Genomic DNA, 112,900 nt, shown 5'->3' with positions numbered 1-112,900 from the left:
CCTGGTTGGCGAAAGCCGCGCGATACCAGTCGAGGCTGAAACCGGTCCACACCGTGGCCGACTGGTTGGCGTTGAACGAGAACACCACCAGCACCACGATTGGCGCGTAGAGGTACAGGTAGAACAGGAAACTGAAGCCGCCGAAGCCGGGGAAGTCCTGCACGCCCAGCGTATTGCGTTTGAACAGGCCGATCATCATGCACCTCCTTTGGCGATGCGCTGGCGCTCGGCACGCAAGGCATAAACCGTCAGTACCAACATCACCGCCGCCATCAACACCAGCGACAGGGCCGCGCCGAATGGCCAGTTACGTGCATCGCTGAACTGGCGGAAAATCAGGTTGCCGAGCATCATCCGAGTGCCGCCGCCGAGCAGTTCCGGGGCGATCATCGCGCCCAGGCAGGGCACGAAAGTGAGGATGGCGCCGGCGAGAATTCCCGGTTTGGCGATCGGCAACACCACCTTGCGCAGGGTTCGAACGCGTCCGGCGTAGAGGTCCTGAGCAGCTTCGAGCAGGCGGATGTCCATTTTTTCCAGGGTGGCGTAGATCGGCAGCACGACGAAGGGCGCGTAGGTATAAACCAGCCCCAGCAGTACCGCGCCGTCGGTGTAGAGCAGTTGCAACGGCTGGTCGATGACCCCGAGGCCCATCAGGCTGTTGTTGATCACCCCGGTGTTGCGCAGCAGCAGAATCCACGCATAGGTGCGGATCAGCAGGTTGGCCCAGAACGGCACGGTGATCAGGAAGATCAGCAAGCCACGACGATGGGCCGGTTGCATGGCCAGCCATACCGCCACCGGAAAACCGATCAGCAAAGTGATGAGGGTGGTCAGCCCGGCGATGCCGATGGAGCGCAGGGCGATGATCAGGTAGGAGTCGGCAAAGGCCAGGCTGTCGTCCAGTTGCCGCTCGAACAGCAGCGAGGTGTAGGCGTCGCTGCTGAAAACCTTGTTCACCCCGCCGTAGGGGTTGGCCTCCATCAGCGAGTAACCGATGACGATCAGGATCGGCACGATCAGAAACAGGCCGATGGCGATCAGCGCCGGGCTGACACCGAGAAAGCTCTGGAAGGCCCGCCGACGTTCCAGCGTGTTGGCAATCGGTAAAGCGTGCATGGCAATTCCTCGTGCTCAATCGTGCAGGACGCTGGCGCTACCCTGGTCGAACAACAGACCGGCCTGGCTGCCGACGGCGAAGCGTTTGCTCTGGTCGACGCAGTTGGGGGTGCGCACGGTGAGGCGCGAACCGTCGCTCAGGCTGACCTGGTATTGCAGGTCGGTGCCGAGGTAGATCTGCGCTTCGATCCGGCACGGCAGAGCGTTTTCAGTGGTGGCTGGCACCAGATGCAAACGCTCGGGGCGCACGGACAGTGCGACGTTGGCACCGACTCGCACATCGCTGCACGGCTGCGCAGGCAGCGGATGTCCGGCGGGGCCGGCGAACCAGGCCAGACCGTCTTCGACACGGGTGACCGTGCCTTCGATGAAGTTGGTTTCACCGATGAAGTCCGCGACAAAGCGATTGCGCGGGCGTTCGTAGATGTCTTCCGGACGACCGACCTGCTGCACTTCGCCTTCGGACAACACGGCGATGCGGTCGGACATGGTCAGGGCTTCTTCCTGGTCATGGGTGACGAAGATGAAGGTGATGCCGGTGCGGGCCTGAATGGTTTTCAGCTCTTCGCGCATGGCCTGGCGCAGTTTGAGGTCCAGCGCCGAGAGCGGTTCGTCGAGCAGCAAGACTTTGGGATGCGGCGCCAATGCACGAGCGAGGGCCACGCGCTGTTGCTGACCGCCGGACAGTTGCGCCGGCTTGCGGTTGGCAAAGCGCTCCATCTGCACCAGGGCGAGCATCTCGCGCACCCGTTCGGCCATTTGCGTTTTGTTCAGGACTTTGCCCATCGGGTGGGACTCAAGACCAAAGGCCAGGTTCTCGGCGATGGTCATGTGCGGGAACAACGCGTAATGCTGGAACACCGTGTTGACCGGGCGCTGGAACGGCGGGCGGTCGGCGATGTTTTCACCGTAGAGCAGAATCTCGCCTTCGGTAGGGAATTCGAACCCGGCGATCATCCGCAGGAGCGTGGTTTTGCCGCAGCCAGAAGGGCCAAGAAGAGTGAAGAATTCGTTGTCGCGAATGTCCAGGTCGATGCTTTTGAGCGCCACCGGGCCAGTCTTTGGATCACCGTAGACTTTGCGCACTGAGCGGATGGACACCGCCAGCGTTTGCAGCGAATGCAGGGCATTCATGCGTTACCTCCGATTCCCCCATCGCCTGCGCACCTGCTGAAAGCAGCTGTGCCGTCGGGCCATGGATATTATTTTTCTGGGCAGGATCGAGATTGCGTTCGGGTGTTGTAACCAGCTGTTTTTTTGTTCTGCTGTGGATCGATTATCAGCGAGGGGTTGCGGGGGCGAAACTTCAATTTTAACATAGTGGCTGTTAAAAAATTTAACAGCAAAAGGCGCCCGGAAACCATGCCTGACCACCGTTTGCCGCCGCTCAACGCGGTGCGTGCCTTTGATGCCGCGGCCCGGTTGGGCAGCTATGTCGAAGCCTCCAAGGCCCTGCACGTGACCCAGCCGGCCATCGGCCGTCACGTGAAGTTGCTGGAAGACTGGCTGGGCATCCAACTGTTCGAGCGCACCTCTCGCGGGGTCAACCTGACGACGGCGGGGGAGAAGTACCACCGCAAGATCACCGCCGCCTTACAGCTGATCATCGAGGCCGGAAAAGAGGCGCAGCCAAAACACGCCGAACGCTGGCTGCGCATCATGGTGGTGCCGGGGTTCGCCAAGCGCTGGCTGATGCCGCGCATCGAGGCCATGCGTCATCTGCGCCCTGGCTTGAAGTTCGCCATCGAACCCAATTCGACCTTCACCGAAGTGGATGGCAAAAGCGCTGACTTGGGTATCGTCTACGGGTTGGACGGCCAATATGCCCACTCCCGTACCAGCCTGATTTGTCCTCGGGTGTTTCCGATCTGTTCCCCCGATTATCTGGCCAGCGTCGAGTCCATCGACAGCCCCGCGGACCTGGTGAAACACAACCTGATCCACGTCGATGACGGCGAGTGGTGGAACCTGTGGTTCGCCGCCAACGACCTCGACATCCACCTCAATTCGGACATGCTCTATGTCAACAATGATCACGCATTGTCGGTGGCCGAGAGCGGGCAGGGCATCGCGCTGGCCAACGAAGTGTTGGTGCGCGAAGAACTCCATAGCGGCAAGCTGGTGCGGGTGGTGGACGCGCAAGTGAAGCTGGAAAGCTATCGGGTGCTGACGCCGTCCGCCGAGCTCTCGGCGGATGTGGCGTGGTTTATCGACTGGCTCAAGAGCGAACTGGAGCAGGACTTCCCGGAGGCGGTGATCCGCGCCTGAGAAGTCCTGGCGGACTCAACTCAAGCGGAAACGCCCGGTGTTGGCGCTGAGGGCCTTGCTGCCGTGGCTCAGGGTGTCCGCTGCCTGGTTCACCGCGCGGGCACCTTCAAGAAGGCGCACCGCCGCTTGATCGACCTGCTGGATGTTGCCGCTGACCTCGTCGGCGGTACTGGCCTGTTCCTCCACCGCCGTGGCGATTTGCGCCAGGGTATCGGTGACGCTCTGTACCGCGCTGGCGATTTCCCCGAGCCGTTCACCGAGGCCGGTGACCGCTTGCGCATCGGACTCTGCCTGACTGCACGCGGCTTGCATCAGGCTGACGGCCTCATTCACTGTGTTGCGCAGGCTGTCGACCGTGCCGGCAATCTGTGCGGTCGACGATTGCGTGCGTTGCGACAGGCTGCGCACTTCATCGGCCACCACCGCGAAGCCACGCCCTTGCTCACCCGCCCGAGCCGCCTCGATGGCGGCGTTGAGTGCCAACAGGTTGGTCTGCTCGGCGACGCCGCGAATGGTGTCGACCACCAGTTGAATCTGCTGTCCCTGCTCGCTGACCCGACCCAGCGCCGCAGCGGTCTCGTTCAGGCGTTGATTGAGTTGCTGGATGCTCGCGGTGGTGCGCTGGCTGTCACGGCTGCTGTCGGCGGCAATGCGCCGGGTGTGCTGGGCGCTGCCGGACGCCTGTTCGCAACTGTGGGCCACCCCTTGAGAGGTCGCGGCCAGTTGTGTCGCCGCAGCGGCAATCTGGCTGATCTGCAACTGCTGGGCTTCGACTTCGCCCAGGGCGTCGCTGGAGTGATGGTTGAGGGCTTGCACTGCGTTGCTCAGTTGCAGGGTCTCATGATCTACCCCTTGCAGGCTGGTGCGCAGTTGCACCACGGCGACGTTCAGCGCTGTGCTGATGACTGCCAGTTCGTCTCGACCCTGAACCGGCACTTGCAGGCTCAGATTGCCATCGCGCAAGGCCTCGGCCAGTACCGTGATGCCGCTGGCGCTGCGGCGGATCGAGGCCTGCAAACAGATGAACAGATACAGCGCGGCCAACAGCAGGCAGCCCAACACGGCGGCCACCACAATGAACTGGCGGATCGCCGAGTCGTGGTAGTAATCCAGGCGTTGATCCAGCGACACCAGCGACTGCTGGCGCAACGAGGCGAGGTCGGAGAGCAGGGCATCGAGACTGCGTTCGAAGTCCTCCGGCTTGAGGTTGATGCTGCCGCCGAACACGCCATCATCCAGCACCTTCAGGCCCGCATCGAGGCGCTTGAGGCTGTCATGGTATTGCCCGGCCCAGGTTTGCAGGGCGCCAGGCAAGCGCGCTTCGAGCAGGCCTGCGGTTTTCACCAGCTGCTCTCGCGCATCGCCGATGCGGCTGCGCAAGTCGCGCAGTTGCAGGCGGCTTTGCAGGGTGAACTGCCCGGACACCACCGACGCCTGGCCCACCGCCGCCAGACGACCGACCCGTTCGATCAGGTCTGGCGCATGCTGGGTGGAGATCTGCGTCAGCAAGTAGGTTTCCAGCCACGGTGCCAGCGTCAGGCGATTGTCCATGGCGATCTGCTCGCGCAAGGCTTGCAGGGCGCTCAAGGCGTTGGTGAAGCGATCGTAGCCATCGGGCCACCAGCCGACATTGCTCAGGCTTTTTGAGTCGAGGCCATCGAGGGCGGTTTGCAGGGCCTGATAACGCGACAGGGTTTCTCCCTCGGCGCTTTCTTTTTGCAGGGCCTGGCCCAGCTCGATAGTGGCCTGGCTGACGGCGGGCTGAACCGCATCGAAGGCGGCCATCGCGGCGAGGGTGGCCGGCGTTGGCTGGCGATTGGTTTCCGTGGCGCGCCAGCGGGCGGCGCGATCACGCTGGGCAGCGAGCAGGTCATCCAGCGCATCGAGCGCAAGCAGTTGCCGCACCCCGGCGCGTTCGCCGGAGATCAGGCTGAGTTTGTCGCGATAGTCCTGGCCGATCATCCACAGGCTGCCGGCCAGCGGCAGGATGAACAGCAGAAACAACAGCTGGAATTTGCGTGCGAAGCCAAAACGCCCCAGCAGCCCGATCCCCGGTGATAAAAAAGCCTGCATGCCCCATGACTCCTCTGGACACCACGCACTCTTGGCGTGCGTCGGAGGTTGTCGCACCCCCGACTCGTGCCCTCTAAAAAGGCCTCGAAAGTTCACCCTTGTCCGCTCTGTAGGCCGACTCTGTGGCGAAACTTCCCATTGTCGGTCTCCTTTGTAAGGAAGCCGCGTTCAAGCCGACAAGGAAGGCAAGATTCAGACCATGGCTTTGCGCCATCAACCTTGTGGCGATGAAAATCGAGGTCGTTAGCAGGCTAAGGGGATGGCGTTGCCGCACCGAAAAATGGCACATTGACGCACCTGCACGTTTGTACCTCCTGTTGTCTGGAAATTCCCATGGCTATCAGCAACGCCCAGTCCGGCTCAGTGCCGGCGTCCGCTACGCCCCAAAGCAGTCCCCTGGTGATGCGCATCATCGGCGCGGTAGCGCTGGCGCATTTGATCAACGACCTGATCCAGTCGGTGCTGCCGTCGATCTATCCGATGCTCAAGGCCAACTATGGCCTGACCTTCACCCAGGTCGGCCTGATCACCCTGACGTTCCAGTTGACGGCCTCGCTGCTGCAGCCGTGGGTCGGTTACTACACCGACCGCCATCCCAAACCGTGGTTGTTGCCGGCGGGTACGGTCTGCACCCTGGTCGGCATTTTGATGATGTCGGTGGTCGCCAGTTTCCCGCTAATTCTGTTGGCGGCGGGGCTGATCGGCATCGGCTCATCGACCTTCCACCCGGAAGCGTCCCGCGTGGCGCGCCTGGCTTCGGGCGGGCGCTTCGGGCTGGCGCAATCGACCTTCCAGGTCGGCGGTAACGCAGGCTCGGCGTTCGGCCCGTTGCTGGCGGCGGCGATCATCATTCCCTACGGTCAAAGGCACGTGGCCTGGTTCGGCCTGTTCGCGGTGTTTGCGCTGTTCGTGCTCTACCGGATCAGCCGCTGGTACGCCAACCACTTGAACCTGTTCAAGCTCAAGCAAGGTCAGGCGGCGACTCACGGCCTGTCCAAGGGCCGAGTGACCAATGCGCTAGTGGTACTCGGGTTGCTGGTGTTCTCCAAGTATTTCTACATGTCGAGCCTTACCAGCTACTTCACCTTCTACCTGATCGAGAAGTTCGACCTGTCGGTGGCCAGTTCGCAGTTGCACCTGTTCCTGTTTCTGGGCGCGGTTGCGGCGGGGACATTCTTCGGCGGGCCGATCGGCGACAAGATCGGGCGCAAGGCGGTGATCTGGTTCTCGATCCTCGGCGTTGCACCGTTCACATTGCTGCTGCCCCATGTCGACCTGTTCTGGACCAGCATCCTCAGCGTAGTCATCGGCTTCATCCTCGCCTCGGCGTTCTCGGCCATCGTGGTGTACGCCCAGGAGTTGGTGCCGGGCAATGTCGGGATGATCGCCGGGGTGTTCTTCGGCTTGATGTTCGGCTTCGGCGGGATTGGCGCGGCGTTGCTGGGCCATCTGGCGGACATTCACGGCATCGAGTACGTGTATTACCTGTGTTCCTTCCTGCCGTTGTTCGGGGTGTTGGCGATCTTCTTGCCGCGAACCAAAAAGGCCTGATCCAACACCAATCCCCCTGCGGGAGCGAGCCTGCTCGCGAAGAGGGAGTGTCAGTCGACATACATGTGGCTGATACACCGCCTTCGCGAGCAGGCTCGCTCCCACAGTGGTTCGGTGGTGTGGCGGATGAGTATTTCAGGCACAAAAAAGCCGCGTATCAAACGCGGCTTTTTCTTGGGCGGGTGCTTAGCTCTGTATAACGTTAGACGTTGAAGCGGAAGTGCATCACGTCGCCGTCTTTGACGATGTAATCCTTACCTTCCAGGCGCCATTTACCGGCTTCCTTGGTACCGGCTTCGCCCTTGTACTGGATGAAGTCGTTGTAGGCGATCACTTCGGCGCGGATGAAGCCTTTTTCGAAGTCGGTGTGGATCACGCCAGCGGCTTGTGGTGCGGTGGCGCCGACGCGGACGGTCCAGGCGCGGACTTCTTCGACACCGGCGGTGAAGTAGGTCTGCAGGTGCAGCATTTCGTAGCCAGCGCGGATCACGCGGTTCAGGCCAGGCTCTTCGAGGCCCAGGGCTTCGAGGAACATGTCTTTCTCTTCGCCGTCATCGAGCTCGGCGATTTCCGCTTCGATCTTGTTGCACACCGGTACAACCACGGCGCCTTCTTCTTCGGCGATGGCGCGTACAACGTCCAGGTGCGGGTTGTTCTCGAAACCGTCTTCAGCGACGTTGGCGATGTACATGACCGGTTTGGTGGTCAGCAGGTGGAAGCCCTTGATCACCGCTTTCTCGTCGGCACCCATGTTCTTCATCAGGCTGCGCGCTGGCTTGCCTTCGGTGAAGTGAGCGATCAGTTGCTCCAGCAGGCCTTTCTGGACCACTGCGTCCTTGTCACCGCCCTTGGCGTTGCGCGCGACTTTCTGCAGTTGCTTCTCGCAGCTGTCGAGGTCGGCGAAGATCAGTTCCAGTTCGATGATTTCGATGTCGCGTTTCGGGTCGACGCTGTTGGAGACGTGAATCACGTTCTCGTCTTCGAAGCAGCGGACCACGTGGGCGATGGCATCGGTTTCGCGGATGTTGGCCAAAAATTTGTTGCCCAAGCCTTCACCTTTCGACGCGCCAGCGACCAGGCCAGCGATGTCGACGAATTCCATGGTGGTCGGCAGGATGCGTTTTGGATTGACGATGGCCGCCAGGGCTTCCAGACGCGGATCCGGCATCGGCACGATACCGCTGTTCGGCTCGATGGTGCAGAAGGGGAAGTTCTCGGCCGCGATCCCGGATTTGGTCAGGGCGTTGAACAGGGTGGACTTGCCGACGTTAGGCAGGCCGACGATGCCGCAATTGAATCCCATGGTGTTTCCCCTCGGATAAGAGTCAGGCCTTCTGGCTGTGCAGGTTTTTCATCGCGCGGTTCCATTCCCCGGCGAGGATATCCGGCAGCACGCCGAGGGCAAAGTCGATGCTGGCATCGAGTTTTTCCTGTTCGGCGCGTGGCGCACGACCCAGGACGAAATTTGAAACCATACTGGCAACGCCCGGGTGGCCAATGCCTAGCCGCAAGCGATGAAAGGTATTCTGATTACCCAGTTGCGCAATGATGTCGCGCAACCCGTTGTGACCGCCATGGCCGCCGCCCTGCTTGAGTTTGGCAACGCCGGGTGGCAGGTCGAGTTCGTCGTGCGCCACGAGGATTTCTTCAGGCGTGATGCGGAAGAAACCGGCGAGTGCCGCCACGGCCTGGCCGCTACGGTTCATGTACGTGGTGGGAATCAGCAGACGAACATCCTGACCTTGGTGCGAATAGCGCCCGGTCAGGCCGAAATATTTGCGGTCCGCCACAAGGTTCACGCCTTGTGCGTTCGCGATGCGCTCAACAAAAAGGGCCCCTGCGTTATGCCGGGTCTGTTCGTATTCAGCGCCTGGATTACCCAGGCCAACGATCAGTTTGATGGCAGTCACGATAGGGGCCCTTCATTGGAGTGGTGGATAACATCGCCGCAATCAGGGAGAGCGGCGAAAGTGGACGAAAATTGCTCATTTACCATGATGTAAACTCCGCGTTCTCGCCCGCTTTCTCGCTATGCTCTAGTCCGCGATGTTTCCGGTCACTCCGGCGTACAGAGTAAAATTACTCTGCAGCGCCTTCTGCAGCTTCTGGAGCAACACGTGGAGCGTGGACGTTGGCAACAGCCTTGTCATCGCCGTGTGCCAGGGCCACGAACTCAACGCCTTTAGGAGCCTTGAGGTCCGACAGGTGAATGATCGAACCGATTTCAGCGTTAGCCAGGTCGACTTCGATGAACTCAGGCAGATCTTTCGGCAGGCAGGAAACTTCGATCTCGGCAACAACGTGCGAGATTTCGCCGCCTTTCTTGGTCGGTGCTTCTTCGTTGATGAAGTGCACTGGAACGATAGCGGTCAGTTTCTGGCCAGCTACTACGCGTACGAAGTCAGCGTGCATCACGTGGCCTTTGGCCGGGTGACGCTGCAGGGCTTTGATCACGACGTTCTGCTTGGTGCCACCAACGTTCAGCTCGATGATGTGGCTGTAAGCCGCTTCGTTTTCGAGCAGTTTGGCAACTTCTTTGGCCAGCATGCTGATGGATTCAGGGGCTTTTTCGCCACCGTAAACTACAGCTGGAACCAGGCTTGCGAGACGACGCAGGCGGCGGCTCGCACCTTTCCCCAGGTCGGAACGCACTTCAGCATTCAGGGTAAAATCGTTCATGTTGTATCTCCAAAATAACCACATTCGCCCCAGCGTTTGCGACCAGCGCTAAAGGCGATATGGGCAAAAAAGCCCCGCCCCGACAGGAATGCCGGGGCGGGGCGCTTTTCGTCAACGAGACATTTCGAGAAGGGCAGGGCCCTTAGCGGAACATCGCACTGATCGATTCTTCATTGCTGATGCGGCGAACCGCCTCGGCAACTACCGGCGCGATATCCAGTTGACGGATACGCGAGCAGGCTTGTGCAGCAGCGGACAACGGGATGGTGTTAGTCACCACCAGTTCGTCCAGCATGGAATTTTCGATGTTTTCGATCGCTCGACCCGACAGCACAGGGTGTGTGCAGTAGGCGAAAACCTTGGCAGCGCCATGCTCTTTCAGGGCCTTGGCCGCGTGGCACAGGGTGCCGGCGGTATCGACCATGTCATCGACCAGAATACAGGTACGCCCTTCGACATCACCGATGATATGCATCACTTCAGAGTGATTGGCTTTCTCACGGCGTTTGTCGATGATCCCGAGATCCACGCCCAGGGATTTGGCAACGGCACGTGCACGCACGACGCCGCCAATGTCCGGGGACACGATCATCAGGTTTTCGAAGCGCTGATCTTCGATGTCATCCACCAGAACCGGGGAGCCGTAGATGTTATCTACCGGAATATCGAAGAAACCCTGGATTTGGTCAGCATGCAGATCAACCGTGAGAACACGGTCGATGCCGACTACGGTAAGCATGTCAGCCACGACTTTCGCGCTGATAGCCACACGTGCGGAACGCGGACGGCGATCCTGACGGGCATAACCAAAGTAAGGAATAACAGCAGTGATACGAGTAGCCGAGGAGCGGCGGAAGGCATCAGCCATCACTACCAGTTCCATCAGGTTATCGTTGGTCGGAGCGCAAGTCGGCTGAATAATGAAGACGTCTTTACCGCGGACGTTTTCATTGATCTCGGCTGTAATTTCGCCGTCGGAGAATTTACCGACAGAGATGTCACCGAGAGGGATATGCAGCTGACGTACGACACGCCGAGCCAGATCGGGGTTAGCGTTCCCCGTAAAGACCATCATCTTGGACACGCGCAGTACCTGAAGGCTGAGGGTAACCTGGATGAGTATAGGAAAATGGCAGGGGCGGCTGGATTCGAACCAACGCATGGCAGGATCAAAACCTGCTGCCTTACCGCTTGGCGACGCCCCTGTATTTGTTGCAACGATTACCCGGTAATCGGTTCCTTTAGAGCAGACTTTGCAGCTTGCGATGCAACATCGAAACGTTGCTTCCTTTTGCTACAAACCCTGTAAGGGTCTCTGTAAGAAGGGCCGAGACTTTATCAGCTTCAGCTTTGCTTGGGAAGCCCCCAAACACACAACTTCCAGTTCCGGTGAGTTTTGCTTCGGTAAATTTACCTAACAAATTCAAAGCGTTACGTACCTCTGGATAACGCCTTGTTACCACCGGCAAGCAGTCATTACGACTGTTTCCCTTGGGAACGGGGCGCACTTTAATGGGAGGAGTGTTACGTGTCAACAACGGATCTGAAAAAATTTCTGCCGTACTTACAGAGACTTGCGGCACCAGCACGAGATACCACGGTTCTTCCGGGTCTACAGGGGTCAGTTTCTCCCCCACGCCCTCGGCAAAAGCCGCGTGGCCACGTACGAAAACCGGGACGTCGGCGCCCAGCGTCAACCCCAGGCCAGCCAGGCGATCTTCATCCCAACCCAGTTGCCACAGATGATTGAGACCGAGCAAAGTCGTTGCGGCATTCGAGCTGCCGCCGCCAATGCCGCCGCCCATGGGCAGGATTTTTTCGATCCAGATGTCGACGCCCAGCGAGCAAGCGGATTGCTCCTGAAGTTTTCTGGCGGCCTTGACGATCAGATTGCTGTCGTGGGGGACGCCCGGGAATTCGGTATGCAGCTGAATGACACCGTCATCGCGCAGGGCATAGGTGATTTCGTCGCCGTAATCGAGAAATTGAAACATCGTTTGCAGTTCGTGGTAGCCGTCTTCACGGCGACCCAGAATGTGCAGCATCAAATTGAGTTTGGCCGGCGAGGGTAAAGTCAGGCGATTGGCTGGCATTTCACTGCCCCAATTTGCGCGGTTGCCAAGCCTTGATCACCAGCGTGACATCCAGGTCAGTGCCATGCAGTTTGATCCGTTCGGGCAGCCAGTAACCGTTCAGTTGGGTGTATTCGGTGTATTCGACCTGCCAACCGTCCTGTTCGAGACTGGCCAAACGACTGTCGCCATCCAGCGTCAGACGGCTTTTGCTGTCCGGAGCCGGGAGCCCGCGCACCCACCAGGCCAGGTTGGACACCGGCAATTTCCAGCCCAACTGTTCTTCGAGCAGCACTTCCGGGTTCGGCGCGTCGTAGCGTCCCTGGTTGGCGACTTCCAGCGACACCTTGCCCGGACGTCCGGTCAGGCGAGCCGCGCCGCGGCCCAGTGGTCCGGACAGGCGAATGTCGTAGTAATCCTGGCGCTGCAACCAGAACAGCGTGCCGCTGCCCGAGTCTTTCGGGGCACGGATGCCGATCTTGCCGTCGATCTGCCAGCCATCGAGGCCGGTCAGTTGCTGTTTGTGCTCGCGCCATTGGGCTGCGTTGCCACGACCCTCGACCGATTCGCGGGGACCCAGGCCCGCGCAACCGGCGAGCAGGGCGATAAAACTGAAAACGATGAAATGGCGCAAAAACATAATCTTAAAGAGTCTCTGATCCGGTCAGGCGTTTGATGGTACCGCGCAGGGTCGGGCTGTCGGGTTGTTCCTTGAGGAACTTGCCCCAGACTTGTTTGGCTTCACGCTGCTTGCCATTGGCCCACAGGACTTCGCCCAGGTGAGCGGCGACTTCCTGATCGGGGAATCGATCCAGGGCCTGGCGCAGCAGGCGCTCGGCTTCGTCGAGATTGCCCATGCGGTAATTCACCCAGCCAAGGCTGTCGAGTACCGCCGGGTCTTCCGGACTGATCTGGTGCGCCTGTTCGATCAGGGCCTTGGCTTCGGCGTAGCGCGTGGTGCGGTCGGACAGGGTGTAGCCGAGGGCGTTCAACGCCATGGCATTGTCCGGGTCGCGCTTGATGATCGTGCGCAGGTCTTTTTCCATCTGCGCCAGGTCATTGCGTTTTTCCGCCTGCATGGCGCGGGTGTAGAGCAGGTTCAAATCGTCCGGATATTGCTGCAAGGCTTGTTGCAGAACGTTCCAGGCCTTGTCGCCCTGATTGTTGGCGGACAGGGTTTCGGCTTCGATGAGGTACAACTGGATCGCGTAATCCGGCTGCTCGTCGCGCTCTGCCGCCAGTTTTCTTTGCGCTTCGGCGGTCCTGCCGTTGTCTATCAGGATGTCGGCCTGACGCAATTGCGCCGGCAGGAAGTCGCTGCCCGGGCCAACCTTGGCGTATTCGATCAGCGCGCCTTGCGGGTCGTTTTGTTCTTCGGCGATGCGGCCGAGGTTCAGGTGTGCCGAGTCGACGTGGCTTTCCCGGGCGATCAGGTCTTCAAGATAACCCTTGGCCTCATTCCAGGCCTTGGCTTCCAGGCAGACCAGTGCCAGGGAGTAACGCAGTTCGTCGTCTTCCGGGTATTGCTGAACCAGGCTCGAGAACTCGGCCTTGGCGTCGTCCATGCGGTCCTGTTCAACCAGCATTCGCGCGTAAGTCAGGCGCAGGCGCTTGTCGTCCGGGTATTTCTTGATGCTTTTTTGCAGCAGCGGCAAGGCTTCGTCACCGCGATTCAGGGTTTGCAACAGCCGCGCGCGCAGCAGGATCGGCGCGATTTCGCCGTCTTCAGGCGGATTGTCTTCCAGCAGCTTCAATGCACCTTTGGGATCGCCATCCTGTTGCATCAGCAAGGCCTTGCCGAAAATCAGCTGGCCGTTGTCCGGATGGCGTTGCAGCAAACGGTCGAAGCTTTTCATCAAGCCGTTGCGGGTGTCCTGGTCGGTGTCGGCCGCGGACAGCGCAAGGAAATCGAAATGGGTGTCGCCCTTGCCTTGCAGGACTTTCTCCATATAGACCATGGAGTCGTCATAACGCCCGGCGCGTGCCAGTTGCACGGCGGCGGCGCGTTGCGCTTCGAGGTCGTTGGGGGCGTTTTTGGCCCAGATCAGCGCGGTATCCAGGGCTGCCTGATCGGCGCCCAGATATTCGGCGATACGAAATGCCCGCTCGGAGATGCCCGGATCCTGGGTGTTGATGGCCTGGGTCACATAGTTGTCCAAGGCAATGTCGAAACGATTGCGCTGGCCAGCCAGTTCGGCGCTCAACAGGCTGAAGATGGTTTCCTCGCTGAATGAGCTGTAGACCTTGGGCTTTTGAGGGGCCGGGGTGCTGTCTTCAACCGGCGACGTACCGTCCGGTGAAACGGGTGCCAAGGCCTGGCAGCCGCTGAGGAAGACAAAAGCGAGGAGCAACGCGGAAGATCTATTCATATAGGAAGAGGACGACTAACCTGCGGTCGGATCATCATGACACAAGCTTTCGGCCAAACATAACCGGCCCGGCATTTTCGCATGAACACAGTCCCTGTAGGCGCTGGCTTGCCTGCGATGGTCGCTAACGATGACGCGTTTTTACAGGAAAGACGCGGCGCCAGTCAGCTCATCGCTGGCAAGCCAGCTCCTACAGGGATTATGTGTAAACGAGAACTGCTCGCAACGTGGGCGTCGTCTACTGGCGCGATAGATATCGAGTAGTTGTTCTGATTCCGTCGAAGTAGGACAATTGTCGGCTTCACGTCACCATCAGCGACTTTGAATGGCCTTCCTTGCACTCGGTATTAACCACAAGACTGCTTCAGTAGACGTCCGCGAGCGCGTGGCTTTTACCCCTGAGCAGCTGGTTGAGGCCTTGCAGCAGCTCTGCCGACTCACCGACAGCCGCGAAGCTGCGATCCTCTCCACCTGCAATCGCAGTGAACTCTATATAGAACAGGATCACCTGTCGGCGGACATCGTGCTGCGCTGGCTGGCCGAATATCATCATTTGAGCTACGACGAGCTGCGTGAAAGCGCCTATGTGCATGAAGATGATGCGGCAGTTCGTCACATGATGCGGGTCGCTTCCGGGCTCGACTCGCTGGTGTTGGGCGAACCGCAGATTCTCGGCCAGATGAAATCGGCCTATGCCGTGGCTCGCGAGGCCGGCACCATTGGGCCATTGCTCGGGCGGCTGTTCCAGGCCACGTTCAACGCGGCCAAGCAGGTGCGCACCGACACGGCCATCGGTGAGAACCCGGTGTCGGTGGCGTTTGCCGCGGTGAGCCTGGCCAAGCAGATTTTCAGCGATCTGCAACGCAGCCAGGCCTTGTTAATCGGCGCCGGCGAGACCATCACCCTGGTCGCCCGCCATCTGCATGACCTGGGTGTAAAACGCATTGTGGTCGCCAACCGTACCCTGGAGCGCGCGAGCATCCTGGCCGAGCAGTTCGGCGCCCATGCGGTGTTGCTGTCGGATATTCCGGCAGAGCTGGTGCGCAGCGATATCGTCATCAGTTCCACTGCCAGTCAGTTGCCGATTCTGGGCAAGGGTGCCGTGGAAAGCGCCTTGAAACTGCGCAAGCACAAACCGATCTTCATGGTGGATATCGCCGTTCCGCGTGACATCGAGCCAGAAGTCGGCGAGTTGGACGACGTTTACCTCTATAGCGTCGACGATCTCCACGAAGTGGTCGCCGAGAACCTCAAGAGTCGTCAGGGCGCAGCCCAGGCCGCCGAAGAGATGGTTTCGATCGGTGCCGAAGATTTCATGGTCCGCCTGCGCGAGTTGGCGGCGGTGGACGTGCTCAAGGCCTATCGTCAACAGAGCGAACGCCTGCGCGACGAAGAATTGCAAAAGGCCCAGCGCATGCTGGCCAACGGCACCAGTGCCGAAGAGGTGCTGGTGCAACTGGCCCGCGGGCTGACCAACAAACTGTTGCACGCACCGAGCGTGCAGTTGAAAAAGCTCTCTGCCGAAGGTCGCCTGGATGCGTTGGCGATGGCCCAGGAACTCTTTGCCCTCGGTGAGGGCTCATCGGATAGCTTTTCGGATAAAAAACCGCAATGAAAGCGTCACTGCTCAATAAGCTGGATATCCTCCAGGACCGTTTCGAGGAATTGACCGCCCTGCTGGGCGACGGCGAGGTCATTTCCGATCAGAACAAGTTCCGCACCTATTCCAAGGAGTACGCGGAAGTCGAACCGATCGTGGGCGTCTATAAAGAACTGCTGAAAGTGCAGGACGACCTCGAAGGCGCCCAGGCACTGCTCAAGGACAGCGACCCGGACATGCGTGAAATGGCCGTGGAAGAAGTCCGCGAGGCCAAGGAACGCCTGGTCACGCTTGAAGCCGACCTGCAGCGCATGCTGCTGCCCAAGGACCCGAACGACGGGCGCAACGTGTTCCTGGAAATCCGTGCCGGTACCGGCGGCGACGAGGCGGCGATTTTCTCCGGCGACCTGTTCCGCATGTATTCGCGTTACGCCGAGCGTCGTGGCTGGCGGGTGGAGATCCTCTCGGAAAACGAGGGTGAACACGGCGGCTATAAAGAGGTGATTGCCCGGGTCGAGGGAGACAACGTCTACGGCAAGCTGAAATTCGAATCCGGTGCGCACCGCGTGCAGCGGGTGCCGGCGACCGAATCCCAGGGCCGCATCCACACGTCGGCCTGCACCGTGGCGGTATTGCCCGAGCCGGACGAACAGGAAGCCATCGAGATCAACCCGGCCGACCTGCGCGTCGATACCTATCGCTCCTCAGGCGCCGGTGGTCAGCACGTCAACAAGACCGACTCGGCGATCCGTATCACGCACTTGCCGTCCGGCATCGTGGTCGAGTGCCAGGAAGAACGTTCGCAGCACAAGAACCGCGCCCGGGCGATGTCCTGGTTGTCGGCCAAGTTGAACGATCAGCAGACCTCCGCTGCGGCCAATGCCATCGCCAGTGAACGCAAGTTGCTGGTCGGCTCCGGCGACCGTTCCGAGCGCATCCGCACCTATAATTTTGCCCAGGGCCGGGTCACTGATCATCGAGTCAACCTGACCTTGTATTCCCTCGACGAGATCCTCGCCGGCGGCGTCGAGGCGGTGATCGAGCCGTTGCTGGCCGAGTACCAGGCCGATCAACTGGCAGCGATAGGTGAGTAAATGACGATCATTGCCAGTTTGTTGCGCGCCGCCGATTTGCCCGACTCGCCGACGGCGCGTCTGGATGCCGAATTGCTGCTGGCTGCGGCCTTGGGCAAGTCCCGCAGTTTCCTGCACACCTGGCCGGAGCGCATCGTGTCGAGCGAAGCGGCGCTGACGTTCGCCGAATATTTGCAGCGCCGCCGCAGCGGTGAGCCGGTGGCCTATATCCTCGGCCAGCAGGGTTTCTGGAAGCTGGACCTGGAAGTGGCACCGCACACGTTGATCCCGCGCCCCGACACCGAGCTGCTGGTGGAAGCCGCGCTGGAACTGTTACCGGCTACACCGGCCAAGGTGCTCGACCTCGGCACCGGCAGCGGCGCGATTGCCCTGGCCCTGGCCAGCGAGCGTCCGGCGTGGAACGTCACTGCCGTGGATCGCGTGCTGGAAGCCGTGGCCCTGGCCGAGCGCAATCGCCAGCGCCTGCATCTGAACAACGCCAAGGTAATGAGCAGCCATTGGTTCAGCGCCCTGGAAGGTCAGCGTTTTCAACTGATCATCAGCAATCCGCCCTACATCGCAGCGACCGATCCGCATCTGGTCGAGGGCGATGTGCGCTTTGAGCCGGCCAGCGCTTTGGTGGCGGGTATCGACGGGCTCGACGATCTGCGTCTGATCGTCGCCCAGGCGCCGGATCACCTTGAAGCGGGTGGCTGGTTGATGCTCGAACACGGTTACGATCAGGCCGAGGCGGTTCGCGATTTGCTGCTGACCCGGGGTTTTGAAGAAGTCCACAGCCGCACTGATCTGGGCGGTCATCAACGCATCAGTCTGGGGCGCCTGCCGTGCTAAATGATCAGGAATTGCTGCGCTACAGTCGGCAGATTCTGCTGCAACACATCGATATCGACGGCCAGTTGAGGCTCAAGGAGAGCCGCGTATTGATCGTCGGTCTTGGCGGCCTTGGCGCGCCAGTGGCGCTGTATCTGGCGGCCGCCGGCGTTGGCGAGTTGCACCTGGCGGACTTCGACACGGTCGACCTGACCAACCTGCAACGCCAGATCATTCACGACACCGACAGCGTCGGCATGACCAAGGTCGATTCGGCAATCAAGCGCCTGACCGCAATCAATCCCGAGATCCAGTTGATCGCCCATCGTGCAGCGCTGGATGAGGATTCCCTGGCCGCCGTGGTGGCTGGGGTGGATCTGGTCCTCGATTGCTCTGACAATTTTTCCACCCGTGAAGCGGTCAATGCTGCTTGCGTGGCGGCCGGCAAACCGCTGGTCAGCGGCGCGGCGATTCGCCTCGAAGGGCAACTGTCGGTGTTCGATCCGCGTCGGCCGGAGAGTCCGTGCTACCACTGTTTATACGGGCACGGCAGCGAAGCCGAATTGACCTGTAGCGAGGCCGGTGTAGTCGGTCCGCTGGTGGGGCTGGTCGGCAGTCTGCAAGCCCTCGAAGCGCTGAAGTTGTTGGCCGGATTCGGTGAGCCGCTGGTGGGGCGCCTGCTGCTGATCGATGCCTTGGGCACACGCTTCCGTGAGTTGCGGGTCAAGCGCGATCCGGGTTGCAGTGTCTGTGGGTCGAAACATGCGTGAAGCGCCGATTGGCGTGTTCGACTCCGGTGTCGGCGGGCTCTCGGTACTGGCCGAGATCCAGCGTTTGCTGCCCAATGAGTCTCTGCTGTACGTCGCCGACTGCGGGAATGTTCCCTACGGTGAGAAAACCCCGCAGTTTATCCAACAGCGTTGCAGCGTGATGGCTGAATTCTTTCGGCAGCAGGGCGCCAAGGCCTTGGTGCTGGCGTGCAACACGGCGACGGTGGCCGGCGTCGCCGACTTGCGTCGCGACTATCCTGAATGGCCCATCGTCGGCATGGAGCCGGCGGTCAAACCGGCCGCCGCCGCAACCCGTTCCGGCGTGGTGGGGGTGCTGGCCACCACTGGTACCTTGCAGAGCGCCAAGTTCGCCGCATTGCTCGACCGCTTCGCCACGGACGTGAAAGTGATTACCCAGCCCTGTCCCGGGCTGGTGGAGCTGATTGAAAACGGCGACCTGCGCAGCCCCGAGCTGCGTCAGTTGTTGGCCAGGTATGTCGAGCCACTGCTGGCCGCCGGCGCCGACACCCTGATTCTCGGCTGCACCCATTACCCCTTTCTCAAGCCGATGCTGCGGCAGATGATCCCCGAGGACATCAGCCTGATCGACACCGGCGCCGCCGTCGCGCGCCAGCTTCAGCGGCTGCTGGCCGAAGGCGAGCTGCTCGCCGAAGGGCCTGCCCGCGAAGCGCAGTTCTGGACCAGCGCCGATCCGCTTCATTTCAGAAATATCTTGCCGATACTGTGGAATACCGCTGGCGTTGTGCGAAGCTTCAACAGGTAGAAGGCTGTCCGGGGGGAATACGAAGAGTCGGGGTGAACTTCTGATAAATCGCTGACTTCTATTTTTTTTCAGGGCTTGGCAACAAAAAAACCATACGAAATCGTTCGCAAAAGGATGTTTCTAGTGAAGCGACTATTCTGCTTGGCCGCGATTGCGGCCGCACTAATGGGGCACACTTTTACCGCGCAGGCGGCAGGTGTGGAGTTCGCGGTTGGTCAGACCAGCGATTCGACCATGACGTATCGACTGGGCATGCAATTCGATTGGGACCAGAGCTGGTGGCAGAGTGACGTCGGTCGCGTGACCGGTTATTGGAGCGGCGCCTACACCTACTGGGAAGGCGACAAGACTTCCAGCAATAACAGCCTGTCGTTCTCCCCGGTGTTCGTTTACGAATTTGCCGGTCAGAACGTCAAGCCGTACGTTGAAGCAGGCATTGGCGTGGCGGTGTTCTCCAATACCCGACTCGAAGACAACAACATCGGCAGTGCCTTCCAGTTTGAAGACCGGTTCGGTTTTGGCCTGCGCTTCAACGGCGGCCATGAAGTCGGGATCCGTGCGACGCATTATTCCAACGCCGGGCTCGCCAGTTCCAACGACGGTGTAGAGAGCTACTCGCTGCATTACACGTTGCCGTTGTAACTGCTTAATACACACCAATGTGGGAGCGGGCTTGCTCGCGAAAGCAGTGGATCAGTCGACACTGTAATCGACTGACCTGACGCTTTCGCGAGCAAGCCCGCTCCCACATTGGCATTCGGACAACTTCAAACTAGCGATACGCCGTCGAAATCCCCTGGCGTTCGTCGATGCACTCCGGTGCGCCCATCTCGAACTCCCGGCAGATCAGCGGGCGTTTTTCGTAGATGGTGCACATCATCGTGTTGCGATCCAGCGCGGCACACCAGCCGTCGTCCAGGCGCAGCATCACTTCCCCGCCCCAGTCATCGGTGTCGATGAACCGTTCAGGCACACCCGTATCGGTGATCAGCATGACTTCGAGCTGGCAGCAGCAGGCTGCGCAGGTCGAGCAGGTGACCGCGGGTTCCACGATTTGCGTATGGGGGATGGTTTTCATGGCGCGCAGTGTAAGTCAGTCACCGGGAGCTGTGTGAAAGGTCTGACGGACGCTCTAGTATCGAAACGTCCGGGATACCGCTGCCGATGATGACGCTTTTCACGATTAATCCTTTATCGGTGGCTGGCTGCGCACCATGCGTTTGCCGATCTCCAGTTTCACTCGGTCCGGCCGTTTGGAGAGCGGCCAGAGGGCGGCCATGAACGCTGCCGGGAAAGCGATTTCCAGCGGGCGCTCCTTGAGTTTTTCGAAGATGTGCCGCGCGGCTTTCTCCACCGGCCAGCTCAAGGGCATGGGAAATTCGTTTTTCGCCGTCAGCGCCGTTTCGACAAACCCGGGGCTGATCACCGTGAGTTCTATACCTTCCGGAGCCAGGTCGATGCGCAGGGATTCGAACAGGTAACGCAGCCCGGCCTTCGAGGCGCCGTAGGCTTCTGCCTTGGGCAGCGGCAGGTAAGTCACCGTGCTGGCCATGGCTACCATATGCGGTGCGATGCCGGCCCGCAGCAAAGGCAGGGCGGCATCGATGCAGTAGCTGCAGGCCAGCAGATTAGTGCGTATCACATGCTCGACAATCGACGCATCGAACTGCTTGGCATCCACGTACTCGCTGGTGCCTGCGTTGAGTATCACGGTGTCCAGCGAGCCCCAGTCCTCGGCAATCTGCTCGCCGATCTCGCGCACGGTCTGGCTGTTGGTCAGGTCCCCGGCGACCACCAGTACCTGTCCCGGATAACGTAGCGACAAGTCTTTCAGTGGTGCCACGGTGCGCGAACTGACGGCCAGGTGCGCACCGGTTTTCAGGATTTCTTCGGCCAGGGCGGCACCGATGCCGCTGCTGGCGCCTGTCAGCCAGTATCGTCGTGCGAGTGTATGACTCATCCCAATCTCCTTTTCAGCCAGGTAATTGCCCGGCCCAATACGGGTAAATGTTCATAATGCAAAGCCCCGGCATCGAAGTAATCCCGGTGGCGGTAATTCATGACCCAACGGCGGCGTATTGCCGCGAGGGCAGGTTTTTGAATGCCGTCAACGCACGCGTACGGGAAGCACTCAAGTCGACGATCGGTGAGGGGTAATCCACAACACCGAAAAGGCCGCCGAGATTGGCGGGGTTGTGCACGTCTTTTTTATTCAGCCTGGCCAGTTCCGGCAGCCATTGCTTGATGAACACGCCTTCGGGGTCGAATTTTTCCGACTGGCTCAGCGGGTTGAAAATCCGGAAGTAAGGCGCCGAGTCCGTGCCGGTGGAGGAGCTCCACTGCCAGCCACCATTGTTCGCCGCCAGGTCGCCATCGATCAGGTGACGCATGAAAAAGCGTTCGCCTTCGCGCCAGTCGATCAACAGGTTTTTGCTCAGGAACATCGCCACCACCATGCGCAGGCGGTTGTGCATCCAGCCGGTTGCCAGCAGTTGGCGCATGGCGGCGTCGATGATCGGCAAGCCGGTGCGCGCCTGTTGCCAGGCGGCCAGTTCTTCGGGGGCATCGCGCCAGGCCAGTGCTTCGGTTTCCGGACGAAACGCGCGGTGCCGGGAAACCCGTGGGTAGCCCACCAGAATGTGTTTGTAGAACTCGCGCCACAGCAGTTCGCTGATCCAGGTGACGGCGCCGGTCTTGCCGCTTTCGAACTCACCCTGATTGCTGTTCAAGGCGGCGTGCAGGCATTGGCGGGGAGAGATCACCCCGGCGGCTAGATAGGACGAGAGCTGACTGGTGCCGGGTTTTGCCGGGAAATCCCGTTCGCTTTGATAGTGATCGATCTGCGCATCGGCAAAACGGTCGAGGCGATGCCGGGCTTCGGATTCGCCAGCCGGCCACAGGCTGCGCAGGTTGTCATCGGGTGTTGCGAAACCCTCGATACTTGCGGGGATCGCATCGCTGGCAATGTTCAGCGGCGCTTGTTTGTGTAGTGCGCGGACCAGGCTGGGTAGCGAGTGGTGCAGTTGTTCGTAGCAGACTTTGCGGAACTGGCTGAAGACCTGAAAGTAAGTGCCGGTCCGGGTCAGTACGCTCCCGGGCTTGAACAGCAATTGATCGAGGTAGCAGTGAACTTCGATGCCTTCGGCCTGCAGTGTCCGGGCGACCGCTGCATCGCGACGAGACTCGTGGATGCCGTACTCTTCGTTGAGATACAGCGCGTCGACCTGCCACTCTCGGCACAGGTTCAGCAATACGCTTGGCGCGTCATCCCAGCGGGATGCCTGGCGGATCAGCAGGGGAATGTTCAGTTGACCCAGTTCACGGCTCAACTCGCGCAGGTTGCGCAGCCAGAAGTCTACTTTGCAGGGCGCATCGTCGTGTTCCAGCCATTGTTCCGGACTCAGCAGATACACCGCCACGCACGGGCCGCGAGCTGCGGCAGCCGATAGGGCGGTGTTGTCATGTAGGCGCAAGTCGCTGCGCAGCCAGATCAATTGCATTTTGGTATCCACGCTATTCATTTAAATCAGCCCGCGCTGAACGAGTGCCTGATGTGCCGACAACGGATCTTCGGCCAGGTACAAATCAGCGATCTCGGTAGTACTTTCGGACAACTCGGCGTGGTGGATGCATACCGTTGGTCCGGCAATCATTTTTGGGCAACTGACGCCTTTGAAAAGTTTCGGCAGCTGCGCCAGATTCAGGGCTTTGCTTGAGTACAGCAGAACCCCACGGGGTTGCAGTAGTTCGATCGCCAATGCCAGTTCCCCGACAGGCAGCGGCCAGTCGAAGACCTCCACCGGGCAGTCCGCGCTGCTGATCAGCCAGGCCGTTAGCCAAAGGTGCGGCTCCATGGGCAGGTCCGAGTGGTTGATCAGCAGCAGCGGCGCGGTGCGCAACTGACGATTGTTATGGTAGATGCGTGCGCCGAATTTGCTGCGTAGCCAGGCACAAAAAAAGCCCCGCTCCATCTGCGCCCCGAACTGGCCTTGCCAGCGTTGTTCCAGAGCGGCCAGCAAGGGCATCAGCAATTGCTCGCACAGGGTTTGCGGCGGATACAGCGCCATCGCCTGATTGACGCTGTCGTCCAGGGCGCGTTCCTGCAATCCGCTGACCGCCTGCAGCAACGTTTGCAGCAAGGCGTGCCAATCGTTGTCGACGGACTCGCTGAAGGCTTGTGGCGTGTCGAGCAATGGCTTGACCTGGCTGACGGCAACGCCACGGTTGAGCCAGGTGAGGATGGTCTGGATGCGTTGTACATGGTCGGCCGAGAACAACCGATGCCCCTTGGGTGTACGGAGCGGCACGATCAGACCGTAACGCCGCTCCCAGGCGCGCAAGGTCACGGCATTGACCCCGGTTTGCCGCGCCACCTCACGGATCGGCAACCAGCCTTCGTCCAACGCCTTTTTAAAGTCATCGCCGAGGTCTTCGCGGGCGCTGGTGTCGAGTGCTTTTTTCATCAGATGGCGTTTCGCAGGCTGAGGTTTTCCGGGTGCGGTTGCAGATAAACCTGCTGTGCGATGTACGGATCGGGGTGTTGGCGAAAGTGATGTTTGAGCAGCGTCAGCGGCACCACCAGCGGCACGATACCCAGGCGGTACTGGCTGATCACGTGCTGCACTTCCTGCCTGTCTTCGTGGCTGATGGCCTGTTTCAGGTAGCCACTGAGGTGTTGCAGGACGTTGGTGTGAGTCCGGCGGGTGGCGCATTTTTTCAGCGCCGACATCAATTCGCTGAAATAGCGGGGACCAAGTTCCTGCGGATCGGTCTGGCCCATGTTGCCCAGCAGGTGGCCCAGGGTTTTGTATTGCACCGGGTTGTGGGCCATCAGCAGGTATTTGTAGCGCGAGTGAAAATCCGTGAGACCGCGCCGGGTCAGGCCCTCCTGGCACAGCTGCTGCCAGGCGCTGTAGGCGAATACGCGGGTGAGGAAGTTTTCCCGCAGCACCGGATCGTTGAGCCGGCCGTCTTCCTCCACCGGCAAGTCCGGATGCAGCAGACAGGCGTTGATGGCGATTTTCTGTTTGGCGGGGGCATGGGACATCGGAGCACCTCGAATCTGAACCTGTGCAGACGGTCGAGTCTGTACAAGATAACTTCATCATAGATTCGAAGTTGTACAAGTCAAATGTTGTGTATAAGTTTTTGGCGGGCTGCTGTCCATGGCGACAGCAGCGATTTGCTCGGATTGATGCTCTTTACTGCAGGTGCTCATGCAAGCGGCGGGCGGCTTCCTGACCGCTGAGCCAGGCCCCTTCGACGCGTCCGGACAGGCACCAGTCGCCACAGGCGTACAGCCCCAGGTCGGCGTCGGCCAGGGTACCCCATTCGTGACTGCTGGCGGGGCGGGCGTAGAGCCAGCGGTGGGCGAGGCTGAAGCTCGGCGCGGGCATGGAATCGTGCAGCAGTTCGGCGAAGGCGCCATGCAGTTGTTCGATCACCGCTTCCTTGGACAGGTCAATGTGCTGGCGACTCCAGGCGCTGGTGGCGTGCAGCACCCAGGTGTCGAGGGTGTTATCGCGCCCGGGTTTGCTGCGGTTGCGGGCCAGCCAGTCGAGGGGGCTGTCCTGGACGAAGCAGCCTTCCATTGGCGTTTCCAGCGGCGTTTCGAAGGCCAGGGCGATGGCCCAGGTCGGGTCCATTTTCACCCCGGCGGCGGCCCCGGCGAGTTTCGGCGCTGATGCCAGCAGAGCCGTGGCCTGTGGGGCCGGCGTGGCGATGACCACATGGCTGAACGGTCCGTGGGTGAAGCCCTCGGCGTCCTGCAGGTGCCAGTGTTCTTCACCGCGATAGACCTCGGTGATCCGGCAGGCGAAATGCACTTCAAGGTCACCGAGCAGGGCGCGGGTGATGGCGCTCATGCGCGGCGTGCCGACCCAGCGGGTCTGCTCGTCCGGCGACAGGTTGAGCTGGCCGCCGTGGTAGGTGTACAGCTGCGGCGTCCACTCGGCGACCCAGCCCTTGGCTTGCCAGCGCTGGACTTCGTTGACAAAACGCCGGTCACGCGCGGTGAAATACTGCGCGCCCATGTCCAGAGCACCCGCATCGCTGCGCTTGCTCGACATGCGTCCGCCACTGCCGCGGCTTTTATCGAACAGTTGAACCACATGCCCGAGGTCAGTCAGGGCCTGGGCGGCGGAGAGTCCGGCAATGCCGGTGCCGATGATTGCGATAGGTACAGTCATAGGGGCCTCGTTTACCTTTCTGTACAGACTACGCCGGGGTTCAAACCTGTACAATGTTGTTTATTGGTATAACTTTTAGCGTTCTCGTTCTGACAGCTTGGCCTATTGTTAAACATAGAGCCTGCTCGATACCAAAGATCCCTGCTTATAAAAATAGACTAATGGACAAGGTAAAACGCCACGCGAGGAAGAAGTCATGCACATATTGCTGACCGGCGGTACTGGTTTGATAGGACGTCAGCTCTGCCGGCACTGGTTGGGCCAGGGACATCGCCTGACAGTCTGGAGTCGCAAGCCTGAAAAAGTCGCGAAAATATGTGGTGCCCAAGTGCGTGGAGTTGCCCGGCTGGAGGATCTGGGGCAGGAGCAGATCGATGCGATCGTCAATCTGGCCGGAGCGCCGATTGCCGAGCGGCCCTGGACGCACAAACGTAAAGCCTTGTTGTGGAGCAGCCGCATCACCCTCACCGAAACCTTGCTGGCGTGGCTCGAAAGTCGCGAGCAGAAACCACGGGCCTTGATTTCCGGTTCGGCTGTCGGCTGGTATGGCGACGGTGGCGAGCGCGAACTGACCGAGGACTCGGGGCCGGTCAGCGAAGATTTCGCCAGCCAGTTGTGCATTGCCTGGGAAGAGACTGCACTGCGGGCTGAAACGCTGGGCATTCGCGTCATCCTCATTCGCACCGGGTTGGTGCTGTCGGCGGAGGGCGGCTTTTTGTCGCGGCTGTTACTGCCGTTCAAACTGGGCTTGGGAGGGCCGATCGGCAACGGCCGGCAGTGGATGCCGTGGATTCATATCGACGATCAAATCGCCCTGATTGATTTTCTTCTGCATCGCAACGAGGCCCGCGGTCCCTATAATGCGTGCGCGCCCAAACCGGTGCGCAACCGCGAGTTTGCCACGGCGCTGGGTGGCGTACTGCATCGCCCGGCGTTCATGCCGATGCCGGCCTTTGCATTGAAGGTGGGGTTGGGCGAGTTGTCCTTACTGTTGCTAGGCGGCCAGCGCGCCACTCCGGTGCGTTTGTTACAGACGGGTTTCACTTTTAAGTTCACGGATTTGCGCGCGGCTCTGGACGATCTGTCCGGTCGCCTTTGAAATAGGACGTTGCATGACCGATCACGCGTTGCTTCTGGTCAACCTGGGTTCACCCGCCTCCACCTCGGTGGCGGATGTGCGCAGCTACCTCAATCAATTTCTGATGGACCCGTACGTGATCGACCTGCCATGGCCGGTTCGACGCCTGCTGGTGTCGCTGATCCTGATCAAGCGTCCCGAGCAGTCGGCCCATGCTTATGCCTCGATCTGGTGGGACGAGGGCTCGCCGCTGGTGGTGCTCAGCCGCCGCCTGCAACAAGCCATGACCCGTCAATGGCAGCACGGCCCGGTCGAACTGGCGATGCGCTACGGCGAGCCGTCGATTGAATCGACGCTGGTGCGCATGGCCGCCGCGGGGCACAAGCGAATCACGCTGGCACCGCTTTATCCACAGTTCGCCGACAGCACCACGACCACGGTCATCGCGCAAGCCAAACGTGTGGTGCGCGAGAAAAACCTCGACCTGCAGTTGTCGGTGCTGCAACCGTTCTACGATCAACCGGAATACCTCGATGCGCTGGTGGCCACGACCAGGCCCTATCTGGAGCAGGATTTCGATCACTTGTTGATGAGCTTTCACGGCTTGCCGGAACGGCATCTGAAGAAACTCAACCCCGGACACAGCTTTCAGGGTGGCGGTGATTGCTGCGCCGGGGCGCCGCCGGAGGTGGTCGCCACCTGTTATCGCGGCCAGTGCCTGCGTACGGCGGCAGAGTTTGCCAAGCGCATGGGGTTGCCGGAGGGCAAGTGGTCGGTGTCGTTCCAGTCGCGTCTGGGGCGCGCCAAATGGATCGAACCCTACACCGAAGCGCGCCTCGATGAATTGGCCAAAAGCGGGGTGAAAAAGATTCTGGTGATGTGCCCGGCGTTCGTTGCCGATTGCATCGAGACCCTGGAAGAGATCGGTGATCGCGGCAAGGAGCAATTCCGCGCAGCGGGGGGAGAGGATCTGGTGCTGGTGCCGTGCCTCAACGATGATCCGCATTGGGCGAGGGCGTTGAGTGTGTTGTGCGAGCGCGCGCCGTTGGCGCTTTAAAAGCTTCGCGAGCAAGTCCGCCCCCACAGGGAAATGCATTCCAAATTGTGGGAGCGAGCTTGCTCGCGATGGCTATCTGGCAGACTACAAGTATCTCAAGCCGTTAGATCAGCGGCTCATTCGCCTTCTTGTGCTTCCAGCTGTCATTGCCTGGCAGGATCAGGTTCAAGCCAATCGCCACCACCGCGCACAGCGCGATGCCCTTGAGGCCGAAATCGTCCGGCCCGGTGCCGGTGCCGATCAGCACGCCGCCGATCCCGAACACCAGGGTCACCGACACAATCACCAGATTGCGCGCCTCGGCCAGATCGATCTTGTGGCGGATCAGCGTGTTCATCCCCACCGCCGCAATCGAACCGAACAATAGGCACAGAATCCCACCCATCACCGGTACCGGAATGCTTTGCAGCAGTGCGCCGAACTTGCCGATGAACGCCAGGCTGATGGCGAAGATCGCCGCCCAGGTCATGATTTTCGGGTTGTAGTTCTTGGTCAGCATCACCGCGCCGGTCACTTCGGCGTAGGTGGTGTTGGGCGGGCCGCCGAACAGACCGGCCGCCGTGGTGGCAATGCCGTCGCCGAGCAGGGTGCGGTGCAGGCCGGGTTTCTTCAGGTAATCGCGACCGGTCACGCTACCCACGGCAATCACGCCGCCGATGTGTTCGATGGCCGGGGCCAGGGCCACCGGAACGATGAACAGAATCGCCTGCCAGTTGAATTCCGGCGCGGTGAAGTGCGGGATGGCGAACCAGGGTGCAGCGGCAATCTTCGCCGTGTCGACCACGCCGAAGTAAAACGCCATGCCGAAGCCGACCAACACGCCGGAGATGATCGGTACCAGGCGGAAGATGCCCTTGCCGAATACCGCGACGATCAGGGTGGTCAGCAACGCGGGCATCGAAATCAGCATCGCCGTCTGGTAATGGATCAATTCGCTGCCGTCGCCGGCCTTGCCCATGGCCATGTTGGCGGCAATCGGCGCCATGGCCAGGCCGATCGAAATGATCACCGGACCGATCACCACAGGCGGCAGCAGGCGGTCGATGAACCCGGTGCCTTTGATCTTCACCGCGAGGCCGAGGAAGGTGTAGACGAAACCTGCCGCCATCACGCCGCCCATGGTCGCGGCCAGGCCGAACTGGCCCTTGGCGAGAATGATCGGGGTGATAAAGGCAAAGCTCGATGCCAGGAACACCGGCACCTGACGCCCGGTGACGATCTGGAACAGGATCGTCCCCAGGCCGGCCGTGAACAGCGCCACGTTCGGGTCGAGACCGGTAATCAGCGGCATCAACACCAGGGCGCCGAAGGCCACGAACAGCATCTGTGCACCCGACAGCACCGTGCGCCAGAGCGGATCGTTGAACTCTTGCTGCATGGTCACGCGTCCTTCTGCTTGGTGCCGAAGATCTTGTCACCGGCATCGCCCAGCCCTGGGATGATGTAACCGTGCTCGTTCAGTTTTTGATCAATGGACGCGGTGTAGATGATCACGTCCGGGTGAGCTTTCTCTACCACAGCGATGCCTTCTGGCGCGGCAACCAGCACCATGGCGCGGATGTCGCGACAGCCGGCCTTTTTCAGCAGGTCGATGGTGGCAACCATCGAGCCGCCGGTGGCGAGCATCGGGTCGATGATCATGGCCAGGCGTTCGTCGATTTCCGGCACCAGCTTCTCGAGGTAGGTGTGGGCTTCGAGAGTTTCCTCGTTGCGGGCCACGCCGACGGCGCTGACTTTGGCGCCCGGGATCAGGCTCAGTACGCCTTCGAGCATGCCGATACCGGCACGCAGGATCGGCACTACGGTGATTTTCTTGCCGGCGATTTTCTCGACCGACACAGTGCCGCACCAGCCTTCGATATCGTAGGATTCCAGCGGCAGGTCTTTGGTGGCTTCATAGGTCAGCAAGGCGCCGACTTCCTGAGCGAGCTCACGGAAATTCTTCGTGCTGATGTCTGCGCGGCGCATAAGGCCAAGTTTATGACGGATCAGCGGGTGGCGGATCTCATGGATGGGCATGGGGAAAGGCTCCGGCGGCGGGCAAAAAAACCGGCCTAGATTAATCTATCCGAGGGTGTTGTCCTATAGACATACAGTACGTTAGTCCACAAACGCTTGATCTGGCCTCGCTTGATGCGTACCTTTGCCCGCTTTTCCGAATCCGTCCCTCCCCCTCAAACCCCCTGGAGAGCGCCATGTCCGCTGATCTCGAGCATATCCGTCAAATCATGCGAGAGGCTGACTGCCTGTACACCGAAGCTGAAGTCGAGGCGGCCATCGCCCGCGTCGGTGCACAAATCAACGAACAAATGGCCGACAGCAACCCGGTGGTGTTCTGCGTGATGAACGGCGGGCTGATTTTCTCCGGCAAGCTGCTGACCTACCTGGACTTCCCGCTGGAAGCGTCCTACCTGCACGCCACCCGCTATCGCAACGAAACCAGCGGTGGCGACCTGTTCTGGAAAGCCAAGCCGGAAGTTTCCTTCATCGACCGTGACGTGCTGATCATCGACGACATCCTCGATGAAGGCCACACCCTGGGCGCGATCATCGACTTCTGCAAACACGCTGGCGCACGTAAAGTGCACACCGCCGTGCTGATCGACAAAGATCACGACCGCAAGGCCCGTCCGGACCTCAAGGCCGATTTCGTTGGTCTGCCATGCATCGATCGCTACATCTTCGGTTACGGCATGGACTACAAAGGCTACTGGCGTAATGCCAACGGGATTTTCGCCGTTAAAGGAATGTAAGAAATGGATACGCCTCGCTTTCTGGATCAGACCTTGTTCGCCGAGCTGGCCGGGAAAGCCGCGGCCAATCCTCGTGGGCGCCAGCATCACAACTTCCATCAGATGGAAGACGCTTGCCATCGCATGGCGGTGGGGTTGCAGCCGTCCACGTACATCCCGCCTCACCGGCATTTGGGCGACAACAAGGCCGAAACCCTGTTGGTCCTCAAGGGCCGGCTGGGCGTGTTGATCTTTGATGAGACCGGTACGGTGCTGAGCAAGACCGTGCTGCAGGCCGGTGGCGACTGTGTTGGCGTGGACCTGCCAACCGGTGTGTTCCACGGTTTGGTGGTGCTGGAGGCCGACAGCCTGATGTTCGAATGCAAGGCTGGCCCTTACCGTCCGGTCGGTGAAGGTGAGCTGGCACATTGGGCGCCGCGCGAAGGCGAGCCCGGTGTTGCCGAGTATCAGGCGTGGATGCGCGCGCAGTTCGATTGATGCGCTTTTTGTAGGAGCGAGCTTGCTCGCGATGGTCTGTCAGGTACATTGGCGTCGTCTGACACACCATCGCGAGCAAGCTCGCTCCTACATCCGCCCACCGGAGCCTGTCATGAGCCGTTCGATCCGCAGCTGCGCCGCCCTGTTGCTGGCCCTCAGCCTGCCCCTGGCCGCCGCGCCGGCGCCCATGCATGCACAGTTCCTGCCGCCCGATGACCTGACCCTGCGTGACAGCGAACCCGAACAGCAACAGTTGCTGCAGGTTACCGAGTACTCGGTGGTGGTCGGCAGTCAGCGTCAGTCCAATCAACAGCCGATTCCGGTCACGTCACCGCTGATGATTCGGCTCAAGGGCAAATCCCTGAACAAGGGTGCCACCATCAGTCAGGTACTGGTCAACTTCGATGGTGAAAGCAAAAGCCTGAAAAAGCCGGTTTACGATGTGCCGAGCAAGACCCTGACCCTCTATTACCCGCTGGCGCAATACCGGGTGGTGATCGACTTGTTGCGCAATGACACGGTGTATTGCCAGTTTCTCAGCTACGCCAATGGCCATGTCTGGGCCGATCTGCACACTGGCAGCACTCGTCCGCGTTGAGCCCTGTGCCTGCGCGGGGGTAAACTGCCCGCCCCGTGAAATGTCTGCGAGCTGGAGTCGGCAATGCGTAAAGATAAAAAACAAGTGATTGGTGACGAGATCGGCGATGAGCAGATCAAGTTGTTCCTCGATTTCGAACCGGTCGACGCGACTTCTCCGTCCCTGCACAAACTGGTCAAGGCCTACCGTGGCCTGCGCATTGACGATTTCGCGCGCTTTCTGACGTTCTTCGTCGAAGCGGGTTACGACGTGAATGGCAAGGATGAGCACGGCAATAATTTCATTGCCCTGATCAAGGATCAGCGCAATGCGGCGGATTACATCGAGCTGATTGAAAAGGCTCGCGGCTGATCCCTCGCCACAAATATGGTTTCGCCGGCCATAAAAAAACGCCCCGCTCTCGATGAGAACGGGGCGTTTTTCATGGAGCCGAATCAAGCGTAGCTTTCGGTCTCGCTGCTGGCTTCAATCAGTTCCAGGGCAATGTTGTTCTGCGTGTTGATCTTGCGATACAGCGCAGCGTCGGTTTCCAGGACCTTTTCCCGGGCCGGGAAAATTTCGGCCAATTTGGTGGCCCATTCGCCCTTGGCTTTGCCCGGGAAGCATTTTTCGATCAGCTCAAGCATGATCGAAACGGTCACCGAGGCACCTGGCGAAGCGCCGAGTAGTGCCGCCAGGGAACCGTCCTTGGCCGCCACCAGTTCGGTACCGAATTGCAGGATGCCGCCTTTCTTCGGGTCTTTCTTGATGATCTGTACCCGTTGGCCGGCCACTTCCAGGCGCCAGTCTTCAGCTTTCGCCTCAGGGTAGAAGCGACGCAGGGACTCCAGGCGCTGCTCCATCGACTGCATCACTTCGCTGACCAGGTACTTGGTCAGGTCCATGTTGTTTTTTGCCACGGACAGCATCGGCCCGATGTTGCCGGCGCGAACCGACATCGGCAGGTCCATGAAGGAGCCATGCTTGAGGAACTTGGTGGTGAAGCCGGCGTATGGTCCGAACAGCAGGGACTTCTTGCCTTCCACCACGCGGGTGTCCAGGTGCGGCACGGACATTGGTGGCGAGCCGACGGCAGCCTGGCTGTAGACCTTGGCCTGGTGGTGCTTGACCACTTCCGGGTTGTCGCAACGCAGCCACTGGCCGCTGATCGGGAAGCCGCCAAAGCCTTTGCTTTCTTCGATGCCCGAAGCCTGCAGCAGCGGCAGTGCTGCACCGCCCGCGCCGAGGAAGACGAATTTGGCGTCGACTTCACGGGTGTTGCCGCTGTTGACGTCCTTGATGCTGACGGTCCAGCCGCCGTTGCTGCGCTTGAGGCCGGTCACGCGCTTGCAGTACTTGACCTGGGCATCGGGTGCGCTGGTCAGGTGCTTGAGCAACTGATTGGTCAGGGCGCCGAAGTTGACGTCGGTGCCATTGATCACGCGGGTCGCGGCGAGGTTTTCGCCAGGATCGCGGCCAGGCATCATCAGCGGCATCCACTCGGCCATTTTGGCCTTGTCTTCGGTGTATTCCATATCCGCGAAGGCGTGGTGCTTGCTCAGCACCTTGAAGCGTTCCTTGAGGAAGGACACGCCGTTGTCGCCCTGCACGAAGCTCAGGTGTGGCACCGGGCTGATAAACGATTTGCACGAGCCGAACGTGCCTTTTTTGGTCAGGTACGACCAGAACTGCTTCGACACCTCGAACTGGGTGTTGATGTGCACGGCTTTCTTGATGTCGACGGCGCCATTGGCGGCCTGCGGCGTGTAGTTGAGCTCACACAGCCCGGCGTGACCGGTACCGGCATTGTTCCACGGGTTGGAACTCTCCGCGGCACCGGAATCCATCAGCTCGACGACTTCCAGCTTGATCGCGGGGTCGAGCTCTTTGAGCAGTACTGCAAGGGTGGCACTCATGATGCCGGCCCCAACCAGTACTACGTCGACTGCTTCGTTATGCGCCATTTAACGCGTCTCCAAAATCTGCAGCACCAAATTGTCGGCATGGCTGCCAGGAGTGACGGGGCGTGTCAGTGTTGCCCCAGGTACCCATGGCAGGATCGCCATGTCCGAATCTTCGCAATTTATCGCAACTTCGACGGACGCTACCTGCCGGGCCTATGAGCCATATGAACTCATTTCAGCGCGCGGGAGGCAATTCGACTTATGGTCGATACATCCGTTTGTGCAACCAAATCCGTAGCGGACAGGCTTCAGGCTCCGGTGTTCGAGGAATACTCGGTCCTGTGTCGTTGGGCTGTTGTAGACGCTAATGGTGCATGTTCAGACGCAAAACTATTCATTTGCTCGCCACACTCTTGTGAAGTTGTGAAAACCCGTTTTTTTCACGCTCTTTTGAAGACGTGAACCTCAAAAAGGGCTGTCCCAGCCTGGCACCGTGCCCGGATGGATTGCCGCCATGGGATACAGGGCAGGCAAAACGGGCAAACAGCTCAGTGACCGAGCGTAATGACAGCTCTGCAGATTCGCGAAAAGTGGAGGTTTTGCTCAACAAAACAGCAAGCGCGCCAGCTTCACTCGATCTGTGTGGGCGGCTCTCTGTGGGCGGTGCGGGGTGTCAATACAAGCGCATTGACGATGCTGCGAGGCCCGATCAGGAGACGTCCTTATAATCGGGGGGAGATTGTATCTAAGAAACGCAGGGAAATGGTCGTGTTTAATGACTTTTATTAGGTGTTTGGTCAGGTCGTCATCAGTTGCTGTGCACGCGAGCGTGGCTGTAGCTGCTGCGAAACGACCCGGGCGCCGGCAGGCAGCGGTTGATTCAGCCAGTTCAGGCGGATCTCTTCGATTTCAACCCAGCCATCGCCCATGGGCTGGAGACTGCACTGCTTGAAGGCCTGGCAGTGGCCGTTGCGGTCGAGCAGGGCGAAGCAGCGATGCAGTGGGCGTGGCGCGAACAGAGAGATCAGATGGCGCATGGTGAAGTACCGTGTGAGTGACTACTGAGAAGATAGCCTGCAGGCCATTACGTGCAAGTGTATGAGTGGTGACAACTGTGTGACAGGAACCGCATTGCCTGGGGGGTGTCAGAGATTTCATCAAACACTGTGAGGTGCTGGTTACCCGCAGTGGCGCACCGCTATACTGCCGGCCTGTTTGTGCCTGATTCTGGAGAGAAGAGCATGTTGCAACGCCTGTTGTTCGGTTTGATCACTGTGACCAGTTTGACTCTGGTTGGCTGCGCCCACAGCCCGCAACAACTGAGCCCGGAACCCAAGCTGACCGCCCAGTTGGCCCCGGTCGGCCATGGCCAGCCCGTCGTGGTGCGTGTAGTGGACGGTCGCCCGTCGCCGACGCTGGGCACCCGTGGTGGTCTGTACCCGGAGACCAGCGCGATCACCGTGCAGGGCGCGCAGATCCTGCCGAAGCTGCAGGCCCAGGCTGAAGCCGCCGTGCGTCTGTTGGGCTTTACCCCGACGAACAATGCCATGAATGCACCGCAACTGACCGTGACCCTGGCAGAGTTGAAGTACCAGTCGCCCAAGGAAGGCATGTACGTGACCGAAGCCACCATCGGCGCGACGTTCCGCTCCGATGTACAGAATGCCAACCGTCGCTACAGCGGCCGTTATGGTTCGTCCCTGGACCAGCGCTTCGGTATGGCGCCGAACCAGGAAACCAACACCAAGCTGGTCAGCGATGTGCTGAGCGATGCGTTGACCCGCCTGTTCAAGGACCCGACCGTGGGTCAGATTCTCGGCGAGTAAGCTTAGCTGGATGCGAAAAAGCCCGGTGCCAGCGATGGTCCCGGGCTTTTTTATGACTGCACACCGATCAATTGTGGGAGCGAGCTTGCTCCCACAGGGGATCAGTGGTGTCAGGCGGCCTGTGAGTAAAAATCCAGCACGCTCACACCGGTCAGCAAATCTGTTTCCGGCAAATCCGCATGTTGATGCCCGCCCAAGGCGCAATACACCAACCAATGGCGGTCTTGAACGTTGAAGGCGAGGCTGCCGACGAGGGCTTGTTGTTCTTCGCTGGGGGTGATGAGGTAAAGACGATCCTGGTTTTCGGCGTGGAGCATGACGTGGTCCCTGTCGGTTTCGAGGCGCGTATGGTCGCCGATACAGATGACGAAGCCGTGACTCAGGACAGCCATTGATCAATTGCTTCGTTATTTGTCGGAAACAGAGGGCAGGCGCGCAGGCTTTCGGTAGAATCCGCGCCGCGGTCGCCGGTCCGGCACCTGCCACCTGATTTACCTGAGGTTTGTGATGTCGCTGCACTTGATGACGCTGTTTACCGCCCATCCCGCCAAATTGATCAATCTGCTGGCCTTGCTCTTTGCCTTCCCGGGCGGCTGGTTGCTGCACGCCACCCGTCGTCGCGAACTGCGCGCGATGGCCAGCTTGCAGGCGCAGCGCCAGAGCAGCCCCAACGTAGAGCCCACGCTGGACTGGGCGACCTTACGCATGAACCGGTTTTTCTACATCTTCGGTTTTGCCTGCATGGGGATGGCGCTGCTGGTGTCGTGGATCAGTACTCAGGTTTGAATAACCGCAAACCTGTGGTGAACAGATACAAAAGCGGCGCCTCAAGGGCGCCGTTTTCACATTTGGCCGAAACCGCTTACAGCGGCAACCCTGCCTTCACCCGGTACTGATTGCGTACCGGCGTCGCATATTGCAGCACCAGGAATGGACGATGCTCTTCAGGGCAGGCGTCCAGGCGGCGTTGCCATTCTTCCTGGGCTTTGACCAACTCCTCGGCCGGGAACACTTCGGCGGCTTTCGGCACCTGCAACTGCGGATCAGCAACTTTCCACTGTGCATAAGCCAGGTAGTGCACCGGGAACAAGCGGTATCCGCTGAGGATTTGCCTGTCCATCTCGACCGCCAATTGCTTGGTGTCTTCGAACTGCTCGGTGATCGGCGCGGCAAAGTTCACATGCACCCGGCCTTTGTAACCGGTGATGCCCTTGGCAATGCTCACGTCATCCTCGCCCGGTACCTTGGTGTAGCTGCCGGTGGTGGCACGGATGTAAAGCTCGCGGGCCTTGGCCTGATCGCACGGGTCGTACTCGTAGCTGATCGACACCGGGGTCAGGTTCAGCGACTGAATGACTTCGCCGAACGGCTCGTCCTTGCGGCTCATGTGGAACATCTTGAGGATCGCCGATTCGGTACGGTCGTCACCGTCCTTGGCGCGGCCTTCGGCCTGGGCGATCCAGATCGAGGCGCAATCGTTGCGGATCGAATGGTTGATGTACGCCGACAACAGTTGATAAGCCGCCATTTTCTCCCGGCGTCCGCTGATCGAGCGGTGCACGATGAAGCTCTTGTTCAGGCGCATCAGGTCGCTGACGAAAGGCTTTTGCAGCAGGTTGTCGCCAATGGCGATGCGCGGGGTCGGCAGGCCGGCGTGGTACACGGCATAGTTGACGAAGGCCGGGTCCATCACGATGTCGCGGTGGTTGGCGATGAACAGGTAGGCGCTGCCGGACTTGAATTGCTCCACCCCGGTATAGGTAACACCGTCGGTGGCGCGCTCGATGGTATGGTCGACGTAATGCTCGACTTTGTCCTGTAACGTGGCCACGGAGGTAATGCCGGCAAACTCACGGCGCAACCGATGGGCTATAAGAGGTTTGAGTGCCCAGCCTAAAGCGCCGGCGAAACGCGGGAAGCGAAAGTGGGTGAGGATATCTAGAAACGCCTTGTCTCCGAGCAGTCGTGCCAGCACTGCCGGGACTTCACTGTCGTCGTAAGGTCGGATGGCATCGAATTCGCCCATCATGCTCTCTTGTTAGAAACGGCTAGGGTAAGTAAAGGTTTTGATCGAAAACCGGCGGGGCACGGTCTGAAAAAGTAGCCAGACAAAAATAGCCCTGCAAATAGACCGGCGATTATACGCACAAGTCACCTGGGAGACCGCGATGCTGGAAACTGCGCAATATGAATGTCCGTATTGTGGTGAGGAAGTCGAGACGACGCTGGATTTGTCCGGTGGCGATCAGACCTATATTGAAGACTGTCAGGTGTGCTGCCGGCCGATAACCTTCGTGTTGCAGGTTCATGAAGAAGAATGGCATCTCGAAGTGTTCAGCGAAAACGAGTGAGGGGCGTGTATGCAGCGCATCTACGATCCGGAAAACCTGATGGAAGGCGAGTTGCTGCAAGGCATGCTCGCCAGCGAGGGTATCGAGGCGCATCTGGTGGGCCGTGATTTGCTCGGGGGCAGCGGCGAGTTGCCGATCTATGGCCTGCTCGGGCTGTCGGTCGAGAACGACCAGGCTGCATACGCCCGTGAGCTGATCACCGCGTACAATGCCGCGCTGCCGCTGTCCGGCGATGAACCGGACAGCTTTCCCGGCACGCTGGTCTGTTAGGCTGGCGTTCGTTTGATCAAGAGCCGTGTTGCCCCATGTGTGGACGTTATGCCCTGTTTCGCTGGAACCCCGCCTTCGCGGCGCTGCCCGGTTTTCCCGCCGACCAGCAGGCGCAGTGGAACATTTCCCCCAATGATTCGGTGTTGATGCTGCGGGCCGAGCCTGACGGTCAACGCACGCTGGCCCGCGCCCGCTGGGGTTTGACGCCACCCTGGCTGACCGATCTGTCCCGCACCCCGGCCCACGCCCGCGCCGAAACCGTTGCCGAACAGCCAATGTTTCGCCAGGCCTTGCGCGAGCGCCGCTGCCTGTTGCCGGCCAATGGTTTCTACGAATGGCGCGGCACGACGCGCAAGCGCCCGTACTGGCTGACACCGGGGGAGGGCTCGTCATTATTTTTTGCGGCGATCTGGGAAGCGTATCCGGTACAGGAACAGGTTTGGCTCAGTACCGCCGTGATTACCCAGCCGGCGGCGAGCCAGCGGCGGCCATTGATCCTTGACGAGGTGGGGCAGGCCGCGTGGCTGGATCCCGAGACGCCGTTGCATGCATTGCAAGCCTTGCTGGCCAGTGAGCCTGCCGCATTGCGCGAGCGGGTGCTGGCCAATATGGTGAATGATCCGAAGCTCAATGGGCCGGAGTGTTTGACGCCGGGTTGAGTTTTTTGGTGTCAGTGCTGGCCCCTTCGCGAGCAAGTCGGATCGCCGCACCGCCGCTCCCACACTGGAACTCTGTCGTACACATATTCTGTGTTCACTGAAGATCAAATATGGGAGCGGCGGTGCGGCGATCCGACTTGCTCGCGAAGAGGGCCTGAAGGTCAAACCCTGAACTGATTGATCAACCGCCGCTGCTGCTCAGCCAGCTTGGTCAGATCCGCACTGGCCGCACTCGACTCATCCGCACCACCGGCCACTTCATTGGCCACCTGCCCGATGTTGATCACATTGCGATTGATGTCGTCCGCTACCGCACTCTGCTCTTCGGCCGCGCTGGCAATCTGGGTGTTCATGTCGTTGATCACCGACACCGCCTGAGTAATGGTTTCCAGCGCTTCGGCTGCCTTGGCCGCGTGCTGCACGCTTTCGTCCGTGCGGTTCTGGCTGTCCTCCATGACCCGCACCACATCCCGCGTGCCTTGTTGCAGCTGCTGAATCATGGTCTGGATTTCTTCGGTGGCCTTTTGCGTCTTCTGCGCCAGGTTACGCACCTCGTCGGCCACCACGGCAAAACCTCGGCCCTGTTCTCCGGCACGGGCGGCTTCGATGGCTGCGTTCAGGGCCAGCAGGTTGGTCTGCTCGGCGATTCCGCGAATGGCGGTAAGGATGGCGTTGATGTTTTCGCTGTCCTTGGCCAGGGTTTGCACCACGCCGACGGCCCGGCCGATCTCAACGGCGAGGGCGCCAATCGAGTTCGAGGTGTCGCGTACAATCTGCATGCCCTGGCTGGCGGCCTGATCGGCATGGCTGGCGGCCTGTGCGGCCTGGGTCGCATTGCGCGCCACGTCCTGGGCGGTGGCGGTCATTTCCTGCACGGCGGTGGCCACCTGATCGATCTCGGCCATTTGTTTGTGTACACCGGTGTTGGTGCGGATGGCGATGTCGGCGGTGTGTTCCGACGAATCGCTGACGCTCTGCACCGACGTCACCACCTGGGTGATCATCGCCTGCAACTTGGCCAGGAAAGTATTGAAGCCCTTGGCGATCGAACCCAGCTCATCGGCACGGTCGCTGGTCAGGCGCCGGGTAAGGTCGCCTTCGCCCTGGGCGATATCGTCGAGCATGGCCACCATCTGTTTGAGCGGACGGGCGATGCCGTGACCCACCAGCCAGATCACCAGCAAACCGATACCGGCAATCACCAGGCCGACCATTGCCATGCCGAAGGTGTCGGATTTGCGCTGGGCGTCCAGGTCGGCCTGGAGTTTTTGCAGGTCGGCCATGACCGCATTCAGCGGCAACTGCAGCATAAGGGTCCAGCGGGCGTCGGTCTGGCCGATGCCGAACGGCAGGTACAGCTCGATCCGGCCCTGGGCCTTGTCGACGGTGTAGGTGACTTCGCCGCGCTTGAGATTGGCCATGTTGGCGATCTGTTTGCTGTCGAGGATGTCGCTGACCTTCTCGCCGAATTTGCTCGGATCCTTGGTGTAGGCAACGATCCGGCCATTGCCGCCGATCAGGGCCATTTCACCGGCACCGCTGTAGAGTTTCTGGTTGGCGCCCAGAAGCATTTCCTGGATGAAGTTCACCGACAGGTCAGCGCCGACGATGCCCTGGAAGGCACCGTTGAGCATGATCGGCTCAATGAAGGAGGCGAGCATGACGATTTTGTCGCCGACCTTATATGGCGCCGGATCGATCACGCAGGATTTCCTGGTTTCTTTCGAACACAGGTAGTACTCGCTGGCGCGTACGCCAGTGGACAGGGTTTTCTGGTCGTCGACGTCCACCAGCTTGTCCAGGCCCAGGGTGCCGTCGTCGTTGCGGAACCACCAGGGCAGGAAACGCCCGTTGGCGGCGTCGATGCCGACCACTTGGGTGCCGACGTAGGCCGCGTCGTTGTGATCCAGTGCGTCTTTTTCCCAACCGATGTAGGTGCCGAGGATTTTCGGGTTCTTGACCACGTTTTCCTTGATCAGGTCGATCAATTGCTCGCGGCTGAGGCTCAGCGCAGGCTGGCCATCGGCCCCCGGTGTGCCGATCAGGGCGTTGACCCGCACCAGCCCACCGGCAATCAGCAGCGGCGCTTCGAGCTCACGCTGGATCTGGCTGACCTGGGTTTGCGCCAGGGACGTCAGACGTTGTTCGATGACTTGCTCGAATTGCGCCTGGGTCCGCTCCTGGACCATATCTTGGGTCCGCGCGCCGGAGAACAGCGCGTACACCACCAGCGCTGCCACGACACTAAGGACAATGGAGCCGGCTAGGGCCGCCACGGAAAACTGGATCGACTTGAATTTCATGGGGGCTCCGCACGGGAAAAGACGTCTGCCCAGGTGTATCGGCAGGGTGGCGGGCGGGCATGAGCGCGGGCAGCTGAAATGACTGTTTTTGCGTGCCGGATGTCGTAATTGAATCAATGCGCACGTGATGGGCTGCGGGTTGTCGCTGTATGTGAATTTTTTTTACGGCGATGAGAGCTTTGTCCGAATTGTGCGTCTTACGTCCATTGTATCTGGCGTCGATATATTTCCACGCCTAGGATACGCGGCATGTTTTCTGGGAGTTTTTTGATGAACAAGATTTTGGTTGTCAGTGCGCTGGGCGCAGCGCTTTTGCTCAGCGGTTGCCAGTCGGTCAATACCACCAGTGGCGGCGCTGTAGGCGTTGAGCGCAAGCAGTACATGTTCAGCATGTTGTCCGCGCAAGAGGTCGACCAGATGTACGCCCAGTCCTATCAGAAGACGGTGGGCGAAGCTTCCAGCAAAGGTGTGCTGGACAAGACCAGCAATGAAGCCAGGCGGGTTCAGGTGATTGCCGACCGGCTGATTGCCCAGGCGCCGAACTTCCGTCCGGACGCGGCCCAGTGGAAGTGGGAAGTCAACCTGATCAAGAGCGATGAACTCAACGCCAACTGCGGCCCTGGCGGCAAGATCATCTTTTACACCGGGCTGATCGATACCCTGCAACTGACCGACGATGAAATCGCCGCGATCATGGGTCATGAAATCGCCCACGCCCTGCGCGAGCACGGTCGTGAAGCGATGTCCAAGGCTTACGGCATCGAAATGGCCAAGCAGGGCGCCGGTGCCTTGTTGGGATTGGGGCAGGACACCATGGCCCTGGCCGATACCGTGGCCAACTACGGCATGACCTTGCCCAACAGCCGCGCCAATGAAAACGAAGCGGACCTGATCGGCCTGGAGCTGGCGGCCCGCGCCGGTTACAACCCGAATGCCGCGATCACCCTGTGGAACAAGATGAGCAAGGTCTCGGAAGGTGCGCCACCGGAGTTCATGAGCACTCACCCGGCGTCGTCGAGCCGTATCGCTGCGTTGCAGGCGGCGATTCCGAGGGTCATGCCTTTGTATGAGCAGGCCAAGAAGTCTTGATCTGCATGCAATGACACTTGTGGCGATCCGACAAGCCCCCTCGCCACAGATTGATTTCAGTACCCTCGTCAAACCCACCCGCTGCTCTGCATCGCCTTGTACACAGCGACAATCGCCAGGATGAAGAACGCCGACGCCGCCAGTCGACGGATCAGGGTCAAGGGCAACTTGTCCGCGGCAAAGTTACCCGCCAGAACCACCGGTACGTTGGCAATCAGCATGCCGAGGGTGGTGCCGATGATCACCAGCCAAAGCTCTGGATACTGGGCCGCGAGCATTACGGTAGCGATCTGAGTTTTGTCGCCGATTTCCGCCAGGAAGAACGCGATCAGCGTGGTCAGGAACGGCCCGAACTTGCGGGCGGTGCTGGCTTCGTCGTCATCCATCTTGTCCGGGACCAGGGTCCACAGCGCCGTGGCGGCGAAGCTTGCGGCGAGGATCCAGTGCAGCATCGTATCCGAGAAGAAACTGCCAACCCAGGCACCGACTGCACCGGCGGCTGCGTGGTTGGCCAGGGTCGCGGCGATGATGCCGGCGATGATCGGCCAGGGTTTTCGGAAACGGGCAGCGAGAATGAGCGCGAGCAGTTGCGTCTTGTCGCCGATTTCGGCCAAGGCAACGATTGCGGTAGGTACGAGTAGTGAATCCAGCATCAGGGGTTTTCCTAAGGGGCGGGTCGACACGGCTATGACACGTACAGCCTTCCCGCCCCGGGTAAGGTGTTCGTGTCATAGGTCTTGTCAAACCCTGCGATCCATCTGATGTGGATGCTTGGGTCGCATGCGCCATGGTCTGAGGACCAAGTATGTTGACGCATGCCGGACGAGCGTGGCGCTCGTGGGAGACTACTCCCCTAGGACGGAGCGGATTCTGCCTAGGCAAAATCCATTCGGCAAGTAAAAATTTTTATCCGCGCTTGGCTCGGTAGATTCTGAAACCCTGTCCTTCGGCCTTGATCGCACACACGCCAAGATGCTCTTCGATCAACGGTTGATACTTCAGGAAACTGTTCGCTACCAAGCGCAGTTCGCCACCGTTTTTCAGATGTTTAGCCGCTTTTCGCAGCAAATTTTCCGTTGCGAAATAGTCGGTGTGCACGCCGACATGGAACGGCGGATTGCTCAGGATCGCACTCAAACCCATCGGCGCGGCATCGATTCCGTCACCGGTAATCACCTCGGCTTCCAGACCATTGGCAGCCAGGGTCAGACGACTGCTGGCAGCGGCAAAGGCATCCACATCCAGCAACGTGACCTGGTTGTGCGGGTAACGACGTTTCACCGCCGCGCCCAGAACCCCGGCGCCGCAACCGAAATCGAGCAAGTGACCGCTAGGCAGTTTGTCCAGATGCTCCAGCAGCAGGGCACTGCCGCGATCCAGGCGACCATGGCTGAACACCCCAGGCAGGCTGATGACCTTCAACGGGCCTTCGGCCAGCGGCAGTTCGTAAGTCTGCGCCAGGCTTTCCAGCGGTTTGGCTTCAGGTGCGTTGGCCACGGTGACCAGCCAGAGCTGGCAGTGGCGCGCGCTGTCGAGTTTGCGTGGCTTGCCGAACGGATTGAGTTGTTTGGCGGCACCTTCGATGCCGCTTTTTTTCTCGCCGACCAGGTACAGCTCGCGGCCGGCCAGCCGCGAGGCGAGGGCGTTGAGAATGTAATCGGTCAGGTCCTTGGCCTTGGGCAGAAAGACCACCGCTGTATCGAACTCGCGCTCGGGCGCATTCACGCCAAAATGGCTGCGCTCGGCGAAGCGGGCGTCCAGCGCGGCCTGATCGCCGGCGTGCCAGCACCAGCCATGAGCTTCGGGCAGGCGGCCCAGCAAGTCGTCGGCGGGCAAACCGGCCAACAACACCGAACCCTGGAATAACTCGGCCTGACGAAGCAGTACTTCACTGCGCGGATCCATAACTGCTCCCGTGGAAAAAAGTGCCGCAGTTTATCAACTGACGACTCGCAGCGCCTTACCGCTGAAGTATCCCAGTGCGTTTTCGCTCACTTGGCCAACGATTCGCTGGCGTGCCTCGCGGCTGCCCCAAGCGTTGTGCGGGGTGACGATCAGGCGCGGGATGTCGTGGGCCAGCAGCGGATTGCCGTTGACGGGAGGCTCGACGCTCAGCACGTCAGTGGCGGCGCCGCCCAGATGCCCGTTGCGCAAGGTGTCGGCCAGCGCCTGTTCGTCGATCAGGCCTCCGCGGGCGGTGTTGACCACGAACGCGCCGGGCTTCATTGAGGCCAGTTCGCGGGCACCAATGAAGTGGCGAGTGTGTTCGTTGAGCGGGCAGTGCAGGGTCAGGGCATCGACCTGTGGCAACAGTTCATCCAGTGGCAGGCGGTCCGGCCGGGCAGGGCGTCCGGGAATTTGCCCCAGCAGAACGCGCATGCCGAAGGCTTCAGCCAGCCGTGCGACCGCGCCGCCCAATTCGCCATGTCCCAGCAGACCAAGGGTTTTGCCTTCGAGTTCGACAATCGGGTAATCCAGCAAACAGAACTGTTTGGCCTGCTGCCAGCGGCCTTCGCCGACGGCTTTTTGATAATCGGCCAGGCGCGTGGCCAGGTTGAGCAGCAACATGATCGTGTGCTGCGCCACCGACGGCGTGCCGTAACCCTGACAGTTGCACACAGTAATCCCGTGGGCGCGGGCGGCGGCGAGATCGACGTTGTTGGTGCCGGTGGCGGTGATCAGGATCAGCTTGAGATCAGGGCTGGCGGCCATGGCGGCGGCATCGATCAGGATCTTGTTACTGATGGCGACGGTGGCACCTTTGAGGTGTTCGATGACTTGATCGGGCAAGGTCTGGGCGAACAGCTGCAAATCGCTGAAACAACTGCGCAGCGGGTCGAGGTCAAGGTCGCCGAGGTCCAGGGACGGGTGGTCGAGGAATACGGCGCGGCGAGTGTTCGTCATCAACTGTACCTTTTGTGCAATGAACTGAAGGCGTAATCTGCCGAGCCTACCAGATGAAATAAATAGTTACGCTTGGCCTGAAGGAGCCCCCATGTACTGGACAGAGTTCTTGACCGTTGCCCTGATTCACCTGCTGGCCGTGGCCAGCCCCGGCCCGGACTTTGCCGTGGTGGTGCGCGAGAGTGTCACCCACGGTCGCCGCGCGGGCACCTGGACCGCGCTGGGTGTGGGTACGGCGATTTTCCTGCACGTGGGTTACTCGCTGTTGGGTATCGGCCTGATCGTGTCCCAGTCGATCGTGCTGTTCAATGCCTTGAAATGGGCCGCCGCCGCTTACCTGCTGTACATCGGTTACAAGGCACTGCGCGCGCAACCGGCCAAGCCTGTGGCGGACGATCTGCACAAGGAAGCCGGCGAGCGCACCGCCCGTGGTGCCTTCACTTCAGGTTTCGTCACCAACGGTCTCAACCCGAAAGCCACGCTGTTCTTCCTCTCGCTGTTCACCGTGGTCATCAATCCGCAAACGCCACTAGCCGTGCAGGCCGGTTACGGGGTTTACCTGGCGGCGGCGACAGCGGTCTGGTTCTGCCTGGTGGCGATGCTGTTCAGCCAGCAGCGCGTGCGCGCCGGTTTCGCCCGCATGGGTCACTGGTTCGACCGGACCATGGGCGCGGTGCTGATTGCGATTGGCGTGAAGCTGGCTTTTACCGAGATGCATTGATTCCGTAGTCTCTACCGACAGAGAACCCCTGTGGGTGGTGGCGCAACGCTAGTATCTGCAGGGTTCTGCAAATCATTCCTTTGGCTGATTTGGCTGGCGCTCAAGGGCACTACAGTGCCTACTTTCAGTCACGACCGTGCAGTCAGATTAAAGGGATTATTATGTTGCAGACTCGCGTTATCCCCCCGGCCGAAGGCGCTTACCAGTACCCGCTGTTGATCAAACGGCTGCTGATGTCCGGTGCCCGTTATGAAAAAACCCGCGAGATCATCTACCGCGACAAGTTGCGCTACAGCTACCCGACCCTGATCGAACGGGTGGCCCGACTGGCCAATGTGCTGACAGCGGCCGGGGTCAAGCCCGGGGATGCCGTGGGTGTGATGGACTGGGACAGCCATCGATACCTGGAATGCATGTTCGCCATCCCGATGATCGGCGCGGTGATCCACACCATCAACGTACGCCTGTCGCCGGAACAGATCCTCTACACCATGAACCACGCCGAGGACCGCTTTGTGCTGGTCAACAGCGAGTTCCTCGGCCTCTACAAGGCCATCGAGGGACAACTGACCACGGTCGAGAAGACCCTGCTGCTGACTGACCTGCCGGAAAAAAACGCGGACCTGCCGAACCTCGTCGGCGAATACGAACAGCTGCTGGCCGCGGCGAGCCCGCAATACGACTTCGAGGACTTCGACGAAAACTCGGTCGCGACTACGTTCTATACCACTGGCACCACCGGCAACCCCAAGGGCGTGTATTTCACCCATCGGCAACTGGTGCTGCACACCATGGGCGTGTCGACCATCATGGGCGCGATCGATAGCGTGCGCCTGCTGGGCACCAACGACGTGTACATGCCGATCACCCCGATGTTCCACGTGCATGCCTGGGGCTTGCCGTACGTGGCGACCATGCTCGGGCTCAAGCAGGTGTACCCCGGTCGCTATGACCCGGAGTACCTGGTGGAATTGTGGCGCAAGGAGAAGGTCACGTTCTCCCATTGCGTACCGACCATTTTGCAGATGGTCCTCAATGCCAAGGCCGCGCAGAATGTCGACTTCGGCGGCTGGAAAATCGTCATCGGCGGCAGCGCCCTGAACCGCACGCTGTACGAGGCCGCCAAGGCCAAAGGCATTCAGTTGACTGCCGCCTACGGCATGTCGGAAACCGGGCCACTGGTGTCGTGCGCGCACTTGAACGATGAACTGATGGCCGGTACCGAAGACGAACGCACCACTTACCGGATCAAGGCCGGCGTGCCAGGGCCACTGGTGGAGGCGGCGATCGTCGACACCGAGGGCAACTTCCTGCCCGCCGACGGCGAGACCCAGGGCGAACTGGTGTTACGCGCACCGTGGCTGACCGAGGGGTACTTCAACGAGCCGCAGAAGGGCGCCGAACTCTGGGCCGGAGGCTGGCTGCACACCGGTGACGTGGCGACCCTGGACAGCATGGGCGTGATCGACATTCGTGACCGGATCAAGGACGTGATCAAGACCGGTGGCGAGTGGATCTCCTCCCTGGACCTGGAAGACCTGATCAGCCGTCATGCGGCGGTACGTGAAGTAGCAGTGGTGGGGATCCCCGACCCGCAGTGGGGCGAGCGGCCGTTTGCCCTGCTGGTGCTCCGTGAGGGTCATGCAATCGGGGCGCGGGAACTCAAGGAACACCTCAAGCCGTTTGTGGAGTTGGGGCACTTGAGCAAGTGGGCGATTCCGAGCCAGATCGCCCTTGTTACTGAAATTCCCAAGACCAGCGTCGGCAAACTCGACAAGAAGCGCATTCGTGTCGACATCACCGAATGGCAAGCCACCAACAGCACCTTCCTCTCGACGCTTTAAGCGCTTCTCGGCGTGCCCGAAAGGGCACGCCAGCCCCACCAAGCAAGCGCTTGGCTTGTCAAATCGAATTTTTCAGCCATTCTTGCCGTGCCGACGGGTGTCGGACTGGCGAAAGGACTGTTCCAGAGTGGCTGGCAACTGCAAATCACACTTTAGAGGGATCAAGCACTACTACCTGCTGGCTATAGTCCGTTCAAGGATTTTTAAGAACGGGGCAACCGCACGAACCGGGGCGATGCAACTTTGGAATGACTTTGGGATGCCATGGCTCCCGGTTATCCACAGCGTTTTTAGAAGTGCTCATTGCCATAAAAATAAAATGCACATGGAGTAGCGTCGATGACATCAGTAAACCAGTTCTGGCGCCGGGCGAAACTGCCCCTGGCTGTCAGTCTTGCCTCTACGCTCGCCGGGCCAGCATTCGGCGTCAGTTTCAACGTTGGTGAAATCGAAGGTCAGTTCGACTCATCCCTGTCGATTGGTGCCAGTTGGTCTACTCAGCAGCCGAACAAGAACCTCATCGGTGTCAACAACGGCGGCAAGGGTTTGTCCCAGACTTCTGATGACGGTCACCTGAACTTCAAGAGCGGGGAAACCTTCTCGAAGATCTTCAAGGGCATCCATGACCTTGAACTGAAATACGGCGATACCGGTGTTTTCGTCCGTGGCAAATACTGGTACGACTTTGAACTGAAGGACGAAAGCCGTCCGTTCAAGGACATCAGCGACGACGGCCGCAAGGAAGGCGCCAAGTCCGCTGGCTCTCAACTCCTCGACGCCTTCGTCTACCACAACTACTCCATTGCCGATCAGCCAGGCTCCGTGCGTCTGGGCAAGCAGGTCGTGAGCTGGGGTGAAAGTACCTTCATCGGTGGTGGCATCAACTCGATCAACCCGATCGACGTGTCCGCGTTCCGTCGTCCGGGTGCCGAGATCAAGGAAGGCCTGATCCCGGTCAACATGTTCTATGTGTCCCAGAGCCTGACCGAAAACCTCTCGGCCGAAGCGTTCTATCAAATTGAATGGGACCAGACCGTCGTCGACAACTGCGGCACGTTCTTCTCCCAGCCGGACATCGTTGCCGACGGCTGCGACAACAACCTGCGCGTGCTGAACAAGCGCTCGCAAATTCCGGCCATTGCCCTGGGGCCTTTGGCCGCCAACGGCGTCGACGTCAACGAAGAGGGTGTTCTGGTGCGTCGTGGCGCCGATCGTGATGCCCGCGACAGCGGTCAGTGGGGTGCGTCCTTCAAGTACATGTTCGATCCGCTGGACACCGAGTTCGGCGCCTACTTCATGAATTACCACAGCCGTGCGCCGATCTTCAGCGCCACCGGTGCGCCGCAGTCGGTCTACAACACGGCAAAAGCGCTGCCTGGCCCGTTCGCGGCACTCGGGCCACTGCTGGTGGCCGGTAATTCGCAATACTTCATCGAATACCCCGAGGACATTCGCCTGTATGGCTTGAGCTTCTCCACCACCCTGCCTACCGGTACGGCGTGGAGCGGTGAGATCAGCTACCGTCCGAACGCGCCAGTGCAACTCAACTCCACCGACATCCTGTTCTCCGGTATCCGTCCTTTGGGTAATAACAACCCGAACAATCCGTTGACCAATGCATCGCTGCTTACCGGCGTGCCGGGTCAGGACCTGCACGGGTATCGTCGCAAGGAAGTCACCCAATTCCAGACCACCCTGACGCACTTCTTCGACCAGGTCATGGGCGCCAGCCGTCTGACCCTGGTGGGTGAAGTGGGCGTGACCCACGTTGGCGGCCTGGAAAGCACTTCCGACGTTCGTTATGGCCGCGATCCGGTCTACGGCCCGGGTGAGTTGCCAGCCTCTGGCGCGCTCGATACCTGCGTGACGCTCAACACCAGCACCATCAACGGTGCCGGCCCGGGTACGCCGACCAACAACCGCAGCCGCAACTGCACCGAGGAAGGCTTCACCACCCCGACTTCTTGGGGCTACCGCGGTCGCGCCATCTGGGAATACAACGACGTGTTTGCCGGTGTGAACCTCAAGCCGAACGTTGCCTGGTCCCATGACGTGAGCGGTTACTCCCCTGGCCCTGGCGGCAACTTCGAGGAAGGCCGCAAGGCGGTGAGCCTGGGTGTAGACGCCGATTACCAGAACACCTACACCGCGAGCCTGGCTTACACCAACTTCTTCGACGGCAAGTACACCACCGTGGATGACCGCGACTTTGTTGCGCTCAGCGTCGGCGTGAACTTCTAAGCACTGTATTTTCTGGACGAGCGCATATATGAAAATAACAAAGAGTCTGTTCCACGCCGGTGTTCTGGGCCTTTCGCTGCTGGCGACCAGCGTCATCGCAGCGGTTCCCCAGGCTGAGGCCGACAAACTGGGCAAGAGCCTGACCCCGATGGGCGCCGAAATGGCAGGTAATGCCGACGGTTCGATCCCGGCCTGGAAGCCCATGGCGAAGAACGCCGGTACGGTCGACAGCAAAGGTTTCCTGTCCAATCCGTTCGCCAGCGAAAAACCGCTGTTCACCATCACGGCGCAGAACGTCGACCAGTACAAGGAAAAGCTCGCCCCGGGCCAGTACGCGATGTTCAAGCGCTACCCGGAAACCTTCAAGATGCCGGTCTATCCGTCTCATCGCGGTGCTACCGTGCCGGATGACGTGTTTGCCGCCATCAAGCGTAACGCCACCAACACCAACCTGGTGTCCGGCGGTAACGGTCTGGAGAACTTCGAAACGGCAGTGCCGTTCCCGATTCCCAAAAGCGGCGTGGAAGTTATCTGGAACCACATCACCCGCTATCGCGGGGGCAGCGTGACCCGTCTGGTGACCCAGGCCACACCACAGCCGAACGGTTCGTTCAGCCTGGTGTACTTCCAGGACCAGTTCGTGTTCCGCGACAAGATGAAGGATTACGACCCGAAAAACCCGGGCAACATCCTGTTCTACTTCAAGCAGAAAGTGACCGCGCCGGCTCGTCTGGCCGGTGGTGTGCTGCTGGTGCACGAGACCCTCGACCAGGTGAAGGAACCGCGTTCGGCGTGGGTCTACAACGCTGGCCAGCGTCGTGTGCGCCGTGCACCGCAAGTGTCCTATGACGGCCCGGGTACCGCGGCCGACGGCCTGCGTACCTCCGACAACCTGGACATGTTCAACGGTGCACCGGATCGTTACGACTGGAAGCTCGAAGGCAAGAAAGAGATGTACATCGGCTCCGATGCCTACAAGCTCGACGATCCGAAGCTCAAGTACGCGGACATCATCAAGGCCGGTCACATCAACCAGGACCTGGCTCGTTACGAGTTGCGTCGTGTGTGGCATGTGGTCGCAACCCTGAAGGAAGGTCAGCGTCACATTTACGCCAAGCGTGACTTCTACATTGACGAAGACACCTGGCAAGCAGCGGTCATCGACCATTACGACGGTCGTGGTCAACTGTGGCGCGTCGCCGAGGCCCATGCCGAGAACTACTACGACAAGCAAGTGCCGTGGTATGCCCTCGAAGCCCTGTATGACCTGCAATCGGGTCGTTACCTGGCGCTGGGCATGAAGAACGAAGAGAAGTCAGCCTATGACTTCGGCTTCACTGCCACCACCAGCGACTTCACCCCGGCGGCCTTGCGTCAGGATGGTGTTCGCTAAGGTGAACTGAGTAGAGGCCGCACCCTCTGAAAACGCCCCGACTGGTTCGGGGCGTTTTTTTGTTTGTAGACTTTTTGTAGCCATTTGTAGCAATTACCTTCATTCCCTATCCGTTTACGGCTAGTCTGCGGACATCTGCAACGCCGCCACCCGCAATTCAAACAAGAGCCGGCTATGACTGATTTGTCTACATCCCCAGGTTCTGCACACGTAGCTGTCGCGACACTCGACGGGCGCTTCTTCCGCCCGCCGTTGCCCGACGGCCATGTGCTGCGTCCACGTTTGTGTGAGCGCCTGAGTGCCGGGCTCGGTGGCAGGTTATTGCTGGTCAGCGCACCGGCAGGGTTCGGCAAGAGTTCGTTGGCGGTGGAGTTTTGTCAGGGATTACCGGCGCACTGGCAAAGTCTCTGGCTGGGGTTGAGCCCGCGCGACAGTGACCCGGGGCGTTTTCTCGAGCGCCTGCTGGAAGGCCTACAGGACTATTTTCCGCACCTGGGCAGGCAATCCCTCGGGCTGTTGAAAATGCGCCAGCGCCATCAGCCGTTCGCGTTCGAAGAGTGGCTGGACGGCCTGCTCGACGAATTGGCCGAGCACCTGTCCACGGCGACACCATTGCTGCTGGTGCTGGATGATTACCATCTGGCCCAGGGGCCGGTGCTGGACCGTTGCCTGCAATTTTTCCTCAATCATCTTCCCGATGGCTTGCTGGTAATGGTCACCAGTCGCCAGCGTCCCGACTGGCACCTGGCGCGGCTGCGGCTGTCGCGGCAATTGCTTGAGTTACATGAACAGGATTTACGCCTGACCCACGACGAGGCCTTGAGCCTGCTCGACCGGCACAGCAGTTCCTTGCGCGGTGAGGCACTGGAAAACCTGATCCAGCGCAGCGAAGGTTGGGTCGCTGGCTTACGTTTCTGGCTGCTGGCCGCCTCGGAGGCGGGCACCGATGGCGCACTGCCGCAATCGTTGCACGGCGGGGAAGGGCTGATCCGCGATTACCTGCTCGAAGAGGTCATCGATTGCCTGCCCGCCGAGGTTCAGTCGTTCCTCTATGACACGGCGCCCCAGGAGCGTTTTTGCAGCGAACTGTGCGATGCCGTTCGCGACGCCCATGACAGCGGGGAGATCCTGCGCTTCCTGCTTGCCCACCAAGTGTTCCTGGTGCCGCTGGACGAACATGGCCACTGGTATCGATACCACCACCTGTTTTCCGATTTGTTGCGCACGCGGCCGACTTCCCAGTCGATGGTGCCGGCCGCTAGCCTTCACCTGCGTGCCTGCCGCTGGTTCAATGCCCAGGGGCTGCTCGATGAGGCCGTGGAGCAGGCCTTGCGTGCCGGTCACCTGGATGTCGCGGCGAACCTGGTGCAAAACCTCTCCGAAGAGCAGCTGCTGGCCGAGCAGAACGTCGGCATGTTGCTGCGCTGGAAAATGGACTTGCCTGACAGCTTGCTGATCAGCACGCCGCGACTGATCGTGCTCTATAGCTGGGCGTTGGGGATGGCGTGCCAACTGGATGCCGCCGAAGAGCTGGCCAGCCATTTGAGCCGTTTCCTGCCTGCGCCGTCGGCCACCGCCCAGAAGTCGATGCTCGCTCAATGGCTGGCGTTGAGCGGCATCATTGCCCGTGGGCGCGGTAACCGCGAACTGACGTTGCGGTACTGCCGCGAAGCGTTGGAAAGTCTTCCGTCCAAGCGTTACGGCCAGCGCCTGATGTGTCTCTCGACCCTGTCCAACCTGGCCATTGCCGACGGTGATTTGTGGCGGGCACGGGGGCTGAACCGCGAATCGCTGGAGCTGGCGCAACGGGTCGGCAACCCCTTGTTCGAAGCACTGGCGCACTACGACCGGGCCCGGGTGCTGCAAGCACGCGGGGAAATCTGTCGGGCGCTGGAAGAGGTCCGCCAGGGAATGCAGCGCCTGCAGAGCTTGTCGGCGCAACGGCTGTATGCGGTTCGCGCCCGGCTGACCTTGTATGAAGGCTTTTTGCTGGCCCTGCGCATGCAGCCGCAGGCGGCGCGGGTGCGATTGCAGGCTGGTTTGAGCGAGGCGCGTGCCTGTCGTGACATCAGCGTGCTGATCGGCCACTGTGTGATTGCCAGGCTGGAAGGCAGCAGCGGCGAGTTCGCCAAGGCCTTTGCCGAACTGGCCGAAGCCGAACGGCTGATGCACATCTGGGATGTGCCGCCGATCTACTACCTGGCCATGATCACCCTGGTCAAATGCGAACTCTGGCTGGCCCAGGGGCGCACCGATCTGGCCGAAGCCTGGCTGGCGCGCCTGGGGCAGACCTATAACGGCGAAAACGGGGCAGCACCACCGGAATTCCACCCGCAATTGCCGCTGCATATCGAATTGCAACAAGCCTTGCTCGACGTCATCCAGGGCCAACCGATGCTGGCCGAAGGGCGTTTGAATGCGCTGCTCGAACATGGCCAGCAAAGCGGTCGGCAGATGCTCAGTGCCATGGCGTTGACCCAGAAAGTGGCGTTATTGCTTGGCAGCGGACGGGAACCGGAAGCACGCAAGGCACTGACCCAGGCATTGGACGCCGCGGGCGGAGGGGTGTTGCAACCCTTTGAGGGCTTGCTGGCCGAGCACCCGGACTGGCTGCGTGGGCAGCTTCAACAGTGTCCGCCAACCCCCGTTTCCCTGAGCCTCAGTGAAAAACTGCCAGCATTGGTTGCCCGCCCCGGACCGGAATCCTGCGCGGCTGCGGAGCAGCTCAGCACGCGGGAATTGGCGGTCCTGCGATTGATCGCCCAGGGCTGTTCGAACCAGGAAATCAGCGATCAGCTGTTTATTTCCCTGCACACGGTCAAGACCCACGCCAGCCACATCAACAGCAAGCTCGGGGTCGAGCGGCGTACACAAGCGGTGGCGCGAGCCAAGGAATTGGGGGTGCTGGGTTAAGGATTTTTCACGTTACACATCGCGGCCATTGGCTGGATACTCAATTGTGCGAAAATCGCTCGTCCCCGTTTATCGAGCAGGCCCCGATGTCCCAGCAACCCACCCTCATCCGCGAAACCTTCCCCGTCGGCCCGTTGCAGTGCAACTGCACGATCATCGGCGATCCGGTAACGAAAAAGGCCATCGTCGTCGATCCGGGTGGCAATCATGAACTGATCCTGGCGCGTCTCGATGCCTTGGGGCTGAAAGTGGTCAGCATCATTCACACCCATGCGCACCTCGATCATTTCCTGGCTTCCGGCCAACTCAAGGAGAAAACCGGCGCGACGCTGCATCTGCACAAGGAAGACCAGTTTCTGTGGGACAACCTGGAAATGCAGTGCCAGATGTTCGGCGTTCCTTATACCCCGGTGCCGTCCCCGGACCGCTGGCTGGCCGATGATGAAGAACTGGCCTGCGGCTGTGGCGTGGCGCTGCACACGCCGGGTCATACGCCGGGTTCCATGAGCTTCTGGTTTTCCGAGGCCAAGCTGCTGATTGCCGGTGATACGCTGTTTCGTCGCGGCGTCGGGCGCACGGATTTGTGGGGCGGCGACCAGGCGACCATCGTGCGTTCGATCAAGCAGCGGCTGTACACCCTCGACGAAGACGCGACCGTGGTGACCGGGCATGGACCGGATACCCGTCTGGGTGACGAAATGCGCGAGAACCCCTTTGTTCGGGGCTGATTTGTAACATTCGGAATTTTTACTCATTAACATGATCCAACGCCCGCAAAGGCTGATGCCTTGGTCCGTTGCACCACAGAATGCAAAAAAGTAGGAGCTTTACATGTTCACCACGCGTCGTTTGATTATTGTCGCTACGGCTGTGGCCGTTTTGTCCGGTTGTGCTTCGCCTAACCCTTACGGCGGTCAGGGCCAAGCTCAGGGCCAGGCGGATAGCGGCTCCGAAGGCATGAGCAAGACCGCGAAATACGGTGGCCTCGGCGCTCTGGCCGGTGCGCTGGCCGGTGCTGCGATCAACCACGATAACCGTGGCAAGGGCGCGCTGATCGGTGCGGCGGTGGTCGGTGCTTCCGCCGCCGGCTACGGCTACTACGCCGATCAGCAAGAGAAAAAGCTGCGCGCCAGCATGGCCAACACCGGTGTTGAAGTGCAGCGCCAGGGCGACCAGATCAAGCTGATCATGCCGGGCAACATCACGTTCGCTACCGATTCGGCGAACATTGCCCCAAGTTTCTATCAGCCGCTGAACAACCTGGCGGGCTCGCTGAAAGAGTTCAACCAGAACCAGATCGAGATCGTCGGCTATACCGACAGCACCGGCAGCCGCCAGCACAACATGGACCTGTCCCAGCGTCGTGCCCAGAGCGTGGCAACCTACCTGACCTCGCAAGGTGTCGGCGGTGCCAACCTGAGCGCTCGCGGTGCAGGTCCGGATAGCCCGGTTGCCAGCAACGGCGACGTCAATGGGCGGGCGCAGAACCGCCGTGTCGAGGTCAACCTCAAGGCGATTCCGGGTCAGCAGTATGGTGCCGAGCAGCAAGGTCAGGTTCAGCAGTACCCTTGATCGTCTGATTGAACCCCAGGCGTAAAAAGGCCCGCTCGATCCTCTACAGATCGGGCGGTTTTTTTTGTCGTCAGTTCCGGCCCCTTCGCGAGTAGGCCCGCGAAGGGGCCAGTGTGGGCACCGGAGATACAGGATCAGAAACAAAAAAGCCCCCGGACAATCACGTGTCCGGGGGCTTTTTGCCATGCGCGAAAGCTGATTACTTCTTCAGACCGTAATGCTCATCGAGCATGCCCGGCGCGTTCGGGGCTTTCGGTGCGTAGTCGCGAGGCGGTTCCTGATTGCGTGGCGGCGTCAGGCGTTCCCGTGGAGCCTGTGCTGCATCGGCATGCAGGGAAGCCAGCAGGCGTTGGCGAGTCTGTTCGTCCAGGGCCAGGCGATTGGCACCCTCGGCGAGATGGTCCTGCACTTCCTGATAGCTCTGAGTCAGTTTCTTGACCAGTGTCGCGGTGCTGTTGAAGTGGGTCACCACCTCGTTCTGATAACTGTCGAAACGTTCCTGAATATCGTCCAGCTGACGCTGCGTGCGGCTAGGCGCAGCGTTCGGTGCAACGCGAGCGATCAGGAACCCAATGGCGACACCCACAACCAGGGCAAGAGTCGGTAACAACCAAACTAAGAGCGAGTGTTCCACGAGTCCTTCCTCTATAAACGGCTTTGCTTTACGTTAACGGCTCGAACCTGCGCTGTATACCGCGATTCACTCGCAATAGACAGCCACAGACAATTTGCTAGACGAGTCGACCTGATCCGAGGTCACGGAGTTCCTTCCTTGCTTATGCGTGAAACCCCTGTAGTGATTGATGGCCCGGTGGGTCAACTGGAAGCACTGTACCTGGACAACGAGCAGCCGCGTGGCCTCGCGCTCATCTGCCATCCGAACCCGGTGCAGGGCGGCACCATGCTCAACAAAGTGGTCTCGACCCTGCAGCGCACCGCACGTGATGCCGGTTTGATCACCTTGCGCTTCAACTACCGTGGCGTCGGCGCCAGCGAAGGCTCCCACGACATGGGCACCGGTGAAGTCGATGATGCCCAGGCTGTGGCCGAATGGTTTCGCGCCAGACACCCGGAATTGCCGCTGACACTGTTCGGTTTCTCCTTCGGTGGATTTGTTGCAGCAAGTCTCGGCGGACGTCTGGAAGCGAAGGGCGAACAGCTCAAGCACCTGTTCATGGTCGCGCCGGCGGTCATGCGCCTGGGCGATCAGGATCAGTTGCCGCAGCACGGCGAACTGACCCTGATCCAGCCGGAAACCGACGAAGTGATCGATCCACAAGTCGTTTACGAGTGGTCCGACAAGCTCGAACGTCCCCATGAGCTGCTGAAAGTGGCAGAATGCGGACACTTTTTTCATGGCAAGCTGACCGATCTCAAGGATCTGATCCTGCCGCGTCTCTCGAATTGATTGCAGTCTGACAAGCGATTACCCATGACGACTCGTACCCGTATCCTCACCGGCATTACCACCACCGGCACGCCGCACCTGGGCAACTACGCTGGCGCCATCCGCCCGGCGATCGTCGCCAGCCGTGACAGCAATGCCGATTCGTTCTACTTCCTGGCCGACTACCACGCCCTGATCAAGTGCGATGACCCGCTGCGCATCCAACGCTCGCGTCTGGAAATCGCTGCGACTTGGCTGGCCGGTGGCCTGGATGTCGACCGCGTGACCTTCTACCGCCAGTCCGACATCCCGGAAATCCCCGAACTGACCTGGTTGTTGACCTGCGTTGCCGCCAAGGGCCTGCTCAATCGCGCCCACGCCTACAAGGCTTCGGTGGACAAGAACGTCGAGACCGGTGAAGACCCTGACGCCGGCATCACCATGGGCCTGTACAGCTACCCGGTGCTGATGGCCGCGGACATCCTGATGTTCAATGCGCACAAGGTGCCAGTCGGTCGTGACCAGATCCAGCACGTGGAAATGGCGCGGGACATCGGCCAGCGTTTCAACCACCTGTTTGGCCAGGGCAAAGAGTTCTTCACCATGCCCGAGGCGTTGATCGAAGAGAGCGTCGCCACGTTGCCGGGCCTGGATGGCCGTAAGATGTCGAAGAGCTACGACAACACCATTCCGCTGTTCAGCAGCGCCAAAGAGATGAAGGACGCGATTTCGCGGATCGTCACCGACTCCCGCGCGCCGGGCGAAGCGAAAGATCCAGACAACTCGCACCTGTTCACCCTGTTCCAGGCGTTCGCCACCCCGGCGCAAGCCGACGAGTTCCGCAGCGAACTGTTGCAGGGCCTGGGATGGGGCGAGGCGAAGAGTCGCCTGTTCCAGCTGCTGGACAGCGAGCTGGGCGAATCCCGCGAGCGTTATAACCAGCTGATCGAGCGCCCGGCAGATCTGGAAGACATCCTGCAACACGGCGCGAAAAAGGCCCGTTCGGTAGCGACGCCGTTCCTCAACGAACTGCGTGAAGCGGTGGGCCTGCGCTCCTTCGTTGCCCAGACTCAAGTAGCGGCGACCACCAAGAAGAAAGCTGCGAAGGCTGCACGTTTTGTCAGCTTCCGTGAAGACGACGGCAGTTTCCGCTTCCGTCTGCTGGCGGCCGATGGTGAACAACTGCTGCTGTCGCGCAACTTCGCCGACGGTAAAACCGCAGGGCAAGTGACCAAGCAGCTGCAAGCGGGCCAGGATCTGGACGTGCGCAGTGAAGGCCAGGGCTTCAGCGTCTGGCTGGAAGGCGAGTGCGTTGCCGACAGCCCGGCCTTCGCCGACAGCGCCGCGCGTGACGCGGCCATCGAAGCCTTGCGCATTGCCCTGACGCCGGTTCAGGAATAAACAACGGTTCGGCCCGACCAAGGGCCGATTGCCATTCCTCGGGGCCGTCGCTACAGTGTCGGCCCGTTTTTGTTGCCTTGCTAACGAATTATGACGCCCCTAGAACGATATCAAGCTGATCTGAAACGCCCGGAATTCTTCCATGACGCCGCACAGGAAACTGCCGTGCGTCATTTGCAGCGCCTGTACGACGACCTGGTCGCGGCCGAGCAAAACAAGCCGGGCCTGCTGGGCAAGTTGTTTGGCAAGAAGGATCAGACCCCGGTCAAGGGCCTGTATTTCTGGGGTGGCGTAGGTCGCGGCAAGACTTACCTGGTGGACACCTTCTTTGAAGCGCTGCCCTTCAAGGAAAAGTCCCGCACTCACTTCCACCGCTTCATGAAGCGCGTGCACGAAGAGATGAAGACCCTGGTCGGCGAGAAAAACCCGCTGACCATCATCGCCAAGCGCTTCGCCACCGAAGCCCGGGTCATCTGCTTCGATGAATTCTTCGTTTCCGACATCACCGACGCCATGATCCTTGGCACCCTGATGGAAGAACTGTTCAAGAACGGCGTGACCCTGGTCGCGACTTCGAACATCGTGCCGGACGGTCTGTACAAGGACGGCCTGCAACGCGCACGCTTCCTGCCGGCCATTGCGCTGATCAAGCAGAATACCGAGATCGTCAACGTCGACAGCGGCGTCGACTATCGTCTGCGTCACCTCGAACAAGCGGAGCTGTTCCACTATCCACTCGACGAAGCCGCCAACGAAAGCCTGCGCAAGAGCTTCCGTGCGCTGACGCCGGAATGCACGGCGGCGGTCGAAAATGACGTGCTGATGATCGAAAACCGTGAAATTCGTGCCCTGCGTACCTGCGATGACGTGGCCTGGTTCAACTTCCGTGAACTGTGCGACGGCCCGCGCAGCCAGAACGACTACATCGAGCTGGGCAAGATCTTCCACGCGGTGTTGCTCAGCGATGTCGAGCAGATGAGCGTCACCACCGACGACATCGCCCGACGCTTCATCAACATGGTCGACGAGTTCTACGACCGTAACGTGAAGCTGATCATTTCTGCCGAAGTCGAGCTTAAAGACCTGTACACAGGTGGCCGGCTGAACTTCGAGTTCCAGCGTACCTTGAGCCGTCTGCTGGAAATGCAATCCCACGAATTCCTGGCCCGGGCGCACAAGCCGTAGGACGATTCGGAAAGTAAAAAAAGGCCTGCGATTGCAGGCCTTTTTTGTGCGCTATAGGTTCACCGGGATCCCTGTGGGATTTGTTTGAGGCCTGAGGCCTACGCCGCCTGCTGAAACTGCTGCCGATACTGGTTCGGCGACAACTCCGTGTGCTGGCGGAACAACCGGGCGAAGAAGCTCGCATCGTCGTAACCGACTTCATAGCTGATCGTCTTGATGCTTTTGCGGCTGCCGGACAGCAAGCCCTTGGCGGTTTCGATGCGCAGGCGTTGCAGGTAATGCAGTGGTTTGTCGCCGGTGGCGGTCTGGAAGCGGCGCATGAAGTTGCGGATGCTCATGCCGTGTTCGCGGGCGACGTCTTCGAAACGGAACTTGTCGGCGAAGTGTTCTTCGAGCCAGTGCTGGATCTGCAGGATGATCACGTCCTGGTGCAGCTTCTGCCCGCCGAATCCAATCCGTCCTGGCGAGTAGCTGCGTTGCACCTCATACAGAATGTCCCGGGCTACGGCCTGGGACACATTGGCGCCGCAGAAGCGCTCGATCAGGTAAATGTACAGGTCGCACGCCGAGGTGGTGCCGCCGGCGCAGTACAGGTTATCGGCGTCGGTCAGGTGCTTGTCCTGATTGAGTTGGACCTGGGGGAAGCGTTCGGCGAAGGCATTGAAGAAGCGCCAGTAGGTGGTCGCTTCCTTGCCATTGAGCAACCCGGCTTCGGCCAGCCAGAAAACACCGGTGGCCTCGCCGCACAGTACGGCACCGCGCGCATGTTGCTGGCGCAACCAGGGCAGGACTTGTGGGTAACGTTTGCAGAGGCTGTCGAAATCGTCCCAGAACGCGGGAAGAACGATGATGTCGGCGTTTTCCAGCCCGCCATCCACCGGAATCAGCACATCGCTGAAGGTGTTGACCGGCTTGCCGTCGGGGCTGACCAGACGGGTTTCGAACGCCGGTGTCAGGCCCTGGCCCAGCTGTTTGCCGTAGCGCAGGCTGGCGAGGTGGAAGAAATCCTTGGCTTGCATGAGGGTAGAAGCGAAAACCCGGTCGATGGCCAGGATGCTGACGCGCCGCAGGGGCGTGGAGGCTTGGTTAGACATAATTCAACTTTATTTTTATAGGGGGAAGTGGTCACCAGACGGCTGGATCGTCTTATTTTTTGTCGGATGTGTCCAGTGTCCTGTATCGGAAGCGAGGCTTAGGCTCTGACGGTCAATTCCTTCTAATAACAAAGAAAAGGTGTCGCATGATCCCCAGAACCCTGTTCAGTTCCGAGCACGAGCTTTTCCGCGACAGCGTGCGAACGTTCCTCGAAAAAGAGGCGGTGCCGTTCCATGGGCAATGGGAAAAACAAGGTTATATCGACCGCAAGCTGTGGAACAAGGCGGGGGAGGCGGGGATGCTGTGCTCGCACCTGCCGGAAGAGTACGGCGGCCTGGGGGCGGACTTTCTCTACAGCGCGGTGGTGATCGAAGAAGTGGGGCGACTTGGCCTGACCGGCATCGGTTTTTCCCTGCACTCGGACATCGTGGCGCCCTACATCCTGCATTACGGCAGTGAAGCGCTGAAGCAGAAATACCTGCCGAAGCTGGTGTCCGGCGAGATGGTTACTGCGATCGCCATGACTGAACCGGGCGCCGGCTCCGATCTGCAGGGGGTGAAAACCACGGCCGTGCTCGATGGTGATGAGTATGTGATCAACGGCTCCAAGACCTTTATCACCAACGGCTACCTGGCCGATCTGGTGATCGTCGTCGCCAAGACCGATCCGAAGGCTGGCGCGAAGGGCACCAGTCTGTTTCTGGTGGAAGCCAATACGCCGGGCTTCGACAAGGGCAAGCGCCTGGAGAAGGTCGGGATGAAAGCCCAGGATACCTCGGAGCTGTTCTTCCAGGACGTGCGTGTGCCCAAGGAAAACCTGCTGGGTCAGGCCGGGATGGGCTTTGCCTACCTGATGCAGGAGTTGCCCCAGGAGCGCCTCACCGTAGCCGTTGGCGGGCTGGCTTCAGCCGAAGCGGCACTGCAGTGGACGCTGGACTACACCCGCGAGCGCAAGGCGTTCGGCAAGTCGATCGCGGATTTCCAGAATACCCGGTTCAAGCTGGCGGAGATGGCCACGGAAATCCAGATCGGCCGGGTCTTCGTCGACCGCTGCCTGGAACTGCACCTGCAAGGCAAGCTCGACGTGCCGACGGCGGCGATGGCCAAGTACTGGGGCACCGACCTGCAGTGCAAGGTTCTCGATGAGTGTGTGCAGTTGCACGGTGGTTACGGGTTCATGTGGGAGTACCCGATCGCGCGGGCATGGGCGGATGCGCGGGTCCAGCGGATCTATGCTGGCACCAATGAAATCATGAAGGAGATCATTGCCAGATCATTGTAGGAGCGAGCTCGCTCGCGATGGTCGTCAATAATAACGTTGAAAACCTGACACCCAACGGGGTGCTCAGGTTTTTCGCGAGCAAGCTCGCTCCTACAAGTGGGGGGTTACGGCGCCGGATTCGGATGATCCTTGTGAATCGCCTCGATCCCTTCCAGTACCTCCTCCGACAATTTCAGATCAAAACTGGCGATGTTGCTCTCCAGTTGCTCCATCGTCGTTGCGCCAATGATGTTGCTGGTCACGAATGGCTGCTGCGTCACGAACGCCAGGGCCATTTGCGCCGGGTCCAGGCCGTGTTCGCGAGCCAGAGCCACGTAACGGCTGCAGGCTGCTTCCGACTGTGGGTTGAAATAGCGGCTGAAGCGACTGTAGAGGCTCAGGCGACCTTTTGGCGGGCGGGCGCCACCTTCGTACTTGCCTGACAGGAAACCGAACGCTAGCGGCGAATAGGCGAGCAGGCCGCATTGCTCGCGGATGGCGATTTCCGCCAGGCCGACTTCGAAACTGCGGTTGAGCAGGTTGTACGGATTCTGGATCGACACCGCGCGTGGCCAGCCACGAGCTTCGGCCAGGGCCAGGAAGCGCATGGTGCCCCACGGCGTCTCGTTGGACAGGCCGATGTGGCGGATCTTGCCGGCGCGGACCTGCTCGTCCAGTGCTTCGAGGGTGTCTTCCAGCGGGGTCAGGTTGGCTTCGATCTTGTGCTTGTAGCCCAGCTGCCCGAAGAAGTTGGTGCTGCGCTCCGGCCAGTGCAATTGATACAGGTCGATGTAATCGGTCTGCAGGCGCTGGAGGCTGGCGTCCACCGCTTCGCTGATGTGCTGGCGGTTGTGGCGCAGGTTTTTATCGCGGATGTAGTCGATGGTGTTGCCGGGGCCGGCGATCTTGCTGGCCAGGATCCAGTCGGCGCGGTCACCGCGGCTTTTGAAGTAATTGCCGATGTAGCGTTCGGTGGTGGCGTAGGTTTCGGCCTTGGGTGGCACCGGGTACATCTCGGCGGTGTCGATGAAGTTGATCCCGGCACTCTTTGCCCGCTCAATCTGGGCGAAGGCGTCTGCCTCGCTGTTTTGCTCGCCCCAGGTCATGGTTCCGAGGCAGAGGGCACTCACGTTCAGATTGGTTCGGCCTAGCTGGCGATAGTCCATCGGGTGCTCCTTGGGCAAAACAATCATAAAAGCAGGTTGAATTATTTTTCGCAATCTGCATAATTGCGCACCTCTTTCTGCAGTGGAAGTGATGCGCCGCCGCCGAAGAATCTTGCCGTTGAACGGACGCGCCGACCCGAGCCCCCGAAAGCGTCTGTATCCGGCTGCCTTTGACTTGTCAAAGTACGCACTATTCAGTAAGATCCGCCGTCTAATTTACAGGGCGGCCCCTGAGGCTATAAAGAATGAAAACTTTTACTGCTAAACCGGAAACAGTAAAGCGCGACTGGTTTGTCGTCGACGCTGCTGGTCAGACCCTGGGTCGTCTGGCCACCGAAATCGCGAGCCGTCTGCGTGGCAAGCACAAGCCTGAGTACACTCCTCACGTTGACACCGGCGACTACATCGTCGTAATCAACGCTGAGCAGATTCGTGTTACCGGTGCTAAAACCACTGACAAAATGTACTACTCCCACTCCGGTTTCCCGGGCGGCATCAAGTCGATCAACTTTGAAAAGCTGATCGCCAAGGCCCCTGAGCGCGTGATCGAGACCGCGGTTAAAGGCATGCTGCCTAAAAACCCACTGGGTCGCGACATGTACCGTAAGCTGAAAGTCTATGCGGGCGCTGCACACCCACATACTGCTCAGCAGCCCCAAGAACTGAAGTTTTAACGGAATAGTACATTATGTCGGCGACTCAAAATTACGGCACTGGCCGTCGCAAGACCGCAACCGCACGCGTTTTCCTGCGTCCGGGTACTGGTAACATCTCCATCAACAACCGTTCGCTGGATAACTTCTTCGGTCGCGAAACTGCCCGCATGGTAGTTCGTCAGCCGCTGGAGCTGACTGAGACTGTCGAGAAATTCGACATCTACGTCACCGTGATCGGCGGTGGTGTGAGTGGTCAGGCTGGCGCAATCCGCCACGGCATCACTCGTGCTCTGATGGACTACGACGAGACTCTGCGCAGCGCCCTGCGTAAAGCCGGCTTCGTAACCCGCGATGCTCGTGAAGTTGAACGTAAGAAAGTCGGTCTGCGTAAAGCGCGTAAGCGTCCGCAGTACTCGAAGCGTTAATTCGCTTTCACGTTCAAAAAAAGAACGCCCAGTTTCCTCACGGAGCTGGGCGTTTTTTTATGTCTGCGATTTATCAAAGAATTGCGCTGTGACAACTTGCCACATCCGCAGACGCCCTATACTACAAGGCTTGGGGGTGATGGGCTCCGGTAATTACCTTGTCAGAATTGGGGCTTTTCATTACCATTCGGCAAAATTTTTATAAGTACATAGTTTTACTTAGTAGATGCCTGATTTAACAGGCCACAAAGCTGATGGGAGAGGACTGAATGAGCAATGACGGCGTGAATGCAGGCCGGCGTCGCTTCTTGGTAGCAGCCACATCCGTGGTGGGTGCTGCAGGAGCGGTGGGGGCTGCGGTCCCGTTCGTGGGGTCATGGTTTCCCAGTGCCAAGGCGAAAGCCGCAGGTGCACCGGTGAAAGTGAATGTCAGCAAAATCGAGCCAGGGCAGCAGATGATTGCTGAGTGGCGCGGCCAGCCGGTGTTCATCGTCCGCCGTACACAGGAAATCCTGGGGAATCTGAAGAAGATCGAGGGCCAGCTCGCTGACCCGACCTCCAAGAACTCGACACAACCGACTTACGTTGATCCGGAAACCCGTTCGATCAAACCTGAGGTCCTGCTGCTGATCGGTATCTGCACGCACTTGGGTTGCTCGCCGACCTTCCGTCCCGAAGTGGCACCTGCGGATCTGGGTAAGGACTGGGTAGGCGGCTATTTCTGCCCTTGCCACGGTTCCCACTACGATCTGGCTGGTCGCGTCTACAAGTCGCAGCCTGCGCCTTTGAACCTGCCAGTTCCCCCGCATTCCTATGAGACCGATGAAATTATTATCATTGGCGTCGATACGGAGAAGGCGTGATGAGCAAGTTCATGGATTGGGTTGATGCGCGCTTTCCCGCCACCAAGATGTGGGAAGACCATCTCAGCAAGTATTACGCTCCGAAGAACTTCAACTTCTTCTATTTCTTTGGCTCCCTGGCGCTGCTCGTTCTGGTCAACCAGATCGTCACCGGTGTCTGGCTGACCATGAGCTACAACCCGTCGGCGGAAGAGGCGTTCGCTTCCGTCGAATACATCATGCGTGACGTCGAGTACGGCTCGATCCTGCGTCTGCTGCACTCCACCGGCGCTTCGGCGTTCTTCATCGTGGTCTATCTGCACATGTTCCGTGGCCTGCTCTACGGTTCGTACCAGAAGCCGCGTGAGCTGGTGTGGGTCTTCGGCATGCTGATCTACCTGGCGCTGATGGCCGAAGCCTTCATGGGTTACCTGCTGCCGTGGGGCCAGATGTCTTACTGGGGTGCCCAGGTGATCATCTCGCTGTTCGGTGCGATCCCGGTCATCGGTAACGACCTGACTCAGTGGATTCGTGGTGACTACCTGATTTCCGGTATTACCCTGAACCGCTTCTTCGCCCTGCATGTGGTTGCCCTGCCGATCGTTATCCTGGGTCTGGTGGTGTTGCACATCCTGGCGTTGCACGAAGTCGGTTCGAACAACCCGGACGGCGTGGACATCAAGAAACACAAGGACGAAAACGGCATACCGCTGGATGGCATTGCCTTCCACCCGTACTACACCGTGAAAGATATCGTCGGCGTGGTGGTGTTCCTGTTCATCTTCTGCTCGATCGTGTTCTTCTTCCCGGAAATGGGCGGCTACTTCCTTGAAAAGCCGAACTTTGAAGTGGCGAACGCCTTCAAGACCCCAGAGCACATCGCTCCGGTCTGGTACTTCACCCCGTTCTACGCCATCTTGCGTGCAATTCCGGACAAGCTCCTTGGTGTGATCGCCATGGGCGCGGCTATTGCTGTGCTGTTCGTCCTGCCATGGCTGGACCGTAGCCCGGTCAAGTCGATGCGCTACAAGGGCTGGATGAGCAAAATCTGGCTCTGGGTGTTCTGCATCGCGTTCGTGATCCTGGGTGTGCTGGGCGTATTGGCCCCAACCCCTGAGCGTACGTTGTTGTCGCAGGTATGTACCTTCCTGTACTTCGCCTACTTCATTCTGATGCCGTTCTACACCAGGCTCGAGAAGACCAAACCGGTTCCGGAAAGGGTGACTGGCTGATGAAAAAACTATTTGCTGTATTGATGCTTGCAGCGCTGCCAGTGTTCGCTTTCGCAGCTGAGCACGGTGGCCCCGAGCTGGAAAAAGTCGACATCGACGTTTCCGATAAAGCAGCCATGCAGGACGGCGCACGTACGTTCGCCAACTACTGCATGGGTTGCCACAGTGCCAAGTTCCAACGCTATGAGCGTGTTGCCGACGACCTGGGCATTCCCCATGAGTTGATGCTGGAGAAGCTGATGTTCACGGGTGCCAAGATCGGCGACCACATGAGCATCGGCATGCAGCCAGCGGACGCCAAGGCCTGGTTTGGCGCAGCGCCGCCGGACCTGACCCTGGTTGCCCGTGTACGCGGCACCGACTGGCTCTACGGTTACCTGAAGTCGTTCTACGAAGATCCTGCGCGCCCATGGGGCGTGAACAACAAGGTTTTCCCGAACGTAGGCATGCCTAACGTCCTGGCCGGCCTGCAAGGTCGCCAGGTGGTTGGTTGCAAACAGGTTCAGATCGTCGAAGACGGCAAGAAGCAATTTGATCCGTTGACTGGCACGCCATTGACTCATGAAGCGTGCGATCAACTGACCATCGTGCCGAAAAGCGGTGCTCTGACTGAAGAGCAGTTCGATGAGAAGGTCAAGAATCTGGTAACCTTCCTGGCTTACTCGGCTAACCCGGTTAAGCTGCAACATCAGCGCATCGGTACGTATGTATTGTTGTACCTGGCGTTCTTCTTCGTCTTCGCTTACCTGCTCAAGCGCGAATACTGGAAAGACGTGCACTGATAAAGCTTCAAGCTATTGCTGTTAATCGCGCGCGCCCAAGGGCGCCTCTGAAGATGTAGCGAAACTGGTAATCCAGTCGTTACGGGAGGCGCCCTCTGGGCGCGCTCGTTTTTGAGCTTTCGATAATTTCTACAAGCGAGGAGGATCGCCATGGGCGTGACCAATCGGTTGGCCTGTTACTCCGACCCCGCCGACCACTATTCCCACCGAGTGCGCATCGTACTGGCAGAGAAGGGTGTCAGCGCCGAGATCATTTACGTGGAGGCTGGTCGCCAGCCACCTAAACTGATTGAGGTGAACCCTTACGGCAGCTTGCCCACCCTGGTCGATCGCGACCTGGCGTTGTGGGAGTCGACTGTGGTGATGGAATATCTGGATGAGCGTTACCCGCACCCGCCACTACTGCCGGTTTATCCCGTGGCGCGTGCCAACAGTCGTCTGCTGATTCATCGTATTCAGCGTGACTGGTGTGGCCTGGTGGATCTGATCCTGGATTCACGGACCAAGGAAGCAGCCCGCGTTGTCGCTCGTAAAGAGCTGCGCGAAAGCCTGACGGGTGTGTCGCCGTTGTTCGCCGACAAGCCATTTTTCCTCAGCGAGGAACAAAGTCTGGTGGATTGCTGCCTATTGCCAATACTCTGGCGATTGCCGATTTTGGGTATAGAACTGCCGCGGCCTGCCAAGCCGCTGCTTGATTACATGGAGCGCTCGTTTGCGCGTGAGGCTTTCCAGGCAAGTCTGTCTGGTGTCGAACGCGATATGCGCTAAGGCTTAAGGAGCCGCTATGAACTCCAGTCGACCTTATCTGGTCCGCGCGCTCTATGAGTGGATTGTGGACAACGATTGCACCCCGCACATGCTGGTTAATTCCGAGTACCCGTCGGTGCAGGTGCCTCAGGGGTTTGCCAGTGACGGACAGATCGTCCTGAATGTATCGCCACAAGCCGTGCGTCACTTGCACATGGATAACGAGGCGGTCAGTTTCGAGGGGCGCTTTGGTGGCGTGCCGCACACCTTGTACGTGCCAATTGCTTCGATCCTGGGTATCTACGCCCGGGAGAATGGCCAGGGCATGGTGTTCGATCTGGAATCGCCGATGGGCGAGGACGACGAGATCGAACCGGATGACGATCTTCCGCCGCCCGACAGTGAGCCGCCGCGTCCAAGCGGTCGCCCCAGTCTGAAAGTGGTGAAGTAATAAAAAAGGCGATCCAGATGGATCGCCTTTTTTATTACGCGTGATTGCAGGTCAGTCGATGTACTCGAACAACTTCACAATCTTCTGTACGCCGGAAACGCCTTGTACCAGGTTGGTCGCCTGTGCCGCTTCCTGTTTGGTCAGCAGGCCCAGCATGTAGACAATGCCGTTTTCAGTGACAACCTTGATGCGCGAACCAGGGATGTTTGCATCGGTGAGCATCTGGGCCTTGATCTTGGTGGTCAGCCAGGTGTCATTCTGGCGGGCCAGCAACGAGGAGGGCGGCAGGACTTGCAGTTCGTTGTGCACCTGTTTCACGCGCTGGACAGCGGCGGCGGCCTGTTCGGCCTTGGCCTTGAGGTCTGCGCGTGGCGTTTGCCCGGCGAGCAGCACGACACCGTTGAAGCTGGTGACGACGATATGCGAATCCTTATCCAGGGCCGGGTCGGCCTTGGCGACGTTCACGCCAACCTTGGTGTCGATCAGGGAATCGTCGATCTTGCTGCCCAGTGTGCGAGTACCGCGGTCATCTTCAATCGGTGCTTCACGGCTGGCGGTCACCACCGAGGTGCAGCCGCTGATGCCGAGGCACAGTGTCAAGGCCAGTAGGCCAAGGCGATTAGGGGTCATTCTTCACTCCCGAACAATTGGCTGTCGATCAAGTCGCAAAGGCAATGGATCGCCAGCAGGTGGACTTCTTGAATACGAGCGGTGACGTTGGCCGGTACGCGAATCTCGACGTCCTCGGGCAACAGTAGCGACGCCATGCCGCCGCCATCACGTCCCGTCAATGCTACGACAATCATTTCGCGATCATGTGCGGCCTGGATCGCTTGAATTATGTTGGCCGAGTTGCCGCTGGTGGATATGGCCAGCAACACATCGCCCGGTTGGCCGAGTGCACGGATCTGCTTGGAGAAGATTTCGTTGTAGCTGTAGTCGTTGGCGATCGAGGTGATCGTCGAGCTGTCGGTCGTCAGGGCGATGGCCGGCAGGCTCGGGCGCTCGCGCTCAAAGCGATTGAGCAGCTCGGACGAGAAGTGCTGGGCGTCACCGGCAGAGCCGCCGTTGCCACAGGAAAGCATTTTGCCTTCGTTGAGCAGGGCGTTGACCATGACCTGGCTGGCTTGCTCGATGTGCGGTGCAAGTACTTCCATCGCCTGTTGCTTGGTGTCGATACTGGCCTGAAAAAGCTGGCGAATTCGGGATTGCATGTCCATCTGTGTGACCTTAAGTAGCGCGGCTGTTCGGCACGTGAATGTGCAGCCCGCAAAGCAAAGAGCAAAAGTGTTGGGTGAGAGTGTCCGGTTTGCAATGCCGGCGATCAGCCGTCGAAGGCATTCTGTAGCCAGTTCAACTGATCGAGGTTGCTGTCGATGGCAATCACGTCGAAGCGGCAAGGGGAATTGGCCCAGCGCGGCTCGCGCTGAAGAAAATATTGCGCGGCGAAAATCAGTTTTTGCCGTTTGCGCTCATCGATGCTATCGAGCGCGCCACCCCATTGAGTGTTTTTTCTGTAGCGGACCTCAACGAATACTACTGTATCGCCATCTAGCATGACCAGATCAAGCTCGCCGCGTTTACACAACCAGTTCTGCGCCAGCAGGCGCAGACCCTGTTGTTGAAGATGCTCGAGCGCATGGCGCTCGGCATCCTTGCCGCTTTGCTGGCGTGACCTGTCAGGCATCAGCGAGCGGTGTCCGGCAGGCGTTGAACCTGGCCATTGGCGAACTCGGCCCATGGCAACTGGCGCACGACCCGCTGGCTCTGAGACATGCCAAGGCTGCCCGATTCACCGTCGATGCGACTGTCCGGCAGAGACTTTAGCTGGCCCAGGCGTGGCGCCAGTCGATAGGCGTCCACACCCATGGCATACAGGCGCCCCAGGCTGCCGGCGGCTTGTGGCCACTGGGCGGTGACCTGGCGGCGCAGTGGATCATTGGCGTCCAGCAACCATGGCGTCTCGCAGAAACGAATGCCATTCATGTCGTTGTACTGGTTGACGTCACCGCTGGCGCTGAACACGTGGGAGGTGGCGTAGACCGGAACATCGCCTGCGTACTGGAAGTTCAGGGTCGGTTTGATCTGCTGGGCCTGTTGCGGTGTTGCAGCGAGGAAAATGAACTCGATGTCTTGGCGGCGCGATGGCTGGGCAGCGACTTGCGAGCCAACCGTGCTTTGCAGGCTCTTGGCGCGACCTTCGCTCTGGCGCAGCTGGAACATGTCGGCAATCTGCTGGGCCAACTGGACCGGCTGATCGACGCGTTCGGTGGCGACGATGGTGCCGCCATTGGCTTGCCAATCCTGGCTGAATGCCTTGAGCACACGGTCGCCCCATTCACCTTTCGGCACCATGATGGCTGCGCGATGCAGACCGTCGGCGCGAGCGCGGCGCGACACTTCGCGGGCTTCATCTTCAGCGGCAAGGCCGAACTGGAACAATTGCGCCGGGCCTTGATCGCCCTCGCTGTAGTTCAGTGCCAGTGTGGTGATCGGCAATTGCGGGCGAGTGCTCAGCTGTTTGACCAGCGGCTTCTCCAGCGGGCCGACGACCAGTTGCACGCCATCGGCCTGGGCCTTGCGGTAGAACTCGTCCATGGAGGTCAGGCGCGAGCTGTCATAAAACTCGATGGCAGGTGGTTTCTGCCCGGCCTGTTGTGCTTGGTAGTGAGCGGCCATGAAGCCGTCGCGCAGTGCCTTGCCGACCGAGGCCAGTGGGCCGTCCTGAGGCAGCAGCAGGGCGATCTTGTTCAGGGGCTGGCTGGCCAGCTCCTTGAGTTGGGTCAGTGGCTGCGGCAATTGAATGGCTGCCGGGTGTTTTGGATTCCGCGCGCGCCAGTTTTCAATGGCGGCTTGTTGCTGCTCCAGGGTGCCGGCGGATTTCACGGCCAGCGCCAGGGCCATCCAGCCGCCGAGATCGTCGTTGGTGTTTGGCTGCAATTGATCGGTTGGCAGCGAAGCGATCAGGGTCCAGATGGCTTCGTGGTTTTTGCTTGCGGCTTCACCTTTGAGCATCGGGGCGATGAATATGCGCTCGCGAGCGGCGGCGAGGGTCTGGCCATCGGCTTCAAGTGCGCGGGCGTGCACGGTGCCGGTGCGGACCTGTTGTTCGACGGGCAGTTCGCTCAAGCGTTGCAGGCTCGGATGGCTCAAGGCGGCCAGCGCGGCCTTGGGCTGATTGCGGGTCATGGCCAGCTCCGCCGCCAGGGTGCTGGCGAAAACCTGTGGGCCCGGCTTGAGCTGTTCGATCGGAACCTGTTGCAGGATTTGCGCGGACTGGCCGGCATTGCCCTGGCGATAGGCCAGGTCGGCAGCGCTCAAGCGCAGCAGGGCGGCATCTTCCGGTGATTTGCTTTGGGCGGCCTTCTCAAGCAGTTGCTCGATACTGGCGTCCGGTGTCCGTGGAAGTTCGCCAAGGCTGGAGGAGGGCGAGCTGGCGCAAGCCGCCAGCAAGGCAGCGAGGCAGAGGGCAGATAACAGCCGCAGGCAAGCGATCATGTAAGCGTTCCTGATACTCGATCAAATTAGCGTGGAATTGTACCCAAGCACTGGCCGGGGCGCGATGTTACTGGCGTGAATCGATCAATTTAGCTGGTGAAAATGTTGTGCCAGTGCACAAACGGTCACCGATACCTCGTTTGCTTGCGGGTATCGTGAGTCTCGCTACGCGCTACAATGGCGACTTTTACCGATCATGAGGTGTGCGCTTTGACTGCTCCAGGTGCTTTGAATTCCGCTGCTGGCTCGCTTTATGTGGTGGCGACGCCCATCGGCAACCTGGATGACATCAGTGCGCGGGCGCTGAAGATTCTGCGTGAAGTGGCCTTGATCGCCGCGGAAGATACCCGCCATTCCCAGCGCTTGATGCAACACTTCGGCATCTCGACGCCATTGGCGGCCTGCCATGAGCACAACGAGCGGGATGAAGGTAGTCGCTTTATCACTCGTCTGCTTGCCGGTGACAACGTGGCGTTGATCTCCGACGCCGGGACGCCGCTGATTTCCGATCCGGGTTATCACCTGGTGCGGCAAGCCCGGGCGGCGGGCATCAATGTAGTGCCGGTTCCGGGCGCCTGCGCGTTGATTGCAGCGTTGTCGGCGGCAGGGCTGCCTTCCGACCGTTTCATTTTCGAAGGTTTTCTGCCGGCCAAGGCGGTGGGGCGGCGTGCGCGTCTCGAGCAGGTAAAGGAAGAACCTCGCACATTGATCTTCTATGAGGCCCCGCATCGGATCCTTGAATGCCTGCAGGACATGGAGCTGGTGTTCGGTCCCGAGCGCCCGGCGCTGCTTGCCCGTGAGTTGACCAAGACGTTTGAAACGCTCAAGGGGCTGCCGCTGGCTGAGCTGCGCGAGTTCGTCGAGTCGGACAGCAATCAGCAGCGCGGCGAGTGCGTGGTACTGGTGGCGGGCTGGTCCGCGCCCGAGGAGGAGGGTGCCGTCAGCAGCGAGGCGATGCGCATCCTCAACCTGTTGCTCGAAGAAATGCCGCTCAAGCGTGCGGCGGCTTTGGCGGCGCAAATCACCGGCGAGCGAAAGAATGTGCTGTACCAGATCGCGCTGGATCAGCAGAAGGGCGAGTAAAACCCGACACGCAGGCGTGCTCAATGGCGCTTGGCGCTTGTTCTTCGGGCGCTGTGCCGGTAACCTTCGCGGCGGAGAGTCGATCGGACAGTCGCTGCCCTCTATGAAAATTAGGGGGGGGAGGAAAGTCCGGGCTCCATAGGGCGAAGTGCCAGGTAATGCCTGGGAGGCGTGAGCCTACGGAAAGTGCCACAGAAAATAACCGCCTAAGCGCTTCGGCGCCGGTAAGGGTGAAAAGGTGCGGTAAGAGCGCACCGCACGTCTGGCAACAGTTCGTGGCTAGGTAAACCCCACTTGGAGCAAGACCAAATAGGGTCCCAAGGCGTGGCCCGCGCTGGGACCGGGTAGGTTGCTAAAGATGTCCAGTGATGGCCATCGTAGACGAATGACTGTTCAAGACAGAACCCGGCTTACAGATCGACTCTCCACCTTTTTCTCTCCTCTGCTTGAATCATTGGGCAGGGGGTTGGTGGTAGCAATCTCCCTCCGTGTACAAGCGTCGGGAGAAGCGGTTTGTGATATCGATTAACCCGCGCTTGTAGTGATCGCATAAACTCCACGCAGCACCGGTTTTCTTCGTTACACGGTCGTCAGCAGAAGCGGTTTTGTGATATCGATTAGCCCGCGCTTGTAGTGATCGCATAAACTCCACGCAGCACCGGTTTCCCTCCTTACACAATCGTCCGCAGAACCACTTTTGTAATACCAAAAAAATCTTACTCTTAATAAATTACTTTAACTTCCGAACGCAGCCCCCTGTGCTGATTCAAGTTATTGCGCAGTTTCATCTGCCGGTTCCTCGTTGCTCCTCCTTTAATGCTCCTAAATCTCAGTTCTGTAAGGGTTTTCCTTTAATCCGCGCCTTGACGGTGTGGTGGGCGCATTCCTATAGTGTGCGTAAGTGGCGGAAAGTGGCATGAAGTGGGTTTTTTGAACTCAAAACGCTAGAATTTGGAGAAGCGCTGACGTGTTTCGCGGAGCCAACGCTATCAGTCTCGATGCAAAGGGCCGTCTCGCAATGCCGAGCCGGTACCGTGACGAGCTCGATTCGCGCAGCTCCGGTCAATTGATCGTGACAATTGATGCCGTTGATCCTTGTTTGTGTGTTTACCCCCTCGATGAGTGGGAAATTATTGAAACCAAACTGCGCGCACTGCCTTCGCTTCGCGAAGAGAACCGCCGCCTGCAACGTTTACTGATTGGTAATGCCGTCGACCTCGAGCTCGATGGCAGTGGTCGTTTTCTGGTTCCGCCGCGTCTTCGTGAATATGCCAAGTTGGATAAGCGCGCGATGTTGGTAGGCCAACTGAACAAGTTCCAATTGTGGGACGAGGATGCCTGGAACGCGGTTTCTGCCGCTGACCTGGCTGCCATTCAACAACCGGGCGCGATGCCTGATGAACTGCGTGATTTGATCCTGTGACTATTGATAGCGGCTTTAACCACATCACCGTACTGCTTGACGAAGCCGTCGAGGCTCTCGCCGTACGTCCTGATGGCTGCTATCTGGACGGCACGTTCGGGCGCGGCGGACACAGCCGGTTGATCCTCAGCCAGCTCGGTCCCGATGGTCGGTTGCTCGGATTCGATAAAGATCCACAAGCGATTGCCACCGGGCAAACGCTAGCGGCCGAAGACGGCCGCTTTGTCGTTGTGCAGCGCAGCTTTGCCGAGCTCGGTTCGGAAGTCGCCGAACGCGGGATGAACGGCAAGGTCAGCGGCGTTCTGCTGGATCTGGGCGTATCTTCGCCGCAGCTCGACGATCCTGAGCGCGGCTTCAGCTTCCTCAACGACGGTCCGCTGGACATGCGCATGGATCCGTCCCGTGGCATCAGCGCCGCCGAATTCGTCAACGCCGCGCCTGTGGAAGAAATCGCCCGGGTGTTCAAGGAATACGGCGAAGAGCGTTTCTCCGGCCGCATGGCCCGTGCCGTGGCCGAGCGCCGCGACATCAAGCCATTCGAGCGCACCGGTGACCTGGCAGAAGTCCTGAAGGTCGCCAACCCTGCGTGGGAAAAGGGCAAAAACCCTGCAACCCGCGCGTTCCAGGGATTGCGTATTCACGTCAACAACGAACTGGGTGATCTGGAAACCGGCCTTGAAGCCGCGCTGGAATGCCTGGAAGTGGGCGGTCGCCTGGTGGTGATCAGCTTCCATTCGCTGGAAGACCGTATCGTCAAGCTGTTCATGCGCAAGCTGGTGAAAGGCGAAGCCGACAACCTGCCGCGCAACCTGCCGGTTCGGCATGTCGCCTTCGAACCGAAAATCAAAGTTCATGGCAAAGCGCAGACGGCCTCCGACGCCGAACTCAAAGCCAACCCACGTTCCCGTAGTGCTGTCATGCGTGTGGCGGAGAAGCTGCGGTGAGCAAGCTTTTCGCCAAGCCATTGCCCGGCGGAAGCTTCTTCATGCTGCTGTTGTTTGTCGGCGTGCTCGTGTCGGCCATCGGCGTGTCTTACAGCGCCCACTGGAATCGCCAGTTGCTGAACACGCTGTACAACGAATTGAGCGTGCGCGACAAGGCGCAAGCCGAGTGGGGCCGGTTGATTCTGGAGCAGAGCACCTGGACCGCTCACAGCCGTATCGAAGTGCTTGCCACTGAACAATTGAAAATGCACATCCCCGGTGCCGCTGACGTGAAGATGGTGGCGCCATGATGAAACTCGAAGGTGCACTCTTTCCTTGGCGGTTCCGCGTGGTGCTTGGTTTGCTTGGCGTCATGGTGGCCGCGATTGCCTGGCGCATCATTGACCTGCAAGTGGTCGATCGTGCCTTCCTTAAAGGTCAGGGCGATGCGCGCAGCGTTCGTCATATTCCGATTCCGGCTCACCGTGGTCTGATCACCGACCGTAACGGCGAGCCTTTGGCCGTCAGTACCCCGGTGACCACGCTGTGGGCCAACGCCAAGGAAATGCAGCTGGAAAAAGACAAGTGGCCAGCACTGGCCGCAGCGCTGGGACAAGATCCCAAAGCCCTGACCGAGCGTCTTGAAGCCCAGGCCAACAAAGAATTCATTTACCTGGTGCGCGGGCTGACGCCTGAGCAGGGTCAGGCCGTGCTCGACCTGAAGGTGCCGGGTGTCTATGGCATCGAAGAGTTTCGGCGGTTTTATCCTGCCGGCGAAGTCACTGCTCATATGGTTGGGTTTACCGACATCGACGATCACGGTCGTGAAGGCGTCGAACTGGCCTACGACGAATGGCTGGCCGGGGTCCCTGGCAAGCGTCAGGTGATCAAGGACCGGCGCGGCCGGCTGATCAAGGATGTCCAGGTCACCAAAAACGCCAAGGCCGGTAAGCCCTTGGCGTTGTCCATTGACCTGCGCCTGCAATACCTGGCCAACCGCGAATTGCGCAACGCGATCATCGAGAACGGCGCCAAGGCCGGCAGCCTGGTGATCATGGACGTGAAGACCGGCGAGATTCTCGCAATGGTCAACCAGCCGACCTATAACCCGAACAACCGTCGCAACCTGCAGCCGGCGATGATGCGTAACCGCGCGATGATCGACGTATTCGAGCCGGGTTCGACCATGAAGGCGATCTCGATGAGCGCCGCCATCGAAACCGGCCGCTGGAAACCGAGCGACACCGTCGAGGTGTATCCGGGCTCCTTGCAGATTGGCAAGTACACCATCAAGGACGTTTCCAAGACCGAAGGTCCGGTGCTCGACCTGACCGGCATCCTGATCAACTCCAGTAACGTCGGCATGAGCAAGGTCGCGTTCGATATCGGCGGCGAAACCATTTTCCGTCTGGCGCAGAAAGTCGGCCTCGGCCAGGACACCGGCCTGGGCTTCCCTGGCGAACGCGTCGGCAACCTGCCGAACTACCGTGAATGGCGCAAGGCAGAAACCGCCACGCTGTCCTACGGCTACGGCATCTCCGTGACCGCGATCCAGTTGGTCCACGCCTTCTCGGCCCTGGCCAACAACGGTCGCCTCGCACCGCTGACCCTGATCAAGACCGACAAGCCGCCGCAAACCACCCAGGTGCTGCCGGAGGCGGTCGCGAAAACCATGCAAGGCATGCTGCAACAAGTGATCGAAGCCCCGCGCGGTGTATTCCGTGCGCAGGTGCCGGCGTATCACGTGGGCGGCAAGTCGGGTACTGCGCGTAAAACCTCGGTCGGCACCAAGGGTTACGCGGAGAACTCCTACCGCTCGCTGTTCGCCGGCTTCGGCCCGATGAGCGATCCGCGTTACGCCATCGTGGTGGTAATCGACGAGCCGACCAAGGCCGGTTACTTCGGCGGCCTGGTTTCCGCGCCGGTGTTCAGCCGTGTGATGTCGGGCACCCTGCGCCTGATGAACATTACCCCGGACAACCTGCCACCTACTCAACAAGCGAACGCAACACCGGTCGTTCCGCTGAAAGCCAATGGAGGGCGCGGCTGATGTCTCTGAGCCTGAACAAGATTTTCCCTCACGCCGGCCACGATCTGCTGATTCGCGAACTCGCCCTGGACAGCCGCAATGTGCGCGCGGGTGATCTGTTCCTCGCCGTGCCGGGCGGGAAATTCGATGGGCGCGCGCATATTGCCGACGCCTTGCAGCGCGGTGCTGCTGCGGTGGCCTATGAAGTAGAAGGCGCCACGATCCTGCCGATCACTGAAGTGCCGCTGATTCCGGTCAAAGGCCTGGCGGCTCAACTGTCGGACATCGCCGGGCGTTTTTATGGCGAACCGAGCCATCACCTGAACCTGGTGGGCGTAACCGGCACCAACGGCAAGACCAGCGTGACGCAATTGGTCGCCCAGGCACTGGACCTGCTCGGCCAGCACTGCGGCCTGGTCGGCACGCTCGGTTCCGGTTTCTACGGTGCGCTGGAAAGCGGCCTGCACACCACGCCGAATCCGATTGCCGTGCAAGCGACCCTGGCGGACCTGAAGAAGGCCGGGGCCAAAGCCGTCGCCATGGAAGTTTCTTCCCATGGCCTGGACCAGGGCCGCGTGACCGCATTGGCCTTCGATGTGGCAGTGATGACCAACCTGTCCCGCGATCACCTGGATTACCACGGCACCATGCAGGCTTACGGCGAAGCCAAGTCCAGGCTGTTTGCCTGGAATGATTTGAAATGCCGAGTGGTCAACCTCGACGACGAGTTTGGTCGGCAACTGGCCGCCGACAAGTGCGAGTCGCGGTTGATCACCTACAGCCTGGAAGATTCCAGCGCCTACCTGTATTGCCGCCAGGCGCAATTCGACGACGAAGGCGTGCGCGCCACGCTGGTCACGCCACAGGGCGAGCACCTCTTGCGCAGCACCTTGCTCGGTCGCTTCAACTTGAGCAATGTCCTGGCGGCAGTCGGTGCGTTGCTCGGTCTGGATTACGCCCTGGATGAAATCCTCAAGGTGCTGCCGCAGCTCGAAGGCCCTGCTGGTCGCATGCAGCGCCTGGGCGGTGGCTCGCAGCCGCTGGTGGTGGTCGATTATGCCCACACCCCGGATGCCCTGGAAAAAGTACTGCTGGCCCTGCGTCCACACGCCAAGGGTCGGTTGCTGTGCCTGTTTGGCTGTGGTGGCGACCGCGATCGCGGCAAGCGTCCGTTGATGGCCGAAGTGGTCGAGCGCCTGGCCGATGGCGTACTGGTGACCGATGACAATCCGCGCACTGAAGATCCATCGGTGATTTTCGATGACATCCGCGCCGGTTTCACGGCTGCGGATAAAGTGGAGTTCGTTGCCGGTCGTGGTCAGGCGATTGCCCGGCTGATCGCCAGTGCCTCGGTGGATGACGTGATTGTCCTGGCCGGTAAAGGTCACGAGGACTATCAGGAAATCAACGGTGAGCGTCATGCCTTTTCCGATCTGGTCGAGGCCGATCATGCCTTGATCGCGTGGGAGGTGGCCCATGCTTAAGGCCTTGAAACTGAGTGAACTCACCGGCGCGCTGAATGCTCGCCTGGTGTCTGCCGATGCCAGTTTCGATGGTGTCAGCATCGACAGCCGCGCAATCAAGCCCGGTCAACTGTTTATCGCGTTGGCCGGTCCGCGCTTCGATGGTCATGATTATCTGAATGAAGTCGCCGCCAAGGGCGCCGTGGCTGCGCTGGTCGAGCGTGAAGTCGCCGACAGCACGCTGCCGCAGTTACTGGTCAGCGACACTCGGCAGGCCCTGGGCCAGTTGGGCGCGCTGAATCGCGCCGCCTACACCCATCCGGTCGCAGCCGTCACCGGTTCCAGCGGCAAGACCACGGTCAAGGAGATGCTTGCGAGCATCCTGCGTACGCGCGGTGCAGTGCTGGCGACCCGTGGCAACCTGAACAACGACCTCGGCGTGCCGCTGACCTTGCTCGAACTGGCGCTGGAACACACTGCTGCCGTGATCGAACTGGGCGCTTCACGCCTGGGTGAAATTGCCTACACCGTCGGCCTGACCAAGCCACACGTGGCCATTCTCAATAACGCCGGGACCGCCCACGTCGGTGAGTTCGGCGGTCCGGACAAAATCGTCGAAGCCAAGGGCGAGATCATTGAAGGGCTGGATGCCGATGGCGTCGCCGTTCTCAATCTCGACGACAAGGCATTCGGTATCTGGAAGGCGCGCGCCGGTGACCGCAAAGTGCTGACGTTTGCGTTGAGCAACTCCAGCGCCAATTTCTACGCCAGTGACCTGGCCACCGATGCTCGCGGCTGCCCGGCGTTCAACCTGCACAGCCCTGAAGGCTCGGAGCGCGTTCAACTGAACCTGCTCGGCACCCATAACGTCGCCAATGCCATGGCCGCCGCCGCTGCCGCCCATGCCCTGGGTGTGTCGCTGTTCGGTATCGCCGCCGGCCTTGGCGCGGTGCAACCGGTCAAGGGTCGCACCGTTGCGCAATTGGCCAGCAATGGCATGCGCGTGATCGATGACACTTACAACGCCAATCCCACCTCAATGTGCGCTGCCGTTGATATACTGGCCGGCTTTTCCGGCCGCACCGTCCTGGTGCTCGGGGATATCGGCGAGTTGGGCGAATGGGCGGAGCAAGGGCACCGCGACGTGGGCGAGTACGCCCGTGGCAAGGTTTCTGCGCTGTACGCCGTCGGGCCAATGATGGCTCACGCCGTGAAAGCATTCGGTCCACAGGCTTTTCACTTCAGCACGCAGGCTGAGCTGATCAAGGCCCTGGGCGCCGAGCAAGACACAAACACCACCATTTTGATCAAGGGGTCGCGCAGCGCTGCGATGGAAAACGTCGTCGCCGCCTTGTGCGGGTCCAGTCTGGAGAAACATTAATGCTGCTGCTGCTAGCGGAGTATCTGCAACAGTTCTACAAAGGCTTCGCGGTCTTCCAGTACCTGACCCTGCGCGGGATTCTCGGTGTACTGACCGCGCTGGTCCTGTCGCTGTGCTATGGCCCATGGATGATCCGCACGTTGCAGAACCGTCAGATCGGCCAATCCGTTCGCAACGACGGCCCGCAGTCGCACCTGTCCAAGTCGGGTACACCGACCATGGGTGGCGCGCTGATTCTGTCGTCCATCGGCGTCAGTACCCTGCTTTGGGCTGACCTGACCAACCGTTACGTCTGGGTCGTACTGTTGGTGACCCTGCTGTTCGGCGCCATCGGCTGGGTCGACGACTACCGTAAGGTCATCGAGAAAAACTCCCGCGGCCTGCCAAGTCGCTGGAAGTATTTCTGGCAGTCGGTATTCGGCTTGGGCGCAGCGATCTTTCTGTATGTGACCGCCGCCACGCCGGTGGAAACCACGCTGATCCTGCCGATGCTCAAGGACTACAGCATTCCTCTGGGCGCCGGTTTCATCATCCTGACCTACTTTGTGATCGTCGGTTCGAGCAACGCGGTCAACCTGACCGACGGCCTCGACGGCCTGGCGATCATGCCGACCGTGATGGTCGGCGGTGGCCTGGGCATTTTCTGCTACCTGTCGGGTAACGTGAAGTTCGCCGAATACCTGCTGATTCCTTACGTGCCGGGCGCGGGCGAATTGATCGTGTTCTGCGGCGCGTTGATCGGTGCCGGCCTGGGCTTCCTCTGGTTCAACACCTATCCGGCACAAGTCTTCATGGGTGACGTCGGCGCACTGGCGCTGGGCGCGGCCCTGGGCACCATCGCGGTGATCGTCCGTCAGGAAATCGTCCTGTTCATCATGGGCGGCGTGTTCGTGATGGAAACCCTGTCAGTCGTCATTCAGGTCGCCTCTTTTAAACTGACCGGTCGCCGCGTATTCCGCATGGCACCGATTCATCACCACTTTGAACTCAAGGGCTGGCCCGAGCCGCGCGTGATCGTCCGTTTCTGGATCATCACCGTGATTCTCGTGCTGGTCGGCCTTGCCACCCTGAAGCTGAGGTAGAAACTCGTGTCTCTGATCGCTTCTGACCACTTCCGCATCGTTGTCGGCCTCGGCAAGAGTGGCATGTCCCTGGTTCGCTTCCTGGCGAACCGGGGCGTGGCGTTTGCCGTGGCCGATACGCGGGAAAATCCACCGGAACTGGCCACGCTCAAGCGTGACTATCCGCACGTGGAAGTGCGTTGTGGCGAGCTGGACGTCGAATTCCTGTGCCGTGCCGACGAGCTCTACGTGAGCCCCGGCCTGGCGCTGGCGACCCCGGCCCTGCAGGCCGCCGCCGCCCGTGGCGTGAAGTTGTCCGGCGACATCGAGCTATTCGCGCGTAACGCGAAGGCGCCGATCGTGGCCATCAGCGGTTCCAACGCGAAAAGTACCGTGACCACGCTGGTCGGTGAGATGGCGGCTGCATCCGGCAAGCGAGTTGCCGTCGGCGGCAACCTCGGTACGCCGGCGCTGGATCTGCTGCGCGACGACGTCGAGCTGTACGTGATGGAGTTGTCGAGTTTCCAGCTGGAAACCACCGATCAGCTCAACGCCGAAGTGGCGACCGTGCTCAACGTCAGCGAAGACCATATGGACCGTTACAGCGGTCTGCCGGCCTATCACCTGGCCAAGCACCGGATCTTCCGCGGTGCCAGACAGTTCGTGGTCAATCGTCAGGATGCCCTGAGTCGTCCGTTGATGGGCGAAGGGCAGCCATGCTGGACCTTCGGCCTGAGCAAACCCGATTTCAAGGCGTTTGGTATCCGTGAAGAAGACGGCGAGAAATACCTGGCCTTCGAATTCCAGAATCTGATGTCAGTGCGCGAATTGAAGATTCGTGGCGCCCACAACCAGTCCAACGCCCTGGCAGCACTGGCCCTAGGGCATGCGGTCGGGCTGCCGTTCGATGCCATGCTGTCGAGCCTGCGCACCTTCGCCGGTCTCGAGCATCGTTGCCAATGGGTCCGCGACCTCGACGGCGTGGGCTACTACAACGATTCCAAGGCCACCAACGTCGGTGCTGCACTGGCGGCCATCGAAGGTTTGGGCGCAGACATCGACGGCAAAGTCGTGCTGATCGCCGGTGGCGATGGCAAGGGTGCGGAGTTCAAGGACCTGCGCGATCCGGTGGCGGCCAACTGCCGCGCCGTGGTCCTGATGGGTCGCGACTCCGACAAGATCGGCGAGGCCATCGGCGATGCCGTACCGCTGATTCGTGCCGGCTCCCTGGTCGAAGCGGTCGAGCAATGCCGCGCCGCAGCCCAGCCGGGCGACGTGGTGCTGCTGTCGCCAGCCTGCGCCAGTTTCGACATGTTCAAGAACTACGAAGATCGTGGTCACCAGTTCGTCCAAGCCGTGGAGGATCTGGCATGAGCCTGAGAGACATCATCAAGCCATACCCTTCGCCGATCATCACCGGGCGCGGTATCGACCTCGACTTCCCGATGCTCGCCGGTTGCCTGACGCTGCTTGGCCTGGGGCTGATCATGATTGCCTCGGCATCGACCGAAGTGGCGGCCGTGCAGTCGGGCAGCGCCCTGTATTACATGATTCGCCACCTCATTTACGTGGTGCTGGGCCTGGGTGCCTGCATCGTCACCATGATGATTCCGATTGCCACCTGGCAACGCCTGGGCTGGCTGATGCTGCTGGGTGCGTTCGGCTTGCTGGTGATGGTGATCATTCCGGGGATCGGCCGTGAGGTTAACGGCTCGATGCGCTGGATCGGCTTCAGTTTCTTCAACGTCCAGCCTTCCGAGATCGCCAAGGTGTTCGTGGTGATCTACCTCGCCGGTTATCTGGTGCGTCGCCAGAAAGAAGTGCGTGAAAGCTGGATGGGCTTCTTCAAGCCGTTCATCGTGCTGCTGCCGATGGCGGGCCTGCTGCTGATGGAGCCGGACTTCGGTGCCACCGTCGTGATGATGGGCGCTGCGGCGGCGATGCTGTTCCTGGGCGGCGTCGGGCTGTTCCGTTTTTCCCTGATGGTGGTCCTGGCTGTCGGCGCGGTGGTGTTGTTGATTCAAATGCAGCCGTATCGAATGGCGCGTCTGACCAACTTTGCCGACCCATGGGCCGACCAGTTCGGTGCTGGCTATCAGCTGTCCCAGGCGTTGATCGCTTTCGGTCGCGGCGAATGGCTGGGCGTCGGCCTGGGCAACAGCGTGCAAAAGCAGTTCTACCTGCCGGAAGCTCACACTGACTTCGTGTTCTCGGTTCTGGCCGAAGAGCTGGGTGCGGTGGGTTCGTTGTGCACCGTGGCACTGTTCGTCTTCGTGTGTATTCGTGGCATGTACATCGGTTTGTGGGCCGAGAAGGCCAAGCAGTTTTTCGCCGCTTATGTCGCCTACGGTTTGTCCTTTCTGTGGATCGGTCAATTCCTGATCAACATTGGCGTGAACGTCGGTCTGCTGCCAACCAAGGGGCTGACCCTGCCGTTCCTCAGTTATGGGGGTAGTTCGTTGGTCATTTGCTGCGCCTGTCTCGGCTTGTTGCTGCGCATCGAGTGGGAAAGTCGAACCCACCTGGGCAGTGAAGAGATGGAGTTCCATGAGAGCGACTTCGCCGAGGAGCCGAACCATGGGCGCTAACGTCATGATCATGGCTGGCGGCACCGGTGGCCACGTGTTTCCGGCGCTGGCCTGTGCCCGCGAATTCCAGGCGCGCGGCTATACCGTGCACTGGCTCGGCACCCCGCGTGGGATCGAGAACGATCTGGTGCCGGCGGCCGGTATCGAACTGCATCGGATCAACGCCAGCGGTCTGCGCGGCAAGGGCAAATTGTCCCTGCTCAAGGCACCGTTCATGTTGTTCAAGTCGGTCTGGCAGGCGCGGGCGATCATTCGCCGTCTGCAACCGGTCTGTGTCGTGGGTTTTGGTGGTTTTGTGACCGGCCCTGGCGGTGTCGCGGCCAAACTGGCCGGCGTGCCGGTGATCGTTCACGAACAGAACGCCGTGGCCGGTACCGCCAATCGGTTGCTGGTGCCGTTGGCCGCCCGAGTCTGTGAAGCGTTCCCCGACACCTTTACCCTGTCGGGCAGCCGCCGGACCACCGGTAATCCGGTGCGCACCGAGCTGTTCCTCGAGACATCGCGACCTGCCCTGGCCGGTCGCAAGGCGCGTTTGCTGATCCTGGGCGGAAGCCTGGGCGCAGAACCGTTGAACAAGCTGCTGCCTGAAGCCCTGTCGCAAGTCGCTGCCGATTTGCGTCCGGAAGTGTTCCATCAGGCCGGCAAAAACCACGATGAAGTGACTGCAGAGCGCTATCGCGCGGCTGGCGTCGAGGCGCAGGTGCAGCCCTTCATCAAAGACATGGCCCAAGCCTACAGCTGGGCCGACCTGGTGGTGTGCCGCGCAGGCGCGCTGACCATCAGTGAACTGGCCGCCGCCGGTCTGCCCTCGATGCTGGTGCCTTTGCCCCATGCCATCGACGATCACCAGACCCGCAACGCCGAATATTTGGCCCGTGAAGGCGCAGCCTTCCTGATGCCACAAAGAACGACTGGCGCAGCGGATCTTGCCGCTCGCCTGACAGAGGTCCTGATGCAACCACAACGACTCAACGAAATGGCTACCGCGGCACGCCGCCTGGCCAAACCCGATGCCACCCGTAACGTGGTCGATAGCTGCCTGGAGGTGGCCCATGGTTGAGAATCAGAAAGCCATGCCGCAACCGGAAATGCGCCGCATCCGCCGCATCCACTTCGTCGGTATCGGCGGTGTGGGCATGTGCGGGATTGCTGAAGTGTTGTTGAACCTGGGCTATGAAGTGTCTGGTTCCGACCTGAAGGCTTCGCCGGTGACCGAGCGTCTGGAGTCCTTCGGGGCGCAGATCTTCATCGGCCACCGCGCCGAGAACGCCGCCGCTGCTGACGTGCTGGTGGTGTCGAGTGCCGTGAACACGTCCAACCCGGAAGTCGCAACTGCACTGGAACGCCGTATTCCGGTGGTGCCGCGCGCAGAGATGCTGGCTGAGCTGATGCGTTATCGCCACGGTATCGCCGTTGCCGGTACCCACGGCAAAACCACGACCACCAGCCTGATCGCTTCGGTGTTCGCCGCCGGTGGCCTGGACCCGACATTCGTCATTGGTGGACGCCTGAATGCCGCGGGCACCAATGCCCAGCTTGGCACCAGCCGTTACCTGATCGCCGAAGCCGACGAAAGCGACGCCAGCTTCCTGCATTTGCAGCCGCTGGTGGCCGTGGTTACCAACATCGACGCCGATCACATGGCGACCTACGACGGTGACTTCAACAAGCTGAAGAAAACCTTCGTCGAATTCCTCCACAACCTGCCGTTCTATGGTCTGGCGGTTGTGTGCCTGGACGATCCGGTGGTGCGTGAAATCCTCCCGCAGGTCAAACGCCCGACGGTCACCTATGGCTTCGGCGAAGACTGCGACGTGCGCGCCATCAACGTGCGCCAGCAAGGCATGCAGACCTTCTTCACCGTGCTGCGCCCTGACCGTGAGCCGCTGGATGTTTCGGTGAACATGCCGGGCAACCACAACGTATTGAACGCACTGGCGACCATCTGCATCGCCACCGACGAAGGCGTCAGCGATGAAGCCATCGTCCAGGGCTTGTCCGGGTTCCAGGGTGTCGGCCGACGCTTCCAGGTCTACGGCGAACTGCCGGTGGACGGCGGCAATGTGATGCTGGTCGATGACTATGGTCACCACCCGACGGAAGTCGCGGCCGTGATCAAGGCCGTACGCGGCGGCTGGCCGGAGCGCCGCCTGGTGATGGTCTACCAGCCGCACCGTTACAGCCGCACCCGTGACCTGTACGACGATTTCGTCAATGTGCTGGCCGACGCCAACGTACTGCTGCTGATGGAAGTCTATCCGGCCGGCGAAGAGCCGATTCCGGGTGCCGACAGCCGCAAGCTGTGCAACAGCATCCGTCAGCGTGGCCAGCTTGACCCGATCTACATCGAGCGTGGTGTCGACCTCGCGCCAGTGGTCAAGCCGCTGCTGCGCGCCGGCGACATCCTGCTGTGCCAGGGCGCCGGTGATATTGGCGGTCTCGCACCAAAACTGTTGAAAAGCGAGTTGTTCGCCGGTGCCGTTGCCGCGCCGGAGAAGGGGAAGTTGAAATGACTGCTGCCTACGCCAACCTGGTCTCCGCGATTGCGCCGAAAGACTTCGGCCGCGTCGCCGTGCTGTTCGGCGGCAAGAGTGCCGAGCGTGAAGTGTCCCTGAAGTCGGGCAACGCTGTTCTCGACGCACTGCAAAGCGCCGGTGTAGACGCGTTCGGCCTCGACGTGGGCGATGACCTGCTGCAGCGTCTGCTCAACGAAAAAATCGACCGCGCCTTCATCATCCTCCACGGCCGTGGCGGTGAAGACGGCAGCATGCAGGGCCTGCTCGAATGCCTGGGCATTCCGTACACCGGCAGCGGCATCCTGGCTTCGGCCCTGGCCATGGACAAACTGCGCACCAAGCAGGTCTGGCACAGCCTGGGCATTCCGACGCCACGTCACGCGGTACTCGGCAGCGAAGCCGATTGTATTTCGGCGGCGACGGAACTGGGCTTCCCTTTGATCGTCAAACCGGCCCATGAAGGTTCAAGTATCGGTATGGCCAAAGTGAGTTCCGCGTCCGAATTGATCGACGCATGGAAAGCGGCCAGTACCTACGATTCGCAAGTGCTGGTCGAGCAATGGATTCACGGTCCGGAGTTCACCATCGCCACCCTGCGTGACCAGGTGTTGCCACCGATTGCCCTGGGCACGACGCACAGCTTCTACGACTACGACGCCAAGTACATCGCCAACGATACCCAGTACCGCATTCCGTGCGGTCTGGACAGCGCCAAGGAACAGGAACTCATGGACCTCACGGCGAAAGCCTGTGAAGCGCTGGGTATCGCCGGTTGGGGCAGGGCAGACGTGATGCAGGACGCCGACGGGCAGTTCTGGTTCCTGGAAGTCAACACCGCACCGGGCATGACCGATCACAGCCTGGTGCCGATGGCGGCCCGTGCTGCCGGTCTGGATTTCCAGCAACTGGTTCTGGCCATTCTGGCCCAGAGCGTTGCCGGCAATGCTGCCGGTAACCAAGAGTCGACGAGAGGTTAAGGCCATGCAAGGCGCTCAGCTCAGACATCAGCCCACCGCACCGACCGGCCGCAAGCCGGTACCGCGGGGTGCCAGCCGAATGGTGGCCAAAGAGCCGATGTCCGCGCGCCTGCCGAAAGCCAACTTCGGTTTTCTCAAAGCATTGTTCTGGCCGGTGCTGCTGGTGGCTTTGGGGTTCGGTACTTACGAAGGCGCGACACGGCTGTTGCCGTATGCCGACCGGCCGATCACCAAGATCAACGTGCAGGGCGACTTGAGTTACATCAGCCAGCAAGCGGTGCAGCAGCGGATCGCCCCGTACGTGGCGTCGAGCTTCTTCACCATCGACCTGGCGAGCATGCGCACCGAGCTGGAAACGATGCCATGGATTGCCCACGCCGAAGTGCGCCGGGTGTGGCCGGATCAAGTGGTGATCCGCCTGGAAGAACAACTACCGGTGGCCCGTTGGGGCGACGAGTCGCTGTTGAACAACCAGGGTCAGGCCTTCACCCCGCGCGAGCTGGCGAACTACGAACACTTGCCTCAGCTGTTTGGCCCACAGCGGGCTCAACAGCAAGTGATGCAGCAATACCAGGTGCTGAGCCAGATGCTCAGGCCGCTGGGCTTCTCGATTGCACGCCTGGAACTGCGTGATCGCGGCAGCTGGTTCCTGACCACCGGCCCCGGCAGCGCGGGTCCCGGGATTGAACTGCTGCTGGGACGCGGCAACCAGGTGGAAAAGATGCGCCGTTTCATCGCCATCTATGACAAGACGCTCAAAGAACAGATTACGAACATTGCGCGCATCGATCTGCGCTACGCCAACGGCCTCGCTGTTGGCTGGCGGGAACCTGTAGCGCCCACGGCAGCCCAACCCGCTGTCGCGAAGAATTAAGAAGAGGCAGGACCCATGGCAAACGTGCAAAGCGGCAAAATGATCGTCGGTCTCGATATCGGCACCTCCAAGGTGGTGGCGCTGGTGGGCGAGGTCGCGGACGACGGCACGCTGGAAATCGTCGGGATCGGTACCCATCCGTCCCGTGGCCTGAAAAAAGGCGTGGTGGTGAACATTGAATCCACCGTGCAATCGATCCAGCGCGCCATCGAAGAAGCGCAGCTGATGGCCGGTTGCCGCATTCACTCGGCGTTCGTCGGCGTGGCCGGCAATCACATCCGCAGCCTGAATTCCCACGGCATCGTGGCGATTCGTGATCGCGAAGTCAGCTCGGCGGACCTTGAGCGTGTGCTCGACGCTGCCCAGGCCGTGGCGATCCCGGCTGACCAGCGTGTGCTGCACACTCTGCCGCAGGATTACGTGATCGATAACCAGGAAGGCGTCCGCGAGCCGCTGGGCATGTCCGGCGTGCGTCTGGAAGCCAAGGTCCACGTGGTCACCTGCGCCGTCAACGCTGCACAGAACATTGAAAAATGCGTGCGCCGCTGCGGTCTGGAAATCGACGACATCATTCTCGAGCAACTGGCTTCCGCGTACTCGGTACTGACCGATGACGAGAAAGAGCTGGGCGTGTGCCTGGTGGACATCGGCGGCGGCACCACTGACATCGCGATCTTCACCGAAGGCGCGATCCGTCACACCGCAGTGATCCCGATTGCCGGTGACCAGGTGACCAACGACATCGCCATGGCGTTGCGCACTCCGACCCAGTACGCCGAAGAAATCAAGATCCGCTACGCCTGCGCCCTGGCCAAACTGGCCGGTGCCGGTGAAACCATCAAGGTGCCAAGCGTCGGCGACCGTCCGCCGCGCGAACTGTCCCGCCAGGCCCTGGCCGAAGTGGTCGAGCCGCGCTACGACGAACTGTTCACGCTGATCCAGGCCGAACTGCGCCGCAGCGGCTACGAAGACCTGATCCCGGCCGGCATCGTGTTGACCGGCGGTACCGCGAAGATGGAAGGCGCCACTGAACTGGCCGAGGAAATCTTCCACATGCCGGTCCGCCTGGGCGTGCCTCACGGCGTGAAAGGTCTGGATGACGTGGTGCGCAACCCGATCTATTCCACCGGCGTCGGCCTGTTGATGTACGGCCTGCAGAAGCAGTCCGACGGCATCTCGTTCTCGGGCATCGGCAGCCGCGACAGCTACAGCAACGAAGAGCCACAGGCTCCGTTGCTGGACCGACTGAAGAAGTGGGTCCAGGGCAATTTCTAAAGTTTTACCGTAATACCGTTTCACCGAAGCACGCAGTAGGCGAAAAAACTAGAGAATGTAAGGAGAGGGAAAATGTTCGAACTCGTAGACAACATCCCCGCAAGCCCGGTAATCAAAGTTATCGGTGTCGGCGGTGGCGGCGGCAACGCTGTCAACCACATGGTCAAGAGCAACATTGAAGGCGTTGAGTTCATCTGCGCCAACACTGATGCCCAGGCGCTGAAATCCATCGGCGCGCGGACCATCCTGCAACTGGGTACCGGTGTGACCAAGGGCCTGGGCGCTGGCGCCAACCCTGAAGTCGGCCGTCAAGCCGCTCTGGAAGACCGTGAGCGCATTGCCGAAGTCCTGCAGGGCACCAACATGGTGTTCATCACCACTGGCATGGGCGGCGGTACCGGTACCGGTGCTGCGCCGATCATCGCCGAAGTGGCCAAGGAAATGGGGATCCTGACCGTTGCGGTCGTGACTCGTCCGTTCCCGTTCGAAGGTCGCAAACGCATGCAGATCGCCGATGAAGGCATCCGTCTGCTGTCTGAAAGCGTCGACTCGTTGATCACCATTCCCAACGAGAAGCTGCTGACCATCCTCGGTAAAGACGCAAGCCTGCTGTCGGCTTTCGCCAAGGCTGACGATGTACTGGCCGGTGCCGTTCGCGGTATCTCCGACATCATCAAGCGTCCGGGCATGATCAACGTCGACTTCGCCGACGTGCGTACCGTGATGAGCGAAATGGGCATGGCGATGATGGGCACTGGCTGCGCCAGCGGTCCGAACCGTGCACGCGAAGCGACCGAAGCGGCCATCCGCAACCCGCTGCTCGAAGACGTGAACCTGCAAGGCGCACGCGGCATCCTGGTGAACATCACTGCCGGTCCTGACCTGTCCCTGGGTGAGTACTCCGACGTGGGTAGCATCATCGAAGCCTTCGCTTCCGAGCACGCGATGGTCAAGGTCGGTACCGTTATCGATCCGGACATGCGCGACGAGCTGCACGTGACTGTCGTTGCCACAGGTCTGGGCGCTAAAATCGAGAAGCCTGTGAAGATCATCGACAACACTGTTCACACTTCGATGTCTGCACAGCCACAACAACAGGCCCCTGTTCGTCAGGAAGCTCCAGCGGTGAACTACCGTGACCTGGACCGTCCGACCGTCATGCGCAACCAGGCCCAGGCCGGTGCTGCGACTGCCGCGAAGATGAATCCACAAGATGACCTGGACTACCTGGACATCCCGGCTTTCCTGCGTCGTCAGGCCGATTGATGGAATGTATCAGGGCTATGAAGGTGATTGGTGTTCAGCAAAGGCTCGGTCTGCTATCATCGCCAGCCTTTGTTGATACCAGTTCGCAATTTGCGCTGAAGCGGCCCAAGCCATGATTAAACAACGCACACTGAAAAATATTATCCGTGCCACAGGTGTAGGCCTGCACTCCGGTGAGAAGGTCTACCTGACCCTCAAGCCTGCGCCTGTCGACACTGGCATTGTGTTTTGTCGCGCTGACCTCGACCCTGTGGTGCAGATTCCTGCCCGCGCGGAAAACGTCGGTGAAACCACTATGTCGACCACGCTGGTAAATGGCGACGTCAAAGTGGACACGGTAGAGCACTTGCTCTCGGCCATGGCTGGCCTGGGCATCGATAACGCCTACGTCGAGCTCTCCGCGTCCGAAGTCCCGATCATGGATGGCAGCGCTGGACCCTTCGTATTCCTGATTCAATCGGCTGGCCTGGAAGAACAGGACGCCGCCAAGAAATTCATCCGCATCCTGCGTGAAGTGACAGTGGAAGACGGCGACAAGCGCGCCACTTTCGTCCCTTTCGAAGGGTTCAAGGTGAGCTTCGAGATCGATTTCGATCACCCGGTTTTCCGGGACCGCACCCAAAGTGCAAGCGTGGATTTTTCCAGCACTTCGTTCGTAAAAGAAGTCAGCCGCGCCCGTACTTTCGGTTTCATGAGTGACATCGAGTACCTGCGCAAGCACAACCTCGCACTCGGCGGCAGCGTTGAAAACGCTATTGTGGTCGACGCCGATGGCGTACTGAACGAAGACGGCCTTCGTTATGAAGACGAATTCGTGAAGCACAAGATTCTCGATGCAATTGGTGACCTCTACCTGCTGGGCAATAGCCTGATTGGTGAGTTCAAGGGCTTCAAGTCCGGCCACGCGCTGAACAACCAGCTGCTGCGCAAGTTGATTGAGCAGACAGATGCCTGGGAAGTCGTGACGTTCGAAGACGCCAGCACTGCACCGATCTCTTACATGCGCCCGGTTGCGGCGGTGTAAGCAAAAAATCTCTCTAGTTTTTTAAGGGCTGCCTTCGGGTGGCCTTTTTTTATGTCCGAAGTTTGTAGTGCCTGGGCTGGCCTCATCGCGAGCAAGCTCGCTCCCACATCTATGGATACCCCCATTTCTGCAATACTATTTTTGATGCGTGTTTGGCTTGCTTTCATCTATCCGGCGTCTGGGTGGCGACCCTGCGCCTCGATGAGAATCGCGCCTGACGGCCCTTCATAGTGAAAAGGCTTTTTCAGCCTTGTGGGAGCCCAGGGTAGTCGTCAGGCCGGTTGACCGTTCACGTCATCTGTTATCCAGCATCGCAAAACCAGGTGGGTGGTGCTCGGGTGACGGCGAGGTCAAGCGTTCATCGCGCTTGGCCCCGCCTTGAATTCATCGTGGTGAGCGGCGATCGACCAGGCGATTCTCGCCAGCTTGTTGGCCAAGGCGCAGACCACACGGTTGGAATGATGGCGAGCCAGCAGCTGTCGGACCCAATCGGCCAGCGCTCCTGTCTGTCGTTCCAGCCCCATCAGATACACACGGGCGCACTGGATAAGCAGCCGTCTCTGATTTCGGTCTCCGCGTTTGCTGATGCCCAAAAGTACCGTCTTGTCGCCGGTGGAGTGTTGCTTGGGCACCAACCCAATCGAGGCTGAATAGTCTCGACCGCACTTGAACTGCTGACCGTTGCCCAACTCCGCAGCCAGGACGCTGGAGGTGATCGGACCTACGCAAGGAATTGTCATCAGGCGAGAAGCCAGATCATCTTCAGCGGCCTGGTGTTCAACCTGCTTGTCCAGTGCCTTGACCCGCCCGTCCAGATAATTGAAGTGGTCACGCAGTCCCAGCAGGATTTGTTTGATCTGCGCAGAAAATGAGCATTCCTCCAGCAGCGCTGGCAGTTCCTTGATGGCGTGAAAGCCTGGGGGCAGGCTGATACCGACCTCTAACAGACCGGCGTGAATCCGATTGACGCTGGCCGTACGCTCCTTGATGTAGGCGTCACGTTGCGAATTGAGCATGGCCAGCGCTTGTTGTGCTTCGGTTTTAGGGGACACAAAACGCATGGTCGGGCGACTCGCCGCCTCGCAAATCGCCATGGCATCGGCGAAGTCGTTCTTGTTGCTTTTTACGTAGGGACGCACGAGATGGGGGGCAATGAGCTTGGGCACATGCCCCCATTTTGCCGCTTCTCGCGCCATGTAGTGGGCGCCACCACAGGCCTCCATCGCCACCGTGCACGGTTCAAGGCTGGCCAGGTGCCTGGCCAGACCTGCGCGATTGAATTTCTTGTGGTAGAGCTCATGACCGCGATCATCTTGCGCATGCAGATGGAAGGTATGTTTCCCTAAATCGATAGCGACAATAGCAACGTTGTCCATGGTAATAGCCTCCGAAAGACACCCTGTGAAAGCTTAGAGAGCGATCACAGGGTGTGAGGGGGGGTAGCCATTTCATTAGTGGATTGCATTCCCTTGTAGGAGCGAGCCTGCTCGCGATGATGTCCGTCCACCCAACAAAAAAATCAGCCATCGCACACCACCCGGTTACGCCCCCCTTCCTTGGCCTGATACAACGCCTTGTCCGCACTGAACAGCAATTGCTCCAGATTGATATCGCTGGCCGCTGTCCAGGTGGCAATGCCGATACTCACGCTCATCGGCTGCTCACCGGCGTCCACCAGTGGCAGTTTTTGCACCGCCTCCCGGATATGTTCGGCGATCTGCTGCGCGCCTTCACTGCCAGTTTCGGCCAGGACCACTGAAAACTCTTCGCCACCATAGCGAGCCACCAGGTCCGCCGGGCGATGGACATTGGCGCGGATGACCCCGGCCAATGCCCGCAAGGCTTCGTCGCCGGCCTGATGCCCGTGCCGGTCATTGAAGGCCTTGAAGTGATCGGCATCGATCATCAGCAAAGACAACGGCTTGCCACTGCGCTGCGCGCGAAACCATTCATGGCGCAGGGTCTGATCAAGGGATCGACGGTTGGCCACGCCGGTCAAGGCATCGGTGGCCGCCAGTTGCGCCAATTCCTGCTCGGCACATTGGCGCAGTCGCAGCTCGCGGCAGAGCAACCAGGTCAGCCACAACAGGCCGATGCACAAAACCCCGGTAGCACCGCTGATCACATAAGCCGTGCGGTTCCAGGTGGCGAACACTTCATCGATGGAAAGGGCCACGATGACGGTCAGCGGCAGATTGCCGACCCGGGTAAAGGTGTACAGGCGCTGTTGCTGGTCGACACTCGACACGCTTTCAAAGGTGCCACTGCGCTCGCGCAGCATGCGTACGACGTTGGGACGGCTGGAGAAGCTTTTGCCGATGGCGTTTTGTTCCCTGTACGGTTTCTGCGCCAGGAGAATCCCGTCGTCGTTGATGATGCCCAACGTACTGCCGGAGCCGATTTCGAGGCTGTTAAACAGCTGGTCGAAGTAGCTCATGCGCATCGAGGCTACCGCAACCCCCAGGAACTCACCTGTGGGCGAAGAAATGCGCCGGCTGAAACTGATGCGCCATTCGTCGCTGTCATCGCAGTCGCAGCGCGGCTTGAACGGTCGGCTGATAAACATGCCGGTATTGCGATTGAAGACATGGGCCAGGAAATAATCGCGGTCAGCGAAGTTGCCCGGTTTCGGTTCGATCAATGATGAGTCCGCCAGCACATCGCCGTGCTTGTCCAGCAGCAGGATGTCGCCCTTGTAGCGCGCAGTGGTGGAACGGTCGAACAGCACCAGATGACGGATCTGCGGTGAAACCTGTTTCAGGTCGTCCCGCTGGGCGGCGGCAATCAGGCCCTGCAAGGTCAAATCATAGAGCTCGACCGTACGCAGGACATCGGCATCGATCAGTTGCGCGATGGTGGTCGCGCTGCGTGTGGCGGTCTGCTGGGCGTTGGCGTGTTCGCGGATCAGCAGGAAAGTGACGATGCACAGGATCGAGATGACTGTCAGGGTGCTGCCCAAGATCACCATGATCTCGGGTCGCCCGGGCGGGCCTTGAAAATGCGGGGTGCGGCTTGCGGTCATAGGGCTGACGTCTGCTAAAGGGACGCTGTAAGCGTAGTTGCATAAACGCAGCAGCCAAGTGAATCGTTCCTGTTGCTCGAGCGATTGATCAATAGTGTGGGCGTCAGTGACTTTCGTTGCAAAAATTGCAATGAAGGTCGAGTCGCCACTATAAAAAAAGCCGCTGACAGCAGCGGCTTTGAAGACAACTTTTCAAAGGGAAGAGCCGATGAAAAGTGTCGAGGGAAACGGGACTGATCGGTGCAGATCAGCTGTCCTTCTCGACCCGTGGCTGGGCCTGGATGCTGGACGCTTGCGGGGCTTGGGCGTCTTGCACAGCCTTGGCTGTCATCTCGATCTGATGCTCTTCGAGCGCTGCAGCGCGTGCAGTGTTATACGCGACGAAAGTCTGCGATTCTTCCGCCATCGCCAACGGCGACAGGAACAAAGAGGACAAAACGAAAGCGCTGGCAATACCCATACTGTTGGACATCTTTAAAACCTTCTTTGCTTGGCAAGTGCTGTTTGGTGCGGGCAAAGATAAGGATATGAGGCGAGGGGAAAAAGAGCGGATTCATGAAAGGACTGTTACAGCAAAAGCAAAGATCGATAGGCGGGAGCACACATTCCCTGTGGCGAGGGGGGGTCAGACGGGAAGATGAATCCCGAAGGTATTCATCCCATGGTCACTGCGCACGAACACATCCCCGCCATGCATCAGCGCAATCGCCTTGACGATGGCCAGCCCCAAGCCGTGATTGTGGCCGCTGTTGCTGCGGGACGCATCGACCCGGTAGAAGCGTTCGAACAGGCGCGGCAGATGCTCACTGGCAATCGGCGAGCCTGGGTTGGCGACGCCGATGCTGACTTGATGCTCCTGGGCTTCGATCCGCACTTGAATCACCTGCCCGGGCGCGGTGTGCTGCACCGCGTTATTCAACAAGTTGATCAACGCCCGGCGCAGATGGGCGATCTCGATCCGCACTTGCGCGTCACCACTGACCTCAACCCGGACCTGAGCGTCCTCGAGAATAAAATCCAGATACTCCAGGGTCGTGGCCACCTCATCAGCCAGCGAGGTTGAGGTGAGTTTGGTCGCCTTGCTGCCTTGATCGGCGCTGGCGAGGAACAGCATGTCGTTGATGATCGAACGCAGTCGCTCAAGTTCTTCGAGGTTCGATTGCAGTACTTCGAAGTAATGCTCGGCGGAGCGTCCGCGGGTCAATGCGACCTGGGTCTGGCCGATCAGGTTGGTCAGTGGCGAGCGCAGTTCGTGGGCGACGTCGGCATTGAACGATTCAAGGCGCGAGTAGGCCTGCTCGACCCGCTCCAGAGTCGAGTTGAATGAACTGACGAATTGATCAAGCTCCGGCGGCAACGGTGACAATCGCAAGCGCCCGGAGCGCAACGGCGGGGCCAGGCGCTGGGCTTCCTGGGACAGTTTGATTAGCGGCTTGAGCCCGATCCGCGCCACCCAATATCCCAGTGCCGAGGCCAGCAGCACACCGACAATCGCCAGGCTGATCAGCGCGACCAGCAGGTGATGCTGGGTATGGAAAAACGTTTCGGTGTCGATGGCGATCATGAAGCGCAGCGCTGGGCGCTGGTCCTTGGCCGGGAATTCGCTGACCAGCACTTTCAGCGGATACGGATGATCTGGCAGATGCATGTCGCGCGTGCCCAGCGGCCCTTGGGCAAAGGCGCGGATCTGTGGTGTCGGGTTGCCGTATTCGTAGTGTGGATCGCCACTGATGATCCAGAAACTGATGCGCTTGTCTTCTTCACTCAGCAGGTTGAGCTTGTTGTTGATCTTCACCCAATGCTCGGGCGTGCCGTAACGACCGACCGTGGACTCGAGCACGCTGTAGCGCGCATCGAGTTCGGCTTCGGGCAACAGGCCCAGGCCTTTGTCGACCTGTTGGTACAGCGCCCAGCCGATCAACAGGAACACCAGAAGCGCCACCAGCGTGAACATTCCGCTCAGACGCAAGGCAATGGAATTACTGGACACCACGGCTCTCCAGCACATAACCCATGCCGCGAATGGTGTGCAGCAGTTTCTCTTCAAACGGCCCGTCGAGCTTGGCCCGCAGGCGTTTGATCGCGACTTCGACGACGTTGGCGTCGCTGTCGAAATTGATGTCCCAGACCATTTCGGCGATAGCAGTTTTCGACAGGATTTCACCCTGGCGCCGGGCCAGCACGCTGAGCAGCGAGAACTCCTTGGCGGTCAGGTCCAGACGTGTACCGGCGCGGGTCGCCTTGCGGCTGATCAAATCTATCCACAGGTCGGCGATGCTCACTTGTACAGGTTCGTGACCGCCGCTGCGCCGGGTCAGCGCTTGCAGGCGTGCCACCAGTTCAAGGAAGGAAAACGGTTTGCCCAGATAGTCATCGGCGCCTTCACGCAGGCCCTTGATGCGATCTTCCACACGCTCGCGGGCGGTGAGCATGATCACCGGGGTTTGCTTGCGCGCACGCAGGGCGCGCAACACACCGAAGCCGTCGAGGCCCGGCAGCATCACGTCGAGGACGATCACCGCGTAGTCGCTCTCCAGCGCCAGGTGCAAACCTTCCACACCATCGCGGGCCAGATCCACAGTGAAACCCTGTTCCGTCAGGCCGCGGTGCAGATAGTCCGCGGTTTTTTCTTCGTCTTCGATAATCAGAACGCGCATGACCCCGCCTCAGTCTGTGGTCGCCAGCACTGGATCCGGTGCTGATGCTGGTGGGAGTGAGTGTCGATGGAATAGCCGCTCAAGCCACAAGTATATGACCGGCGTGGTGAACAGCGTCAGCGCCTGGCTCACCAGCAAGCCGCCGACCACCGCGATCCCCAAGGGCTGGCGCAGTTCAGCGCCGGTGCCGTAACCAAGCATCAGCGGCAGGGCGCCGAGCAGGGCGGCGAGGGTGGTCATGATGATCGGCCGGAACCGCGTGATACAGGCCTTGAAGATCGCCTCTTCAGGCGACAGTCCGCCATTGCGCTGCGCTTCAAGGGCGAAGTCGATCATCAGGATGCCGTTTTTCTTGACGATACCGATCAACAACACCAGCCCGATCAAGGCCATGATCGAAAAGTCCTGGCCGCAAATCCACAGCATAATCACCGCGCCGAGGCCCGCCGAAGGCAAAGTCGAAATGATCGTCAGCGGGTGCACGAAGCTCTCGTAGAGCACGCCGAGAATGATGTACACCGCCACCAGCGCCGCCAGGATCAGCCATGGCTGGCTGGCCAGCGAACTCTGGAACGCCTGGGCCGCGCCCTGGAAGTTGCCGCTGATGGCGGTCGGCATGCCGATGTCGGCCTTGGCCTGGTTGAGCATGATCACCGCATCGCCCAACGCTACGCCGGGGGCCAGGTTGAACGACAGGTTGGCGGCGGGGAACATGCCGTCATGGGCGATGGACAGCGGGCCGATAGTCGGCGCATCGAACCTGGCCAGGGCCGACAGCGGCACCATTTCCCCGCTCAGGGGCGAGCGCAGGTAGAAATAGTTGAGACTTTCGGCCTTGCCGCGCTGCTTGGTATCCAGTTCCAGAATCACGTTGTACTGGTTGACCTGGGTCTGGAATTCATTGACCTGACGCTGGCCGAAGGCATCGTACAGGGCTTCGTCGACGTCGCTGGCGGTGAGGCCGAAACGTGCGGCGGCGCTGCGGTCGATGCTGATGTGGGTGATGCTGCCGCCCAGTTGCAGGTCGTTGGAAATGTCGCGGAAGGCCGGGTTGGCGCGCAGTTTTTCCGTCAGGCGCTGGGTCCAGGTACTGAGTGTGCCGCCGTCGTTGCTCTTGAGCACGTATTGGTACTGGGCGCGGCTCGGGCCTGAGCTGAGGTTGATGTCTTGCCCTGCACGCAGATACAGGACGATGCCCGGGACTTTCATCAGTTGCGGGCGAATCCGGTCGATGAACTGGCTGGCCGAGACGTCGCGATCCCCGCGTTTTTTCAGGGTGATCCAGAAGCGGCCGTTGGCAATGGTCTGGTTGCTGCCCGAGACGCCGACTGAGTGCGAGAAGGTTTCGACAGCGGGGTCGGCGGCAACGATTTCGGCCATCGCCAGGTGTTTTTTCACCATGTCGCCGTAGGAAATATCCGCAGCTGCTTCGGTGGTACCGAGGACGAAGCCAGTGTCCTGGATCGGGAAGAAACCTTTAGGGATAAAGATGTAACCGGCGACCGCCAACCCCAGCGACAGGCCGAACACGCCGATCATCATTTTCTGGTGGGCGAGGGCGCGGTGCAGGCCTTTTTCGTACCACGCCAGCAGACGTTCACCAAAGCCCGGTTTGCTATGAGCGTGATGCACCGGTGCCCGCATGAACAGCGCTGCCAGCGTTGGCGCCAATGTCAGTGAAACCACCACCGAAATCAAAATGGTGGAGGTGGCGGTCAGGGCGAATTCCTTGAACAGCCGACCGACCACACCACCCATGAACAGCAGCGGAATGAACGCCGCTACCAGCGAGAAACTGATCGACACCACCGTGAAGCCGATCTCGCCGGCGCCCTTGATCGCCGCCTCGCGCATGCCGTCGCCGGCCTCGAGATGTCGGTGGATGTTTTCGACCACCACGATCGCATCGTCCACCACAAAGCCCACGGCGACCACGATCGCCACCAGCGTGAGGTTGTTCAGGCTGAAGCCCATCACATACATCAGTGCAAAACTGGCGATCAGTGACACGCCGAGCACTGCCGACACGATCAGTGTGGCCGACAGTTGGCGCAGGAACAGCGCCATCACCGCCACCACCAACATGATTGCAATCAGCAGGGTGATTTCCACTTCATGCAGCGAGGCACGGATGGTCTGGGTGCGGTCGATCAGCGTCTTGACCTGCACCGAGGCGGGGAGCATCGCTTCCAGTGCCGGCAAGGCGGCCTGGATGCGGTCCACGGTCTCGACGATGTTGGCGCCTGGTTGGCGGAAGATCACCAGGTTGACCCCCGGTTGCGAGCCCGCCCAAGCCTGGATGTAGGCATCTTCCGAACCGTTGACGACTTTGGCGACATCGCGCAGATGAACCGGTGCACCGTCCTTGTAGGAAACAATCAGCTGGCTGTAGTCCTCCGGGTGGAACAACTGGTCGTTGGTGGACAGGGTCGAGATGCTCGACTCCCCGTACAGCGCACCCTTGGCCAGGTTGAGGCTGGTCTGCTGGATCGCCAGGCGGATGTCGGCGAGGGTCAGGCCGATGGCCGCGAGCTTGTCCGCCGAAACCTGGACGCGAATCGCCGGACGCTGCTGACCGGTGATGACGACTTGGCCTACACCGTCGACCTGACTGAGCTGACGGGACAACAGGGTTTCCGTCAGGTCGCTGAGCTCCGGGCCTGGCATCAGCGACGAGTTGACGCTGAGGATCAGCACCGGGCTGTCGGCCGGGTTGACCTTGCGCCAGGTCGGCAGGTTCGGCATGTCCTTGGGCAGCTTGCCGGCGGCAGTATTGATCGCCGCCTGCACTTCCTGGGCGGCGGTGTCGATGCTCTTGTCGAGGGTGAATTGCAGGGTCAGGTTGGTCGAGCCCAGTGCACTGCTCGAGGTCATCTGGGATACGCCGGGAATGGCACTGAATTGCACTTCAAGGGGCGTGGCCACCGAGGAAGCCATGGTTTCCGGGCTGGCGCCGGGCAGTTGCGCGGCCACCTGGATGGTCGGGAATTCTGCCTCCGGCAACGGCGCTACCGGCAGGCGCGGAAACGCGATGACACCCAGCAGCACCAGGGCGAACGTCAGCAGGACCGTGGCCACCGGGTGGTCGATGCACCAGGCTGAAATCGAACCATGGCCCTTCATTGCGCGGCCTCCGATCGTACCACTTGAGGCGGCTCGGTCAGCACTTGCACAGTAGCGCCGGGCTTGAGCCGCGACTGACCATCGCTGACCAGTACATCACCCGGCTTCACACCCTTGATGATGTCCTGGCCGCTGCCTTGATAGACCATCTGCACCTGCACGGCTTCGACCTTGTCCCCATTGACCCGGTACACGAAGTGCTGGTCGAGGCCGCGTTGTACGACTGTCGGCGGCACCACCAGCGCATCTTTATCCAGGGCTGTCTGAATCTTTACCGTCACCAGCAGGCCCGGCCAGAGCTTCTGTGCGTCGTTGTCGAATTCGGCCTTGGCGCGGATAGTGCCGGTGTTGGCGTTGATCTGGTTGTCGATCAGGGTCAGGTGACCTTCGCCGAGCAGGTTGCCGGTTTCGCCGTCGGTGTCGGCCCCGATGTAGGCCTTGACCCGGGCGTGCTGTGGGTCGTTGATCAGGCCTTGCAGGGTCGGCAGCATTTGCTGCGGCAGGGAGAACTCCACGGCGATCGGGTCGATCTGGGTCACAGTGAACAGGCCCTGGGTGTCGGTCATGCGCAGGAAGTTGCCTTCATCCACGGTGCGAATGCCGACGCGACCGGTCACTGGGGAACGAATCTGTGTGTAGGAAAGTTGTACCTGAGCTGCGTCGATTGAAGCCTGATTGCCTTGGGCGGTGGCTTTGAGTTGGTTCACCAGCGCTTGTTGCTGATCGTAGGTCTGCTTGGAAACGCCGTCGTCAACGCTCAGCAGTTTGTAGCGTTTAAGGTTGACCAGCGCCACTTGCAGTTGCGCCTGGCTTTCACCCAGTTGCGCCCGAGCCTGGTCGAGGCTGGCGCGGATCGAGCGGTCGTCGATGGTGGCCAGCAGGTCGTCTTTTTTCACCAGTTGGCCTTCCTTGACCATGATTTTGGTGAGAATGCCGTCGATTTGCGGGCGGACCACGACGCTGTGCAGGGACAGCACCGAACCGATGCCACTGACGTAGCGCGGCACGTCTTTTTCGGCGACGGCGACCACGCGCACGGGGATGGCAGTGGGGGTGGCGAGTTTGGCCTTGGCCGGTTTGTTGGCGTACCACAGGCCCAGCGCTGCCAGGACGATCAGAAGGGCGACGAGCAGGGCGGGTTTTTTCTGGATTCGCATGCGAGTGGGGCGCCGGGGCTGGGTGGTCGGTAGGTGGGTAAGGTAGTTTCCTTTATAAACCTGTTTGCTGGTCAGGAGGGTGACTGCTAACTGACGGCGCTGTCAGTTTGGGGGACTTGGCGGCCTTTGGGCCGACCATGTTGGTGGTGACCGTGTACATATCCGTTTCTTCGGTAACGGCCACCTATGGTTTCGCCCTTACGGCCAGCCCTTTCAAGGTGTTTTCCCTTTATGGGCCTTAAGCACCCGATCCGTCGACACATGAGCGTGCGCAGCTTTGCCGTCCAGCCACTCCTTGGGTTTGGCGATTTTGGGACCACGTATGCTTTTGGCCACTTGCTTGGGCTTGATATTCCTGGCGAGCGCCAACAGTCGCGTTGCCAGCGTTTCTAAGGTCGTTTGAAGTGTCAGGTAATCTGAGGGCAGTGCGATCTGCATGCCCTCGTATCCGCTACGCACTTGTACCGTCAGGTGGAAGATCGAAGCTTCCCAGCCTTCGGGCAATGTCTCGCGATGAGCCTGTTCCACGCTGCGCTTGAGCACTGCCAGGACGTTGTAGGCCAGGATCGCCGAGGCAAAACCCAGCAACGCCGCCCGCGGAGCGCCAAGGCTTTCGATTTCACTGTCCAGCACCGATTCCAGGCGCTGGAACATCCCTTCGATACTCCAGCGACGACGGTATAACTCGGCGATCTGCCCGGCGCTGACGGTGTCTGGCAAGTTGCTCCAGAACCACATCACAGTGTCGCCTGAGTCAGTAGGTGTCTGTAGGTTCAGTTCAACTCGACGCCAGCGGTGACCACCTTTGAGTTCGATGATTTGCTCGCGCACCGTTGCGGATTCGATGGCCACAGATTCTTGCCAGCCGCCTTCCTCAATCAACCGTGGATGTTTGCTTTGCTGGCGAATAATGAACGAAGCCCCCGCTTCCTCGCAGGCTTGCATGACGGGCAGCGTGCAGTACAGCCGATCGGCCATCCATAGCTGGCCCTTAGTGGCGTGGGCCAACAGCGGCAGCACGCTGACGCGCTCACTGGCGTAGGCATCCTCGCATGGCTGCAAGTCGACGATCTGATCGAGGTCCGGGTCGTAGACCACTACTGAAAACCCTGGTCGCGCCGCACCTCGCTCACGCCGCAAAGCCCCCAAGCGTTTTTCAGTAGAAGGCAGGTGGTTGCCGTCGACAATGCGCAGCTGCCAGCCGGGCAAAATGGCTGAGCAGCCCAACTCTTTTATCGTCGGAGCCAGGCGCTCGGCGCTTCCTGTAACCAACGCCCGCAGCAACGCGGGCTCTGTGCGGCTGACCTTGTCATAGAGCGCCGCCAACGTAACCGGCAGCCCCTCCATTTGCCGGGCAGCGGCATGCAAAGAAGGGCGCAAACCTAATGAAACAAGGGACATCAGCTCAACGATGGTCGAAAACAAAAGCTCACGCGGGTACTGGCGTTGACGGTGTTCTTCAAACACCTGATCAACCCATTCGGCAGGAACAGCCTGCTCCAGTATCAATTTCGTCATGACACTGGCCGGTGTCTTTTTTTCAAACCGCGCTAGAACTTCTGCCCACATCGTTTTCGTCACCCTGACTGGTTTTTAGGGGATTCTAAACGAAGACCTTGAAAGGGCTGGCCCTTACGGCGACTCACTTTTTTTAACAAGCGCCTCAAAAAAAGTAAGCAAAAAAAGCGCTCGCCCCGAACATACGGCCCCTCGCCTGGGCTCGGGGTTCCTTCGCTCCGGCATTCATCCGGGGGCATTGCCCTCCGGTCTGCTTCGCGACGACCTACATGCAATGTGTTCGACTGCGTCGAACGGCGCTGCGCGCCAATCCCCGGATGAACGCCTCCACTCAGCCTTCCGAGGGGGCGGGTGGATCAAGATCAAGAGCTGCAGGCGAGCTAACGCTCGGCCTGATGAGTGGTGAGAAGCGGCGGGTGTACGCTGATCTGTTTTTGCTCTTCTGTGGGAGCGAGCTTGCTCGCGATGGCGGTGTATCTGCTCACAGAGATTTGAATGTGAGAACGCCATCGCGAGCAGACCCGCTCGCACAAGGGATCAATCTTTGAACCGATGGATCAATTCGCCACCCGAACCCCACCCAGACTCCCGCTCAGTTCATACGCCGCCAATTCCGCCTGATGCGCCGCCAGCAATTCCGGCAACGATCCACGCAAATACTCGACCCAGGTCTTGATCTTCGCATCCAGGTACTGGCGCGACGGGTAGATCGCATACAGGTTCAGTTCCTGCGAGCGGTAGTTGGGCATCACGCGCACCAGCGTGCCATTGCGCAGGCCTTCTATCGCGGCGTACAGCGGCAGGACGCCAACGCCCATGCCACTGATGATCGCGGATTTCATCGCGTCGGCGGAGTTCACCAGAAACGGTGAGCTGTTGATGGTGACCATTTCCTGGCCATCAGGACCGTCGAAGGCCCATTTCTCCAACGGAATCACCGGGCTGACCAGGCGCAGACAGGCGTGGTTGAGCAGGTCGCTGGGTTTTTGTGCGCAGCCGTTGGTTTTGACGTAGGCCGGCGAGGCGCAAACGATGCTGTAGGTGATGCCCAGGCGCTGGGAGACGAATCCCGAATCCGGCAGTTCGCTGGCGAGGACGATGGACACGTCGTAACCCTCGTCGAGCAGGTCCGGCACGCGGTTGGCCATGGTCAGGTCGAAGGTCACGTCCGGATGCGTCTTGCGGTAGCGGGCGATGGCGTCGATCACGAAGTGCTGGCCGATGCCGGTCATGGTGTGCACTTTCAGTTGCCCGGCCGGGCGTGCGTGGGCGTCGCTGGCCTCGGCTTCGGCTTCTTCGACGTAGGCCAGTATCTGTTCGCAGCGCAACAGGTAACGCTTGCCGGCTTCGGTCAGGGCGATGCGGCGGGTCGTTCGGTTGAGCAGGCGGGTTTGCAGGTGGGCTTCCAGGTTGGAGACCGCGCGCGAGACGTTGGCCGTGGTGGTGTCCAGTTGCACGGCGGCGGCGGTGAAGCTGCCGGCCTCGGCCACGTAACTGAAGGCGCGCATGTTTTGCAAAGTGTCCATGGGGTGCTCTCTCGTCGAATGACAAATTGTGACACGAAGTTTCTGTTTATTTACAGGCGACTAAAGATCTACCTACGGATTATCTCGTTAACGGTAACAAAGATTCACAGGAATCCCAGCTTATCGCCCTTCCGGCCGCCCCATAGAATTGCCCGGACTTGTACCTCCCCCCCTATTTCAGGAAATCGCAGCAGTGCCGCGTCGCATCAGCAGAGCGCTTCAGCCGCTCAGTGTTTTGGCTTTAACCCTGGCAATCAGCGGCTGCATCGGAACCGGAGGTATTGCCCCGCAGGGCAAGGCGCTGGAGGCCAATTCATTGGCCACCGATGACGCGATCCAGAGCGCCGCGCAAGATGCGCACTGGCCCACCGCGCAATGGTGGCAAGCCTATGGCGACCCACAACTGAATCGCTGGATCGACCTCGCCCTGCAAGGCAACCCGACCCTGGCCATGGCCGCCGCCCGGGTGCGTCAGGCCAGGTCCATGGCCGGCGCGGCCGAAGCGGCCGAGTCGTTGCAGATCAATGGCGAGTCCACCCTCAAGCGTCACAACTGGCCTACCGACCAGTTCTATGGCCCCGGCGAGCTGGCCAACAGCACCACCTGGGACAATAACGCGGCGCTGGGTTTCAGCTATGCCCTCGACCTCTGGGGCCGCGAAAGCAATGCCACCGAACGCGCCGTGGACATGGCGCACATGAGTGTCGCCGAAGCGCGTCAGGCCCAGCTCGAATTGCAGGACAACATCGTACGGGTCTACATCGAGTTGTCGTTGCATTACGCCCAGCGGGACATCGTCGAAGCGACCTTGAAGCAGCAACAGCAGATTCTCGAACTGGCGCAAAAACGCCTGAGCGGCGGCATCGGCACCCATTTCGAAGTCAGCCAGGCCGAGACGCCGCTGCCGGAAACCCATCGCCAGATTGATGCCCTCGACGAAGAAATCGCCTTGAGCCGCAACCAGCTCGCCGCCCTCGCCGGCAAGGGCCCGGGGGAGGGCGCGCAGTTGCAGCGGCCAACGCTGTCGCTGGGGGCTCCACTGAAACTGCCGTCGTCGCTGCCAGCGCAATTGCTCGGCCAACGCCCGGACGTGGTCGCCAGCCGCTGGCAAGTGGCGGCGCAGGCGCGGGGCATCGATGTTGCCCATGCCGGTTTCTACCCTAACGTCGATCTGGTCGGCAGCCTCGGCTACATGGCCACCGGCGGTGGGGCCCTGGAGTTCTTGACCGGCAAGAAACTCAACTACAGCGTGGGGCCGGCGATTTCGTTGCCGATCTTCGATGGCGGACGCTTGCGCTCGGAGTTGGGTGAAGCCTCGGCGGGTTATGACATCGCCGTGGCCAAGTACAACCAGACGCTGGTCAACGCGCTGAAAAACATTTCCGACCAATTGATCCGTCGCGAGTCCATGGACAAGCAGCAGGCTTTCGCCGCCGAGTCGGTGGCCACTGCGCAGAAGACCTACGACATCGCGATGATCGCCTACCAGCGTGGCCTGACCGACTACCTCAACGTGCTCAATGCCCAGACCTTGTTGTTCAAGCAGCAGCAGGTGCAGCAGCAGGTTCAGGCGGCACGCTTGAGTGCCCATGCCGAACTGGTGACTGCGCTTGGCGGTGGCCTCGGGGCCGGTAACGACGTGCCGAAGGACAGCCAGACCCAGGCACCGAAAACCCCGAGTCTTTTGAAGTGACGATGATGTTTCAGGCATACCCCGATTTGTGGCGAGGGAGCTTGCTCCCGCTTGAGTGCGCAGCACTCACAACAGGTTTATGGGCTTGCGGATTGTTGGGGCCGCTACGCAGCCCAGCGCGAGCAAGCTCGCTCGCCACAGGATCTCTTTCATCTCAAGTCTTTTCCAACTGAGCAGTATTTGATGACTTCCTTGCCCGCCCCTTTGCGCTGGCTGTACTCCCTGGAATGGCGTCGGGGTTTCTTCGACTGGGCACGCAGCGACGGCGTGACCTGGGTCTATATCTTCAAGGTGCTGTTCGCGGCATTCCTGACGCTGTGGCTGGCCATGCGCCTGGAGCTGCCGCAACCGCGCACGGCGATGATCACCGTGTTCATCGTCATGCAGCCGCAAAGCGGCCAGGTGTTCGCCAAGAGTTTCTATCGTTTTCTCGGCACCCTGGCCGGGTCGGCGGTGATGGTCGCGCTGATCGCGCTGTTTGCGCAGAACACTGAGCTGTTCCTCGGTTCGCTGGCGATCTGGGTCGGTATCTGCACGGCCGGCGCCACCCGCTGCCGCAACTTCCGCGCCTACGGTTTCGTACTCGCCGGATACACCGCAGCGATGGTCGGCTTGCCCGCGCTGGCCCATCCCGATGGCGCGTTCATGGCGGCGGTCTGGCGGGTGCTGGAAATCTCGTTGGGCATTCTCTGTTCGACCCTGATCAGTGCCGCCATCCTGCCGCAATCGGCGAGCGCGGCGATGCGCAATGCCTTGTATCAGCGCTTTGGCGTGTTCGCCCTGTTCGTCACCGACGGCTTGCGCGGCCGTAGTCAACGCGAGGCGTTCGAGGCCGGCAACGTGCGTTTCATCGCCGAAGCCGTGGGCCTGGAAGGCTTGCGCAGTGTCACTGTGTTCGAAGACCCGCACATGCGTCGGCGCAATGGCCGGCTCAGTCGCCTGAACAGCGAGTTCATGGGCATCACCACGCGCTTCAACGCCTTGCACCAGTTGCTCGAACGCCTGCGCAGCAGCGCAGCGGATCAGGTAGTAGCGGCGATCAAACCGGGTTTGCAGGACCTCGCCGAATTGCTCGACGGCTTCAGCGGTCGTGCCCTGACCAGCGCCGATGCCGCGCGCCTGGTCACGGTGCTGAGCGCTTACAAGGAAGGGTTGCCGGCGCGGGTGCGTTGTCTGCGGGCGACATTCCAGCAGCACAATCCGAGCGATGCCGAACAACTGGATTTCCACACCGCGTACGAGCTGCTTTATCGCTTCGTCGACGATTTGCACAGTTATGCACAGACCCACGCCTCCCTGGCCGATCACAGTCACGAACGGGAGCGCTGGGACGAGCCGTTCACCCCGCAAACCAATTGGATGGCTGCGGCGGCATCGGGGATTCGCGCGGCGTTCATTCTGGTGGTATTGGGCAGCTACTGGGTGGCAACCGCCTGGCCGAGCGGCGCGACCATGACCCTGATTGCCGCCGCGACCGTGGGCCTGTCCGCCGCCACCCCGAACCCCAAGCGCATGGCCTTTCAGATGGCGTGCGGGACATTGCTCGGGGCGCTGATCGGCTTCGTCGAGATGTTTTTCATTTTTCCGTGGATCGACGGATTTCCGTTGCTGTGCGTGATGCTCGCGCCGGTGATCGTACTCGGCTCGTTCCTGACCTCGCGGGCGCAATACGTCGGCGTCGGCCTGGGCTTGCTGATCTTCTTCAGCACCGGTTCGGTGCCGGACAACCTCACGGTCTACAACCCCTACACCTTCATCAACGACTACATCGCCATGGTGCTGGGCATGCTGGTGTGCGCAGCGGCCGGGGCGATCATTCTGCCGCCCAACAGCCGCTGGTTGTGGCGTCGGCTGGAGCAGGATCTGCGTGGTCAGGTGGTGTACGCCATCAGCGGCAAGCTCAAGGGCCTGGCGTCGAGTTTCGAAAGCCGGACCCGCGATCTGGTGCACCAGGCCTACGGCTTCGCGGCGGGCCAACCGCAAGTGCAGCGGGACTTGCTGCGCTGGATGTTCGTGGTGCTGGAAGTCGGTCACGCGATCATCGAGTTGCGCAAGGAGCAGGCGATTCTGCCGGTGCATCCGGCCTATGCCGAATCCCAGCCGTGGCGCCAGGCGATCCGGGTGATGGGGCGTGCACTGGTGCGGCTGTTCCTGCAACCGAACAGCAGTAATCTGGAACGCGCGCTGATTGCCGTCGATCACGCGATCAGCCGTGTGCAGTCCACCGACGAACCCTTCGCCCCGCACTTCGATACCTCGGCGTTGCGTCGGGTGAAGAGTTACCTGCACTTCATCCGCACCTCTCTGCTCGATCCGCAATCACCGCTCGCCACCTTCGCAAGAAGCCAGCCACAAGGACTTGAACATGCCTCGTGAAATCGCCTTCCACGGCGTGTACATGCCGACCATGACCCTGATGTTTTTCATCGCGGCGGCGCTGGCCTGGGCACTGGACCGGTTCCTGTCCGGGTTCGACCTGTACCGTTTTTTCTGGCACCCGGCGTTGTTGCGCCTGAGCCTGTTTACCTGTCTGTTCGGCGCGTTGGCGCTGACTGTCTACCGTTGACTCTCTATCACTGAGAATGCCCCGATGAAAAAGTTTTTCAGCCTGCTCGCGACCTTGCTGGTGCTGGCCCTCGCGCTGTGGATCGGCCGCTCCTTGTGGGAGCACTACATGAACACGCCATGGACCCGTGACGGCCGCGTGCGCGCCGACATCATCAACGTCGCCGCCGACGTCACTGGCGAAGTGGTGGACGTGCCGGTGCGCGACAACCAGATGGTGAAGAAGGGCGATTTGCTGATGCAGATCGACCCCGAGCACTACCGCCTGGCGGTGAAACAGGCGCAAAGCCTGGTGGCATCGCGCAAGGCGAACTGGGAGATGCGCAAGGTCAATGCCCATCGTCGCGCCGATATGGACAACCTGGTGATCTCCCGGGAAAACCGCGACGACGCCAGTAATCTCGCCGACTCGGCCCTGGCCGATTACCAGCAGGCCCAGGCGCAACTGGAAGCCGCCGAACTCAACCTCAAGCGCACTGAAGTGCGTGCGGCGGTGGATGGCTACGTGACCAACCTCAATGTGCATCGCGGCGACTATGCGCGCATTGGCGAGGCGAAAATGGCCGTGGTCGACATGAACTCGTTCTGGGTCTACGGCTTCTTCGAAGAAACCAAGCTGCCCCATGTGCGCGTCGGCGATAAGGCCGACATGCAACTGATGAGCGGCGAAGTGCTCCAGGGTCATGTGGAAAGCATCTCGCGCGGCATCTACGACCGCGACAACCCGGAGAGCCGCGAACTGATCGCCGATGTGAACCCGACGTTTAACTGGGTGCGTTTGGCGCAGCGGGTGCCGGTGCGGATTCACATCGATGAAGTACCGGAGGGTGTGATGTTGGCGGCGGGGATTACTTGTACGGTGGTGGTCAAACAAGGTGACGGCGCATAAGACAGAGGTTCACTCCTTGCAAAACGTCTCATGCAAATGCCGCCAGATCACCCGGCCATCCGCCTGCTTCTCGAACACAACCGTGGAGCGACGATCCGAGTGCAGACCGGTCGCATCGGTCTGTTGCTCGCGGTAACTCACGGTCGCGCCGCCGTCGTACAGCGCAATGCCGCGCAACTCGCTGAGCTCGATGCGGAACCCGAGCTTCTTGCCGCCCGCCAGCGTGAACAGTTCGTTCAGCGCGTCAAAATCCAGCACCCGGCCGAGCGGTGAGACCATGGAGAACTGCGGCGAAAAACGTGTCAGCAGTTTTTCGAGTTCGGATGCATCGCGTTCTTCGGCCAGCCACTGTTCGATAGCCACGTGGGCCTGGATCACTTCTTCGAAGTATTCGGTGTAGTCGGTCATGCTAGCGTTTCCTGGAGTTTTGCAGTGTTGGTGCTCGCGATTGCAGGCGACTCGGTGTCAGAGCTGCCCACGCAACCCGAACCGCTTCATCAGCCCGGACTCGAGCAAACCCTTGGGCAACAAACTGGCCAGCAGCGGCAACGCGCGGCTGCCATTGCCCAGGCGAATCAGTCGCGGTGGCTTGGCCTGCTGCACGGCCTTGAGCAAACCGGCGGCAAATTCATTGGCCGGGGTCGGGTTGTCCTGAGAGGCTTTGGCCCGGGCGCGTATGCCTTCACGTAGCGGAAACCATGGCGACTGTTCGCTGATCAGTTGCTCGGCTTCGTGCCCGGCATTCCTGGCGAAACTGGACGCGATGGCCCCCGGCTGGACTTCCATGACCCGCACGCCGAACGGCGCCAGTTCCATGCGCAAGGCATCGCTCAAGGCATGCACGGCGGCTTTAGAGGCGCAGTAGGCGCCGGCGAATGGCGTGACCAACACGCCCGAAACGCTGCCGATATTCACCACCAATCCTTTGGTCCGGCGCAGCACGGGAAACATCGCGCGGGTGACGCCAACGACAGCGAACACATTGGTTTCGAACTGGCGCTGCATGGCCGGTACGCCGCCATCGAGCAGCGGCCCCATAGCGCCATAACCGGCGTTGTTGATCAGCACGTCGAGACCACCGCGCTCCTGGTTGATGCGCTTGCTCAAGGCTTCGAGCGCCGGGCCGTCGTTGACATCCAGTTGCACGGCTGTGAAACCTGCGGCGGTGAGTGCCGCGACATCTTCAGCCCTGCGCGCACTGGCCCAGACTTCATAGCCGGCGACCTTGAACGCATCGGCAAGGGCGCGGCCAATGCCGCTGGAACAACCGGTAATCAACGCAACGGGCATGGCGCATTCCTTGTGCAAAAAATGGGGGAGGGATCAGTCGGAAAAACTACCCTGCAATCGCTCGGCGCGAAACTCCAGGGTTTCCGGACGGTAGCCAGGGCGCAGTGGCGGCAGCGGCAAACAGTCTTCCCATTTGCCTCCGGCCTGCAATTCGCCGGGGCCACGATAGCGCGGGGCGGCGTATTGATTGTCGGCCAGGTTCACCGTATCGCCCGGTGCATAAGCCGCGACCCGCCAGCGCAACTCCGTCAGCGGCACGTCATTGCCGTTGTTCAGGGTCAATTGCAATGGGCGGTCGGCGGGACATTGTTGTGGCGCGTAACTGATGCGCAACTCCAGGCGTTGCAGTTGCTTGAGTTCGCGGTGGTCCATCCAGATGACCCAGGTCGCGACGATGCCCAGCCCGACGGCAGCCGCCAGGGATACGGGCAAGGCCTTGGCCGGATAGCGCAGCAACAGGATCAGCCAGGTGATGACCAGCAGGACGCCGATGAACATGACGTAAATCTCGGGAATAGAGAGGTCATCCTACCTAAGCGAAGGTGGGGTTGGCGATGGGCGATTCGGTGGTGTGCTGACTGGCCTCATCGCGAGCCTGCTCGCGATGAGGCCAGGCAAGGCAATACAAAACCCAGTGCAAAAAAAGCCCCCGCCCAGCCTGCTGCGGATAGGGAACGCAGCAGGCTGGACGAGGGCTTCTTGTTTTACTGAACGTTACTGCGCGATGGTTTTCACCGATACGCCACGCCCAACCGGCGTCGACCGCCCGTAAATATCCTCAAACCGCTCGATATCGTCCTCACCCAGATAGCTCCCCGACTGCACCTCGATGATCTCCAGCGGGATCTTCCCCGGGTTACGCAGGCGATGCACCGAAGCAATCGGAATGTAGGTCGACTGGTTCTCGGTCAGCAGGAACACGTTTTCATCGCAAGTCACCTCGGCGGTGCCGCTGACCACGATCCAGTGCTCGGCGCGGTGGTGGTGCATCTGCAGCGACAGGCAAGCGCCCGGTTTGACCGAAATGTGCTTGACCTGGAAGCGCCCGCCCATGTCCACCGAGTCGTAGGAGCCCCACGGACGGTAGACCTCGCAGTGGTTCTGGGTTTCGCTGCGGCCCTGTTCGTTGAGGGTGTTGACCATCTGCTTCACGCCTTGGACCTTGTCCTTGTGGGCGATCATCATGGCGTCCTTGGTTTCCACCACGACGATGTTTTCCAGGCCGATCACCGACACCAGTTTGCCGTTGCCGTGGATCATGCAGTTTTTGCTGTCCTGGATCACCACGTCGCCTTTGGTGACGTTGCCGTTGGCGTCTTTTGCATTCACTTCCCACAGCGACGACCAGCAGCCGACATCGCTCCAGCCCGCGGTCAGCGGCACGACGCAGGCGCGTTGGGTTTTTTCCATCACCGAGTAGTCGATGGAATTGTCCGGGCAGCAGGCGAAGGTGGCTTCGTCGAAGGTGATGGTGTCGGCATCCTGATGGCTGCGTTCCAGGGTCAGCAGGCAGGTGTCGTAGATGTCCGGGTCGTGCTTCTTCAGCTCTTCGAGGAAGCGGCTGGCGCGGAACAGGAACATGCCGCTGTTCCAGAAGTAACCGCCGGACTGGACGAACTCGGTGGCGCGCTTCACGTCGGGTTTTTCGACGAAGTGCGAGACGCGGCTGACGCCTTCAGGCAGCAGCGAGTCGTTGGTCGACTTGATGTAGCCATAACCGGTTTCCGGCTTGGTGGCCGGCACGCCGAACAGCACCATTTCACCGTTTTCGGCGGCGACGGTGGCCAGGGCCAGGGCGCGCTGCAGGGCTTTCTGGTCTTCCAGCACGTGGTCGGCCGGCAGTACCAGCATCAGCTCGTCGCGACCTTCACTGACCAGCATCATCGCAGTCAGGGCCACGGCCGGCGCGGTGTTGCGGCCGAACGGTTCCATCAGGATGCGCTGGGTTTCCAGTTTGCGATTGGCCAACTGCTCGTTGACGATGAAGCGGTGGTCCTTGTTGCAGACCACGATTGGCGAGTCCATGCCTTCGAACACCAGGCGTTCCAGGGTTTGCTGGAACAGGGTGTGTTCGCCGGTCAGGGCCAGGAACTGCTTAGGGAATTGTTTGCGGGAAAGCGGCCAAAGACGTGAGCCGCTACCA

At 60.2% G+C, this 112,900-nt stretch carries 105 protein-coding genes, 1 tRNA gene, 1 other RNA gene, 3 pseudogenes and 1 riboswitch (2 of these 111 running past the window's edge); of the genes and pseudogenes, 60 read left to right on the top strand and 50 right to left on the bottom strand.

Going from position 1 to position 112,900, the window contains the following annotated elements:
- The 3 genes in view from AC3ITY_RS27950 to AC3ITY_RS27940 are tightly spaced (at most 15 nt apart) and all read right to left on the bottom strand, a layout consistent with a single transcriptional unit that may run on beyond the window.
- A protein-coding gene (locus AC3ITY_RS27950; protein ID WP_178120847.1) for an ABC transporter permease crosses the window boundary here: on the bottom strand, positions 1–196 show its beginning. It extends 611 nt beyond the left edge of the window; 196 of the gene's 807 nt are visible here — the first part of the coding sequence; the start codon lies at positions 194–196; its stop codon lies beyond the left edge, outside the window.
- Positions 196–1,116, bottom strand: coding sequence for an ABC transporter permease (locus AC3ITY_RS27945; protein WP_007981819.1), 921 nt, complete (start codon positions 1,114–1,116; stop codon positions 196–198). The genes AC3ITY_RS27950 and AC3ITY_RS27945 overlap by 1 nt, the downstream gene beginning before the upstream one ends.
- 15 nt (positions 1,117–1,131) lie before the next feature.
- Positions 1,132–2,250, bottom strand: coding sequence for an ABC transporter ATP-binding protein (locus AC3ITY_RS27940; RefSeq protein ID WP_489306177.1), 1,119 nt, complete (start codon positions 2,248–2,250; stop codon positions 1,132–1,134).
- A 228-nt stretch (positions 2,251–2,478) separates the two neighbouring features.
- Between AC3ITY_RS27940 and AC3ITY_RS27935 the strand changes: the two genes are divergently transcribed.
- A complete protein-coding gene (locus AC3ITY_RS27935; protein WP_489306176.1) occupies positions 2,479–3,384 on the top strand; it encodes a LysR substrate-binding domain-containing protein in 906 nt (301 codons plus the stop codon).
- Positions 3,385–3,399: 15 nt separating this feature from the next.
- Here the strand turns inward: AC3ITY_RS27935 and AC3ITY_RS27930 are convergent, their stop codons facing one another.
- Positions 3,400–5,457: a methyl-accepting chemotaxis protein gene (locus tag AC3ITY_RS27930; protein ID WP_489306174.1), complete on the bottom strand. Its 2,058-nt coding sequence runs from the start codon at positions 5,455–5,457 to the stop codon at positions 3,400–3,402.
- A 333-nt stretch (positions 5,458–5,790) separates the two neighbouring features.
- Here AC3ITY_RS27930 and AC3ITY_RS27925 point away from each other — a divergent pair, with 333 nt between their 5' ends.
- Positions 5,791–7,008, top strand: coding sequence for an MFS transporter (locus AC3ITY_RS27925; protein WP_489306173.1), 1,218 nt, complete (start codon positions 5,791–5,793; stop codon positions 7,006–7,008).
- Between the two features lie 202 nt (positions 7,009–7,210).
- Here the strand turns inward: AC3ITY_RS27925 and ychF are convergent, their stop codons facing one another.
- The 8 genes from ychF to AC3ITY_RS27885 form a co-directional block, all read right to left on the bottom strand.
- Entirely contained in the window at positions 7,211–8,311 is a 1,101-nt protein-coding gene (gene ychF, locus AC3ITY_RS27920) for a redox-regulated ATPase YchF (protein ID WP_489306171.1), read from the bottom strand.
- A 22-nt stretch (positions 8,312–8,333) separates the two neighbouring features.
- Positions 8,334–8,918: an aminoacyl-tRNA hydrolase gene (gene pth, locus AC3ITY_RS27915; RefSeq protein ID WP_008153430.1), complete on the bottom strand. Its 585-nt coding sequence runs from the start codon at positions 8,916–8,918 to the stop codon at positions 8,334–8,336.
- Positions 8,919–9,087: 169 nt separating this feature from the next.
- A complete protein-coding gene (locus AC3ITY_RS27910) occupies positions 9,088–9,687 on the bottom strand; it encodes a 50S ribosomal protein L25/general stress protein Ctc (protein WP_008046051.1) in 600 nt (199 codons plus the stop codon).
- Positions 9,688–9,829: 142 nt separating this feature from the next.
- Entirely contained in the window at positions 9,830–10,771 is a 942-nt protein-coding gene (locus tag AC3ITY_RS27905; protein WP_003208392.1) for a ribose-phosphate pyrophosphokinase, read from the bottom strand.
- Between the two features lie 46 nt (positions 10,772–10,817).
- Positions 10,818–10,892: transfer RNA gene (locus AC3ITY_RS27900), tRNA-Gln, on the bottom strand.
- 36 nt (positions 10,893–10,928) lie between these two features.
- Entirely contained in the window at positions 10,929–11,780 is an 852-nt protein-coding gene (gene ispE / locus AC3ITY_RS27895) for a 4-(cytidine 5'-diphospho)-2-C-methyl-D-erythritol kinase (RefSeq protein WP_223533242.1), read from the bottom strand.
- 1 nt (position 11,781) lies between these two features.
- On the bottom strand, positions 11,782–12,399 hold the full coding sequence (gene lolB, locus AC3ITY_RS27890) for a lipoprotein insertase outer membrane protein LolB (protein WP_489306170.1): 618 nt from the start codon (positions 12,397–12,399) through the stop codon (positions 11,782–11,784).
- A gap of 4 nt (positions 12,400–12,403) precedes the next feature.
- The gene (locus AC3ITY_RS27885) at positions 12,404–14,128 is read right to left on the bottom strand and encodes a tetratricopeptide repeat protein (protein ID WP_489306169.1); all 1,725 of its coding nucleotides are present in this window, start codon (positions 14,126–14,128) and stop codon (positions 12,404–12,406) included.
- Positions 14,129–14,453: 325 nt separating this feature from the next.
- Here AC3ITY_RS27885 and hemA point away from each other — a divergent pair, with 325 nt between their 5' ends.
- The 6 genes from hemA (at position 14,454) to AC3ITY_RS27855 (ending at position 19,828) form a co-directional block, all read left to right on the top strand.
- The gene (hemA, locus tag AC3ITY_RS27880; protein WP_347908988.1) at positions 14,454–15,743 is read left to right on the top strand and encodes a glutamyl-tRNA reductase; all 1,290 of its coding nucleotides are present in this window, start codon (positions 14,454–14,456) and stop codon (positions 15,741–15,743) included.
- On the top strand, positions 15,740–16,822 hold the full coding sequence (gene prfA / locus AC3ITY_RS27875; protein WP_223461123.1) for a peptide chain release factor 1: 1,083 nt from the start codon (positions 15,740–15,742) through the stop codon (positions 16,820–16,822). Before hemA ends, prfA begins: the two co-directional genes overlap by 4 nt.
- Positions 16,823–17,653 (top strand): peptide chain release factor N(5)-glutamine methyltransferase, encoded by an 831-nt coding sequence (gene prmC, locus AC3ITY_RS27870; RefSeq protein ID WP_489306167.1) that lies wholly within the window; start codon positions 16,823–16,825, stop codon positions 17,651–17,653. It begins immediately after the preceding gene.
- Positions 17,647–18,402: a molybdopterin-synthase adenylyltransferase MoeB gene (locus tag AC3ITY_RS27865; RefSeq protein WP_489306166.1), complete on the top strand. Its 756-nt coding sequence runs from the start codon at positions 17,647–17,649 to the stop codon at positions 18,400–18,402. The genes prmC and AC3ITY_RS27865 overlap by 7 nt, the downstream gene beginning before the upstream one ends.
- Positions 18,395–19,186 (top strand): glutamate racemase, encoded by a 792-nt coding sequence (gene murI / locus AC3ITY_RS27860; RefSeq protein ID WP_489306164.1) that lies wholly within the window; start codon positions 18,395–18,397, stop codon positions 19,184–19,186. The genes AC3ITY_RS27865 and murI overlap by 8 nt, the downstream gene beginning before the upstream one ends.
- A gap of 123 nt (positions 19,187–19,309) precedes the next feature.
- Positions 19,310–19,828 carry an acyloxyacyl hydrolase gene (locus AC3ITY_RS27855; RefSeq protein WP_223454734.1) on the top strand — a complete coding sequence of 173 codons (519 nt, stop codon included), beginning with the start codon at positions 19,310–19,312 and terminating at the stop codon, positions 19,826–19,828.
- 130 nt (positions 19,829–19,958) lie between these two features.
- Here the strand turns inward: AC3ITY_RS27855 and AC3ITY_RS27850 are convergent, their stop codons facing one another.
- The 7 genes and pseudogenes from AC3ITY_RS27850 to AC3ITY_RS27820 form a co-directional block, all read right to left on the bottom strand.
- Positions 19,959–20,264, bottom strand: coding sequence for a YkgJ family cysteine cluster protein (locus AC3ITY_RS27850; protein ID WP_489306162.1), 306 nt, complete (start codon positions 20,262–20,264; stop codon positions 19,959–19,961).
- A 105-nt stretch (positions 20,265–20,369) separates the two neighbouring features.
- Positions 20,370–21,146 (bottom strand): SDR family NAD(P)-dependent oxidoreductase, encoded by a 777-nt coding sequence (locus tag AC3ITY_RS27845; RefSeq protein ID WP_489306161.1) that lies wholly within the window; start codon positions 21,144–21,146, stop codon positions 20,370–20,372.
- Positions 21,143–21,241 (bottom strand): annotated as a pseudogene (locus tag AC3ITY_RS27840) (nuclear transport factor 2 family protein); the annotation flags it as partial. The gene AC3ITY_RS27845 and the pseudogene AC3ITY_RS27840, both read right to left, overlap by 4 nt.
- Positions 21,242–21,243: 2 nt before the next feature.
- Positions 21,244–22,686: a deoxyribodipyrimidine photo-lyase gene (phrB, locus tag AC3ITY_RS27835; protein WP_489306160.1), complete on the bottom strand. Its 1,443-nt coding sequence runs from the start codon at positions 22,684–22,686 to the stop codon at positions 21,244–21,246.
- Between the two features lie 21 nt (positions 22,687–22,707).
- The gene (locus AC3ITY_RS27830; RefSeq protein ID WP_489306158.1) at positions 22,708–23,649 is read right to left on the bottom strand and encodes a MerR family transcriptional regulator; all 942 of its coding nucleotides are present in this window, start codon (positions 23,647–23,649) and stop codon (positions 22,708–22,710) included.
- A pseudogene (locus AC3ITY_RS27825) lies at positions 23,649–24,191 on the bottom strand (YbgA family protein); the annotation flags it as partial. The gene AC3ITY_RS27830 and the pseudogene AC3ITY_RS27825, both read right to left, overlap by 1 nt.
- 196 nt (positions 24,192–24,387) lie before the next feature.
- Positions 24,388–25,374 carry an NAD(P)/FAD-dependent oxidoreductase gene (locus AC3ITY_RS27820; RefSeq protein WP_057713325.1) on the bottom strand — a complete coding sequence of 329 codons (987 nt, stop codon included), beginning with the start codon at positions 25,372–25,374 and terminating at the stop codon, positions 24,388–24,390.
- Between the two features lie 196 nt (positions 25,375–25,570).
- Between AC3ITY_RS27820 and AC3ITY_RS27815 the strand changes: the two genes are divergently transcribed.
- Entirely contained in the window at positions 25,571–26,473 is a 903-nt protein-coding gene (locus AC3ITY_RS27815) for a TIGR01777 family oxidoreductase (RefSeq protein ID WP_489306157.1), read from the top strand.
- A gap of 13 nt (positions 26,474–26,486) precedes the next feature.
- Positions 26,487–27,509 carry a ferrochelatase gene (hemH, locus tag AC3ITY_RS27810; protein ID WP_489306155.1) on the top strand — a complete coding sequence of 341 codons (1,023 nt, stop codon included), beginning with the start codon at positions 26,487–26,489 and terminating at the stop codon, positions 27,507–27,509.
- 103 nt (positions 27,510–27,612) lie between these two features.
- On the opposite strand, the gene AC3ITY_RS27805 is transcribed toward hemH, so the two are convergent.
- Positions 27,613–28,887: a uracil-xanthine permease family protein gene (locus AC3ITY_RS27805; protein WP_489306154.1), complete on the bottom strand. Its 1,275-nt coding sequence runs from the start codon at positions 28,885–28,887 to the stop codon at positions 27,613–27,615.
- A gap of 2 nt (positions 28,888–28,889) precedes the next feature.
- On the bottom strand, positions 28,890–29,528 hold the full coding sequence (gene upp / locus AC3ITY_RS27800) for a uracil phosphoribosyltransferase (protein WP_489306152.1): 639 nt from the start codon (positions 29,526–29,528) through the stop codon (positions 28,890–28,892).
- Between the two features lie 176 nt (positions 29,529–29,704).
- On the opposite strand from upp, the gene AC3ITY_RS27795 reads away from it, so the two are divergent.
- The 4 genes from AC3ITY_RS27795 to AC3ITY_RS27780 all read left to right on the top strand — a co-directional run bounded on the left by AC3ITY_RS27795 (position 29,705) and on the right by AC3ITY_RS27780 (position 31,688).
- A complete protein-coding gene (locus tag AC3ITY_RS27795) occupies positions 29,705–30,262 on the top strand; it encodes a hypoxanthine-guanine phosphoribosyltransferase (protein WP_223454746.1) in 558 nt (185 codons plus the stop codon).
- A 3-nt stretch (positions 30,263–30,265) separates the two neighbouring features.
- Positions 30,266–30,739, top strand: coding sequence for a WbuC family cupin fold metalloprotein (locus AC3ITY_RS27790; RefSeq protein ID WP_007981336.1), 474 nt, complete (start codon positions 30,266–30,268; stop codon positions 30,737–30,739).
- A 112-nt stretch (positions 30,740–30,851) separates the two neighbouring features.
- Positions 30,852–31,337 carry a hypothetical protein gene (locus AC3ITY_RS27785; protein ID WP_489306150.1) on the top strand — a complete coding sequence of 162 codons (486 nt, stop codon included), beginning with the start codon at positions 30,852–30,854 and terminating at the stop codon, positions 31,335–31,337.
- 63 nt (positions 31,338–31,400) lie between these two features.
- Entirely contained in the window at positions 31,401–31,688 is a 288-nt protein-coding gene (locus AC3ITY_RS27780) for a PA4642 family protein (RefSeq protein ID WP_223454751.1), read from the top strand.
- An 83-nt stretch (positions 31,689–31,771) separates the two neighbouring features.
- On the opposite strand, the gene mqo is transcribed toward AC3ITY_RS27780, so the two are convergent.
- Both mqo and AC3ITY_RS27770 read right to left on the bottom strand, forming a co-directional pair.
- Positions 31,772–33,280 (bottom strand): malate dehydrogenase (quinone), encoded by a 1,509-nt coding sequence (gene mqo, locus AC3ITY_RS27775; RefSeq protein WP_489306149.1) that lies wholly within the window; start codon positions 33,278–33,280, stop codon positions 31,772–31,774.
- 737 nt (positions 33,281–34,017) lie between these two features.
- Positions 34,018–34,257 carry a hypothetical protein gene (locus tag AC3ITY_RS27770; RefSeq protein WP_223454755.1) on the bottom strand — a complete coding sequence of 80 codons (240 nt, stop codon included), beginning with the start codon at positions 34,255–34,257 and terminating at the stop codon, positions 34,018–34,020.
- A gap of 204 nt (positions 34,258–34,461) precedes the next feature.
- Here AC3ITY_RS27770 and AC3ITY_RS27765 point away from each other — a divergent pair, with 204 nt between their 5' ends.
- Complete coding sequence (locus tag AC3ITY_RS27765) at positions 34,462–35,046, top strand: YajG family lipoprotein (protein ID WP_007973847.1); 585 nt, start codon at positions 34,462–34,464, stop codon at positions 35,044–35,046.
- Positions 35,047–35,156: 110 nt separating this feature from the next.
- Here the strand turns inward: AC3ITY_RS27765 and AC3ITY_RS27760 are convergent, their stop codons facing one another.
- Complete coding sequence (locus AC3ITY_RS27760; RefSeq protein ID WP_085724026.1) at positions 35,157–35,363, bottom strand: hypothetical protein; 207 nt, start codon at positions 35,361–35,363, stop codon at positions 35,157–35,159.
- A gap of 190 nt (positions 35,364–35,553) precedes the next feature.
- On the opposite strand from AC3ITY_RS27760, the gene AC3ITY_RS27755 reads away from it, so the two are divergent.
- Positions 35,554–35,832 (top strand): hypothetical protein, encoded by a 279-nt coding sequence (locus AC3ITY_RS27755; RefSeq protein ID WP_007979321.1) that lies wholly within the window; start codon positions 35,554–35,556, stop codon positions 35,830–35,832.
- Between the two features lie 76 nt (positions 35,833–35,908).
- On the opposite strand, the gene AC3ITY_RS27750 is transcribed toward AC3ITY_RS27755, so the two are convergent.
- A complete protein-coding gene (locus tag AC3ITY_RS27750) occupies positions 35,909–37,075 on the bottom strand; it encodes a 1-acyl-sn-glycerol-3-phosphate acyltransferase (protein ID WP_489306147.1) in 1,167 nt (388 codons plus the stop codon).
- 139 nt (positions 37,076–37,214) lie between these two features.
- Between AC3ITY_RS27750 and AC3ITY_RS27745 the strand changes: the two genes are divergently transcribed.
- From AC3ITY_RS27745 to AC3ITY_RS27735, 3 genes are read left to right on the top strand one after another with little or no spacing between them, the layout of a single operon-like run.
- Positions 37,215–37,397, top strand: a complete 183-nt coding sequence (locus tag AC3ITY_RS27745; RefSeq protein WP_053159662.1) for a CPXCG motif-containing cysteine-rich protein — start codon at positions 37,215–37,217, stop codon at positions 37,395–37,397.
- A 9-nt stretch (positions 37,398–37,406) separates the two neighbouring features.
- Entirely contained in the window at positions 37,407–37,667 is a 261-nt protein-coding gene (locus tag AC3ITY_RS27740; RefSeq protein WP_008045983.1) for a putative signal transducing protein, read from the top strand.
- Between the two features lie 35 nt (positions 37,668–37,702).
- Positions 37,703–38,326 (top strand): SOS response-associated peptidase, encoded by a 624-nt coding sequence (locus AC3ITY_RS27735; RefSeq protein ID WP_489306146.1) that lies wholly within the window; start codon positions 37,703–37,705, stop codon positions 38,324–38,326.
- A gap of 161 nt (positions 38,327–38,487) precedes the next feature.
- Here AC3ITY_RS27735 and AC3ITY_RS27730 read toward each other — a convergent pair whose 3' ends face one another.
- Together AC3ITY_RS27730 and AC3ITY_RS27725 are read right to left on the bottom strand one after the other, a co-directional pair.
- Complete coding sequence (locus AC3ITY_RS27730) at positions 38,488–39,231, bottom strand: methyl-accepting chemotaxis protein (RefSeq protein ID WP_413787378.1); 744 nt, start codon at positions 39,229–39,231, stop codon at positions 38,488–38,490.
- Between the two features lie 111 nt (positions 39,232–39,342).
- Positions 39,343–39,540, bottom strand: a pseudogene (locus AC3ITY_RS27725) (HAMP domain-containing protein); the annotation flags it as partial.
- A 1,359-nt stretch (positions 39,541–40,899) separates the two neighbouring features.
- On the opposite strand from AC3ITY_RS27725, the gene AC3ITY_RS27720 reads away from it, so the two are divergent.
- Positions 40,900–41,718, top strand: a complete 819-nt coding sequence (locus tag AC3ITY_RS27720) for a M48 family metallopeptidase (protein ID WP_489306144.1) — start codon at positions 40,900–40,902, stop codon at positions 41,716–41,718.
- Between the two features lie 68 nt (positions 41,719–41,786).
- On the opposite strand, the gene AC3ITY_RS27715 is transcribed toward AC3ITY_RS27720, so the two are convergent.
- From AC3ITY_RS27715 to AC3ITY_RS27705, 3 genes are all read right to left on the bottom strand, one after another.
- On the bottom strand, positions 41,787–42,371 hold the full coding sequence (locus AC3ITY_RS27715) for a TMEM165/GDT1 family protein (protein WP_046818984.1): 585 nt from the start codon (positions 42,369–42,371) through the stop codon (positions 41,787–41,789).
- 89 nt (positions 42,372–42,460) lie between these two features.
- Positions 42,461–42,585, bottom strand: a riboswitch (yybP-ykoY riboswitch).
- Between the two features lie 39 nt (positions 42,586–42,624).
- Complete coding sequence (locus tag AC3ITY_RS27710) at positions 42,625–43,623, bottom strand: methyltransferase (protein WP_008045980.1); 999 nt, start codon at positions 43,621–43,623, stop codon at positions 42,625–42,627.
- Positions 43,624–43,656: 33 nt separating this feature from the next.
- Positions 43,657–44,622, bottom strand: coding sequence for a 2-hydroxyacid dehydrogenase (locus tag AC3ITY_RS27705; protein ID WP_489306143.1), 966 nt, complete (start codon positions 44,620–44,622; stop codon positions 43,657–43,659).
- A gap of 91 nt (positions 44,623–44,713) precedes the next feature.
- Between AC3ITY_RS27705 and AC3ITY_RS27700 the strand changes: the two genes are divergently transcribed.
- From AC3ITY_RS27700 to AC3ITY_RS27670, 7 genes are all read left to right on the top strand, one after another.
- Positions 44,714–45,343, top strand: coding sequence for a LysE family translocator (locus AC3ITY_RS27700; RefSeq protein WP_150727989.1), 630 nt, complete (start codon positions 44,714–44,716; stop codon positions 45,341–45,343).
- 161 nt (positions 45,344–45,504) lie between these two features.
- Entirely contained in the window at positions 45,505–47,187 is a 1,683-nt protein-coding gene (locus AC3ITY_RS27695; RefSeq protein ID WP_489306142.1) for a fatty acid--CoA ligase, read from the top strand.
- A gap of 339 nt (positions 47,188–47,526) precedes the next feature.
- Positions 47,527–49,428, top strand: coding sequence for a DUF1302 domain-containing protein (locus tag AC3ITY_RS27690; protein ID WP_489306141.1), 1,902 nt, complete (start codon positions 47,527–47,529; stop codon positions 49,426–49,428).
- Between the two features lie 28 nt (positions 49,429–49,456).
- Positions 49,457–50,821 (top strand): DUF1329 domain-containing protein, encoded by a 1,365-nt coding sequence (locus tag AC3ITY_RS27685; protein WP_489306139.1) that lies wholly within the window; start codon positions 49,457–49,459, stop codon positions 50,819–50,821.
- A gap of 174 nt (positions 50,822–50,995) precedes the next feature.
- Positions 50,996–53,734 (top strand): winged helix-turn-helix domain-containing protein, encoded by a 2,739-nt coding sequence (locus tag AC3ITY_RS27680; RefSeq protein ID WP_489306138.1) that lies wholly within the window; start codon positions 50,996–50,998, stop codon positions 53,732–53,734.
- Between the two features lie 86 nt (positions 53,735–53,820).
- Positions 53,821–54,462: an MBL fold metallo-hydrolase gene (locus tag AC3ITY_RS27675; protein WP_057713346.1), complete on the top strand. Its 642-nt coding sequence runs from the start codon at positions 53,821–53,823 to the stop codon at positions 54,460–54,462.
- A gap of 103 nt (positions 54,463–54,565) precedes the next feature.
- Complete coding sequence (locus AC3ITY_RS27670; RefSeq protein WP_489306137.1) at positions 54,566–55,306, top strand: YiaD family glycine zipper/OmpA-like lipoprotein; 741 nt, start codon at positions 54,566–54,568, stop codon at positions 55,304–55,306.
- 199 nt (positions 55,307–55,505) lie between these two features.
- Here AC3ITY_RS27670 and AC3ITY_RS27665 read toward each other — a convergent pair whose 3' ends face one another.
- A complete protein-coding gene (locus tag AC3ITY_RS27665) occupies positions 55,506–55,940 on the bottom strand; it encodes a Z-ring associated ZapG family protein (protein ID WP_007989833.1) in 435 nt (144 codons plus the stop codon).
- 144 nt (positions 55,941–56,084) lie between these two features.
- On the opposite strand from AC3ITY_RS27665, the gene AC3ITY_RS27660 reads away from it, so the two are divergent.
- From AC3ITY_RS27660 to zapE, 3 genes are all read left to right on the top strand, one after another.
- Positions 56,085–56,714: an alpha/beta hydrolase gene (locus AC3ITY_RS27660; protein ID WP_223459006.1), complete on the top strand. Its 630-nt coding sequence runs from the start codon at positions 56,085–56,087 to the stop codon at positions 56,712–56,714.
- A 24-nt stretch (positions 56,715–56,738) separates the two neighbouring features.
- Positions 56,739–58,094: a tryptophan--tRNA ligase gene (locus AC3ITY_RS27655; protein ID WP_489306136.1), complete on the top strand. Its 1,356-nt coding sequence runs from the start codon at positions 56,739–56,741 to the stop codon at positions 58,092–58,094.
- A 90-nt stretch (positions 58,095–58,184) separates the two neighbouring features.
- Positions 58,185–59,279 carry a cell division protein ZapE gene (gene zapE / locus AC3ITY_RS27650; protein ID WP_489306135.1) on the top strand — a complete coding sequence of 365 codons (1,095 nt, stop codon included), beginning with the start codon at positions 58,185–58,187 and terminating at the stop codon, positions 59,277–59,279.
- Positions 59,280–59,377: 98 nt separating this feature from the next.
- Here zapE and AC3ITY_RS27645 read toward each other — a convergent pair whose 3' ends face one another.
- Positions 59,378–60,298 (bottom strand): GlxA family transcriptional regulator, encoded by a 921-nt coding sequence (locus AC3ITY_RS27645; RefSeq protein WP_181432017.1) that lies wholly within the window; start codon positions 60,296–60,298, stop codon positions 59,378–59,380.
- Positions 60,299–60,519: 221 nt separating this feature from the next.
- Here AC3ITY_RS27645 and AC3ITY_RS27640 point away from each other — a divergent pair, with 221 nt between their 5' ends.
- Positions 60,520–61,656 (top strand): acyl-CoA dehydrogenase family protein, encoded by a 1,137-nt coding sequence (locus AC3ITY_RS27640; protein WP_095965544.1) that lies wholly within the window; start codon positions 60,520–60,522, stop codon positions 61,654–61,656.
- Positions 61,657–61,760: 104 nt separating this feature from the next.
- On the opposite strand, the gene AC3ITY_RS27635 is transcribed toward AC3ITY_RS27640, so the two are convergent.
- Positions 61,761–62,801 (bottom strand): NADP(H)-dependent aldo-keto reductase, encoded by a 1,041-nt coding sequence (locus AC3ITY_RS27635; RefSeq protein WP_046041912.1) that lies wholly within the window; start codon positions 62,799–62,801, stop codon positions 61,761–61,763.
- Between the two features lie 245 nt (positions 62,802–63,046).
- On the opposite strand from AC3ITY_RS27635, the gene rplM reads away from it, so the two are divergent.
- From rplM to AC3ITY_RS27600, 7 genes are all read left to right on the top strand, one after another.
- Complete coding sequence (gene rplM / locus AC3ITY_RS27630) at positions 63,047–63,475, top strand: 50S ribosomal protein L13 (protein ID WP_007917032.1); 429 nt, start codon at positions 63,047–63,049, stop codon at positions 63,473–63,475.
- Positions 63,476–63,489: 14 nt separating this feature from the next.
- Positions 63,490–63,882, top strand: a complete 393-nt coding sequence (gene rpsI / locus AC3ITY_RS27625; protein WP_003228056.1) for a 30S ribosomal protein S9 — start codon at positions 63,490–63,492, stop codon at positions 63,880–63,882.
- 269 nt (positions 63,883–64,151) lie between these two features.
- Positions 64,152–64,745: a ubiquinol-cytochrome c reductase iron-sulfur subunit gene (gene petA / locus AC3ITY_RS27620; protein ID WP_046041913.1), complete on the top strand. Its 594-nt coding sequence runs from the start codon at positions 64,152–64,154 to the stop codon at positions 64,743–64,745.
- Positions 64,745–65,956 (top strand): cytochrome b, encoded by a 1,212-nt coding sequence (locus AC3ITY_RS27615; protein ID WP_489306132.1) that lies wholly within the window; start codon positions 64,745–64,747, stop codon positions 65,954–65,956. Before petA ends, AC3ITY_RS27615 begins: the two co-directional genes overlap by 1 nt.
- Entirely contained in the window at positions 65,956–66,738 is a 783-nt protein-coding gene (locus AC3ITY_RS27610) for a cytochrome c1 (RefSeq protein ID WP_223458985.1), read from the top strand. The genes AC3ITY_RS27615 and AC3ITY_RS27610 overlap by 1 nt, the downstream gene beginning before the upstream one ends.
- A 150-nt stretch (positions 66,739–66,888) precedes the next feature.
- Positions 66,889–67,506, top strand: coding sequence for a glutathione S-transferase N-terminal domain-containing protein (locus tag AC3ITY_RS27605; RefSeq protein ID WP_007905304.1), 618 nt, complete (start codon positions 66,889–66,891; stop codon positions 67,504–67,506).
- A 16-nt stretch (positions 67,507–67,522) separates the two neighbouring features.
- Positions 67,523–67,936 (top strand): ClpXP protease specificity-enhancing factor, encoded by a 414-nt coding sequence (locus AC3ITY_RS27600; RefSeq protein WP_007998247.1) that lies wholly within the window; start codon positions 67,523–67,525, stop codon positions 67,934–67,936.
- Positions 67,937–67,987: 51 nt separating this feature from the next.
- On the opposite strand, the gene AC3ITY_RS27595 is transcribed toward AC3ITY_RS27600, so the two are convergent.
- From AC3ITY_RS27595 to AC3ITY_RS27580, 4 genes are all read right to left on the bottom strand, one after another.
- Positions 67,988–68,566, bottom strand: coding sequence for a BON domain-containing protein (locus AC3ITY_RS27595; RefSeq protein WP_046041915.1), 579 nt, complete (start codon positions 68,564–68,566; stop codon positions 67,988–67,990).
- The gene (locus AC3ITY_RS27590) at positions 68,563–69,156 is read right to left on the bottom strand and encodes a phosphoheptose isomerase (RefSeq protein WP_007972584.1); all 594 of its coding nucleotides are present in this window, start codon (positions 69,154–69,156) and stop codon (positions 68,563–68,565) included. The genes AC3ITY_RS27595 and AC3ITY_RS27590 overlap by 4 nt, the downstream gene beginning before the upstream one ends.
- Before the next feature lie 104 nt (positions 69,157–69,260).
- Entirely contained in the window at positions 69,261–69,623 is a 363-nt protein-coding gene (locus AC3ITY_RS27585) for a YraN family protein (protein WP_008045939.1), read from the bottom strand.
- On the bottom strand, positions 69,623–71,434 hold the full coding sequence (locus AC3ITY_RS27580; protein WP_489306130.1) for a penicillin-binding protein activator: 1,812 nt from the start codon (positions 71,432–71,434) through the stop codon (positions 69,623–69,625). Before AC3ITY_RS27580 ends, AC3ITY_RS27585 begins: the two co-directional genes overlap by 1 nt.
- A 177-nt stretch (positions 71,435–71,611) precedes the next feature.
- On the opposite strand from AC3ITY_RS27580, the gene rsmI reads away from it, so the two are divergent.
- The 18 genes from rsmI (at position 71,612) to lpxC (ending at position 91,317) form a co-directional block, all read left to right on the top strand.
- A complete protein-coding gene (rsmI, locus tag AC3ITY_RS27575) occupies positions 71,612–72,517 on the top strand; it encodes a 16S rRNA (cytidine(1402)-2'-O)-methyltransferase (protein ID WP_162130270.1) in 906 nt (301 codons plus the stop codon).
- A gap of 75 nt (positions 72,518–72,592) precedes the next feature.
- Positions 72,593–72,946, top strand: an RNA gene (rnpB, locus tag AC3ITY_RS27570) — RNase P RNA component class A.
- A gap of 538 nt (positions 72,947–73,484) precedes the next feature.
- Complete coding sequence (gene mraZ, locus AC3ITY_RS27565; RefSeq protein WP_007917012.1) at positions 73,485–73,940, top strand: division/cell wall cluster transcriptional repressor MraZ; 456 nt, start codon at positions 73,485–73,487, stop codon at positions 73,938–73,940.
- A complete protein-coding gene (rsmH, locus tag AC3ITY_RS27560; RefSeq protein WP_489306128.1) occupies positions 73,937–74,884 on the top strand; it encodes a 16S rRNA (cytosine(1402)-N(4))-methyltransferase RsmH in 948 nt (315 codons plus the stop codon). The genes mraZ and rsmH overlap by 4 nt, the downstream gene beginning before the upstream one ends.
- Positions 74,881–75,174, top strand: coding sequence for a cell division protein FtsL (gene ftsL, locus AC3ITY_RS27555; protein ID WP_223458993.1), 294 nt, complete (start codon positions 74,881–74,883; stop codon positions 75,172–75,174). The genes rsmH and ftsL overlap by 4 nt, the downstream gene beginning before the upstream one ends.
- Positions 75,174–76,913 carry a peptidoglycan D,D-transpeptidase FtsI family protein gene (locus AC3ITY_RS27550; RefSeq protein WP_489311025.1) on the top strand — a complete coding sequence of 580 codons (1,740 nt, stop codon included), beginning with the start codon at positions 75,174–75,176 and terminating at the stop codon, positions 76,911–76,913. The genes ftsL and AC3ITY_RS27550 overlap by 1 nt, the downstream gene beginning before the upstream one ends.
- A complete protein-coding gene (locus AC3ITY_RS27545; RefSeq protein ID WP_489306126.1) occupies positions 76,913–78,376 on the top strand; it encodes a UDP-N-acetylmuramoyl-L-alanyl-D-glutamate--2,6-diaminopimelate ligase in 1,464 nt (487 codons plus the stop codon). The genes AC3ITY_RS27550 and AC3ITY_RS27545 overlap by 1 nt, the downstream gene beginning before the upstream one ends.
- Positions 78,369–79,736 (top strand): UDP-N-acetylmuramoyl-tripeptide--D-alanyl-D-alanine ligase, encoded by a 1,368-nt coding sequence (locus AC3ITY_RS27540; RefSeq protein ID WP_489306125.1) that lies wholly within the window; start codon positions 78,369–78,371, stop codon positions 79,734–79,736. The genes AC3ITY_RS27545 and AC3ITY_RS27540 overlap by 8 nt, the downstream gene beginning before the upstream one ends.
- Positions 79,736–80,818 carry a phospho-N-acetylmuramoyl-pentapeptide-transferase gene (gene mraY, locus AC3ITY_RS27535; RefSeq protein ID WP_489306124.1) on the top strand — a complete coding sequence of 361 codons (1,083 nt, stop codon included), beginning with the start codon at positions 79,736–79,738 and terminating at the stop codon, positions 80,816–80,818. Before AC3ITY_RS27540 ends, mraY begins: the two co-directional genes overlap by 1 nt.
- Before the next feature lie 6 nt (positions 80,819–80,824).
- Complete coding sequence (murD, locus tag AC3ITY_RS27530) at positions 80,825–82,171, top strand: UDP-N-acetylmuramoyl-L-alanine--D-glutamate ligase (RefSeq protein ID WP_489306123.1); 1,347 nt, start codon at positions 80,825–80,827, stop codon at positions 82,169–82,171.
- Complete coding sequence (gene ftsW, locus AC3ITY_RS27525; RefSeq protein ID WP_477753055.1) at positions 82,168–83,385, top strand: putative lipid II flippase FtsW; 1,218 nt, start codon at positions 82,168–82,170, stop codon at positions 83,383–83,385. Before murD ends, ftsW begins: the two co-directional genes overlap by 4 nt.
- On the top strand, positions 83,375–84,445 hold the full coding sequence (murG, locus tag AC3ITY_RS27520) for an undecaprenyldiphospho-muramoylpentapeptide beta-N-acetylglucosaminyltransferase (protein ID WP_489306122.1): 1,071 nt from the start codon (positions 83,375–83,377) through the stop codon (positions 84,443–84,445). Before ftsW ends, murG begins: the two co-directional genes overlap by 11 nt.
- A complete protein-coding gene (gene murC, locus AC3ITY_RS27515; RefSeq protein WP_150727953.1) occupies positions 84,438–85,898 on the top strand; it encodes a UDP-N-acetylmuramate--L-alanine ligase in 1,461 nt (486 codons plus the stop codon). The genes murG and murC overlap by 8 nt, the downstream gene beginning before the upstream one ends.
- Entirely contained in the window at positions 85,895–86,878 is a 984-nt protein-coding gene (locus tag AC3ITY_RS27510) for a D-alanine--D-alanine ligase (protein WP_489306121.1), read from the top strand. Before murC ends, AC3ITY_RS27510 begins: the two co-directional genes overlap by 4 nt.
- A 4-nt stretch (positions 86,879–86,882) precedes the next feature.
- Positions 86,883–87,752: a cell division protein FtsQ/DivIB gene (locus AC3ITY_RS27505; protein ID WP_008045915.1), complete on the top strand. Its 870-nt coding sequence runs from the start codon at positions 86,883–86,885 to the stop codon at positions 87,750–87,752.
- Positions 87,753–87,767: 15 nt separating this feature from the next.
- The gene (gene ftsA / locus AC3ITY_RS27500) at positions 87,768–89,027 is read left to right on the top strand and encodes a cell division protein FtsA (protein WP_007972611.1); all 1,260 of its coding nucleotides are present in this window, start codon (positions 87,768–87,770) and stop codon (positions 89,025–89,027) included.
- A gap of 72 nt (positions 89,028–89,099) precedes the next feature.
- A complete protein-coding gene (gene ftsZ, locus AC3ITY_RS27495) occupies positions 89,100–90,293 on the top strand; it encodes a cell division protein FtsZ (RefSeq protein ID WP_150727950.1) in 1,194 nt (397 codons plus the stop codon).
- A gap of 112 nt (positions 90,294–90,405) precedes the next feature.
- On the top strand, positions 90,406–91,317 hold the full coding sequence (gene lpxC, locus AC3ITY_RS27490) for a UDP-3-O-acyl-N-acetylglucosamine deacetylase (protein ID WP_007939852.1): 912 nt from the start codon (positions 90,406–90,408) through the stop codon (positions 91,315–91,317).
- 350 nt (positions 91,318–91,667) lie between these two features.
- Here the strand turns inward: lpxC and AC3ITY_RS27485 are convergent, their stop codons facing one another.
- The 9 genes from AC3ITY_RS27485 to AC3ITY_RS27445 form a co-directional block, all read right to left on the bottom strand.
- Positions 91,668–92,693: an IS110 family RNA-guided transposase gene (locus AC3ITY_RS27485; RefSeq protein ID WP_489306120.1), complete on the bottom strand. Its 1,026-nt coding sequence runs from the start codon at positions 92,691–92,693 to the stop codon at positions 91,668–91,670.
- A gap of 143 nt (positions 92,694–92,836) precedes the next feature.
- Positions 92,837–94,339, bottom strand: coding sequence for a diguanylate cyclase (locus tag AC3ITY_RS27480; protein WP_489306119.1), 1,503 nt, complete (start codon positions 94,337–94,339; stop codon positions 92,837–92,839).
- Between the two features lie 247 nt (positions 94,340–94,586).
- Entirely contained in the window at positions 94,587–94,811 is a 225-nt protein-coding gene (locus AC3ITY_RS27475) for a hypothetical protein (RefSeq protein WP_489306118.1), read from the bottom strand.
- Between the two features lie 153 nt (positions 94,812–94,964).
- Positions 94,965–96,329: a heavy metal sensor histidine kinase gene (locus AC3ITY_RS27470; RefSeq protein WP_489306117.1), complete on the bottom strand. Its 1,365-nt coding sequence runs from the start codon at positions 96,327–96,329 to the stop codon at positions 94,965–94,967.
- Positions 96,319–96,996, bottom strand: coding sequence for a heavy metal response regulator transcription factor (locus AC3ITY_RS27465; RefSeq protein WP_056726212.1), 678 nt, complete (start codon positions 96,994–96,996; stop codon positions 96,319–96,321). Before AC3ITY_RS27465 ends, AC3ITY_RS27470 begins: the two co-directional genes overlap by 11 nt.
- 9 nt (positions 96,997–97,005) lie before the next feature.
- Entirely contained in the window at positions 97,006–100,119 is a 3,114-nt protein-coding gene (locus tag AC3ITY_RS27460) for a multidrug efflux RND transporter permease subunit (RefSeq protein WP_489306116.1), read from the bottom strand.
- Entirely contained in the window at positions 100,116–101,276 is a 1,161-nt protein-coding gene (locus AC3ITY_RS27455; RefSeq protein WP_489306115.1) for an efflux RND transporter periplasmic adaptor subunit, read from the bottom strand. Before AC3ITY_RS27455 ends, AC3ITY_RS27460 begins: the two co-directional genes overlap by 4 nt.
- A 213-nt stretch (positions 101,277–101,489) precedes the next feature.
- Complete coding sequence (locus AC3ITY_RS27450; protein WP_489305208.1) at positions 101,490–102,794, bottom strand: IS4 family transposase; 1,305 nt, start codon at positions 102,792–102,794, stop codon at positions 101,490–101,492.
- Positions 102,795–103,351: 557 nt separating this feature from the next.
- On the bottom strand, positions 103,352–104,320 hold the full coding sequence (locus tag AC3ITY_RS27445; protein ID WP_008050110.1) for a LysR family transcriptional regulator: 969 nt from the start codon (positions 104,318–104,320) through the stop codon (positions 103,352–103,354).
- Positions 104,321–104,513: 193 nt separating this feature from the next.
- Here AC3ITY_RS27445 and AC3ITY_RS27440 point away from each other — a divergent pair, with 193 nt between their 5' ends.
- From AC3ITY_RS27440 to AC3ITY_RS27425, 4 genes are all read left to right on the top strand, one after another.
- Positions 104,514–106,013 carry an efflux transporter outer membrane subunit gene (locus tag AC3ITY_RS27440; RefSeq protein ID WP_489306114.1) on the top strand — a complete coding sequence of 500 codons (1,500 nt, stop codon included), beginning with the start codon at positions 104,514–104,516 and terminating at the stop codon, positions 106,011–106,013.
- 183 nt (positions 106,014–106,196) lie between these two features.
- Positions 106,197–108,389, top strand: coding sequence for an FUSC family protein (locus AC3ITY_RS27435; RefSeq protein WP_489306113.1), 2,193 nt, complete (start codon positions 106,197–106,199; stop codon positions 108,387–108,389).
- A complete protein-coding gene (locus tag AC3ITY_RS27430) occupies positions 108,379–108,579 on the top strand; it encodes a DUF1656 domain-containing protein (RefSeq protein WP_007896379.1) in 201 nt (66 codons plus the stop codon). Before AC3ITY_RS27435 ends, AC3ITY_RS27430 begins: the two co-directional genes overlap by 11 nt.
- A gap of 24 nt (positions 108,580–108,603) precedes the next feature.
- The gene (locus AC3ITY_RS27425) at positions 108,604–109,467 is read left to right on the top strand and encodes an efflux RND transporter periplasmic adaptor subunit (protein WP_489306112.1); all 864 of its coding nucleotides are present in this window, start codon (positions 108,604–108,606) and stop codon (positions 109,465–109,467) included.
- A gap of 9 nt (positions 109,468–109,476) precedes the next feature.
- Here AC3ITY_RS27425 and AC3ITY_RS27420 read toward each other — a convergent pair whose 3' ends face one another.
- From AC3ITY_RS27420 to AC3ITY_RS27405, 4 genes are all read right to left on the bottom strand, one after another.
- Entirely contained in the window at positions 109,477–109,875 is a 399-nt protein-coding gene (locus AC3ITY_RS27420; RefSeq protein WP_347908890.1) for a DUF4440 domain-containing protein, read from the bottom strand.
- A 57-nt stretch (positions 109,876–109,932) separates the two neighbouring features.
- Positions 109,933–110,757, bottom strand: coding sequence for an SDR family oxidoreductase (locus AC3ITY_RS27415; protein WP_489306111.1), 825 nt, complete (start codon positions 110,755–110,757; stop codon positions 109,933–109,935).
- Between the two features lie 33 nt (positions 110,758–110,790).
- Positions 110,791–111,255, bottom strand: coding sequence for a multidrug transporter (locus AC3ITY_RS27410; protein WP_489306110.1), 465 nt, complete (start codon positions 111,253–111,255; stop codon positions 110,791–110,793).
- A 216-nt stretch (positions 111,256–111,471) separates the two neighbouring features.
- Positions 111,472–112,900, bottom strand: the 3' portion of a protein-coding gene (locus AC3ITY_RS27405; protein WP_489306109.1) for a mannose-1-phosphate guanylyltransferase/mannose-6-phosphate isomerase. The gene runs 23 nt beyond the window's last position; 1,429 of the gene's 1,452 nt are visible here — the last part of the coding sequence; its start codon lies off the right edge, out of view; the stop codon is at positions 111,472–111,474.

The sequence above is a fragment of the Pseudomonas sp. GL_091 genome, assembly GCF_057837725.1.
This window is presented reverse-complemented; position numbering and strand designations above follow the sequence as displayed.

Excerpts from the sequence above, each read along its gene's own strand:
- AC3ITY_RS27945 (WP_007981819.1), bottom strand. The coding sequence starts at position 1,116 with ATGCACGCTTTACCGATTGCCAACACGCTGGAACGTCGGCGGGCCTTC.
- AC3ITY_RS27940 (WP_489306177.1), bottom strand. The coding sequence starts at position 2,250 with ATGAATGCCCTGCATTCGCTGCAAACGCTGGCGGTGTCCATCCGCTCA.
- AC3ITY_RS27935 (WP_489306176.1), top strand. The coding sequence starts at position 2,479 with ATGCCTGACCACCGTTTGCCGCCGCTCAACGCGGTGCGTGCCTTTGAT.
- AC3ITY_RS27930 (WP_489306174.1), bottom strand. The coding sequence starts at position 5,457 with ATGCAGGCTTTTTTATCACCGGGGATCGGGCTGCTGGGGCGTTTTGGC.
- AC3ITY_RS27925 (WP_489306173.1), top strand. The coding sequence starts at position 5,791 with ATGGCTATCAGCAACGCCCAGTCCGGCTCAGTGCCGGCGTCCGCTACG.
- ychF (WP_489306171.1), bottom strand. The coding sequence starts at position 8,311 with ATGGGATTCAATTGCGGCATCGTCGGCCTGCCTAACGTCGGCAAGTCC.
- AC3ITY_RS27910 (WP_008046051.1), bottom strand. The coding sequence starts at position 9,687 with ATGAACGATTTTACCCTGAATGCTGAAGTGCGTTCCGACCTGGGGAAA.
- ispE (WP_223533242.1), bottom strand. The coding sequence starts at position 11,780 with ATGCCAGCCAATCGCCTGACTTTACCCTCGCCGGCCAAACTCAATTTG.
- lolB (WP_489306170.1), bottom strand. The coding sequence starts at position 12,399 with ATGTTTTTGCGCCATTTCATCGTTTTCAGTTTTATCGCCCTGCTCGCC.
- AC3ITY_RS27885 (WP_489306169.1), bottom strand. The coding sequence starts at position 14,128 with ATGAATAGATCTTCCGCGTTGCTCCTCGCTTTTGTCTTCCTCAGCGGC.
- hemA (WP_347908988.1), top strand. The coding sequence starts at position 14,454 with ATGGCCTTCCTTGCACTCGGTATTAACCACAAGACTGCTTCAGTAGAC.
- prfA (WP_223461123.1), top strand. The coding sequence starts at position 15,740 with ATGAAAGCGTCACTGCTCAATAAGCTGGATATCCTCCAGGACCGTTTC.
- prmC (WP_489306167.1), top strand. The coding sequence starts at position 16,823 with ATGACGATCATTGCCAGTTTGTTGCGCGCCGCCGATTTGCCCGACTCG.
- murI (WP_489306164.1), top strand. The coding sequence starts at position 18,395 with ATGCGTGAAGCGCCGATTGGCGTGTTCGACTCCGGTGTCGGCGGGCTC.
- AC3ITY_RS27850 (WP_489306162.1), bottom strand. The coding sequence starts at position 20,264 with ATGAAAACCATCCCCCATACGCAAATCGTGGAACCCGCGGTCACCTGC.
- AC3ITY_RS27845 (WP_489306161.1), bottom strand. The coding sequence starts at position 21,146 with ATGAGTCATACACTCGCACGACGATACTGGCTGACAGGCGCCAGCAGC.
- phrB (WP_489306160.1), bottom strand. The coding sequence starts at position 22,686 with ATGCAATTGATCTGGCTGCGCAGCGACTTGCGCCTACATGACAACACC.
- AC3ITY_RS27830 (WP_489306158.1), bottom strand. The coding sequence starts at position 23,649 with ATGAAAAAAGCACTCGACACCAGCGCCCGCGAAGACCTCGGCGATGAC.
- AC3ITY_RS27820 (WP_057713325.1), bottom strand. The coding sequence starts at position 25,374 with ATGACTGTACCTATCGCAATCATCGGCACCGGCATTGCCGGACTCTCC.
- AC3ITY_RS27815 (WP_489306157.1), top strand. The coding sequence starts at position 25,571 with ATGCACATATTGCTGACCGGCGGTACTGGTTTGATAGGACGTCAGCTC.
- hemH (WP_489306155.1), top strand. The coding sequence starts at position 26,487 with ATGACCGATCACGCGTTGCTTCTGGTCAACCTGGGTTCACCCGCCTCC.
- AC3ITY_RS27805 (WP_489306154.1), bottom strand. The coding sequence starts at position 28,887 with ATGCAGCAAGAGTTCAACGATCCGCTCTGGCGCACGGTGCTGTCGGGT.
- upp (WP_489306152.1), bottom strand. The coding sequence starts at position 29,528 with ATGCCCATCCATGAGATCCGCCACCCGCTGATCCGTCATAAACTTGGC.
- AC3ITY_RS27795 (WP_223454746.1), top strand. The coding sequence starts at position 29,705 with ATGTCCGCTGATCTCGAGCATATCCGTCAAATCATGCGAGAGGCTGAC.
- AC3ITY_RS27790 (WP_007981336.1), top strand. The coding sequence starts at position 30,266 with ATGGATACGCCTCGCTTTCTGGATCAGACCTTGTTCGCCGAGCTGGCC.
- AC3ITY_RS27785 (WP_489306150.1), top strand. The coding sequence starts at position 30,852 with ATGAGCCGTTCGATCCGCAGCTGCGCCGCCCTGTTGCTGGCCCTCAGC.
- AC3ITY_RS27780 (WP_223454751.1), top strand. The coding sequence starts at position 31,401 with ATGCGTAAAGATAAAAAACAAGTGATTGGTGACGAGATCGGCGATGAG.
- mqo (WP_489306149.1), bottom strand. The coding sequence starts at position 33,280 with ATGGCGCATAACGAAGCAGTCGACGTAGTACTGGTTGGGGCCGGCATC.
- AC3ITY_RS27770 (WP_223454755.1), bottom strand. The coding sequence starts at position 34,257 with ATGCGCCATCTGATCTCTCTGTTCGCGCCACGCCCACTGCATCGCTGC.
- AC3ITY_RS27765 (WP_007973847.1), top strand. The coding sequence starts at position 34,462 with ATGTTGCAACGCCTGTTGTTCGGTTTGATCACTGTGACCAGTTTGACT.
- AC3ITY_RS27760 (WP_085724026.1), bottom strand. The coding sequence starts at position 35,363 with ATGCTCCACGCCGAAAACCAGGATCGTCTTTACCTCATCACCCCCAGC.
- AC3ITY_RS27755 (WP_007979321.1), top strand. The coding sequence starts at position 35,554 with ATGTCGCTGCACTTGATGACGCTGTTTACCGCCCATCCCGCCAAATTG.
- AC3ITY_RS27750 (WP_489306147.1), bottom strand. The coding sequence starts at position 37,075 with ATGATGGGCGAATTCGATGCCATCCGACCTTACGACGACAGTGAAGTC.
- AC3ITY_RS27745 (WP_053159662.1), top strand. The coding sequence starts at position 37,215 with ATGCTGGAAACTGCGCAATATGAATGTCCGTATTGTGGTGAGGAAGTC.
- AC3ITY_RS27740 (WP_008045983.1), top strand. The coding sequence starts at position 37,407 with ATGCAGCGCATCTACGATCCGGAAAACCTGATGGAAGGCGAGTTGCTG.
- AC3ITY_RS27735 (WP_489306146.1), top strand. The coding sequence starts at position 37,703 with ATGTGTGGACGTTATGCCCTGTTTCGCTGGAACCCCGCCTTCGCGGCG.
- AC3ITY_RS27730 (WP_413787378.1), bottom strand. The coding sequence starts at position 39,231 with ATGGCCGAGATCGATCAGGTGGCCACCGCCGTGCAGGAAATGACCGCC.
- AC3ITY_RS27720 (WP_489306144.1), top strand. The coding sequence starts at position 40,900 with ATGAACAAGATTTTGGTTGTCAGTGCGCTGGGCGCAGCGCTTTTGCTC.
- AC3ITY_RS27715 (WP_046818984.1), bottom strand. The coding sequence starts at position 42,371 with ATGCTGGATTCACTACTCGTACCTACCGCAATCGTTGCCTTGGCCGAA.
- AC3ITY_RS27710 (WP_008045980.1), bottom strand. The coding sequence starts at position 43,623 with ATGGATCCGCGCAGTGAAGTACTGCTTCGTCAGGCCGAGTTATTCCAG.
- AC3ITY_RS27705 (WP_489306143.1), bottom strand. The coding sequence starts at position 44,622 with ATGACGAACACTCGCCGCGCCGTATTCCTCGACCACCCGTCCCTGGAC.
- AC3ITY_RS27700 (WP_150727989.1), top strand. The coding sequence starts at position 44,714 with ATGTACTGGACAGAGTTCTTGACCGTTGCCCTGATTCACCTGCTGGCC.
- AC3ITY_RS27695 (WP_489306142.1), top strand. The coding sequence starts at position 45,505 with ATGTTGCAGACTCGCGTTATCCCCCCGGCCGAAGGCGCTTACCAGTAC.
- AC3ITY_RS27690 (WP_489306141.1), top strand. The coding sequence starts at position 47,527 with ATGACATCAGTAAACCAGTTCTGGCGCCGGGCGAAACTGCCCCTGGCT.
- AC3ITY_RS27685 (WP_489306139.1), top strand. The coding sequence starts at position 49,457 with ATGAAAATAACAAAGAGTCTGTTCCACGCCGGTGTTCTGGGCCTTTCG.
- AC3ITY_RS27680 (WP_489306138.1), top strand. The coding sequence starts at position 50,996 with ATGACTGATTTGTCTACATCCCCAGGTTCTGCACACGTAGCTGTCGCG.
- AC3ITY_RS27675 (WP_057713346.1), top strand. The coding sequence starts at position 53,821 with ATGTCCCAGCAACCCACCCTCATCCGCGAAACCTTCCCCGTCGGCCCG.
- AC3ITY_RS27670 (WP_489306137.1), top strand. The coding sequence starts at position 54,566 with ATGTTCACCACGCGTCGTTTGATTATTGTCGCTACGGCTGTGGCCGTT.
- AC3ITY_RS27660 (WP_223459006.1), top strand. The coding sequence starts at position 56,085 with ATGCGTGAAACCCCTGTAGTGATTGATGGCCCGGTGGGTCAACTGGAA.
- AC3ITY_RS27655 (WP_489306136.1), top strand. The coding sequence starts at position 56,739 with ATGACGACTCGTACCCGTATCCTCACCGGCATTACCACCACCGGCACG.
- zapE (WP_489306135.1), top strand. The coding sequence starts at position 58,185 with ATGACGCCCCTAGAACGATATCAAGCTGATCTGAAACGCCCGGAATTC.
- AC3ITY_RS27645 (WP_181432017.1), bottom strand. The coding sequence starts at position 60,298 with ATGCAAGCCAAGGATTTCTTCCACCTCGCCAGCCTGCGCTACGGCAAA.
- AC3ITY_RS27640 (WP_095965544.1), top strand. The coding sequence starts at position 60,520 with ATGATCCCCAGAACCCTGTTCAGTTCCGAGCACGAGCTTTTCCGCGAC.
- AC3ITY_RS27635 (WP_046041912.1), bottom strand. The coding sequence starts at position 62,801 with ATGGACTATCGCCAGCTAGGCCGAACCAATCTGAACGTGAGTGCCCTC.
- rplM (WP_007917032.1), top strand. The coding sequence starts at position 63,047 with ATGAAAACTTTTACTGCTAAACCGGAAACAGTAAAGCGCGACTGGTTT.
- rpsI (WP_003228056.1), top strand. The coding sequence starts at position 63,490 with ATGTCGGCGACTCAAAATTACGGCACTGGCCGTCGCAAGACCGCAACC.
- petA (WP_046041913.1), top strand. The coding sequence starts at position 64,152 with ATGAGCAATGACGGCGTGAATGCAGGCCGGCGTCGCTTCTTGGTAGCA.
- AC3ITY_RS27615 (WP_489306132.1), top strand. The coding sequence starts at position 64,745 with ATGAGCAAGTTCATGGATTGGGTTGATGCGCGCTTTCCCGCCACCAAG.
- AC3ITY_RS27610 (WP_223458985.1), top strand. The coding sequence starts at position 65,956 with ATGAAAAAACTATTTGCTGTATTGATGCTTGCAGCGCTGCCAGTGTTC.
- AC3ITY_RS27605 (WP_007905304.1), top strand. The coding sequence starts at position 66,889 with ATGGGCGTGACCAATCGGTTGGCCTGTTACTCCGACCCCGCCGACCAC.
- AC3ITY_RS27600 (WP_007998247.1), top strand. The coding sequence starts at position 67,523 with ATGAACTCCAGTCGACCTTATCTGGTCCGCGCGCTCTATGAGTGGATT.
- AC3ITY_RS27595 (WP_046041915.1), bottom strand. The coding sequence starts at position 68,566 with ATGACCCCTAATCGCCTTGGCCTACTGGCCTTGACACTGTGCCTCGGC.
- AC3ITY_RS27590 (WP_007972584.1), bottom strand. The coding sequence starts at position 69,156 with ATGGACATGCAATCCCGAATTCGCCAGCTTTTTCAGGCCAGTATCGAC.
- AC3ITY_RS27585 (WP_008045939.1), bottom strand. The coding sequence starts at position 69,623 with ATGCCTGACAGGTCACGCCAGCAAAGCGGCAAGGATGCCGAGCGCCAT.
- AC3ITY_RS27580 (WP_489306130.1), bottom strand. The coding sequence starts at position 71,434 with ATGATCGCTTGCCTGCGGCTGTTATCTGCCCTCTGCCTCGCTGCCTTG.
- rsmI (WP_162130270.1), top strand. The coding sequence starts at position 71,612 with ATGGCGACTTTTACCGATCATGAGGTGTGCGCTTTGACTGCTCCAGGT.
- AC3ITY_RS27550 (WP_489311025.1), top strand. The coding sequence starts at position 75,174 with ATGAAACTCGAAGGTGCACTCTTTCCTTGGCGGTTCCGCGTGGTGCTT.
- AC3ITY_RS27545 (WP_489306126.1), top strand. The coding sequence starts at position 76,913 with ATGTCTCTGAGCCTGAACAAGATTTTCCCTCACGCCGGCCACGATCTG.
- AC3ITY_RS27540 (WP_489306125.1), top strand. The coding sequence starts at position 78,369 with ATGCTTAAGGCCTTGAAACTGAGTGAACTCACCGGCGCGCTGAATGCT.
- mraY (WP_489306124.1), top strand. The coding sequence starts at position 79,736 with ATGCTGCTGCTGCTAGCGGAGTATCTGCAACAGTTCTACAAAGGCTTC.
- ftsW (WP_477753055.1), top strand. The coding sequence starts at position 82,168 with ATGAGCCTGAGAGACATCATCAAGCCATACCCTTCGCCGATCATCACC.
- murG (WP_489306122.1), top strand. The coding sequence starts at position 83,375 with ATGGGCGCTAACGTCATGATCATGGCTGGCGGCACCGGTGGCCACGTG.
- murC (WP_150727953.1), top strand. The coding sequence starts at position 84,438 with ATGGTTGAGAATCAGAAAGCCATGCCGCAACCGGAAATGCGCCGCATC.
- AC3ITY_RS27510 (WP_489306121.1), top strand. The coding sequence starts at position 85,895 with ATGACTGCTGCCTACGCCAACCTGGTCTCCGCGATTGCGCCGAAAGAC.
- AC3ITY_RS27505 (WP_008045915.1), top strand. The coding sequence starts at position 86,883 with ATGCAAGGCGCTCAGCTCAGACATCAGCCCACCGCACCGACCGGCCGC.
- ftsA (WP_007972611.1), top strand. The coding sequence starts at position 87,768 with ATGGCAAACGTGCAAAGCGGCAAAATGATCGTCGGTCTCGATATCGGC.
- ftsZ (WP_150727950.1), top strand. The coding sequence starts at position 89,100 with ATGTTCGAACTCGTAGACAACATCCCCGCAAGCCCGGTAATCAAAGTT.
- lpxC (WP_007939852.1), top strand. The coding sequence starts at position 90,406 with ATGATTAAACAACGCACACTGAAAAATATTATCCGTGCCACAGGTGTA.
- AC3ITY_RS27485 (WP_489306120.1), bottom strand. The coding sequence starts at position 92,693 with ATGGACAACGTTGCTATTGTCGCTATCGATTTAGGGAAACATACCTTC.
- AC3ITY_RS27480 (WP_489306119.1), bottom strand. The coding sequence starts at position 94,339 with ATGACCGCAAGCCGCACCCCGCATTTTCAAGGCCCGCCCGGGCGACCC.
- AC3ITY_RS27475 (WP_489306118.1), bottom strand. The coding sequence starts at position 94,811 with ATGTCCAACAGTATGGGTATTGCCAGCGCTTTCGTTTTGTCCTCTTTG.
- AC3ITY_RS27465 (WP_056726212.1), bottom strand. The coding sequence starts at position 96,996 with ATGCGCGTTCTGATTATCGAAGACGAAGAAAAAACCGCGGACTATCTG.
- AC3ITY_RS27460 (WP_489306116.1), bottom strand. The coding sequence starts at position 100,119 with ATGAAGGGCCATGGTTCGATTTCAGCCTGGTGCATCGACCACCCGGTG.
- AC3ITY_RS27455 (WP_489306115.1), bottom strand. The coding sequence starts at position 101,276 with ATGCGAATCCAGAAAAAACCCGCCCTGCTCGTCGCCCTTCTGATCGTC.
- AC3ITY_RS27450 (WP_489305208.1), bottom strand. The coding sequence starts at position 102,794 with ATGACGAAATTGATACTGGAGCAGGCTGTTCCTGCCGAATGGGTTGAT.
- AC3ITY_RS27445 (WP_008050110.1), bottom strand. The coding sequence starts at position 104,320 with ATGGACACTTTGCAAAACATGCGCGCCTTCAGTTACGTGGCCGAGGCC.
- AC3ITY_RS27435 (WP_489306113.1), top strand. The coding sequence starts at position 106,197 with ATGACTTCCTTGCCCGCCCCTTTGCGCTGGCTGTACTCCCTGGAATGG.
- AC3ITY_RS27430 (WP_007896379.1), top strand. The coding sequence starts at position 108,379 with ATGCCTCGTGAAATCGCCTTCCACGGCGTGTACATGCCGACCATGACC.
- AC3ITY_RS27425 (WP_489306112.1), top strand. The coding sequence starts at position 108,604 with ATGAAAAAGTTTTTCAGCCTGCTCGCGACCTTGCTGGTGCTGGCCCTC.
- AC3ITY_RS27420 (WP_347908890.1), bottom strand. The coding sequence starts at position 109,875 with ATGACCGACTACACCGAATACTTCGAAGAAGTGATCCAGGCCCACGTG.
- AC3ITY_RS27415 (WP_489306111.1), bottom strand. The coding sequence starts at position 110,757 with ATGCCCGTTGCGTTGATTACCGGTTGTTCCAGCGGCATTGGCCGCGCC.
- AC3ITY_RS27410 (WP_489306110.1), bottom strand. The coding sequence starts at position 111,255 with ATGTTCATCGGCGTCCTGCTGGTCATCACCTGGCTGATCCTGTTGCTG.